Origin of the sequence: Acinetobacter sp. LMB-5 (assembly GCF_001541635.1) — a bacterium.
In the GTDB taxonomy this organism is placed as follows: domain Bacteria; phylum Pseudomonadota; class Gammaproteobacteria; order Pseudomonadales; family Moraxellaceae; genus Acinetobacter; species Acinetobacter pittii.
On sequence record NZ_LRDR01000003.1, the window covers coordinates 115,343 to 230,685 of the forward strand.

The window sequence follows — 115,343 nt, forward strand, 5'->3', positions numbered from 1 at the left end:
TGATCGTTTTCATGACTTTGAACGCACGATGCAATTAAATTATTTTGGCGCGGTTCGCCTAGTTCTCAATATCTTGCCGCATATGATTCAGCGTAAAGATGGACAAATCATTAACATTAGCTCGATTGGTGTTTTAGCAAACGCTACTCGCTTCTCTGCATATGTCGCGTCTAAAGCAGCGCTTGATGCATTTAGCCGCTGTCTATCTGCCGAAGTTCATGCACACAAAATTGCAATTACTTCAATTTATATGCCATTGGTTCGTACCCCAATGATTGCACCAACTAAAATTTATAAATATGTTCCAACCCTTTCACCTGAGCAGGCTGCTGACTTAATTGCTTATGCAATTGTGAAACGCCCGAAACGTATGGCAACCAACTTAGGTCGCTTAGCTTCAATGACTTATTCTGTAGCACCAGGCATCAATAATATGTTTATGTCGATTGGTTTCCGTTTATTCCCAAGTTCAGATGCAGCGAAGGGACAAAAAACTGAGAAATTAAACTGGGCACAAAAAGCTTATGCACGTATTTTCCCTGGTGAACACTGGTAATTTTGAGTTAATCGCATAACAAATAAAAAAGCGCCTTAACTAAGGCGCTTTTTTTAACTAAAGGACTGATCAATCAAGAAACTGAACGTGCCCTGTTTTTACATCGTAAATTGCACCCACAACTACGATCTCACCTCGATCAACCATATCTTTAAGCACGCTGCTATTATTAATAATGTACTGGATGTTGTAATGAACATTCATTGCTGTGACTTGACTAATAAAAGCATTACCTAATTCACGTGGCTGCATAATGTCATATACGCTATCAACCGAATGCATTAATGGTCCAAGTACATATTGAATATGTGGCATTTCCTTCACATCAGACACTTGCTTTTGCTCTAAACGCAATTGACATGCACTCGTCACCGCACCGCAATCGGTATGTCCTAAAACAACGATGACTTTAGAACCTTTAGCCTGACAAGCAAACTCAAGTGAACCCAATACTTTTTGTCCAGCAATATTACCTGCAATTCGTAAGCTAAACAGATCACCAATACCTACATCAAAAATCATTTCGGTGGGTGCACGTGAGTCCATACACCCAAGAACGGCTGCGATCGGATGTTGGCCTTCATCTGCAGTCACACGAATTTGTCGATAAATATCTCGTTGAAGACGTTCATTTTTTACAAAACGTTCGTTCCCCTCTTTAAGTAGGTTAACGACCTGTTGTGGACTCAACTTTTGTTGCAAATCATGTGTACTAATATCAATATCAAGTACCGCATCATCAACATCTTGATAGTGCTGCTTAAACCCGACCAGTTTAAGATTTACTTGGCGTTTAATAGCCGTTTCACTTTGATAATCTTGAATAACTTGATAGATATCAGGATCGATCGAATCACATTGAGTTGCATCAATAATGAGTTGTTGATGTTTATGTACGTGTTCCAATGCCGAAATAAGCGCAGAACGATTAAGAAAGGTGACTTGTGATGGGAGTTCAATACGTGTGACTACGCCATGCAAACGCTTCTCTCTATAAACACGAATACCTTTATTAAAATTGCCATAGAGAATAAAAGCACTACTGGTAAACAGGCCAATTAAAATTCCCATTAAAAGATCGGTCAGCAAAATTGCAACTAAGGTAATAATAAAAGGTAAAAACTGTTTCCAACCTTTTTGATAAAGCTGTTTAAATAGTTTTGGATGAGTAAGCTTAAAGCCTGTGACAATAAGGATCGCGGCCAATGCAGACAAAGGAATCATGTTCATTAATGGCACAAAGAACAAAACCGCCAACAGCAACAATACCCCATGAATAATGGTAGAGCATTTACTACGCGCGCCTGTATTTGCATTCACCGAACTACGTACAATCACTGAGGTGACGGGCATTCCACCAATTAAGCCCGAAACGATATTCCCTGTGCCTTGTGCCCAGAGTTCGCGATTAGGAGGAGAAGAACGTTTTTGAGGATCAATTTTATCTGCAGCTTCCAGATTCAATAAGGTTTCTAAAGAAGCCACAACAGCCAGTGTAATTGCCCCTGTGTAAATCATAGGCTCAGCTAAGTAGCTAAAATCAGGGAAAATTAATACTTTTTCGGGTGCTTGTAATATATTTGGCAATTGAATGAGATTATCAATTTGTACTGCCCATGCAGACCCCATACTCACTAAAATAAAATTTAAAACTGCTGCGAGCACAACTGCGATTAAGGCAGAAGGTAAAGCTAGTTTTTTAAGCGGACTGCTATCCCACGCTAAAATTAAAAATAAACTGAGTAAGCCAATAAGTGCCGCTCCTCCATCAAAACGTTGAAAGAATGCATCTGGTGTTGAAGTCCAAACCTCTTTCCATGAAAAATCAGAAAGTCCAAACAGATAAGGCAATTGCGTGGCAATCAGGATGACACCAATAGCGGCTAATAACCCTAAAATGACATTATTTGGAATAAAGTTCGCAAAAAAACCTAACTTAAATAATCCAAATAGAATTTGTAGAACACCGGCAAAAATAATACATAATAAAAAGGCGGCATAATTGCCGCCTAATTGTTCTAACTGTACAAGGATGACAGCAGTCAGCCCTGCCGCTGGGCCTGCAACGCTAATGTGAGAACCACTCAGTAAACCCACAATAATGCCGCCCACAATACCTGCAATAATACCAGAGATGATGGGAGCACCTGAGGCTAAAGCAATACCCAAACACAGCGGTAATGCCACGAGGAATACGACAACTCCGGACAAGAGGTCTTTTAAATGAAATCTATTTTTCAGGTTTAAAACCGACATAAAACAACCATTTATAATATAAAGAAATAAGCAAAGTTGTACTATTACAGCCTGAAAGTGAGTAAATGCTTCAAGGCTGGGTTGATGATGTCGAACAACTGAATATCATTAAAGTTTAGTTATGCTATAACGTTGTGTATTTAATTGTGTATTTAACAACGATTTGTTGATCTTAAGATTCACCTCATCTTTACGACTGTTTTTTTCTTATTTCGCTTTTATATAATTATTAAAAAAGTAATATTTTAACCCATAAAAAAAGCCTCCAATTGGAGGCCTTTTTATCAATTAAAGACTCTTATTTAGAACCTTTAATTCCTGCTTGTAATAACAATGCACCTAAACCACCAATCTTTTGTTCTTGTGGTTTCTCTTGCTTGCTACGCTGAGGGCGTTCAGCTTGATCTTTACGTGGTTGAGGACGTTTACCTTGAGGCTTACGTTCAAAACGCTGTTCTGTATTTTGTTCACGGCGTGGTGGACGCTGTGCTTTTACAGGTGCAGAACCTTCAGCACGCATACTTAAGTTCACGCGGTTACGTTCAACATCAACCTGCATAACACGCACTTGTACGATCTGGCCTGGTTTTACAACCTTATGCGGGTCAGAAACGAACTCGTTCGCTAATTCAGAAATATGAACTAAACCATCTTGATGTACACCAATATCAACGAAAGCACCAAAGTTTGTGACATTAGTGATCACACCCTCAAGTTGCATACCTTCAGTTAATTGGCCCACTTCAGTAATATCTTCGCGGAATTTAGCAGTACGGAACTCTGGACGCGGGTCACGACCCGGTTTTTCAAGTTCAGCTAACACGTCTTGTACTGTTGGCAAACCAAATTTGTCATCAACAAATTCATCAGCTTTTACTTGGCGAATGATTTCGGTATTACCAATGATGTCTTTCACAGTTGTCGCTTTTGCTGCAACAATTTTCTCAACAAGACCATAACTCTCAGGGTGAACAGCAGAAGCATCTAAAGGTTCAGAACCATTTTGGATGCGTAAGAAACCAGCCGCTTGTTCAAACGTACGCTCACCTAAACGTGGTACGCTTTTCAAAGCTTGACGGTTATCAAAACGACCATGCTCTTTGCGATATTCAACAATTTGCTGAGCAATGGCTTTATTCAAACCTGCAATGTAAGCCAAGATTGCTGGCGATGCTGTATTTACATCAACACCAACAGCATTCACACAGTCTTCAACTACCGCATCAAGTGTTTTAGCCAAACCAGTTTGATTTACGTCATGTTGATATTGGCCTACACCAATTGATTTCGGATCAATCTTAACAAGTTCAGCAAGTGGATCTTGTAAACGGCGAGCAATCGACACTGCTCCACGAATTGAAACATCAAGCTCTGGAAGTTCAGCCGCTGCAAGCTCACTTGCAGAGTAAACAGATGCACCCGCTTCACTTACAGTCACACGTGTTAATTTAAGGTCGTTGTTTGCAGCCATCATTTCAGCCACTACAGCTTCTGTTTCACGGCTAGCTGTACCATTACCAATAGCAATAAGCTCTACATTATATTCACGGCATAGACGTGCAAGCTCAGCAATAGAACCTTCTTTGTCTTCTTTAGGCGCGAATGGATAAATCGTGCTATGAGCAAGTACATCACCTGCATCGCTTACTACTGCCAGTTTCACACCTGTACGAATACCAGGGTCAACACCTAAAGTAGTACGACCACCTGCTGGCGCTGATAATAATAAATGACGAAGATTTTCAGCAAATACCTGCATTGCTTCTGCTTCGGCAGTAAGTCGTTTCTCTGTTAGCAATGAATGCTCGATTTGAGGACGAACTTTACCCAACCAGAATAATTTTGCAGTTTGTTTTAAGAAATCTTGACGTGCTTGAGGTTGAATTTGCTCAAGGTTGTATTCAGTTTCAATACGCGCTAATGGTGCATCATCTTCACCATCAACTTTTAAACCTAATACGTTTTCTTGACGCCCACGTAACATCGCCAATAGACGGTGTGAAGGTAATTTGTTTAAACCTTCAGAAAATTCAAAGTAATCACGGAATTTTTTACCGACTTCTTTCTTTTCTTCAGAAGCAACAGTACTTTTTAAAACCGCAGTTTTTGCAAAAGTTGCTTTTAATTCTGTAGTAAGTGCAATATTTTGTGCCCAGTCATCAATCAGAATATGCTGGATCGCATCTAACTGACTTTCAACATCTGGATAGTCTTCATGACTAAAACCAGCCAATGCTTCTGTCGGGTCAACTTGTTCTGCAATAATTTTTTCAGCAATCGGTCCTAAACCTGCTTCTTTTGCTTTAAAAGACTTACTTGTACGCTTAGGACGATACGGTGCATAAATTTCTTCTAAAGCATTTTTTGTTTCGGCTGCATTCACCCGCGCCAACAAGTCATCATTCAACTTATTCTGTTCTTGCAATGACTGAATGACCTTTTCACGGCGCTCATATAAATCACGTAAATACGCTAAACGAGTATCTAATTGGCGTAACTGCGTATCATCTAAACCTTGTGTTACTTCTTTACGGTAACGGGCAATGAATGGAACACTGGCACCTTCGTCAATTAAGCGGATGGCAGCTTCTACTTGGTTTGGACGTACGGCAAGCTCACTTGCCAACTGCTGAACTAAGTCAGTCATCGTGTTTGATCCCACAAGGATAAAGTTTAAAAGCACTGATTATAAAGACCAAGCCCATAAAATCCACACTTGTTTGCGTATTCAAAACGTTTTTTTGTATTGACTCTGAATATTTATACTTTTTACGACTACTAGAGCACGCAAAAACAGTGATTTAAGTATGAAAAAGTTAAGACTGAACCCTACCTTTTAATCTTTAAAAAATATAAACGTATGACTTATGTCATGAACATGACAAAAAATTAATATAATTTATGAGAAAATGATCATATTGATACATAGCCCAAAAGATAAAAACATTGAGGTTGAGCACTACTTTATTCTTCTAATTTCTTATCTACTCAATTTTTTTATCTTATTCAGCAATCAAAAGTCTATTATATTTATTTCAAATAACTGATTTGAAACAATTAGTTATTACTATTGAGTTATTATAAATTTATTGAAAATTTAACTATTTGTTGTTTTAGGGCGGTCTTTGCTAAATTATGGGCTTAAGATGTTGTTTTTTGGTTTCAAACCACCTTGAAAATTGTAATTTTGAGCAAATTGATACATAGTCTAAACAAGAACATCAGCATTATACTGAGGGCTTGTTGGCAATAAGCCTATCCGACCCAATAATATATAAATTATGACTTTAAAAGGGAGTACATCATGAGTTTAGTTGTACCTGCTGAACATCCTGAAACCGTACACAACGAAACGGATCGTGTCGAACGTATTTTAGTGGTCGATGACGATGTGCGTTTACGTACCCTCTTGCAACGTTTTTTGGAAGATAAAGGCTTTGTTGTAAAAACTGCCCACGATGCTTCGCAAATGGACCGTTTATTACAACGTGAGTTATTTTCACTTATCGTACTCGACTTTATGTTACCGGTTGAAGATGGTTTAAGTATTTGCCGTCGTTTACGCCAATCAAATATTGATACACCAATCATCATGTTAACAGCACGCGGTAGCGATTCAGACCGTATTGCCGGTCTTGAAGCTGGTGCAGATGACTACTTGCCAAAACCATTTAACCCAAATGAGCTTTTAGCCCGTATTCGTGCAGTATTACGTCGCCAAGTTCGTGAAGTTCCGGGTGCACCAAGCCAACAAGTTGAAGTAGTAAGCTTTGGACCATGGTCTTTAGATTTATCTACCCGCACACTGACACGCGAAGGGCAAATCGTTACCTTAACAACTGGCGAATTTGCTGTATTAAAAGCATTGGTACAACACCCACGTGAACCATTAACACGCGATAAATTGATGAACTTAGCGCGTGGCCGTGAATGGGGTGCAATGGAACGTTCAATTGACGTTCAAGTTTCTCGTTTACGTCGTTTAATTGAAGATAACCCTGCACGTGCACGTTACATCCAAACTGTATGGGGTGTCGGCTATGTATTCGTTCCAGATGGTGCTGAATAAGCTTGAGATAAGATAGAGTGAGTTTAGAACCAATCGCCCCACAGAACTTTACCGATTACGTGACCTACTCAGAGCGTAAACGGACTCGATGGGAACGTTTTCTCGACAAAATAAAGCCACGTTCTGCTGCCATGCGTACCACTATTCTGGTACTGCTGGTGGTGTTCTTTAGCTTATTTATGTCGTTATGGTTCTTTTGGCGCACTCTTTATTTACCTGAAATTCAACAGCACGCCCGTTATCTTGCGGTTGAGCTTGAGCTCGTCAATAATCCTGATATACGAATTTTTCATCGTGAAAATGAAGTAGATATTGATGCGTGGTTGCGTAATCGAGTCGGTATTGAATACGTTACCAACCCCAAAGAATATCCAAGTGTCCGAGAAAAGGTCATTGCCGAGTTTTTTACCAATCACGTTGAAAATAAGCTGGCAAATGAGATTGGGACTAAAGACGTTACCGTTTACTTCCAGTTTAAACCGAGCCCACGCATTTGGATTCAAACACCTGAAATGCATGGGAACTGGGTTCGAGAGCCTTTAAAAACCTATGCCAACTATAGTCCTGAACTTTTAGTGGGTTGGGTCGTGGGTGTTCCATTACTGTCGGCTATCATTATTTTAATTTTGGTTCGACAGATGAACCGCCCTCTGCGTCGTTTGCAAAATGCAGCCAATGAATACAGTAAATCAGGAACAGCGCCGTATCTTGATACCAATCACGGTCCACTAGAAATTCGTCAAGTAAACCAAGCGTTTAATCGTATGGTCTACACACTCGATCAGACTGAGCGTGAGCGACGTATTATGTTGGCAGGTATTTCACATGATTTACGTACTCCACTTACACGCATACGTTTAACAGCAGAGATGCTGCCTGATGAGTTTTTACGTGAAGGCTTGGTCTACGATGTAGATGATATGGATGCAATTCTTAATCAGTTCATTTCCTACATGCGCGATGGCTCAGATGAGGAGTTGAAAGACACCAATATCAACATGCTTTTGCAAGAACTTGTTGTGCAATTTAAACCTCTCGATATTCAATTCGAGATGCAGGATGTACCCATTATTCCGGCACGTAGTCTTTCTTTAAAAAGATTGATTGCCAACTTGATTAATAATGCGAAACGCTATGGTGCTGAACCGATAGAGCTCAGTGCAAAAGTAGAAAATGAATCTATTTTAATTACTGTTGCGGATCATGGTGAAGGCATTCCGGCAGATCAAATTGAAGAGTTAATGCAACCTTTTGTTCGCGGAGACTCAGCAAGAACCATTCAAGGTAGTGGTCTTGGGCTGGCTATTGTTAAACGTATTGTCGATATTCATCATGGCGAGATTCAAATTCATAACCGTGAACAAGGTGGTTTAGAGGTTATTATTTCTTTACCAATCCCAAAACCGAGTACCGAAGAAAATACCTCAACCAATCCATTGGAAAAAATAAAACAAACTTTAAGTGAGCGCTTTTAATTTGATCAATCAGCAATTAAAAGCCTTGTTTTAATGATAAATAAAAGCAATAAAAATCAATTAAATAAAAACTATAAATATAATTTATACCGCCATTTATTTACAAAATTAGACCTTAGCCTAACACCTATGCACTTTTCAATTTTTCATAGCTAAAATCCCGTATGTTTTGACAATATTGAGGATGTCCAATGTCTTTAAGTCGTATTCGCCTAGCTTCTCTTCATGACAAGGTCATCAGTGCTGAACAAGCTGCGCAATTCATCGAAAATGGAATGACCGTTGGTATGAGTGGTTTTACTCGTGCCGGTGAAGCTAAAGCTGTTCCACAAGCACTTGTAGAGCATGCAAAGAAAAATCCGTTAAAAATCACGTTAATTACGGGTGCTAGCTTAGGTAATGACTTAGACAAACAACTCACGGAAGCAGGTGTTTTATCTCGTCGTATGCCATTTCAGGTAGACAACACTTTACGTCGTGCGATTAACAACGGCGAAGTTATGTTTATTGATCAACATTTATCAGAAACTGTTGAGCAAATGCGTAACCAACAACTTAAACGTCCAGACGTTGCGGTAATTGAAGCAATTGCGATTACTGAAGATGGCGGCATTATTCCAACAACTTCTGTAGGTAACTCTGCAAGCTTTGCTATTTTTGCCGAAAAAGTTATTGTTGAAATCAACACATCTTTAAGCGAAAGCTTTGAAGGTTTACACGACATCTATATTCCGACTTACCGTCCAACACGTACTCCAATTCCATTAACAAAAGTGGATGAGCGTATTGGTACAACGGCAATCCAAATCGATCCTGCAAAAATTGTAGGTATTGTATTTAACGATACACATGACTCACCATCAACAGTAACTCCTCCAGATGATGAGACTCAAGGCATTGCAAACCATCTAATTGCTTTCTTTAATAAAGAAGTTGCAGAAGGTCGTTTACCGAAAAACCTTGGTCCATTACAAGCAGGGATTGGCTCTATTGCCAACGCTGTACTAACAGGTTTAAAAGATTCTGATTTTGAAGACCTCATCATGTACTCAGAAGTACTACAAGACTGTACTTTTGAACTCATTGATGCAGGCAAAATGAAATTTGCTTCTGGTAGCTCAATTACCCTTTCTGCAAAATGTGGTGAAAAAGTTTTTGGCAATATCGAAGCTTACAAAGACAAATTAGTGCTTCGTCCACAAGAAATTTCTAACCATCCTGAATTAGTTCGTCGTTTAGGGATTATCGGTATTAACACTGCGCTTGAGTTTGATATTTACGGTAACGTGAACTCAACTCACGTGTGTGGTACTAAAATGATGAACGGTATCGGTGGTTCAGGTGACTTCGCTCGTAACGCTCACTTGGCGATCTTTGTAACCAAATCAATTGCTAAAGGCGGCGATATCTCTTCTATCGTGCCAATGGTGAGCCACGTTGACCACAGTGAACACGATGTTGATATTTTAGTGACAGAGCAAGGTTTAGCTGACTTACGCGGTTTAGCGCCTCGTGAACGCGCTCGCGCTATTATCGATAATTGTGTACACCCACTTTATCGTGATGCATTAAATGACTACTTTGACCGTGCATGCGCTAAAGGTGGACATACTCCTCACTTACTTCGTGAAGCGTTGTCTTGGCATGCAAACTTCGAAGAAACAGGTCAAATGCTTCAAGCAGCACCAGTTGCAAAATCAGCTTAAATCACTGGTTTAATTCAAGCACTCCTTCGGGGGTGCTTTTTTATTTGTTTAAATTATTAATAAAAAACTGCTCAAGCCCGAATTTTTATTTTATCTTTTCAGCACATCAAAACAAAAAGTAGAAATCCATATGTTTATTATTCGTCAATTTACAAATGCAGATCTGGATGATGTCGTTATTTTATGGGAAAGCTGTGGTCTGACCCGTCCTTGGAATAATCCTGAAACCGATATTTTCAGAAAAGTCTCACAACAGGATGATTTGTTCTTGGTTGCCATTAAAGATGAGCAACTGATTGGCACGCTTATGGGCGGCTACGACGGCCATAGAGGCTGGATTAACTATTTGGCTGTTCACCCCCACCAACAACGCTTAGGAATCGCTACAGCGCTTGTTCAGCAGCTTGAGAAGCGACTGATTGCTCGCGGCTGCCCAAAACTTCAATTATTAGTCCGTAAAGACAATTTGAATGTGTTGAACTTTTACGAACAGCTTGGCTATGACGAGGTAGAAGCCGTGTGCTTAGGAAAACGACTTATTCGTGATAGTTCTCATGATTAGACCCAAGTTTCGGTTGGGCTATTTTTAGAAAGTTAAGGCGATATTGGGGATAAACCTGTTTGCTTGTGGATAAAATGAGATTTATACACAGGTAAGACTTAATATTTTTATTAAATAAACAGGCATGAAAAAAGCCCCATACATTATGTATGGGGCTTTTTCGAATATGGTGGCGAGACCCAGGATCGAACTGGGGACACACGGATTTTCAATCCGTTGCTCTACCTACTGAGCTATCACGCCGATGGCCTGTATTAAGCCGTATCTCAGAACAATAGTCAACAACTATCCTGAGTTTCTGATTTAAATGAGTATTTTTTATACTTAAAAAAAATCCCTGATGGGATCAGGGATTGAAAACACAAATAATGGTGGCGAGACCCAGGATCGAACTGGGGACACACGGATTTTCAATCCGTTGCTCTACCTACTGAGCTATCACGCCGAAGTGGGCGTATTAAACAATGTTTATAAGAAGACGTCAAGCAACTTCCGTTTTTTTTGTAACAAGTGATTATTTTTAAATCACAATCACAAAATAATAGAAGCTTTTAGTGATGTAGTTTACCAATGTGAGCCAAACAGCGATGAATCGCGCCACAGCCTGGTTCAAAAGTTTTAACACCTTTTGACTCTTCTATACGGCAAGCTTCTTCGACTAAGCGCTCAGCTACCCCACGACCACGGTTCGCAGGGTGCACAACAATATACTCAAGAACCTTGCTTTCGCCTTGTCCTGAAGACCAAATTGCACCTATAATTTTGGTGTTAAATTCGGCAGTGTATAGCGTGGTATACTGTTGTAAATCTTGTTCAAGTTGTTCAATCGCATCGTGCCCGTCACCAAACTCCGGACTTGTATCATACAGTCGCTCAAGCTGATCGCGGATCTCTGAATTATCTAGAGAACTATAAGCATGTACGGTAATAGGCATTGATTAACCCTCCTGAGCAAACTATGATGCTGTCACGAATTCGTCACAGCGAAATTGTCGTTAACATCCAATCATTTTTGACGTTTTTTGAGGAACGTGTCCATGACGCAACGTATCAGTGAAGTGGTTAGAAATACCAATGAAACCAAAATTCGAGTTCGTTTAAATCTCGACGGTACTGGTCAAGGCACACTAAACACTGGAGTTCCATTTTTAGACCATATGATTGATCAAATCAAGCGACATGGCTTATTTGATATCGATATTCATTGTGACGGAGACCTCGAGATTGATGACCACCACACCGTAGAAGACTGTGGTATCACGCTTGGACAAGCTTTTGCACAAGCTTTAGGCGATAAAAAAGGTTTAAAACGCTATGGTCATTTTTATGCACCATTAGACGAAGCTTTATCTCGCGTTGTTGTAGATTTATCTGGTCGTCCGGGATTATTTATGGATATTCCATTTACTCGTGCACGCATCGGTACCTTTGATGTCGATTTATTTTCTGAGTTTTTCCAAGGTTTCGTAAACCATGCGCTTATGACCTTACACATCGATAACTTAAAAGGTAAAAATAGCCACCATCAAATCGAAAGTGTGTTCAAAGCACTTGCTCGTGCTTTACGTATGGCATGTGAAGTTGATCCACGTGCAGAAAACACGATTGCATCGACAAAAGGTAGCCTCTAATGACACGTATCGCGTTACTTGATTATGGCATGGGCAATCTACACTCAGCGGCTAAAGCACTTGAGCATGTGGGCGCTACAGTCGATGTGACCAATGATCCAAAGTTAATTGCACAAGCCGACAAAATTGTTTTTCCAGGTGTGGGTGCAATGCGTGACTGTATGCAAGGTATGCGTGAAGCAGGTATTGATGAAGTTGTACGTAAAGCTGCTTTTAATAAACCTGTTCTTGCGATTTGCGTAGGCATGCAAGCATTACTACAAAGTTCTGAAGAAAATGGCGGTGTAGACGCATTAGGTATTTTTGACGGTGTCGTAAAACATTTCCCTCAAATGGAAGGTTTAAAAGTACCACACATGGGCTGGAACCAAGTTCACCAAATGGACCCAAGCCATCCAATGTGGAATAACATCGAACAAGATGCTCGCTTCTACTTTGTACATAGCTACTATGTCGAACCAAAAGATGAAAGCGTTGTGGCTGCGACTTGTGAGTATGGTGTGAATTTCTGCACAGCAATTCATAAAGATAATTTATTCGCGACTCAATTCCACCCAGAGAAAAGTCATATTGCTGGTTTGCAGTTACTTAAAAACTTTGTGGAATGGAATATTTAAACTGATTTAAAACTGAAAAAGATCAGGTCTAGATGGCCTGATCTTTTTTTTATTTACAATAACAACTAATCATTTATAGAATGATGTTTTATTCAACAAAATATTGAATATTTATACTTTTAAATAAAACCAAATGATCAGGAAAACAAAATGAATTCACCTTTTGAAAATCAGCCACTTCAACAAGATTCACCCTTTAAAGCTAGTGGTCGTTTTGGGCGACTCTCTTATGCTGCTTGGACATTCTTATTTTCACTCGTCATCGGTATCGCTGTTGTCATCATCGCTTTTACTTTTGGGTTTACATCTAGTCAGGAACTAACTGGCCTTTCTACGGCAGGCATGATTGTTATCGCCATTCTTTATATTGTTTGCCTCTATGTAAGTTTTGTATTTACCATCCGCCGCTTGCATGACCGCAATAATACAGGATGGCTATCGTTACTCATGCTGATCCCTGCCGTAAACCTGATTTTTATGATCTATCTCTTTGCGGCAAAAGGTACAGAAGGCAATAATGATTACGGCCCACAGCGCCCTACTCCTAGTTGGGAACGCATTTTAGGCTGGATTTATATTATCCTAATTCCACTTGCTTTGGTTTTTGCTGTCGTTGCCACAATCATGTCTCCAACCTATGAAGGCTATGTCGAGAAAAGTGAAAGTGTAGTCATTGGTACACCTTCTCAGTCTCAGTAATTTTTAAAGACATTCATAAAGCCTAGTCCTCTAGGCTTTATTCATATATAAAGTGAATAGCCCAATTCATTTGTACGCTGTTAAATATGTCCGAAGCCGTTGCCCTCCTTGATAAAGCCTCTATTCAGCAGCTTCCTCCTTTTGAAAATCTTAACCACCATAATATTGTGGTGATTGAAAATATTGAGCAATGCAAAAGTATTGAAGAAGAATTAAAAAACGCTGCAATTTTGGGATTTGATTCTGAGTCTAAACCTACATTTAAAGTGGGTGAAATCTCAACTGGTCCACACTTAATTCAACTTGCTACAACACAAAAAGCCTATTTATTTCATGTCAATTCATCGACTTTAAAATTCTTGCAGCCCATTTTATCTAACCAGAAGCAAATTAAAGTCGGTTTTGGCCTTAAAAATGATAAGCATATTTTTCATAAAAAAGGTATAGAGCTAGAAAGTTGTGTGGACCTTGCCAAAGGATTTAGTCACTTTGGTTTTAAACAGCAAATGGGCTTACAAAAAGCGGTGGCATTGTTATTTGGACAATATCTGGCAAAGTCGAAAAAAGTCGGAACTTCAAACTGGGCACGAAAGCCACTTACACCACAACAAATAAATTATGCCGCCGCCGATGCTTATGCTGCATTACTCGTATTTGAAGAGCTCAGAAACCAAAAACTATTACCTGCTCACATTTCACAAACTATTCAAACCGCACTTCAAGCGTAAAGTAATAAAAGTCTTTTCTAAGGCTTAGCGATTGATCAATACTTTGCTAAGATGTGCACAATTTCATAAACATGATGAAGCAAGGAGCGGAAGCATGCTAATCATTCCAGCAATTGACCTGAAAGATGGTAAATGTGTGCGTTTAAAACAAGGGCGTATGGAAGACGATACCGTTTTCTCTGACGATCCGGTTGCAACTGCCCAGCATTGGGTAAATGAAGGTGCGCGCCGTTTGCATTTGGTTGATTTGAATGGCGCTTTCGCAGGTACTCCAATTCATAAACCTGTTGTTGAAGCGATTGCTAAAGCTCAGCCAGAATTACCAATTCAAATTGGTGGTGGTATTCGCTCATTAGAAACCATTGAACACTATTTAGAAGCTGGCGTGACGTTTGTCATTATCGGTACTAAAGCTGTTCAAGAGCCTGAATTTGTAGAAGAAGCTTGTAAACGTTTCGCAGGCCACATCATTGTTGGTATTGATGCCATGAATGGTATGGTTGCAACTGACGGCTGGGCAAACGTTACTGATGTGAAAGCAACTGATTTAGCGAAACGCTTTGCTGATGCAGGCGTGTCTAGCATTGTTTATACAGACATTGCTCGTGACGGCATGATGCAAGGTGTAAACGTTGAGCAAACTGTAAACTTGGCTCAATACTCAGGCTTACCAGTAATTGCTTCTGGTGGTGTAACCAACCTTGATGACGTTCGTAACTTAAAAGGTCAACCGGGTATTTTAGGTGCGATTACAGGCCGCGCAATTTATGAAGGTACTTTAAACCTTCGTGAAGCTCAGCTTTTGTTAGATGAAAACCGTCTTTAATTTTTAAGATGTAAAAAAAGAGCCGCTTTAGGCTCTTTTTTATTGCTGTCTTGAAAATATATTCCAAATCAATACACCACATTACGAGTAAATTTAAGTACTTGGTTACCACTATTGATATAGGTATAAGTAGCAGAACTTTCAAAAATAAAAGACGAACCAGCAGAAATTATTTTTTTGCTATCTGTAAATTGTATGGTCAGCTCACCTTCTAATACGTAAATAATTTCCTGCCATCCGTCTGCATCTGCTTCAGCAACGTAAGACTCTCCCACAGCCAACGACCATATCCAAAGCTCAACTTGGGAACGAGATGGAACTGAAGCGAGCAAGGTTGCTTTACTTTCTTCATCTTCACCCTGCCAAGCGAGTGCATTTACTACAGCATGTTCTTTATGCTCAGGTGCACTCACAATCGTTTTAAAATCCACACCCAACACTGCTGCAATCGCATCGAGTTTAGCCAAACTAATATTGACCTGCCCTGTTTCCAAAGCAGCAATGGTTCGTCTACTCACACCTGCCTGATCTGCCAAATCTTGTTGACTCAAATCTCGCTCATCTCTTAATGAACGAATATTTGTGCCTACGTGCTGTAAAACGTTACTTGACTGGCTCATAAAATGGATTAGCAAGAAAATTTGAGCAATATATTGCACAAAATACAAGAATAGCGCAATATGTGCAGTATATTGCACAATTTAATTTAACTTGAGTATGTCACCAATTTCTCTGAGTTCAAGCAAAGCCCCACAGTTAGCCCTGATTCTGATTACGATCATTTGGGGAGGAACATTCCTTACTGTGCAGTATGCGCTGAATTTTGCATCACCTATGTTTTTTGTAGGCTGTCGTTTTGCTGTAGCAGCTCTTACTTTGCTTCTTATTTCATTAAAAAGTATGAAAGGTGTCACTTTAAAAGATTTAGGCGCTGGTAGCGCGATTGGCCTTGTGATTGCGGCAGGCTACGGCACCCAGACCATTGGCCTACAAACCATTCCGAGTAGTGAATCCGCTTTTTTAACGGCGTTATATGTTCCGCTTGTTCCTATTTTAATGTGGCTCATCTTTAGAAAAACTCCACATATTATGACTTGGGTGGGAGCTGCTCTTGCGTTTGCTGGCCTTGTTTTCTTAACGGGAAATGGTTTTGAGCAAATTTCATTAAGTTTTGGGCAGCTGTTAACAATCTTGGGTGCCTTTGCGATTGCTTTAGAAATTATTTTTATTAGCTACTTTGCTGGAAAGGTAAATTTACGCCGCGTCACAATCATTCAACTTGGTGTCGCTTCTCTACTTTCTTTCGCCATCATGCCTGTAGTGGGTGAACATACGATTCCAGCATTTTCATGGCCCCTAGTACTGATTGCTATTGCATTAGGTTTAGCGAGTGCACTCATTCAATTTATTATGAACTGGGCTCAACGTGTGGTTGATCCTTCACGTGCTGCAATTATCTATGCAGGCGAACCTGTTTGGGCAGGAATTATTGGTCGAATTGCAGGTGAGCGTTTGCCATTGATTGCCCTTTTGGGAGGTGCTTTAGTGGTCTTAGGCGTTTTAGTCAGTGAGTTAAAAATTAAGTTACCTATTAAAAAAACTAAAAGAATTCGAGAATAAAAAAAGAGAGCGTTAAGCTCTCTTTTTTACTATCTATTATTTTTTCTTCAATAACGTACACGATTGGTAGTACTCAACCGTCGGCATTGGGTCATAAAATGGATGGAGCAAAGTTTTCCATTCTTGATAAGCCTCAGACTTCCTAAACCCTTCTGTATGGTTTTCAATTTCATCCCAGAAAATCATTAAAATATAATGATGGGGATCGGTTGCATGCTTAATCAGTTGAACAGCATTAAAGCCTTTCATTGGATAAACAATATGTTTAGCCTGCTCGAATGCCTCAAGAAATGCTTCACTTTGCCCAGACTTTATACTCAAATGTACATGTTCAATAATCATAATTTATTGATACATCGGGCGGTTATCATTTAACGCAATCAATCCACGAATTGCACGATATACAATCCAGATCCACGCAGCACCAATTACGCCCACACAGAATACGGTCGATGAAACGGCAACGCCTGCAAATAGATTAGTGTTTTCGCCTGTAAAGAACAGGAAAATAAACGGCAGAAAGGCAATAATATTCCAAGCCAGATACCACCAGAATGTTCTGATTTGCCATGTAAAGTGGCTCGCAAAAATCGAGCCTTGTACATCAGAACGTTTTACGTAGTTAATAATTAAAGCAATAACCGCAAGTAAGCCGCCTGTAAAAATGGCGACAATATAAAGTACATATAAAATAAGTGTTAAAGTACGATTTGGATCTTGGTCGATAGAACTATTCATTTTTATACCTCTCAAGTTTATTAAAACGATTTACTTTTATGAGCCCCGCAATACGTTTAAGGGAGAAATTAGCCACAAAATCAAAAGTAAATGAAAGAATATGGTACAAAAATAAATCTTACGAAAGGGTTGTTTTTGTGTTTTATGTCTCAGTTTTTGTTGTGCCCACCATGCAGCTGGCCAACCTCCTAAAAAGCTAACAATGTGCAATGTTTGTTCAGGTACACGGCGATTACCCAATTGTGCGGCTTCTTTATCTTGAGAATAAAGCCAATAACTTAAGGCATTCATCATTAAAACAAATAACAACGTATAAGCTGGCAAAATATGAATAAAGCTCATAATTCCCATTAAAACGAAATAAAATACGATCCCCATTTGCATTGCAGACCATGGACTGGCTTGAAAAGAAGATTCTGCTTTTACGGGCTTTGACGCTTTTCGGGTTTGAGATGCTTTTAAATAGGTGACCTGCTGAGCACGAAAACGGCCTCGTTCATCGAGAATCACCCGATATTCCAGTGCACATCCAATAATTGGCCGAGGTCCGGGGCGTGCAAAATCTTTGATATGCAAAAAGACTCGCTCTTTTTCAGCATCGTCCGGCTGAATAAAGCCATAACCTTTTTCGTCGAACCATTCGACTAAACGCCCCTGATCTCGCATCTCTATTCCTTTTATGCTTTTACATGGCTTAAACGGTCTTGCATCATTGCTCGCATTTCTTGCGGGTCTTTTTGCAAAATGTCATCGCCGGTACGTCCTTCTTCTTTATTTTTTTGAGCAACTTGCAGACGCATTGACCAAAAACGGCATGCTGCCATTGCCAAGAATACATCTAAACATGCAAGCTCATCTGAAGTCAGCGTACGAACTTTTTGGTATGCCGCTAAGTAAGCTGCGACTTTGTCTGAGTTTAAATGCGCTGCTGGATATTCGGTACAAAAATCATTAATGGTAATCGCAATATCAAATAGCAATTCATCTTGATTTAACTCATAAAAATCTAGAATACCTTGTAATTGCTCACCTTCAAACAAAGTATTGTCACGGAACAAATCAGAGTGAATAAAACCTGTTGGTCGATTTGAATACTTCGCTGTTTTCGCATTAAAAGCTTGATAGACCTGCTCAAGTAAAGTTTGATCATCTTGAGTCATGCTTGGTTTCAGCTGTTCTGCAACACCTGTCCAATATTGATGATCACGTCGATATTCACGTTCAAGTGGAAAATCTTGTAAAGCCACATGCAGTTTCGCCTGTGCATCTGCAATCGCTGCAACTTGCGCTACTGTGGTTTGCATGGGATGGCGACCCATTAAACGTGGTGCAATTTGTGCAGGCTTGTCTGCAATCACATGAACCGCTTGGCCGCTGTGTTTTAACGGCACGGCAACGGGTACATCATGAGTGCCTAATTGTTCAAGAACAGGAATGAGTTCGCCCGCCCCTTGCGCATCTAACTCTTCAAACACGGTGAGTACATATTGTTTGCGGTTTACATCAACCAGAAAATAATTGGTGTTTTGAATACCTCCCTGAATTGGGTTCAGCTCCAACACCTCTAATCCATAAGGTGCTGCAAAGGTGCGAACTTCATCTAAACTCAACGGGGTATAAACCGACATGGAAAACCTGCAAAAAACATCTGTGAAGTTTGATAGAATACCTCTTCCCTCCATGAAGGTGTAGCGCCTGTGTAGGAACTTTCACCAACGGCGATTATTTTTGGAAAAAGCTATGCTTGCTAAACGTATTATTCCTTGCCTAGACGTTGATAACGGACGCGTAGTTAAAGGCGTTCAATTCCTCGATATTCGTGATGCTGGCGACCCTGTTGAAGTGGCACGTCGCTATAACGAACAAGGTGCAGACGAAATTACTTTCTTAGACATTACCGCTACACATCATGGACGCGATACCACTTACCGTACTGTTGAACGTATGGCCGAGACTGTATTTGTGCCATTAACTGTCGGTGGTGGTGTACGTAAGGTTGAAGATATTCGTGCGTTATTAAATGCAGGTGCAGATAAAGTGAGTATTAACTCAGCTGCTGTATTTAACCCTGAATTTGTTCAAGAAGCTTCTCAGCACTTTGGCGCGCAATGTATTGTGGTTGCGATTGATGCCAAAAAAACTGGCGATAACAAATGGGAAATCTTTACTCACGGTGGCCGTAAACCAACGGGTATTGATGCCATTGAATGGGCTGTAAAAATGGCTGACTACGGTGCAGGTGAATTGCTGATTACCAGTATGGACGCTGACGGTACTAAAGCGGGTTATGACATTGCGTTAATGCGTGCCATTAATGATCGCGTTACCATTCCAACGATTGCCTCAGGCGGTGTCGGCAACTTACAACATCTTGCAGACGGTATTCTACAAGGTGGTGCCGATGCAGTATTGGCAGCAAGTATTTTCCACTTTGGCCAATATACAATTCCAGAAGCTAAACAATATTTGGCTGATCAAGGCATCGAAATGCGCTTGTAAGCTAATTTATATTTAAAGGGGCAATATGCCCCTTTATTTTTTATGCCGCACCATCTACCGCATTTACGTCGCTAACGAGTTGAGGCTTTTCTTTTTTCTCGACCCATTTTGCTGGAAAGATTTTTTCTACAACTTGAGACAGTGGTTTAGCAAGCACTGTAGGTAACCGAATACCCAAAGGGTTTTGTTCTTTTAAATCTGCCGAAGACACCACACGTGTTCCCATTACATAGTCAAACCAAGGCTTCGTGACACACCAATTGGCGTCTTGATTAGAGTTCATGTGGTGGTCGTAATGCCATGGAATTTTACGCTTTGCCCAGTCAGGCTCTAAATGTGCACGGCGATGAATATAATAATAATTTCCAGCACTGTACCAAGCTGCGAGTGCCATGCCTTTTGAAAAAGGGTAAAAAATTGCACTTGAAACGGTTGCCACTACAGCAAGCGAAATTAACTCATTTTTAGTTCGCCAGTTTCCCACGCCCTCAACATAACAATCATCATGAAATTGCTGTTTACGGACTTCACGATGGTGTGCCCAATGAGATTCCATACTTTTCGGCACTGGGCTATAGCGCGGTTGTCCCGCACGGTGTACGCCATGCAAAATATATTTGTGCGCCACCCATTCAAATGCATTTGCAACTGCAATTCCGGCAATAAACCCTTTTAACATCACCTAACTCCTTTTTCTTTTTATTCAGAATATAAAATTCGTTATGCTAGGTATTGACCAGAATTTATGGTTTCATTGACAAATCACGACAAGAAAGAGGTGGTTAGGGATGCCACAACTAAAGAATTATACAGGCTCAGTGTATGGAGGGCTGGGACATCTATTAAAAGCTTATTGCGAAGCCAATCAATTAGCTATTCCTGAACAATTAGAACAAATTCAAAATCTGGAACGCTTTGACTACGTCGTTTGGCGTGATCTATTAGAAGTGATTTATAAACTAGACCCGAAGCCAGGTTTAGGGCTAGAAATTGCCAAATATGTGCAACCCAAACACTTAGGGATTATTGCTTACCTCGCGCTCTCTTGCGACAACTTAGGTGAAGCCTTAATTCGCTATCATGATTTTCACCGTCTGATTTATGATGGGAGCCCATTAGTGGTTGAGCTACAAGGGAGATATGGTTCTATTCGCTGGGAAGCGACTGAGCTACACCCTACCCAGCTTACCGATGAAATCGCGATTGCGTTGGTGATTCAGTTCTTACGTCTTTTTATGTCTCATGAAGACGTGCATTTACATGAAGTACGTTTCTTAAATGCTGCTCCTAAAAATATCAGAGTCTATGAACAATACTTTCAATGTCCCGTTCGTTTTAGCCAACCACGTACAGAGTTACTCATTCCAATTACAGAAATTAATAAGCCACTGAGCAGCGCTGACCACACGTTACAGCAACTATTGGTTCAGCAAGCACAAGCGCTGTTAGAGCAATTACCAAATTCAACCCAACTTGATCAGCGTTTACAGCATTCAATTTTGACTGGGCTGCAAAAGAATCAATATCAAATTGAACATATTGCTGCTCAATTAGGCCTATCAGTTCGACAACTCCAACGACACTTACAACAACAAAACACCACCTTTCAGGAACGTGTTCAGCAAGTACGATTTATGCTCGCAACCGAGTATCTAAAAGACCCGCATTTAAGCTTACAAGAGATCGCACTTTTACTTTGTTATTCAGAACAAAGTGCCTTTCAAAGAGCATTTAAACATTGGACCAATCAAACACCCCAGCAATGGAGGGATCAATTTTTAGACAAAGAATAACCAACCAAAACTTACAAATCTTTTCTTGATTAAAACAACACTGAAAACAAAAATTTCATATAGTCACATGCTTAATTTTTTGTGACATATTTCACACTAATTAAAAAATACATCAATAGATGAGTAATCACAATGAATAAATATTTTGCTGAATTTCTAGGTACGTTTTGGCTAGTCTTTGGTGGTTGTGGTAGCGCAGTATTAGCCGCAGCTTTCCCTGAACTTGGTATTGGCTTTGCAGGTGTAGCCCTTGCCTTTGGTTTAACCGTACTGACAGGCGCCTATGCTCTAGGGCATATCTCAGGTGGACATTTTAATCCCGCGGTAAGTGTTGGCCTTTGGGTCGGCGGCCGCTTCGATGTTAAAGATTTAATTCCCTATATTGTTGCTCAAGTGGTCGGTGCGACTGCTGCTGCATTTGTTCTCTATATTATTGCTCAAGGCCAAGCGGGCTTTAGCGGTGTTGGTGGTTTTGCTTCAAATGGTTTTGGTGATTTATCACCAAACAAGTTTGGCTTAGGTTCTGCTTTTATTATTGAAGTGGTTCTTACTGCTTTCTTCTTAATCATTATTTTAGGCGCAACTGATCGCCGTGCGCCTGCTGGCTTCGCTCCTATTGCAATTGGTTTGGGTTTAACACTCATTCACTTAATCAGTATTCCAGTAACAAACACTTCGGTGAACCCTGCACGTAGTACAGGTGTTGCGTTCTTTGCTGAAACGGCTGCGTTAAGTCAGTTGTGGTTGTTCTGGGTGGCACCGATTTTAGGGGCTGTGATTGGGGCGATTATTTATAAGGTAGTTGCTGGCGATAAAGACTAACTTTACCTAGATGTAATCTACTATCGCGGAAGGTGACATGGATGTCACCTGTTGAGCAGGGGTACATGGATGTACCCTCTGATCAACAAAGCCTTTTGTTTACTTTTGGGCTTTCAAAAGTAAAAAATGTCTATACACATTTAATAAAGTTTAACGTGGTATTAAAGACTGTATGGCAGCATGACCATACTAAATATCACGCATAGCATGCATAAATTACAAAAACGGATTATTAATTTCTTGTTCAGCTGGACGTTCAATTTTCTCAGGCAATTCTTCTTTTTCCAAAGCCGCAACAACATCATTTAAAAAGCTCTGCAATACCTTTGCCTGTTCTAACCCAACTTTGTCTTTGGTAATTTGCAAGTTGCCGTAAATGCTGACGCAATCGACATCATTTTCTAATGTTAAATCTTCAATTGCTGAAGACTCTGTACCCTTTTCAAATGGTTTAAACATAGGTCTTATCTCGTTGTTATATCTTCACAGTGTAATACGATCAATTTAAAAAAAATCGATCAAAATTAAAAGAGCCGATAAAATTAAAAAAGCGCCCATCAAGATATTAAAATATTTCAAACGGTTGCCCTGATTGAGCACCACTGAAAATTTATCACCACAGAACCCCCAAAAGAACAAACACGCGTAGCAAGTGAAAAAATAAATAACGATAAAGATCGGCAACGATTGCGGGTTTTCAATGCTAGTAAACATGGTAATGCCTGACACACAAGCCAACCACGCTTTGGGATTCAGCCATTGTAATAAGAACCCATCTTTAAAATTAGGAATAATCATTTGTTCTACAGGAGCACTGGAAATAGAAATATTTGCAGCAGAAAGAATAATTTTAATCCCGATATAACAAACAAATAGCGTTCCACAAACTGCAAGAATCTTTAATACAACAGGAAACTGAGTTAATAAACTCTGAAGACCAAATGCCATAAAAATTAAAAGCAGGGTAAAACCAATTGTGGCGCCTGAAATATAGGGAAGCGATCTTTTTAAACCGTGATTTAAACTGGTCGATAAAATGACAGTATTTACTGGCCCTGGGGTTATAGACATTGCAAATGAAAAAAGAAACATCGAGGCAAACATTGTTATTGTCCTTATTAAAATAGAATCCATAGACAGATCTGTCTATGGATTCTATTTTAATCAATTACGGTGTTGCAATAACAATCAAAAAAAGCTGCTTATTTCATTATTTGCAAGAAATAGTTCACCAAGGCTTCTACCAGTTGTTTCACAATCGCCTTTCTCGTTTCTTCATCAATTGTTGGAACTTTTGCTTCCATTGGCTCCGAAGAACCAGTTTTTTGCTTTTTAAATTGGTCTTGTAGCGCTTGAATCTGGTCAGCGTTTAGGTCTTGCTCACACTGACTTTCGCCATCCCAGTGTAAATAGTCTAGCTTTTGATTTGGCTTAACTTGGCTCGCTGTTAAAGGTAGACGATAAACATTACGCTTTTGTTGCTCGGTTAACTGCGGGAACAGATTAACGCCTAAGCGCTCCTCGAGGTAGCAAACACTCACAACCTTCACTTGTAGAGAGTTATTGTTAGGTGCGTAGTAAGCCCCAATAGCGCCAGTTTTTGGCATATACACCGCTTTATAAACTGCGGTAGGAACAATGACACCCTGCCCAATCGTCTTAAGACGCTTGCCTTCAAAAACAGGACCGGTCACCACATAAACATCTTGTTTTTGTTTAGTGGCAATAGCACGGGTCGCTTCTTCGAGCTTACGCCAGACTTCTTGGTTATTTTTAGGCGCTTGCGGCACCATGTTACTGAGCGAGAAACTATCAGATTGGGATTCTTTATTTGGCATATCACCATTTGGCGCCATATGCCCACGGTCATAGCCTGAACCGCGATAGTCACTTAACAGTGCCCGATGTCTTTGAGCAACACGGGTTTCTTCATGAAAATTATCTTCACGCTTAATTTTGACACTTAAACGTTCTGCATTTAAATGCTCTGCCGACCACAACGGCGTTTTAGAAATGCCTGAATACAAAACGTTAAAGCCATTAAAACACAGCGGATAACTGTCTTTTTTTAGGCTGTCTTTATTTAAAGCAGGTGGAACTTCACGATAGAACTGATTAAGACAAGTCGAGTTAGTCGTTAAAGGTGAAAACCACTGCGAAATCTTTTCACTACCAAAAGCAATCGCAAAACTTCCCGCAGCAATACAAGCAAGAATAATCTTGCCAAAATGCTGACTTATAGAGAATGAGTTTGTACCTTTACTACGTTTTTTACTTGCCATGTTTCTATCAATACCACTGTCCACACGCAGCTTAACAATCCTGCTTTTTTAAGTATATCTCTTATCTTTCAAATGGTTAAAACATGGTCATCTTTTTTGTAACTCCATTACCCATTACGTAACAATCTGTTGGAATTATGAGAGCCTTTGGCTATTGAATTGCGCCAATTGCGTATCTTTCGTTGAAAAACACTGATTGCTTATGACATGGTTAGCTCCACAAATTTGGATAAAAATATAATCGGAGTCCACTTAATGATCCATTCAAAGATTATTGGTATTGGCGTAATCACGGGATTATGTAGTATGGCCGCTTTGGCTGAGCCAGCAGTCCAGCCAGGAGATACTTTAGAAAGTTTGTCTAAAGTAAAAGTAACCACAACCGTAAATGGCCAACCAGGCTCTATTAGCGATTTAGTCAATAGCGGACAAGTACAGCAAGTTTCTGCTGCACCAACAAATGCAGCGCCTACAGGTGCTCCTATTCCTGCGGACGTTCCACCAGCGCCTCCAGCAGGCGGTGAAATTGCGCCACCAGCAGCACCAACTGATGCAGTACCACCTGCACCGAACCAAGCGCCTCCAGCGCCACAAGATCCGAACACTCCACCGCCTCCGGCAGATCCGAGTCAGTCGGCAGACCCGATGGCAAAAGACGGTGCTTTACCAGCAGATGCACCTATGCAACAAGCTCAATAATCAGAGCCATAAAAAAAACCAAGACTTATGTCTTGGTTTTTTTTATTACATCAATTTTTATATTTCGATTTGACTACCTAACTCAACCACACGGTTGGTTGGAATCTGGTAGAAGTCACTCACCGGACTGGTATTACGCTGCATAGAGATAAACAGTTTTTCTCTCCATGGAGACATACCATCGCCCACCGAATGAACAATACGATCACGGGAAATGAAGAAGCTGATGTGCATCAAGTCATATTCAAGACCGAGCTGTTCATAGGCTTGCATCAATGCTTTTGGTACATTCATTTCATCTTTAAAACCGTAGAAGATTTTAATACGGAAGAAATGTTCAGCTAAAGTTTCTGTCGTAATACGCTCTTCTGGCGCAACGAACGGTACATCTTCAATCACTACCGTCACCAAGATATTACGCTGATGCAGCACTTTGTTGTGCTTAATGTTATGCAGCATGGCATGTGGAACAACGTTCGGTGTACCTGTCATAAAGACTGCATCACCCGGCACCCAGTGCACGCTATTACCAATACTTTTCACAAACAGATCTAGAGCCAAAGTGTCATGTTCAAGCTTAGCAAAAGTAAGCTCACGACCACGTTTCCATGTCATTAAGATGGTAACTGCAATCGCACCAATGAGTAATGGCACCCAACCACCTGACAAGATTTTAAGTGAAGTGGCACCGACTAATACCGACTCTAAAACAAAGAATGGAATAATCAGAAGAAGCACTTTTGGCAAGCTCCACTTCCAAGCCGAGTAAATAAATACCGCAACCAAAATCGTGTCACAGAGCATGGTCAAGGTCACAGCTAAGCCATACGCACTTGCCAAGTTTGAACTGCTTTTGAAGATCAAGATTAGGATAATAATTGCGATTAAAAGTAACCAGTTTAAGAAAGGAATATAAATCTGGCCTTCTTCAGACTCAGAAGTATGTTTAATACTTAAACGTGGTAAATAACCCAATTGAATCGCTTGGCGTGCAAGAGAAAACACCCCAGAAATTACAGCTTGAGAGGCAATTACCGTTGCCATGGTCGCCATAATAATCATTGGGTAAAGTGCCCATTGCGGAACTAATAAATAGAACGGGTTTTCAATTGCCGCTGGATCTCTGAGTAATAATGCGCCCTGTCCTGCGTAGTTTAAAACCAAACACGGCAACACCACAAAGAACCAAGCTAAACGAATCGGCACTGGTCCGAAATGTCCCATATCGGCATAAAGTGCTTCACCACCTGTTACTGTTAACACTACAGCACCCATCACAAAGAATGTCATGATTGGATGGTGATAGATAAACTGAATGGCCCAATGTGGACTGAACATGCCTAACACAACAGGAGTCTGAATGACGCTGTGAAGGCCTAATAATCCTAAAGATAAGAACCATACCATCGTGATTGGGCCAAAAAACTTACCGACAAAGGCCGTGCCGTGTTTTTGTACTAAAAACAAAGAGATGATAATGGTAATCGCAATCGGCATGATGAATGGGTCAAACACATCGGTGGCAATAGACAAGCCTTCAACGGCTGACAATACCGAAATGGCTGGGGTAATAATACCGTCACCAAAAAACAGCGATGCACCAATGAAACCAATGGCAATCATGTAGATTTTTTTGTTGTCGGCAATTTTGGCTTTACGTAAGTTCAATGCGAGTAAGGCCATGATCCCGCCTTCGCCGTTGTTGTCTGCACGCATGACAATCGCGACATACTTGATGCTGATGATCAGCATTAAGCACCAAAAAATAATAGATAAAATTCCTAATACGTTTTCAGGCTGAATTCCCAACCCATGCGCTGCATGGAAGGATTCTTTCAAGGCATAGAGCGGACTTGTTCCGATGTCTCCAAAGACCACTCCAAGAGCTGCCAAAGCCGTGGCAGGCAAGGTCGCTTTTTTGGCCGTATTTTGCATTGTGTAATTAAACCAATATGATTTTTAGCGCAATCTTATCACCTCTATTATTTTTTTTCTGTAATGCTCGTCTTAAATCTTGGCAGGACTCGTTTTTTTAGTTACTATCGCACGCCTTGGTGAGGTGTCCGAGTGGCTGAAGGAGCACGCCTGGAAAGTGTGTATACGTTTGCGCGTATCGAGGGTTCGAATCCCTCTCTCACCGCCAGAATTCGAATTTAAAGAAGCTTAAACTTAATCGGTTTAAGCTTTTTTATTGGCTCAAACATTAGAAATAGCCAAAAAATATTGATAATTTTACATCCATCACAACATCTAAATTTTATTAAGCATTTAAATTCAATGCAGAATCTTATTTCTTTAGCTAAAAAAAGCCTGCTCGAGCATAGCAACTTAAACCTGCCTTTTGCGGTCTATTCAGCGTACCAAGAGCAAAAAATCACAAACGTTCCCATTTCTAAACCCTTACTGATTATTGTGTTAAGTGGTTACAAAGAACTTGGAAAAACTGAAAATATTAAGTGTGATGCTGGTTCTTTTATTTTTTTAGCCAACAGCTCCAGCATTGATATGCGTAATATTCCAGATCAAGAAGAATATTTCGCTCTTCTTATCGAGTTTGATTTTGAAGATTTTAATGACTTGCCTCAAAACGCGGGTACTTCTCAAAACTATGTTCAAGGCCAACTTAATTCTCTTTTAGAAAGTGCCCTGCATCAGTTTATAGACTTCTCTTTAGTTGCTCCTCCTTCTGCGTTTAAGTTTAGAAAAAGGGAGCTTTTAGAGCTTATTTATTATTCGGGCTATACCAACATTGCTAAACTCAACATGAATACAAGTTTGAGTGAAAAAGTTCAGGCCTTTATTTCTGATCATTTGTCTACAGAACTCACCGCTGAATTTATCGCGGCTCAACTTTTTATGAGTTCATCGACGCTACGAAGAAAACTTAAAAGTGAAGGAAACAGCATTCAGGGCATTCGTAATAGAGTAAGACTGGGACACGGATTACACTTACTTCAAACCACCAATGACAGCATTGGAAATATTGCTTTTGAATGTGGCTATCAATCTCAATCTCGATTTACTGAAAAGTTTAAAAATTTATTTGGTATTACTCCACGCGAGCTACGCAAAACTAGAATGCTTACTTAGGGCGAATTTATGGCAAATCTGCGTATAAAAAATTTTTATAAGAAAACTTAAGATCTTTTACACATTTAAAAAAGGTTTTAAGAAAGCAAATGAAAAAAGTAGCAGTCATTTTATCGGGTTGTGGTTATTTAGATGGTTCTGAAATTAGAGAGTCTGTTTTAACCCTACTAGCTTTAGATACAGTACATATTGAATATCAAATTTTTGCACCTGATGAACCTTTGTTTCATGTCATCGACCATGTGAGTGGCGAAATAAACATGACTGAGCGAAGAAATATTTTACAAGAAGCAGCAAGAATTGCCCGTGGTGAAATTTCACTACTGCATAAGCTGGATGCAAATGAATTTGATGGTCTTATTTTGCCAGGTGGTTTTGGTGTCGCAAAAAATTTATCAACGTTTGCCTTTAAAGGCGCAGAGGCACGAGTACATGGTACAGTGGTTTCAATTTTAAAAGCGTTTCATCAGAGCAAGAAACCTATTGGAGCCATCTGTATTTCGCCTGCTCTTTTAGCGCTTACGTTTGGAGAGTTACACCCAACTATTACGTTAGGGTCTGACGTTAACACTGCTAAGGAAATTGAAAAAACGGGTTCAATTCACCATGTTTGTCAAACCTCAAGCTGTGTGGTCGATAAACAAAACTTATTTGTTACTACGCCTGCCTATATGGATGATCAAGCTGGCTTAAAGGATGTCTTTCTAGGAATTACAAGTTTAGTTACTGCCATGACAATTTTGGCAAATTAAGATATGTGATTAGGGATAGAGATTGCTATCCCTTTATTTAATTACATTCTTTGTATAAATCTAATCAACGATAAGTAACTTCGCCCCATTAAGGCTAAAAGACTGATGTGGTTCTGAATTATCTCCGACTTGATAACTCATTCCCGAAGTTAAAGTAAATGTTCGGCCATCCTTCAATCTACTTTCTAACTCGCCTTCTAAGCAAAATAATATATGCCCTTTTTCGCACCAATGGTCAGCTAAATAGTTTGCTGAGTACTCGACAAGCCTTACTCTTATTTTGTTTCCTTCTTCACCAAAAAATTGGGTTTTCCAATACGCTTTTCCTGTTTCACCGTTATATTCAGTGACTTCTATTTCTTCCCAATTTGTAATTTGAAATAGAAAAGGTGCGATATTCATAATTTTTCCAAAGATGTATTATTGTATTTTCAACTTATAGATAAAATTAATTTTTGCAAACGATTTAAAGCATTTACTGTTAAGGTCCACTGCCTAAATCAAAAAGAAGTCCGTTAGATTTCCCTCATCAGCCTTAATCCAAATCGAACACTTCTAATGACTCTACATAAGGCAAAATAAGATATTCATGATTAGACAAATGTTGTTCTAGCTGGTTATGCGTTGTTTGGTTGAATTGATAAAAGTTGCTCAACTCATTAAGCAATTGAGGCGTTTTATTTGCATCAAATTTTGGTGTTTTCATAAAGAATAATAAGCTTGCACCTAAACCCACATACTCTAAGCCATAGTTTTGATCTAAATGCTCAATCAAGCTAAAAGACTCAAAAGGGTTCAAATCACAAGTAAAGTATCCATTGAGGCATGCTGCAAATTTTTGAGTTTCAGTTTCACTGTTTACTAGCTTTACTTGAATAACTTCATCTAAAATTTTTTCAGGTTCAGCATTGATCTGTAGCAGAGTTGCTTGATCTTCATCGCTATAGCTAAGTTTTTTAGGCAAGTTATTAAAGTTTATATAATTTTCTGGCTTTAATAATTGTTCAATATGATATTGAAGCTCTAAAGGTCGAGTATTTTCCCAACTTGCTTCACTGTCATCTTCAACAAGTTCTGTGGTAACAAAATAAAGCCCATCTCCCATTGAAGCATGCATAGACGTGTATTGGCACTGTCCTATATCTTCTAAAAGTAATAATACTTTTTTAGGTAAATGCTTCTGCTTAATTTCTGAATATAAGTTAGTAACATCCTTCCATGAGCTTATTTCACTGATTGTTGCGTAGCATATTAATTCATGAGCATCGTCAGTTATAAGGGAATTTTCTTTTTCTTTAATATCAAGAATAGTCATAAATTTTTAAATTTAATCTATATTTAGCGGACATTTATATCATAAATAAACTGTATATTTAACTTAAAACCTTAATGTAACTTTTTAAAAATCTTCTATATAAGAAGCCCAAACTCTCACATTTAGGCCTCCCTCTTAAAAATTTACTCAGACAACGCTAATAACTTCTGAACGTACTCAATCGCATTATTTGCTACGTCTTGATGAGTAGGAACATCGTCATCTTCTGAAGGGTTTGTGTCTAAACCATAAAATGCATGAAGTGGTTGATAGTCCGCCCCAACATATAAAGCAGTGAGCTGAAAAGAACTAAAAACTTGATCCAACGTAAGTTTATATTCCCCCTGCTCTGAATAAATATGTTCTTGGCCACCCGCAGACACAGCCAGCATAAATTTTTTATTTTTAACTTTGTCACCTGTTGAACCATAAGCCCATCCATATGTTAAAACTTCATCAAGCCATTGTTTCAAAAGTGGTGGACAGTTAAACCAATACACTGGAAATTGAAAAACTAAATTTTCGTGTTCTTCTACCAGTGCTTGTTCTTTGGCAACGTCAATTACGCCATCTGGGTAGGCTTGATAAATTTGGTGAACCGTAAATTGGTCTGGGTGTTTTTCTAATTCCTCTACCCATCTTTTATTTACGACAGACTGGTCTATGTGGGGATGAGTAACAATGACTAATGTCTTTTTCATTATGAAAACACTCTTATCGGAAAGTAGATAAATCGATTATAGGAGTGTGCTTTCCTAAATATAAGTACGGTAATTTATGTTATATACTATACTAAAAGATAGTGTAGATTTTAAAAATGACTGAGTGCATTCCTTCATATACACCATTAGAAGATACAGGTTTTGGATATACCCTTTCTTTGATTAATGGCAAATATAAAATGATTATTATGTATTGGCTGTATGAAAAAAATGTCATGCGTTTTAATGAGATGCAACGCTGTATTGGTAATATTTCGTTTAGAACACTCAGCAATACGCTTAAAGAATTGGAAAGAGATGGACTGATTACTCGCAAGGAATATCCTCAAATTCCTCCAAAAGTTGAGTATCGACTTTCAGAAAGAGGGCAATCTTTAATTCCTTTATTAGATATGATGTGCCAATGGGGCGAGCGCAATAAATCGTCTTAGTTTTATAGACTTGAAGTGATACTAAATATGAGAAATGAATTAAGAGAAATTTTTATCAAGGGATGCGACGATAAAATTGAAAAGAAGGGAGACAATGTCGGTCTGTCTTTTTATGCTTTTTTTAAAAATAAGAATGATAACCCTGAGTTACTGATGGAAGCAGCGCATTGGTGGATTATGGAGCATAAGCTTGATCACTTCGAGAAAGCTGTGAAGATTAAAAAGTTGGTTTTGAGTAAAAGTTAGAAATAGTGTCATTTAAAAAACTTAGATTTAATCTGACAGATACTCTGAAAAATGGGTAACTGTCAGATCTGGTTTAAGCTAGTACACTTAAGTCAAATGGTTTAAGTCTTCTATTTGGTTAAGAGTTATTAAGAAGCTAATTGGGCGATAATTATTTGAGCGTTCTCATGGCCCTGTTCCGCTGCTTTCTCAATCCATTGTTTAGCTATTTCATAATTCTTAGAAACACCTAAACCTTTAGCGTATAAAATACCTAGGTTAAACTGAGCATTCGCATTACCTTGGATTGCCGCTTTTTGATACCACTCTACTGCTAGCTTATAATCTTGAGCAGTACCATCTCCATACTCATACATAACACCCAAACTATATTCGCCATCGGCACTTCCCTGTTCAGCTGCCTTTTCAAACCATTGCTTTGCTATTTTATAATCTTGTGTAACGCCTACCCCATTTGCGTATAAATTACCTAAATTGTATTGAGCATTAGATCGTCCTTTTTCAGCTGCTTTTTGATACCACTCTGCTGCTAATTTATAATTCTGAGGTATACCATTCCCATTCTCATAGATGACCCCAAGATTATATTCAGCATCTCTATTGTTTTGGCTAGCTGCCTTCTCGAACCACTGTCTTGCTAAGATATAATCTTGTGGAACACCAAAACCCTGAATATACAAAAGGCCCAATTTTACTTGAGCATCTGCATTTCCTTGTAGTGCAATGCTTTTAATCTCTTCAATTAAATCATTATTCATATTAAGAATCTTAATTTCCTGTGCATAAATAGAATATGGAAGTAAATATATTAAAAATACTAAGAATAGTTGTTTTATCTTAATCATAAATTTAATAAAAATATGAAGCTCATGTTTAAATATAATATCCAATTTATTGTAATTATATAGAAAAAAATATTACTTATATTCCCAGGATTTAATAAAAAGCCCAACTTCTGTTGGGCCTTCCTACTCAAACCCGACTTAAAAAATAGTTGAGCAACGCATCCCTTTCATCAGTACTATTCGCTCCTAAAAGCTGAACCATCGCGCCATCAATCACAAATAAAAACATGTGTGCATCTTCAACTGTAGCAGTCGCTTTTACAGTTAAAAGGAATTTATGAATTTCTTTAATGAACCAGTTTCGATAGTCAATAACGAGTTTATAGGCCGCAGGATAAAGCTTTTCAATTTCAAAAATGGCTTTAAATGGCAACCGATAAAAGCCATCTAAGTTTGCATATAAGAGGTAAATTTTCTTGAGTTTATCGAATGCCATGAGTTCGCGATAGGAATGAATAATTGAAAATACCTCATGTTTTAATGCATCTATTTGAAAAGTTAAGCTCATCTGAATGAGCCTTTCTTTGGAGTGAAAGTAGTTATAAAAAGTAGCTTTGGGAATTTTGGCCTCGCTAACAATTCGATCGATCCCAATGTAAAACCCATGTTGAGTAAATAAATCTTTTGCCGCGTGGAGCACGCGTAATGCTCTAAATGATGCTTCTAAATTTGGCGTTTTTATACCGTTTAAAATAATTTTTTGTTGTATGTAAAAGAGATAGAAATGTCGTCGCTCTTAAATTGAGCGCTAAAAACAGGCATGCAAAAGCCGCACAAAAAGGTGTGCTCGCCTATCTCAGGTTTTATTGTTGCTATGATTTTTAGTCGTAATGACCTATGGCTTAAAACCTAGAGTCGGTTAAACCGTTTTAAAGACCAGTTGGGTATGGACGTAAAGACTTTGGCAAAGGTTGCCAATGAGAGAGATAAAATAGTACGCATATGACGGATTCCTGTACAAATAAGGATTCTGCCAATCTCTGCTAAAAGATGGTGGCAGAACGAAGGGGGGTTAGCAGACTGGGTACAGAACCAGCACACCCGAAGGTGTCCCCCCTCCGCCCTACCATAACGTAACGTCAGGGAGACGAGTGGAATACAAGCAGATTCCATCCTCAGAAGGATTAAATCTGATGCACTGTACCGCGGTCTGCTAAAACCGGCTGGCAATGTGGCCAGCAGCCAAAGGATAATCCGCGTGTTTTGGAGTGTCAATGTAAGGTTGAATAGAAATTGGTTAAATAATTATTGTTGTTTATTCAATTAGATATTTAAGCTAAAAAGACCTTCAATTTAAATTTAACGATGTCATGATAATAAAAATATAGGATAGTGAATTATGATTGAGTTCATGATTTGAATAGGTAATTAATAATGATAATAAAGGGATCTCCCACCAGTTCAGAAGAATACCAACTTATCTTTCAATGGCTTGATGAGCGGTTCCATTATTCTATTGGGGCAATGGCTTTTCTTAATCAAACACAAGCTACCAATACCGAGTGGCAACTCTTACGTTTGTATAATTCACAAAACGCCGAGCAACTTTTAGGAGTCGCGGTCACCGTTGCTAGGGGCACCTGCTTCTGGGTTCCATCAGAGGCATCGTCTGGTTCATTACTCTGTACATCAATTTTAGAGCTTCAACCGCGTCGGATCGTCACCACCGCGATCGGGCGAGACTTATTGCATGCCGAGATCAAACAAAAAGGACGTATTTTAAGAGAATATGATCAATGGATCATGGTCTGCTCACGCCAATTTTCTGAAGCTCAAGGGCGCTTGGCTGAACTTTCGGATATTGCCCGTCTTAATGAATATCAACATCTATATAATAAAGAGCGCTCAGTAAATGAAACACCTGACTGGGCATCTCTAATTCAACAACAAAAAATTATTGTGCTTGAAGCAAATCAACAAATCGTTTCGATAGTGCGTTTAGGCATAGAAACCAATCGACTCGTTTCTATTGGCGGCACATATACCTTCCCTGCTTATCGCCGAAAAGGTTTTGCCGAACGCGTCTTAAAATTTGCAGTTAATCAGATTGTTGCAACGGGACGGATTGCCCACTTAATTGTCGACGTTGATAACACCCCAGCGGTTACCCTTTACCGCCAAATGGGTTTTGAATGCGTAGAGTCGTCTTACATTGCTTACCCAGAGTATTTATAAAAAATTATTCATTTTCAAACCTATTTAAATGAACAGATTGATCACGCTATAAATAAAAGCTACAGTAAAAAAGTTTGAATTTTATAACTTTAAATAAATTGATAATGCATGCAGGCAAAGACATGGAAACCATACATGATTTTTATCGCCGCTTTTCTTTAACCAGAGATAGCGATTACTCGGTTCCATCCACTTCGTTTGGACATTTCAACGTGTTCCAACGTGATGCCTGTTCGTTTCTCACACCTTATAGCCGCCGCGATTATTATAAAATTTCACTGGTTTTAGGCACAGGTGAACTTCACTACGCCAACCGCTGGATACGAGTCGACCGCCCTGCTTTACTGTTTTCAAACCCAATGGTGCCCTATGCATGGGAAATTAATTCGCCCGAACAGGCAGGCTGGTTTTGTCTATTTACCGAAGAGTTTGTAAACCAAGAATCAAGACAAAGCTTTTTAAAAGACTCGCCACTGTTTAAAGTCGACGGCGACCCGCTATATTTTTTAAACGACCAACAAGTTGAAGAAATTTCATTTATTTTCAAAAAGATGATGAATGAAATAAATTCAGACTATATTCATAAATACAACGTTTTAAGAAACTATTTGCACCTGATTGTGCATGAAGCTATGAAAATGCAACCGACCCAACAGTTTGAAAAACATAGCAATGCTGCGGTTCGGATTTGCCACTTATTCTTTGAATTATTAGAGCGCCAGTTCCCCATCGACTCGCCCCATTTTCAGCTTAAACTCAAAACTGCAAATGACTATGCCTATGGTTTGTCGGTGCATGTGAACCATTTAAACCGAGCTGTAAAAGAAGCGACAGGCAAAACCACGTCTGAGCATATTAGCTCGCGCATTACGCAAGAAGCCAAAGCGCTGCTACAACACACCAGTTGGAATATTTCTGAAATTGCCTATAGCTTAGGCTTTGAATATTCAGCGTATTTCACCAACTTCTTTAAGAAAAATACTGGATTTTCGCCTAAGAAGTTCCGAGAAGATTGTGTAGCTTAAAAACAGATTGTTTGAATTTTATAATTATTGGTTTGAATGTTATACGTCAGTTTGAGCCAAAGCATTTTATAGTTTTTCTACTCAAGTGATTTTGCAAAAAGAGTGTGAAAAATGAAATATAGAACTTTAGGACAAACAGGCGAAAAAGTATCAGCACTTGGTTTAGGTTGCATGGGAATGAGCTTTGCCTATGGTGCCTCAGACGACACACAAAGCATTGCCACTCTAGAAAAGGCATTAGACCTCGGCATTAACTTTTGGGACACCGCCGACATGTACGGCAACGGCGCAAACGAAGTTTTGCTCTCAAAAGTTTTAGAAAAACATCGCGACAAAGTTTTTTTGGCGACCAAATTTGGCTTCCGTTATAAAGAAGATAACCTTAACCCACAAAACTCTTTAGAGTCTTATATCGACGGCTCACCTGAGTGGATTAAAGTCGCGGTCGAAAACAGTTTAAAACGCTTAAATACAGACGTGATTGATTTGTATTATGCACACCGTATTGACCCAAACATTCCAGTTGAAGACACGATTGGCGCAATGGCGGACTTGGTCAAACAAGGTAAAGTTCGTTATTTAGGACTCAGTGAAGCGTCGGCTGAAACTATTCGTAAAGCGCATGCGATTCATCCGATTGCAGCGGTTCAACATGAATATTCATTGCTTACCCGTGAGTTTGAGCAAACCCATTTGCAAACCATTCGCGAGTTAGGTATTAGCCTTGTCCCGTATTCACCACTTTCGCGTGGTTTAATCACCAATACGCTTGATGTGGGTAGCCTAGACGAAAACGATTTCCGTCGCCAATTACCACGCTATCAAGGCGATAACTGGAAAAATAACCAAAGCTTGGCGCAAGCATTTAGCGAATTTGCCCAAAGTAAAAACGCGACCGCCGCTCAACTGGCTTTGGCTTGGATTTTGGCGCAAGGTGATGACATTATTCCAATTCCGGGTACACGTAAAATCGAGCGACTTGTCGAAAATGCTGGCGCTGTAGACCTTCATTTAACAGCAGCAGATTTGGCAGAAATCAACGCGATTATTGCGAGATATCCAAACATGGGCGCACGCTATAACGCTCAGCAACTAGCTGCGGTCAACCACTAAAATATAAACCATAAAAAAAGTCCGATTCAGTGTCGGACTTTTTAATTTAATTTTTGCTATATGTGCCCTGCTGGCGTCCACCTTCCCAGATTGCATCTAAGGATTTATCTGAAATATTCAGTCGTTCAGGGAAAATACTTAAATCCTTTTTAAATTTAGCCTCTGGTTTTAAACCAATACAGTCTCCATTTTTCCACCATATGCCTTCGGCATATTGGTCTAAAGCACCTACAGCGAGCATCCATTGAAACTTGCCATCTGGCTGAAGTAAAAGTTCTGAACCGACTTCCATCACACCATGTAAATAATAGTGCCCACTCCACACCTCATCGGCTTTTTGGAATTTCACTTCCTTACAGGTGCTTGTCGGCTCTGCATAAATTTGAGCAGAAAAAATAACCGTAGAAACAAGCAGTAAAGGTGCAAATATATTTTTCATTATTGTGTTCCTATATTTTGGTCTTATTTCCCAGACTCAACTTTTAAATACGTTCCATCGGCATAAACGTTATGTCCAAAGCCACAGCCCGAGTTACCTTCGCTTTGTTTAACCTGAATATAATTGCCTAACTTCGCATTGGTTTTAAAATCGAGCTGAATACGGCAGTCTTCATTTTTATAAACCGTTTGCTTTTTATTAGACGGCATTTTGGTGTCAAACTCACCCATATTTGGGCCATAGATCAAGCTTCTAAGTCCCATATATAAACCAGCATAGCTGATGGCATATTGGCCCTGTTTACGACTTACCGTGATGTGATCCCACTCACCAAAACCTGAGTAACGGACGTATTCACCCGACAAATCATTGGATGTTTTAGGTTGAGGCAACTGCTTAAGATTAAACTGACTAGATTTTGATTTTTCATCAAGCATAAACCATGCTCTTGCCCAAAGTGGCTGACCCAATTTGGCATAGGCTAAGCCCACATTATTGTTGGCAACGTCAATATCACGGTCGGTAAATTTAACTGTGGTTTCATCTGCATTAGCTTTACAAAAAGCAGTCCAAGAGGCTTGGTTTTGGAAATTTTCGAGCGCTTTTTTATATTGTTTTTGGTCGTAGAATTTCTTACCTAAGCTTGCGTATTGCTTCACTTTATTACAGCTTTGTTGTAATTCTTGTTCAAAAGAAAACTCTGCATGCGTGACCGCCAAAGCCGAAAGTGTAAGAACCGCGCAACCTGAAATAATAGATTTAATCATTTTTAAAATTCTTTAATAATTAAATAATTATATAATATGAGTTGGCGCTATAAATCACAATTATTTGAAACAAAAGTCTCTTAGAAGAGTTTATGTTTTTATAAAACTGATTAAATCAATACAGAATAAATCATGGAAGGTGTTAAGCGTTAACTGATTATTTTAATTGAATATTCATCTAAAAAATAATGTAGACTGCATGTGTAAAACTTAGGAAGAATTATAAGAGTGAATAATTTAATTATTGGAACCCTATTTGCACTTTGTGCAGCGGCTTTAAATGCCTCTATCGGCGTGATTAGCAAATTACTCATGCACAGCGGTTTAAACCCACAAGACATTGCCTTTTTAAAAACCATTATCGCCTTTTTCTTTTTAAGTGTATTTTTATTTAAAGTGCCTGTTAGCCAAAAGATTGGTTTTATTAGCAGCACGCCAAGTAAACTCAGCGTTTTTGCTCAAATTGCCATATGTGCTTTTTTAGGGATTTTCTCTTTATTCTTTTTCGAGACCATTGCCTATAACCACGGTGCTGCGGCTAATGTGGTAGTGGTACTCATGGCTTCGGCTGCCATCTCTGCCCTATTTTTTGGTCGATTCATTTTAAAAGAAAGCATCTACATTCATTCTCTTATTGGAACATTATTGGCGGTTGCGGGGATTAGTATCATTTCATGGAAAGGTGAAAATAGCCTTTTAATGCTGATCAATGCTTCTGTTGCCGGCACAGGTTATGGCCTATTTTCGGTTTTAGTGAAAAAATTCAAATTAAACGGCGGGCTGTTTCTGACTAAATACTTACTGCTGTTTGGTAGCGTTTATCTTGCAGTTCCATTTTTAATTAATTTTCACAGCATTAATTTTAATAGTGACATTGTTTTAGGTTTGATTGGTTTAGCTGTCCTGCCAACCATCCTCGGCTTTTTCTGTACCACTAAAGCGTTGTCTTATATGAGTGCCGCAAAGGTACAAGTGACCGAGCTTTCAGAACCCATTTTTGCAGCGCTCATGGCTTGGGTTTTCATTCATGAACAGCCGACTTTATCGTTTTTATATGGCGCGATTTTTATTATTTCAGGCATCGTTTTAATTAATAAAGCGCCAAAATCAAACTAGCCGATTTCATCTATTTCGTTGGCGTGGTGACAAGCGACTTGCACCACACTGGCAAAGTTAATCGCCATTTGTGAAGGGGCATGTTTCTTATAAGCAAGCCCTAAACCCACCGTAGGAACAGGCGCTTTCAAAGAGCGATAAGCCACACCCTGTATTTGCAATTGTTTGGTAGACTCGGGAACCAAAGACACCCCCAAATTTGCAGACACTAACGATAAAATCGACACAATTTGCGGAGCATTTTGTCCAATTTTTGGTTCAAAACCACGCTCATGGCAGGCCTGTTTAATCGCATCAAAAAGCCCTGCACTAATGGATGGTGGCGAGACAATAAAATCAAGCTCTCGTAGTGCCGTTAAATCAATTTCTTGCGTTGAATCATCTAAACTCAAAGACTCAGAAGGTAAAGCGGCAATGAGTGGCTCTGCTAATAATTCTTGGATAATTAAACTATCTGGAATATTTCGTGGTGAACGAATAATTGCCACATCTAAACGGTCTTCAAGCAATAAATCGATGAGAAGTAAGGTATTAGCTTCTTCAAGTTTTAAATTTACTTTCGGGTATTGCTGCTGAAAATAGCGAACACATTTAGGAATTAGAGGGTTCAACATTGAAGTACCTGTAAAGCCTAATCGCAATTGGCCCACTTCGCCATTTGCCACTTGTTTAACTAAGCTCACTGCATCTTCTACACGCTGCTGTACAGGCTGAATGGCATTTAAAAAGGCAAGCCCTACTTCGGTCAGCTCCACCCCATGAGGTGATCGAATAAACAAATCTGCACCTAGCTCTTCTTCTAAGTCGCGTATTTGCATGCTTAAAGGCGGCTGGCTCATGTTTAAGCGTTGCGCAGCTTTGGTAAAGTTTTTTTCTTCTGCTACCGCTAAAAAGTAGCGTATATGTCTTAGTTCCATCGCTATATACAAAACATATCATGACCCATTGTTAAATATATTAGAAAAATACCACTCAAATTGCTAATTTTAATTTATCGAATTTTCTCGATGCAGTATGCCCCCAAAGCACTGCACTTTCTTTCTGTCATGGTCATGATATGAGTTCTTCATCTACACCCAGTACCTTAAGTACTGAGGCAACTTCTGTTCTTTCCCGTGAGTGGATTCACAAAGGGACTAAAGCCTATAAACATGCAGGATTTGCTTTATTCCTCGTAGGTTTTGCCAGTTTCTCTCTGATTTATTGTGTACAGCCACTCTTACCTGCATTTAGCCAAAGCTTCCAGATTAGCCCTGCGAGTAGCTCTTTAGCCCTGTCATTAACAACTGCTTTTTTAGCAATTTCGATTGTACTATCAAGCGCCTTTTCACAAGCCCTTGGCCGTCGCGGTGTAATTTTTACATCAATGCTGTGTGCCGCAATTTTAAATATTATTTCAATGTTTACCCCTAACTGGCACAGTTTGCTGATAGCACGCGCTTTAGAAGGTTTGCTGCTCGGTGGCGTACCCGCAGTGACAATGGCTTGGATTGCTGAAGAAATTGCACCTGAACACTTGGGTAAAACCATGGGTTTATATATTGCAGGTACGGCTTTTGGTGGCATGATGGGCCGTGTCGGCATGGGTATTTTGGTTGAATATTTTTCTTGGCGCACCGCCTTAGGTTTACTTGGGGCAATCTGTTTTATTTGCTCAATTGCCTTCGTCAATCTACTACCAGCCTCACGTAATTTTGTACAGAAAAAAGGGCTAAATTTAGGGTTTCACATGCAAATGTGGCGCGCCCATTTAAGCAATACAAAATTATTACGCCTGTTTGCCATTGGGTTCTTGCTGACTAGTGTTTTTGTCACCTTGTTTAACTATGCCACTTTCCGTTTAAGTGGAGCGCCTTATTCACTCAGTCAGACGCAAATTGGCCTTATTTTCTTGTCGTATAGCTTTGGCATGGTGTCTTCATCGTTGGCAGGAACACTAGCCGAGCGTTTCGATAAAAAAACCATGATGATGAGTGGCTTTGCTTTAATGATTGTGGGAAGTCTCATGACCCTGCTCACTTCTCTTTTCGGCATTATTATTGGTATTGCATTTATTACTACGGGTTTCTTTATTACCCACTCACTTACCAGTAGTTCTGTTGGCGCTGAAAGCAAACAAGCGAAAGCTCATGCTAGTTCGCTCTACTTACTTTTTTACTATATGGGTTCAAGTATTGTCGGCTCAGCAGGCGGTTGGTTCTGGCTACACGGTGGTTGGAGTGCGATTGTAGGCTTAACTGTTGTACTGTCATTACTTGGGATATTTTTAGTAATTTATACAAAACATGCAAAAGCGCATTAATGCGTTGAAACCCTAACTTTTTCAGGCTAAACCCTATGAGAATTTAAAAATAATATGAAAAAATTTAAATGCTCATTTTTTGGCTTGTAATTTTTTTAAGAAACTGTAAAATTCACTCCACGTTGCCGGCATAGCTCAGTTGGTAGAGCAACTGACTTGTAATCAGTAGGTCCACAGTTCGAATCCGTGTGCCGGCACCATCATTAAACCTCATGAATATTTGATTTATGGGGTTTTTTGTTGTCTGTAGGTTTAGCTCAGTTCTAGCCCAACGGACTATTTTGTAGTCCATTTGATCAATAGTCTGATGGTCTACGCGTTCCAAGCCCAAACTTTACTCTTTTTATGACTTATCTTTATTACTCATCTTTTAAAAGCCCTAGAAAGTATTATGAGTAATAACCATATAAACGATATATAACCCCATTTTCTAGCTTCTTTAGGTGCTCTTGCTTGGGATTGAATAAAACTATCTTTGAATTCTTTAGAAGATGGAGAAGCATATTCTACGTATTGTATATTAGTAATTCTAGTTGGGTACAATGACCGATCTAAGACTCTTCCAAACAAAATAACTGTTTCCTCATTCATTGCCTTAGTAAAATCATGAAGACTTGATGGAAAAGCAACTAGTCTTAGTTTTACATCAGTTCCCTGATCCGACAAAGAAATTACTTTTCCATAAATATATAATCCTCCCCCACCTTTAGAACTACGATGCTCAACCAACACACCTTTTACTTCTACTAATTTGGCATTGGTAATTCGTTTTGCAATATCATAAGAATATTCAAAACGACTAAGTGTAATTATCAAGACTATAGGGAAAGTCCAATAAATGCAGTGTATCCAAAATTTCTCTACACCTCTTCTAGAAAAGATAAATGAGAAAATAGACCCTATAGTTTTGATCATCACTTCTTTTAAACTCAGCTAAACAGTTGTGTAACAAGTCCATTTTTGATTTGGTGTTGGCTTAACTAGTCACATTACATCTTAGAGCTATATAAAACTTCTACCTAATATATTGATATAAAATTATTTTAAAGTCTTTTCAATCAAATCTAACAACTTAACCTTTTCAAAAAATAAATCTGAAATCGCCTCTAAGTTATTTTCAAGGGAACGCCAGTAAATACATAGCCAACGTTCAGCCCCTCTATGATAATTTTCAAATTTCTGTCCTAAATATCGCGAATCAGATTGAGTACCTAAAATAGAAAAAGCTTCTTTTTCTCGCTCAGGCGATAGGTTTAGGATGTAAGTAATCACTTTCACTACTGTCTGCCCTTTCTCCAGCTTAATCAATAAAGTAGTATTTGATTTAGACCCCCAAGTCTTATTATAAAAACGAATACCACCCCAAGACTCATACTTATTTTCAGATTCATATCCATCAATCATTTCATTAAGTTGCTGACTTAGACTGTCCACAACCTCCCTAATAGTATTAAGCTTAAGTTTTTGAATATCTTCTATTTCTTTATAATGATCTAATATAAATTGAACACGATTCATATCTAAATTCTTTATACGATAATAACTATCTAAATGAAGTAAGAACTCGCGGGCAAAGAGGTTCCATTTATTCATTGGATTTGTAAGTATTTGCTCGGTCAAATATGGACGAATACTATTTACAATTTGTTGATATGATAAGCCAAGCCAGCCTTCCACCTCACTTTTCCCTGTAATACTAAGAACAATGCCTAGAATTTGTTTATTCTTATAATGATTTTTAAATTGAGCAAATTGGAAGTAATCCTGAAAAGGATTATTCTGATGATGGTAAACTTTAGCTTCTAACAAAATAAAACAGGTATCTGTTTCTATCCATAGATCAATACGATTACCTTGATGGGTAACTCTCTCTCTTTCAAGTTTTACAATATTGCCTAGATCCAATTTACTTAAGCATTCCTCTTGCTGTAAAACATCGCAGAAACCTTTCCAAAATAAATCACCCAGAACATGCGATTCATTTGGGTTCAGAAAGAACTCTAATAACTCCGTAGTCGGATTTTCATAATAGTTACGAATTGCTGTATCAAAAAAAGTTTTTTCCCGAGGTGGTATTTTATATTTCTTTGCAGTTTCGAGCAGTTGCTTATAATGCTCAAAGTTAGGTAATTGCATATTTAACCCATAAATTCTAGTAATATTAATTGATCTAATATTTTATTTTTCAAATATATATCATTTTTATAGCCTATCAACAAATGAACAACCATGAAAATTTATTTAACTTCTTTAGCTTAATAGTCTAACTAGGTCATTAAACCTACTCAACTTCCCTACCCAACATGCTCCCCACACCATTTCCAGTTCTTTGGCTTTCCATGCGAATTGCGATGTTGATACATCAACTTTTCATAGTTGCTATCGCTGCATAGAGCAGGACGCATGGAAAACTTAAGGCGTTAGGGGAATTTTCAAGGTTGCTTGTATTTCCTGTTTCAAACAGGACATCTAGGCTAAACCCTTAAAAGTTCTGGGGAGTTTTGCTTTATATGATCTTATCTGTAGGATATATGCTATGAATCATTCCCTTCTGTACAATTCCCCGAATCCCCTACAACTACTTAACAAATAATCCCTTTATCTTTTTTCCCACACCACTCCATCTATAATGCATTTATTACCAAAAAAACATTATTTATTGAGCATCTAACATGAAAGACTATTCGGAATATTTCAATGAAGCTGTTGCTTCTTTTCTTGCACATAATCCTACTCTACAAAGAGAGCTTATAAGCATTACTGTTGATAGAGCAGAGAGTAGAGGAACTACAGTGGAAACACTTCGCTCACAAGTCGTGAATCAAAAATTCGTTGAGCATGCAGCCCTATTAGGTATAGAGCCAATTCATTTAGTACTGCAACTCATTGATGCACCTGAAGATGAAAAGAACCAAATCCTAAAAAACCATCATCAGAAGCTTGCTAGTTCTATTGGTGTTGATTGGCAGAACTACATAGCAATAAACCCTCATTTATCCCATCTATAATCAAATTACTCCCCTGTTCTTGAGTAGGTTAAGAGGGGGTTTCTTTTGCTTTCATTAATGAAAGTTTTTTATTGTGGCATTTAGGGAGGATTTTTTAAGGTTCCTTGCATTTTCTGTTTCGGACTGGACATCTAAGGGGAATACCTGATGGTTGTGGGGAGTTTCTTTAAAATAACCACTCTTTTTATGGGGTAAAAATCGCTTGGCTCTTATGGATAGAGAGAACTGTTTCTGTATTTGCCTTGAGTTTGCATAGATATTATCTACATGGTCTATTAACCAAGGAGTGACCATGTAGAAATACTTTCCTGAGCTTGATACTGTTTCCGACATCCTTGCATCAATTCCTCATCCACAAATTCAATCCATTGCACATGCTATTCGTATCTGCAATGACCAAGATACGCATGTCCTCACCAAACTACATGCTGTAGTTGGGGTTATGATCTAAATACATAGAGGTAAAAATGAAAGCTTTGAAAGAGTGGCTCAAACAGCAACGTGAACTCAATGAGCTGACTCAACAGCAATTAGCTCATAAGCTTGGAAAGCCTTTGCAATACATTGAAGATGTGGAACATGGTGATTATCGCTTGGAGGTCATTGAATTTATTTATTATTGCCAAGCCTTGAATATTGACCCTCATCAGGGTATTCGCTTAATTGATCTTGATCCTCAAGAGCAAAACAAGTAATTCTCTGCTTAATTGTTATTATGATCCATATCAATTCCTTGATGCTGGAATCGCTTGCCTAATCTGCTCTAACCCCTCCTCTGGGGTAACTCCAAGCATACGGCAATACCACACATACTCGACAACATCTAAACGACGCTCACCTTGTTCAACCTTTTGAATGTACGAGTGCGGTTTACCCATGCGTTCAGCTAATGCTCGCATAGTGAGATGTTGTTCTTCCCGCATTTGCTTCAACCACTTAGTTAAAGCCTGCATTTCTGGGGTATTAATACTTGCTGTCATGTACCTATTATCGATACAATATATTTTGTACCCAATATAGATACATGTAATATGTAACTAATCCTGAAATCAGAACTAAGTCTTCACTTTCTAACGAGAAAATATAAGGTGCATAAAGATGGGGTTTTCAAATTTACTTAGCTCTGCACTGACTGCAGTCGCTACATTCTCTGGTAATCCAGATGTTCAACAAGTTGCTAATTCTGCTAATGAATTAGTGGTTTCTTATCAAGCTCAGCAACAACAGGAAATGGCTCAACGAATCATAAGTTCGCCTGACGGCATTATCCCTGTAACTGAAAAAGGTAAAACTGTCTGGCGAGCTTTGAAATACAACGCTAATGGTGAAATTACTGGCTTTGCTGACTTTAATACCAAGGAAGAATATTTAATGTTAAAGCAACAGGAACTCCGCGCTCAACAAGCATGGGAACAGCAAAGGAAAGCTGAACAAGCTACCCAACGTCAGTCTACGACTCAAACCAAGCGTGCAGGTGATGTCTCAATTGCTGATCTTGATGCATATGGGCAAATGCTTGGCACCATGCAACAGGCATCTATGGGTGCTTTGAAAAACTGCTCTCAATATGTTGAAAGCTCACCCCCTTGGAATGCTTGCGTACAACGTGAAGTACAAAAGGTGGAACAGCGCAGATAACTAAACCTATTATCAATTTATTAGTCCCGATGATCTTTACAGGTCATCGGGATTTTTTATTTCTAAGGAATTTCAACATGCAACAACGTGTATTCGACAAAGTGAATCAAACCCTGATCAAAACCTTTATTTGCAACAAGCTTTCTGAACGCTCTAAAGGTCAGTTGCATTATCAACTTTGGCAAGACAATGAGGATTTATCTCTTGGTATTGCTTTGAGCCACAATGAATCATCGGGTGGATTTAGTTCTGAACTGATCAAGGTGAATGACATCCTCAAAACGGTCAAAGAATTATTACTCTCAGGGAAGCCATTCCATGCAACTGCCTTGAAAGGCTTATTCATTGGAAAATCAGTCAACAACCATAGTTTCTTGGGTGCGGTTTTAGTTGATCAACAGGTCATTCGCTTACATCCCCAAACAGCCCGTTTACTGGAAGTGATAGAGGAATATGAACTATGGCTTCTTCGCCTTGAAGAAATGGTAGGTAAAACTGATATTCAAGAGAATATAGTGACTAAGATTCCTGCCAAACGTGGTCCAAAGCCTAAGAATCAATCTATCGAATCCGAAGTTGGGGAAGAAACGCATGATGAAGTGTATTAAGACCAAAGATGATTTATCACATCTAGAGAATGAAACGATTAAGGACAGTATTTCCAATCACATCCTGACTTTAGAGCAACAGTACGATGAACCTTATCAAGCCACCCTACATGGGTGGTTTATTATTTGTGAAGATGAATCTGATTTATCTGAACCACTTGCCAATCTGACCTTTAGCCTTAGCGATAAGCTTCACTTAGGTGAAGTGGAATATGTCGAAAAGAAACAGAACTGGTATGAGGTTTATGTATTGCTCAATGATAATGAAGGAATATTAATCTATGTTCCGAATGACGTATTCGACAATCATTCTTTGACCGCAATCTAAGTCTCCTCCGTGAAACGAAGTAGCCCTCTCTACACACGACTCATAATCTTTGTCAGTTTGATAATGAAGAAATTGTCGAGATAGTTTCAATCAACTTAGCACACCCTACAGGAACTTCGATAAACCATAAAATGGACCTTAAAACTTACGTAGTTTAGGGTCTTTTTTTATTCTTCTAGACCATCCAAGGACTAATGTTCCCTTCCAATAACACGTCAAACGTTTAAGTAGTCCGTCGGTCTAAATGCCAATTGATCAAAAAACAAGCTAACGGAATTTTTTTTGCCCTGGAGTTATAGGGGAAAAAGGGCAAGCACCCGAAACGCCCAGACTTTACAGTAAACCATTGAACTTTCAATATTTTTCGAGTTGAGATATTATCCATCCAGTGTTCAGACCTTTTTAGATTTTAAGGATAAACATCTTCAGGTTTAACAGACACAGTATCTAGATACGACAAGTTGTTCTCGAACTGATTACGTGAGTATAGGAATTATTATGATCACATCAAGTTGTTACAAGAGAAGTTACTGTCTATTTATCTATGTGAGTTTAAATGCTTTTTCACGCACATATTCTTTTTTTGATTGTTAATCAAGAGGATCAAGAATATGGCTAAACTATCTATAAAGGCTTCTAGTCAAGCCCCCGCTCTCAGCGAATTTGAATCTGGCAAAGAATTCGATATTCGCAAGTATCGTCCAGACCTCAAAGTGACTGGATTACGCTTTGTGATTACGGCACAGCATGTCCGTACTCTAGCTCGCTTAACCTTTCAAGGTAAGAAAGTCTCAAAAAGTTTAGGTACATTTTCACATGCTGATTTTGACCAAAACTTAGAAAAACTGGTCTCTCAAATGCAGGGATTTCATCAGCGAATCGCTCAAGGCCTAGCGCCATTCGAAGATGAGGTTAAACCTGCAAATACATTACGTGAGTTTGCTTTAACCATCTATATGCCAAGTGCTGAAATGCGTAAAAAGTCTTATAGGGATGATGAAGCAAAATTACGGATGCATATTTTACCAGTCATTGGAGATTATCCATTTGAAGATATCAATGCTGGAATACTCAATAAGCTATTGACCGAACTACGTTCAAAAGGCTTAACGAATGCTTCGATCAATCGGGTTCGGGCACTGCTCTCTGTCATGTTCAACATGGCAATTAATCATGACTTGATACAGGTTAATCCTGTAAGCAAGGTATCTAAGTTTAAGGAAAACAATCAGATTGAGCGCTATCTCAATGCTCAAGAGATCAAGCGTTTAATGGATGTGCTGAATGCACCGCATCAGCATGGCATAGACAACTTGATTATTGTCGCTATCGTCAAGTTTTTACTGCTTACAGGAGTACGTAAGCGTGAAGCAATGGACATGAAGTGGGCTGATGTTGATCTCACTACAGGTGTTTGGCTTTTAGGTGAAAACAAGTCTGGAAAGGCTCGACGTATTACTTTGAATCAGGATGCACTAGCGATACTGCATTCACTATCACGGCAGCATGTATTTATTTTTGCGAACCCGATGACAGGTCAACCGTTTAACGACATGCGAAAGACTTTTCAACGCATCATGAAAGCTGCCTCGATTCGGAATATCCGAATCCATGACTTAAGGCATAACTTTGCTAGTTTGGCCGTGAACAGTGGCCAAAGTCTATATGTCGTACAACATTTATTGGGTCATGCATCACCACAGACTACCCAACGCTATGCACATTTGCAGTCCAGCACATTGAAACAAGCATCAGAGGATGTTGCTGCTGCCATTCGTGCTCAAAGTAGTCATGCAGCCTAACTAGAAACGTATTAACAAAATTAGAACTGGGTGTGAGCAATTACACCCAAGGAGCCGACTCATGTCTAATGTAAGCACTGTTACCCTAAAACAAGGACAATATTTAAGTGATTTATCAATCTCTATTCCAAAAAATAAGTTTACCCTTATTCAAGCAGGTACTGGGGTTGGTAAAACTACAGCTATTATGGAAGACTGCCCAAAGCTACACCCAATCATTATTATGCTGGTGCCATCGGTTCTAAAAGTAAAAGAGCTAGAGGCAAGCTATGCAGATGCTTCTAGTTCCATTCAGTACCGCTTTTATTATGACAAGAAAAGTCCGACCGAAGATGAACTGAATGAGTTGAATGAACTTGTTGTCGTTGCAACCTATGACAAGATGGAAGCAATTGTGAGTAAGTTATCAATTTCTCAACGTAAAAATGCGTTATTGGTTATTGATGAATGTCATAAGCTCTATGCAGCAGGTAGCTATCGGGATGATGCTATTAACTCCATTATTTTTAGGATTAATCAGAAGAAAGGATTAAAAACGGTCTTATTCTTGACAGCAACATTCACTGATCATTGTTGGAAAACCCTAAAACTACCTCTGGATCAAATTTATAAGGTTGATCTTGAAGAAGTCGATCTTAAGCGTTCCCTAGAAATGCTATTAATCGATAAGGGTAATCAATTTAGTTTCATTCCCTTTGTTGTAGATCACCTCAAGAAAATGCAGGAACAAGGTGTACGCAAGAAAATTATTATCCGTCTCAACAATCGTATCAAATGCGAACGTGTTGCAGCCCTATTAGAAAAGTTTCACAGCGCTCATACGTTAACGATTCATAGCAAGAATAAAGATTCAACTGAGGTCCAAAACTTTTTTACAACCCAAAAAATTCCGAGTGATGTAGATGTTGTGTTTTGTACCTCCATTATGGATGAGGCAGTCAACATCAACAATTTAAGGGATGAGCTTGATTCTGTTTTTGTAGTGGGAACCGATGCCCACCCAGAGGAGTTAGTCCAGTTTCTTGGTCGTTTGCGTAAGACAGCAGTACCTTGTTTTATGGTGAACCATACAGGTATTGAACTCAACCATATCGTAGATATTCGTGCGTTAAAGCAGAAGAAACTAGAGAAGAATGAAAGATTTATTGATCGTTTAACTACAATTGCCAATCTTCTGTCAGAACTTATGGATGAATATCAATTGGATATTGATGAAGTAGGAGAAGAGGTCAAAAGTATCTATAAACGTGTCACTTAACTGAATGAAACTTTTAATGAATTTTCAGGAGCCAAGCTATTTGCTGTGCATTGTGGTAAAGCTGTCCATAACATTGCCAGTATTGCTGCTAATTATTATCGCATGGATAAATCCAACTGTTATTCTAACTTTTATCTGTTCAAAGAACGTATAACAGACCTTTTGCCTACATGCACAGTGAAGCACCGTGTTATTAGCGACTGTACTCTACCGAGCTATATCAAAGAGTTTCTAGACGAAGAGAAGAAAGCCAGTGATGAGGCCTATAAAGCAAGTATAGGCCCAGCATTTGAAATTTTTTTAGATCAAAAAATGAAGTCTAACGTCCAATTCGATTTGGATAGTGAGTTTGATGATATCAGCCCGATTGTGGAGCAAAAAGCCGAAGCAACAGATCAAAGTGCTGCTCCTCCCGATCAGGATAAAAAATCACTGGTGAGATGAATGAAGAGTCTGACCAGAAAACTCAAGCAGAAGAAAATGCCAAGCCAACTCAAGAGGAAATAAAACCACTTAAGAGCGGTATAGCATATCTAAAACAGAAGGGAATGATCTCAAGTCATAAATTAGTTAATGATCAGACGATTGATGAAGAGAATAAAAAAGAAATTTCTCCCTCGCTTCAAAAACTTAAAGAAAAGCTGAAAGCGAAAAAACTGTCATCAAGTGTTGCATGTTCTATTGAGAAGGAAATTAATGATCATTCAGACAATGAGCGGGTTATGGACATTAAAAATGAGTCTGTTGCGATGCAGAATGAAAATGCTGAAACAGAGGATGTTTTTGATGAGGAGGAGGAAAATACTCAGGTAACTGCAAATGTTATCGAAGATTTGAATGAAGATGATGATGGAGCTAATGAAAGTGTTACCGTAGCTTCTTGTAATGAAAATGATGCAGCACATGATGCTACTCAAGAATCCAATCATGGAGCTGACATAGCAAACAATGTTGCGGATGAATCTGGTCATGAAAGTAAAGTAATGGATGTTATCAATGAAGAATCTAGTCATGAAAATGACTTAACAGATAACGTTACCGAAAAATCCTCTAATGAGGATGAAGAAGCAGATGAATCTACTGAGGAAACCAAAACCAACTCTATTCCAGATAATTTATTAAAACTTAGAGATGTCGGTACAAGTATTCTCAATCAACATGAAGAAGATGAGCAATTCATTGAACAGCTTGTAGCTCAATATGATGTCCCCACTCATGCAACCACTGTTGAAATTCTACTGCAAATTGCACAACTGTCTAAGGTAATTGGAAATCTAAACGATATCCATGCGATTATTGAGAAAAAACAATTTAACACTGTCATGGGTGTTGCTAGAGCTTATAAATCAAATATTGTCATGCATTATTTCATTAAGAGGTTTTATCGATATAACCCAGAGCGCTACCTAGACGACGGATTTCAATTAACTCCTGACGATGCAGCCGACGGGCTGTTAAAAGGTTTTAAACAGGTTCAAAAGGAAACTGCTATTCCTTTCAAAAGAGTACTTAAGGATAAACTTGTATCTGGGATTAAAGTAGACCCTAAAACCAAAGAAGTCAGTATCAATCCAAGTAAAGCTGCAAACTTCTTCGCTAAATATTTTTCTGTGAATGATCGTAATGCTAAAAAACCTGCATCACGATATTTAGAATTTACAGGAATCGCTTACGGAAACTATCAATTCCTTGCAATAGCCAAGTATCAGCAGCCCTTTTTAGAACTATCAAATGAGTTCAAATTAGGAGAACGTACCTTTAATCCTGTTACAGGTGCTGTGATCTCAGGACCTGATTCACCTTTAGAGATGATTACTCATTCTGGTCAACCAGATTATTTCGATGAAGATGAGATTCAGAATGAAGGTGAAGGATTAGGTCAGGTGGCTTGATGCTTGTTTTAATCTATTTGGATATGTCAGGCCATCCATTTGATGGCCTTGACCTTTTTCCTACATCTAAGCATCTTGCTAGTGTCTAGACTAGCGGTGCTCACTAGCAGCGCTGTTAGCTGCAGGAAAAAAGATGATGTAGGAGTGAGGGGGAAAATTTGAACCTTTTCTGTTTATCGAGTTTTTTGTTTATTTTCTTCGACTTTATCCACTGGTGAGGTGGTATTTTGCTTTTTACTATTTTTCACTTGAGGGGAAATATTTGAGAGAGGAGATAGTGGAGGCCCAAATCTGTTCTAAACCTATATCCATAGAATTAAGGATATGCTATTCCTAGCTCCGTTCTATAGAATATGAGAAAATATGACTTTATTTAAATACTATTTGGCTTCTTTGCAATGCAAGATATGATTAATAGAAATAGTTCAGGCAAGTATGCGCTAAACCCCAAAGCTGTTTTTATCGAATATATGAAATCAAAAAATAACATCTTTGATTTTTTTATAGGAGATGCATTATCTGAGATTGAAGCTTTAGTTACTGAATTGGCAAAGAATTTAGGAGTTACAATCGATAAAGGTGCCTTTAATAAGTGTAATGGGGATTGGTACGAATGGTTGCTATCAATCAGAGCAATCGAATTTTTTATAACAAACAAACCGAATACTTTATTAATAAATTTGCCTAATATTTCTTCATTTGATGTTATGGCCTTATATAAACCAGAACTATGTGAGTATATTTTTGATCTACGAGAAAAACTAAAAGTAAAGAATGTTAATTTAATTACATCAAATCCTGATTTCTGTATTGTTCGTTTGTCTGATCAAAAAAAGATTGAGTATCTTAATAAATTATCAGATATAAACTTTGGTAACCTTTCATTAGAAATGTTAGAAATAATTGATACTCTTTATAAAGACTTTATTAATTATGCTGAACTAGATGATATAGCAGGATACTTATCTGTAAAAACGTCTCTAAGACCCGATCGCAGATTGCAATTGGCACATGAAGGAAGCTTAATGAAAGCTCTTTATACGCATTTGCAAACAAGAACGTGGACAATAAATCCTAAGGGAATTAAATACTTTGGAGCATCAAAAAAAATTGGGGCTGCTGATAGAGAAGGCTTAAAAACAGTTGCAACTCATTCGATTACAGATGTAAAGAGTTTACCTCAAAGCGCAGTCGATGAGCTCTTTCAAATAAACTCTAAAAGTGAATTGGATATCTGTTTATCTAAATTACTTTATATCTAGCTGTAAAAGAAATTTTTCTATAGTTTGAGCTAACCCTTTTGCTGCTAAAAAAGGAACACCATTACCAATTGTCTTAAACATATCAGTTAAAGTCATGCTAGCAGGAAGCTCAAATTCTTTTGGTAAGGATTGGATTGCCATAGCCTCTGCTGCTGAAAGCCTTCTTGGGTATAAGGGGTGTAAATGTACTTCATTATTTCCATAAGCAGCAGTAGGAGAATAACGATATCTATGCAATCGCTTATAAGATTTTTTGCTTACATCGCCTTCTTTAATTATTTGAAATTTTGCTAAACCACTTCTAGGAGTAAAATGATGTTTACTATTAGGATGGTTTTCGACATCATTTTTGTTAAACCAATATTCAACAGTTAATTTTCTTTGCCAATCATCTATGCTATTCGGTTCAAATAGTTGCTCTCCCATTGTAGAAGGCCAAGGAGATTTCTTTAATACTAATTCTCTATCATGCTTTATCGTGTGTTCCCATGGAAATTTTGAAAGATCAGCACCCAAAGACTTCTTGATGCCAAATAAAAAGATTCGATCTCGATCTTGTGGAGCACCATATTCAATACAATTTGTTAGTCTATCTGTTAAATCATATTCTTTAGATAAAATATCTTTCATACGATCATAAAATTCACGATGTTTTTTAGTTCTCCACAGACCTTTAACATTTTCAAAAACAAAAAAGTCTGGTTTAAACTCTATAATTACTTCAACATAACTTTTGGTAAGCGCACCATTTTCACCATGCTCTCCTTTATTTTTCCCACCTACTGAAAAGTCAGGACATGGCGGCCCCCCAATAAAACCGACTAAAGCCTTTTTCTGAGCAGCTTGGACCTTTTTCAAGAACGGGCCTTTATGTTCTTGAGTAAGTAAATCATTAATATCACCTAAATATTCACCATATTCAGGTTTAGGCATCCCCATTTTTTCACGTGAATATTTATAAGCCTCCATAAATGAAGCTTGATATTCATTAACGAAAGCTACGTTAAATCCAGCTTTTTCAAAGCCTAGATCCAGAAATCCAGAACCAGAAAAAAACGAAAAAATAATAGGTTTGCTCATATAAAAGATAACTTTGACGCATAGGGAGATGATAAATTTTACGCACTTAGTGCGCAAAAAACAAGCTTAAATAAGCTTACACTTAAATTCTGATTTAAGCTTTATCAAAAGCTCATTTTTATAAGCTTTTAACTATTGGAGCAATAGGATTTATCGTAATATAGTTATTAAAATCTTTGATGACAATATTACCTCAACTTTCTAGGGGAAAATCTTTAATGGATGATTTTTCTAAACAACTTCACGTGCTAAAAAAAAGGTTAAACTTCACGCAGCTAGAGATGTGTACAGCCTTATATGGTGTTCCTCATAGGACTTTACAAAGTTGGTTACAGAATGAAAAACTTCCTCCAAATTATGTAAGAAGTTTAATTATTAAACATTTGGAAAACTTACTAAAAGATTAAATTATTTCATTTATATAGTTTAATTATTTTTTAAACCGTGGTGGGTCCCACTGAATGTCCTCATGTTCTTCAATTTCATCATATAAAGTAGTAGTTGTCACAATGGTAAGTATTTTGTCATATGCACCTAATGCTATAGTTTCTTCAATGGCTTTAATACTGTGGTTAGTGTCTACCCACTCATGCAGAAATATTTCTTTTTTTAATGGTTCTGTAGATATAATATTTTTATTAGGGAAAATATTATTCTTAGTGTAACGTTTTGCTCCAAATTTACGCAATTCTTTTGTATCAAATACCGCCTCAATAATACCTTTTGAGCTAATAATTAACATAGCAGGCGTTTCAGTCAATTCAATATAGCGTATAGCAGTTGTAGTTAATGATGTATTAAATATACTAGCTAATCCCTTAATTGCTTCCAATCCATCATTAAATTTATAAATTTCATCTTCAAATAAGTGCTTAGGCATTAATAAGCATGTAGAAAAGTAATCTGCCTCCTTTTCATAGGAGTTTTTACTATTAGTATTAGCAGAAGAAATATGCCACCCGTTACTATCAAAAATATTTTCAGGATGTTCGGGTAAAAAATAATGTCCAAACTCATGTGCAATACTGAACCGCTGATATGGAATATTATTGATGAAGGATGAATAATAAATTAGAAAATTATTACCACTTCTAATTAAAGCCCCAGAAATACCATGCTGATCTACTTCTTGGGTTTGTATTTCTATTCCAACTTTATCTCCCAATTGATGAAGATCAATCTCGTAAGTAGTGAAACCATACTCTTCTCTAACTTGGAAAGCTTGTTGTTCAATAAATTGCTTTGTATTTTTAGACATTATTCTTCATAAAAGTCTTAGAAATAAATATTTTATTTATTTCTAAGTGATTCTGCAAATCTACGAATGGTTTCTCTATCACTTTCTGTCAGATTTTGAAGATCTCTAAATAATGTATCTGTATTTGTACCTTCTAAACTCTCAGATCTTCCTAATAAATAGTCTGTTGATACATCAAGTGCGATGCCAAGTTTTCTCAAATTATCAAAAGAAGGTTTCCTTGCCCCAGCTTCCAAATGTGAAATTGAGGTAGAGGGAATCTTAGATTTTTCGGCTAACTGAGCTTGGGTAAGTTTACGTAATTCCCTTACCTGCTTTAAGCGCTCAGGAAACACATAGGTTTCATCAGATACTGTATTCATAGTTTTATTCTACTAGTTATTTTCTTCCATATCCATAATAACTCGAAAACGAATTTTAATGTTGACGAATTCGACAAGTAGTGTTACTAATATAAACGACAACTATAACTTGTCGAATTCGACAACAACATGCGGAGTTTTTAATATGGCTAAAGCGCCTATCGGAACAAAATGTAAAACTGGTGAACAATGTCCTGAATCAGGAGTTTGGAAACCAGAGGGTTACTCAACAACAGCTCCAATTGCTCGAGGAAATAGATTTCCTCCTTATGCAGGAAAAGCTGTTACTTGGGTTTTAATTCAATACGCGTAAAAGAGGAAGAGAGAAATGAGTTTAAAACCTGGTCAAAGTACTGGTCGTGATGGTGGTATCTACAGAGAACAAGGTCCACGAGGTGGGTTGAGAGATAATTATTCAACAATTCCAGATAGGACAATTGCTCCACCTACCTCTAAACCGAACTCTACTTGGGTTCGTGTAGAACGCACGCCAGATAGCAAACGATGAGTCATCATGGCTAGCAGTCAATAATAGAGTGCTAGCCTTATTTTCAAATAGCGTAGTTTTAGGTAGATACAGATGGATAATGAAAAAGAGATAATCGCAGAAAAAAAATTCTATCAAACCTTGTTGAATTTGATAGTCACCAATTTTACTGTCTTTGCTATATTTTTATTTTCTTTTTCTTACTTATGGAAAATTGCACCTCGTGAATCTAGTCAGTTTGGCTATTATTTAGCAATTATATATACGGTAATCACTTTATTTTTTTACTTTTTCTTATTATATAAAATTTACTATGCAGACTTATCTTCTAGCTTAATGGGTGTAACCAAAAAAGCTGTTGTATTTTTCTCAAGTGCAATCTTTGTAATAGGAATATTCCTCGTACCCACTCTATTTATCCTAGATGGAAAACAGGACAATCTTCATCTACAAAAAAATCAGCCGATAATTACCCATAAGAACGGTATGATTTTTATCAATATACCTAAAGAAGTTAGATCAAAGGTTAAGGTCTATTATGAAGAAGAATAAAACTGGATTCGTAAGTTTTCTTTATCCCCTTGACCTTTTTCCTACATCTAAGCATCTTGCTAGTCTATACAGTGTTGCTCTCTAGCAGCGCTGTTAGCTGTAGCGAAAAAGATGATGTAGAACTGTTGGGGAAAATTTAAGCTTTTTCTGTTTGTTGAATTTTTTGTTAGGTTTCTGCGGCTTTATCCACTGGTATGGTGGTGTTTTGCTTTTTTAGTGATTTATGGGAGATATACCGCTATCACAGTATCCCTATGTCAAACAGTCATGCCGGGCAAGACTCGGTACTGTCTCATTCATTTCGGAACCACTCTACTCTACTGAAGGTCTACTGCGGTACTTCATGAAAAGCATTAGTTTTCTTCAAGTTTCTGGTTACGGTCCATTAATTGTATACCCTAAAAGATGTGGTCTAGTGATGGTCTATCAATCAGTATGCTTGTTATTTTTCTTGAACTTAGCACTCATCATTTTTCAGGAAGTTTTGGTCCCTATTCATCTGTTCCCTTAATTTTCAACACCTTAGTAACTGTGCCACGGTCTTATTGATTCCATTAGAATTTCTATCAAACAATACATTCAATCCATTGTTTTTATTATGAAAAATATAAAGGTTTGTTCGTACTTGTAATCAGTAGGTCCACAGTTCGAATCCGTGTGCCGGCACCATCATCAAACCTCATGAATATTTGATTTATGGGGTTTTTTGTTGTCTGTAATTTTAGGCATAGTATATTCATACTGTTTTGAATGAAGGTATTTACCTAAAATTTTATTATAAACTCGAGCTTCAAAATATTTTTTTAAAACCAATTTATTCTTTTAACAGAAAAATATGCGTTCTTAATTTATAAAAAATATATTTTTAAAATAAGAAATATGAAAAAGATAGCACTATAATGCGCCACCAAATAAGGTCATATAAATAAGACCTATTTTATAAACTTTAATTCATTAAGATACCAATACGGAAAAGTATGAAACTTCGTTTTATTTTACCTGCTTTATTTCTAGCATTCCCTTTAATAACATATGCTCAAGAAACTACATCTCAACTTCAAATTCAAACCACTGCAAACCCACCTATTTGCTTAATTGAGGGTACTCCTTCAGCAGAGCACTATAAATCTATTAAACGTATTAAAGCCGCGAAAGGAACCTATGGTGGTTTTGAAGAAGTAAAACCTAAATTAGCAATCGTTGCTCGTAAATACGGTGCAGATGTGGTGATTAATTATCATCAAAGCCAAAGATTTGGCTTCTGGCCTTGGCGTATTGTTCGCCCAGTACTCACAGGTACTGCTGTGAAATGGAATACACCTTTTAACTGTGCAGCCTTAGGCGGTAAAGAAATTCGTTAATAAGAAATGAAAAAAGCCCAACATCCTGTTGGGCTTTTTTCGTATTTCGTTACTAGGTACACTTCCTGTAATACCTCACGTCCTGATGCTTAAACTTATTATTGTTGTTTTACGTTTCGGAACTTCCTGTTCCTGATGAGTTCATCATAGGCAATTTATCACGTCATAAAAAGACGCCAATTTCCCGAATGTATGTACGAAAAAGCGTACATGGTTCTTTAAATTTAAAACTTGATTGATCTATCATGGAAATAAAAATATGAATTTATAAACAAGTTCTGTTCGTCAATTAAATAAAAAGACGATATAATGAGATTATTACTTTATTTCTAAAATAAATTTAAAATAACAAGGAACGAGATGTTTACTTTGCCATCAAATATTTTTCAGCCCTTAGCGCTCATACTCGCCTGCCTTATTTTCATTGTAAGTAAAATGCCGCAGCTAAAATATAGAAAAACTATATTATTTCTAGCTATTGGTAGCCTTACTTTAGTGATTATTTTAGGAATATTTGGCTTTTTTAATTAAGCTTTATTTCTTGCTCTTCTCTATCATTTTTTCAAAGTGTTTAAGGTTTGGGTTCAACGTATCCCATGCATAGGCTTGGCTCACAAACACCTCTGCTCTAGGCTGATAGAGACTCGGGTCATCAAGCGTACCTGCACGTATTGAAATCATTTCAGGCGCAATTTCAGGTAAGCCAAAAAGCTGAGAACCACACGTCGGGCAAAACGCTCTTTTAATAGCTCGGCCAGAAGATCCCAAAGTCTCAAAATATTTCAGCTCACCACTTACTTTCAATTCAGATTGCTGAAAAAAAGCGATTGGTGCATATGCCGAACCTGTTGCCTTTTGGCAATCTCGACAATGGCAATTAAAGCTATAACGTGGCTCTACTTCGCTTTGGTAGCTCACCGCTCCACATAAACACGATCCTTGATATTTGGCTGACATGGCTCCTCCTATTTTTTTATTGCTGTTATTTGAATATAACGGACATATCCACTTTGGTAGAGTTGCTGGCATAACTTTGCAGTCATTTGAATTTTAAAATTTGCCAACCCTCGGCTATGAGATTGTCCTTGTTGTTTTTGAATATACTCTGAAAAACCTAATAATACTTGTTCAGATAAATCTTCAATTTGAATATCTGTAAAACCTTGCTGCTGCAAAGTCGTTCTTAGTGTTTGTTCAGTTGGTAAAACATCCCAAGCGACATCGGCTGCTTTGAGTAAATAACGATGCTTTTGTTCTTGTAGCATGGTCATGTTTTGGCATGACTTTGCACGCATTAAGTAGTGAAAACCTAATCGACCTTTTGAATTTAAAACTGGAGTGACCGAATCTAGAAATGAATTTAAATGACTGTGGTAAGCCGCATCGATACAGAGCACCACATCGAATGGTTGTTTGAATTCAAATTGTTTTAAATTTAAAAATGAACCACAAAAAATCTGACTTATTTCAGGAATAAGTTTTTGAATTTTATTCACACATTCAGCTTGTAGCTCAACGGCACTCATACTTTTGGGCTGATAGTGTTGTAACCAGTGCAATAAACTCGCGCCCTGTCCGCAGCCTAAATCGAGTAAATAATCTTTTGAATTTAAATTGACAGCTTGTGCCAAATGGTCAGCCAATTGGCGACAAGCTTCAGGGTAGTTTTGGGTATTTTTCCAAAAACCCAAATTTGTCCAAGCTAGTTCTCCATCATCCCCCAAACTTGATGCATCAATTGCATATTTATGAGGAATGAGTCGAGAGAGAGCTGCTCGAACTTTTGTTTTCACAATTTTAGTAACCGAGCTCAGGAGCAACTTCAACCTGAGGTTTTAAACCTACAAATGGTAAAGGAGCACCTAAAATTTCAGCAATGTGCATTGCAGAAGTCACGGCTGACTCTAAAATTGGCAAGCCATCACATGACCATGAACCACAGTAAAATACTTTACGATTTGGTTCTAAATGACGTTGCTGTAGCTCTTTGTTTAAAGCAATTGTTTGCGAGTCTACAACTGCACGCGTTAAGGTCACTTTTGAAATGATTTTTTTAGGATCAATATCAGTCACTGGACGCCAAGTTTGGAATACAGGATTTTTGCCCACAAGTGATGGCTCAACAGCGTTCATCCAAACCGTAAACTGCTGACGCGTAAACTTACGGTCCATCATATAGCTCAGCACTGACCAATCCTTACGGCGTGGTGGCATGACTGTTGCGTCAGTATGAATAACCAAATCACCTTGCTCAAAGCGGAACTGTTTAAGCAGATTCATATCATCTGCAAACTGTTCAGGGTTTAAGAACTCTTCAATCTTAGATGTTGGTGTCGCCACAATAACGCGGTCAAATGTGCCCTTATCGCCCTGCGCATTTTCAACCAGTACTTTTTCGCCTTGTTGCTCAACTTTCTTAATTGCCGAACCGCTATGGATATCAATGCCTTTAATTAAGCTGTCTACAAATGCTGGTGTACCGCCTTTCATACGCAATAGCATGTCGCCATCAGTTAAATGGCGTAAAAACTCAAGAAGGTTTTTTGCAGGCCAGTCACCAATTGTTTTTGGGTTACATGTACAAATGGTATAGAGCACTGGCATCACTACGCCATGCCAGAATACTTCTTCTATGTCGTTCTGATTAATAAATTCAGCGAGAGTAATATCTTGATTTTTAGATTTGAAAAACTGGTGAATCGCAGTTTTTAATTGCAACATCCCTTTCACAAGACGCCAGCCATACTGCTGGATGCCTTTACGGTTATTGATAATCGGGAAATTACCAATACGGCTACGAGATGTGGTTAACCATGTTTCCGTACGATCTTCAAATAACCAGCTACAAGACATATAGGTACGAACTGGGAAAGTTTTAATACCTAAGTGTGCAGCAAGGCTGAGTGTATTTTTCCATAGATGCGGGTTCATAACACGCAATGGCGCATCAATAATCCCACCATCGAACTCAATGCTATGGCTATCCATTCCCCGGCCAGGAAGTGCTTCAAATATCGTGATTGTATGTCCTGCATCTTTCAGAATTCTTGCTGCTGCAAGTCCTGCCATTCCACTGCCAATAATTGCGATATCCAAAATGATGTCCCATTTTTCGAGAATTTTTTTGATTATCACTCATACCCCAAAAAAACACCGTATTAAAAACTACCAGATTTTTATTTTTTGCATCAATTTATATAGAAAAAATTTAAAGAACGCTTCCAAATGATTTTCATAAAATTTTACAAAAGAGGATAAGTGTATAAAAATCTATATTTTTTAAAAATTTAAAAAAATTCTTTTAAATAAAATAAGATAATTTAACTATATTTATATCATTCGTTTTACAAGAAAAACTTTTTGCGGTATCATGGGGTCATAATAATGAGAACTAAATCACACAAAACAATGCCGACACAATAACGATGTCCATCATAAAACTAGAAACTTTACAGCGAAAAAGCCCGCTATTCACACTTGATAGCGGGCTTTTTATTACTTTGTTTTTAAAGGTTCATTAAGCGCAGCTTAGCAATTTATGCTTCTTGCATGATTGAACCGAATTTTCCACGATTAAAGTCATCAATCGCTTCCATAATCTCGGCTTTGGTATTCATGACAAATGGACCATAACCTTCGATTGGCTCATTCAGTGGTTGGCCAGTCAACACTAGGAATTTAGTGTCTTCTTCAGCATTTAGGCTAAACTCAACACCCTCACGAGACAAAATCGCAACGGTTTTACCTTCAAGACGGTTTGTATCATTAATCACAACCGCCCCCTCTAACACCACAACAAGTGTGGTATGCCCTTCAGGTACATACAGGGTATGTTTTTGGCCTTTAGCCAATTTACCATCCCATACGTTTAATGGACTAAACGTCGTTGCTGCACCTTTTGCATCTGCATATTCACCTGCAATCACACGCAAATGACTACCGTGCTCGTCTAGCGCGATGTCTGGAATATCTTTGGCTTCAATCGCTTGATATTTTCCAGGCGTCATTTTTGAATGTGAAGGTAAATTTACCCACAATTGCACCATTTCAAACAGACCGCCATGCTCTGCAAATTCAGGAGAATGGAACTCTTCATGTAACACCCCTGCACCCGCAGTCATCCATTGTACGTCACCAGTTTTAATGGTTCCGCCGCCGCCGCTTGAATCTTTATGAGTTACTTCACCTTGGTAGGCGATGGTCACTGTCTCAAAGCCACGGTGAGGATGTGAACCTACACCTTGCTGTTCAGTTGTTGGCGAGAATGTATAAGGCGCTGCATAATCGAGTAGCAAAAATGGGCTTAGGGTTTGGCCTAAACGGTCATAAGAGAATAGGTTATATACAGGGAAACCATCACCCACCCAATGCATGTGGTTATTTTGATATGCACCAAGAAATTTCTTCATCTGATCTCTCCTATATATGTAGGATTTTCTTGAACTGGTATTGATTTTACGCCTCAATAATTGCAGTTTATAGATCAGGATTAGCAACACATTATTTCATCTATGAGACAATCATAGAATTTAATGTGCTCTTTTTAAGATCGTCCTATTTTTAAAATTCTTAATCCTATTTTTTAGACTTAATCACGACATAAAACTCAACTAGCATAATTTTAGGCAATAACGACCTACTCAATAATTTTTGATTATTTATTTTGATAACACGAGGACATAAAAAATGGCTCAAGATTACGTGCGTTTAGACAAGGATAATGCTGCGGTTCTTTTAGTTGACCATCAAGCAGGTTTACTTTCTTTAGTTCGAGATATCGACCCAGATAAATTTAAAAACAATGTATTAGCACTTGCTGATGCTGCTAAATATTTTAATTTACCAACTATTCTTACCACTAGTTTTGAAAACGGTCCAAATGGTCCTTTAGTTCCAGAATTAAAAGAACTTTTCCCAGATGCACCTTTTATTCCACGTCCTGGTCAAATTAACGCTTGGGACAATGAAGACTTCGTAAAAGCTGTCAAAGCGACAGGTAAAAAACAACTGATTATTGCAGGGGTAGTGACTGAGGTTTGTGTGGCATTCCCAGCTTTATCTGCACTCGCAGAAGGTTTTGAAGTGTTTGTGATTACAGATGCTTCTGGTACTTTCAACGAATTAACGCGTGATGCTGCTTGGGACCGTATGTCAAAAGCAGGTGCTCAGCTGATGACTTGGTTTGGTATGGCGTGTGAGTTACACCGCGACTGGCGTAATGATGTGGAAGGTCTAGGTGCACTCTTCTCAAATCATATTCCTGATTATCGCAACCTGATGACCAGCTATAGCTTTAATACCTCACAAAAATAAGTTCTATTGCCAAGATTAGAGTGCCTTAAGCGCTCTAATCTTAAATTTAAATGGATTGATCGGACATTGATAAGCTCTTTTGATGATTTTTATTATTTTTATTTGGTCGTAAAACACGGCGGTTTTAGTGCGGCTAGTGAAGCCGAAAATATTAGTAAATCTAAGCTCAGCCGACGCATTATTGACCTTGAAAATAAATTTAATGTCAGCCTGATTCAAAGGACAACACGTCATTTTAAGGTGACCGATTTAGGCCAAGAGTTTTATGAGGAATGCTGCAAAGTTATTAGTCAAGTTGAATGTGCAGAAAACGTGTTATTAAAGCAAAAAAGTGAGCCTCAAGGTCTGGTAAAAGTAAGTTGCCCACCTTTAATGATGCATTTTCAAATTAGAAAAATTTTAAATCAGTTTTTAAAAACCTACCCCAAAGTTGAGATTGCTCTTGAGCTAACAAGCCGTCGAGTAGATATCTTGCATGATGACATCGACCTCGCGATTCGGACAAATTTTGAACCGAATGAAGATTCGAATTTAATTGTTCGTGATGTGATTAAAACCGATCATTGTTTGGTGGCTTCGCCTGAATTGTTGCAAGGTCGCATCATTGAACATTATTCAGAATTACAGGACTTTCCAAGTATTAGCTTAGGTACTCAAAAGCAAAATCCTATTTGGCATCTATGCAATATTCGTAATGGTGAAACTGTTGATGTGCCTTATCAACCACGAATAAAAAGTAATGATTTGGCTGGTGTGTATTATGCCGTCATGGATGGTTTAGGCATTGCCGACCTTCCTTTTTTGACCGTCGAATCTGAAATTCGTAAAGGTACGCTTATACATATTCTTCCTGACTGGAAGTCGAATATTGGTACGCTGCAAATGGTTTATGTTTCGAGAAAAGGCCAGCGTCTTGTGGTTGAAAAGCTCATTGAAACGCTGATTGATGAACTCAGGCGTTTGCCTGAAAGTCGTGATGGCTATCTATCGACTTAAAATAAAAAACCGGTCACGAATGGGCATGACCGGTTTTTTGTGAAACATCACATACAGCATAACTGTATGTTTTCGTTCAGAACAAAACGAACTCGCTTTATTCCTTACTCAGATAAGTCTACGCAGAGGTATTTCATTTCGACATATTCTTCGATGCCGAATTTTGAACCTTCACGACCTAGACCTGACTGTTTTACGCCACCAAACGGAGCAACTTCATTTGAAATCGCGCCCGTGTTAATGCCGACCATACCGTACTCAAGTGCTTCACCCACTCGCCATTGACGAGCTGTGCTTTGAGTAAATAAATAAGCAGCTAAACCAAACTCGGTATCATTCGCCATTGCCACTGCTTCATCTTCAGTTTTAAAGCGGAATAGTGGTGCAAGCGGACCAAAAGTTTCTTCTTTAGACACTTTCATGTCTTGCGTTACGCCAGTTAAAACTGTTGGCTCAAAGAATGTGCCGCCAAGTGCCGAGCGTTGACCACCAATACGAACTGTTGCGCCTTTCTCAGTTGCATCTGCAATATGAGACTGAACTTTTGCAATCGCATCTTCATCAATTAAAGGCCCTTGAGTTGAACCTTCTTGACGGCCATCACCAACTTTAAGCTTAGACACGGCTTCAACCAAACGCTCTGCCAATGCATCATAAATACCGTCTTGAACATAAATACGGTTCGCACATACACAGGTTTGACCGCTGTTACGATATTTACTTGCCATAATGCCCTGAACAGCTTGCTCAAGGTTAGCATCGTCAAATACCACAACTGGTGCATTACCACCGAGTTCAAGCGAAAGCTTTTTAATGGTTGGCGCACATTGTTGCATCAAGATACGGCCAACTTGAGTTGAACCTGTGAAGCTTAACTTACGAACAATATCGCTTTCACATAGTGTTTTACCAACTTCAACTGCATCACCACTAATGTTAATTAAAACATCAGCTGGTAAACCTGCCTGTAACGCCAATACTTCAAGTGCGTAAGCTGTTAATGGTGTTTGCTCTGCCGGTTTAACCAACATTGAACAACCCGCAGCAATGGCTGGGCCTGCTTTACGCGTAATCATGGCAGCTGGGAAGTTCCACGGCGTAATTGCAGCTGTAACACCAATCGCTTGTTTAATCACAAGCAGACGTTGATTTGGCAAGGTTGGTGTTAAAACTTCACCATCAATACGGCGAGCTTGCTCGGCAAACCAGCGTATGAAAGATGCTGCATAACCAATTTCACCACGTGCTTCTGCCAATGGCTTACCTTGCTCAGCCGTTAAGATTTGAGCCAGATTTTCTTTGTGCTCAAGCATGAGGTTGTACCATGCCAATAGCACATCAGCACGTGCCAAAGCAGTTTGCTTTTTCCAAGCAGCCTGCGCTTTTGCTGAACGGTTAATTGCGGCTTCAACTCCTGCACGGTCATAGGTTTTTACCCATGCCAAAGTTTCACCTGTAGCAGCATCATTAACTTCGATATAGTCATTTGATGCAGGTGCTTCTAATGAAATATCAGGGTGTTTTAATAAATACTGCAAATCATTTTGAATCATGCAGATTGCTCCATTGCTTTTGCACTACCTGCTTTTAGAGTTGCAAAACCTTGTTTCAAGATATCAAGACCTTGGCGGAATTGCTCAGCAGGAATGGTTAATGGATATAAGAAACGAATTACATTACCGTATTTACCACAAGTAAGAAGTAACAACCCGTTTTCCATTGCATAGTTTTGTACAACTTTTGCTTGCTCAGCTGTTTCAAGTTCTACTGCAACCATTGAACCTAATGCACGAATATCAGTTACGACGTCGCCTGTTGCTTGTTGAATATCTTTAAGGGTAACAACTAACTCTGCACCTAATTCATTTGCACGGTCGCATAAGTTTTCTTCTTCAATCGCATCAATCACAGCATGCGCAGCAGCAACCGCAATTGGGCTACCTGCGTAAGTACCGCCTAAACCACCAGGGTTTGGTGCATCCATCACTTCTGCACGGCCCACAACACCTGAAATAGGGAAACCACCGCCCAAGCTTTTCGCCATCGTAATTAAGTCTGCTTTAGTCTCGTAATAGTTCATTGCAAATAATTTACCAGTACGGGCAAAACCTGATTGCACTTCGTCAGCAACCAATAAAATACCGTGCTTGTCGCAAATTGAACGTAAACGTTTTAAGAACTCAGCTGGCACAACATTGAAACCGCCTTCACCTTGTACTGGCTCAAGCACAATTGCTGCAACATCATGCGGTGCAATATCTTCACTGAAAATATCTTCAACGCTTTCAATTGCCGCGTCTACTGAAATACCTTTAGCAGGCACTGGGTAACGTGCATGGAACACACCCGCTGGCATCACACCGAAATCACGTTTGTAAGGCGCAGTTTTACCTGTCATTGCCATCGTCATGAATGAACGACCGTGGAAACCATTACCAAAAGTGATAATGCCGTGACGACCTGTGTAAGAGCGAGCAATCTTCACCGCATTTTCAACAGCTTCTGCACCTGTTGTGAAAAAAGCTGACTTTGCAGGACCAGCAATTGGTGCGCGTTCATTAATACGCTCAGCTAAAGCGACATAGCTTTCATAAGGTGTTACTTGATAGGCAGTGTGAGTAAATTTAGTAAGTTGCTCAGTCACCGCTGCAATCACTTTAGGGTGGCGATGGCCTGTATTTAAAACCGCGATACCACCAGCAAAGTCGATGAATTGGTTGCCTTCCTTGTCCCAAAGCGTAGCATTTTCAGCTTTTTCCGCATACCACTGACACATCACGCCTACACCACGTGGAGTTGCTTGCTGTTTACGTGCGTTAAGTGCAGAATGTTGATTATCCATTTGATTCCCTCATATTTTCATCATCAGTTGCAGCTTTGGTTTCTTGCATCCTGTGCTTAATTTTCAGGGTGCTTTACAACGACTGCCTATGCATGTAATTTCGCTCGTCTGATGCCAACTGACGAGAGCCACTTTTTAACTGTAGGAGAGAGCCAATTGCGTAGTTTACTTGGAGATCATTTGCTGCAACGACTCCAACAGGACACTGAAGGGAAACTACATCAACGCCTTTTCCGTTGCCTGCGTGGTGCCATTATTGATGGAGTCATCCAACCCAAGACTCGTCTACCTGCCTCACGCGACTTAGCCAGTGAAATTCATGTTTCAAGAAATACAGTGCTCACTGCCTATGAGCAGCTACAAGCTGAAGGCTACTTAGAAGCCCGTACGGGACACGGCACATGGGTTGCCGAAAAATTACCAGAGAGTTTTTTAAATACACAAAACAAGAAAAAAGTAGTTTCTAGCCCGAAAGTTCAAAATTCTTATGCGCTATCACAGCGTGGTTCCAACTTATTGGGCTATGCCGCAGCGTCGCCACACCAATGGGGAGCTTTCGTGCCGGGAGCACCAGATGTGACTGAGTTCCCACATCATATTTTTAGTCGTATTCAAGCACGCTTAAGCCGTGAACCCGATATTAATCGCCTGATTTATAGCAATGCAGGTGGATGTATTGAGCTTCGAAGTGCATTGGCAGATTACTTGCGTGTTGCACGTTCAGTCCAGTGCGATGCAGACCAGATTATTATTACCGAAGGCATTCACCAAGCTATTGATTTAGTCTCGCGTGCGCTCAGTGATATGGGAGATAAAATCTGGATTGAAGATCCAGCTTATTGGGGAATGCGTAATACGTTACGTATTAATGGTCTCGATATTCAACCGATGCCTGTCGATGCTGAAGGTATTATTCCTGAGGAAAATCCAGCAAAGCCACCAAAACTCATTTTTGTCACACCTTCCCACCAATATCCGCTTGGCTCTCATTTAAGCCTAAACCGCCGACGTAAATTGATTGAGATTGCACGTCAGCATAATAGCTGGATTGTCGAGGATGACTATGACAGTGAGTTCCGTTTCTCGGGTCAGCCTTATCCCTCTTTACAAGGTTTAGAAAATGATGCGCCTGTGCTGTACATGGGCACATTCAGTAAAACCATTTATCCGTCCTTAAGAATTGGATATCTAGTCGTACCTAAGCCATTATTTTCACCATTACGTATTGTGGCAGCCGAGCTGTATCGTGGTGGGCACTTGCTTGAGCAAAAAGCTCTAGCTGAATTTATTCGTGAAGGCCATTATGAAGCACATATTCGCCGTATGCGCTTACTTTATGGCAAGCGCCGCGACTATTTGGTGAGCTTAATTCAACGTTATCTTGGCCCCGAGTTTATTCATGAATATGATGAAGCGGCAGGGTTACATCTGGTTTTAAAATTACCGAACTCTTGCGATGATGTCGCGATTGCAGCCACAGCGCTTGAACGTGGTGTCAAAGTTCGTCCTCTTTCACAGTACTACATGCAGTCACATGCACATGCAGAACGTGGGCTGCTGATGGGCTTTGCATGTGTAAATGAAAAAGATATGGTAATGGCTTTTGGCGTCTTGCTGCAGTGCTTACGTGAAGCAGGCGTACCTACGCTAAATTAACTTTCCTCTGTTATTAAAACAAATAAAAAAGAGCCTCATAATGAGGCTCTTTTTATTTAAAAATTCTAAACCAACTTTTCTTCATGACTATGAGTTAAATGGGTCGCTCTACGCTCTTTACCCCAACCCAGTTTTTCAGACAACAATCCGAAGAAGACAATAATGCCAAACAATGCTGTGGTGTAAATCACTTCTTTAAAGTAGGTGCCTTCAATCAACATGGTAAGAATTGCACCAATAATTGCAAAAATCACCACGTAAGTTAGATAAGGGAACATCCACATTTTAAAGTCAATTTTCACGCCTTCAGCTTCTAACTTTTTACGCATACGAAGCTGAGAATAAGCAATAGTCAGGTAAACATACAGTGTTGCTGCACCTGTTGTTAACATGAAAAAGTCATAAACATTCATACTCTCGGTTGCAGTTAAAACTACCGCAATTACAGAGAAGAAGCATGACACAATCACGCCTACCCAAGGACTACTTTTACTGTTTACAGAGCCAAAACTTTTCGGTGCATCACCACGTTTAGCTAAAGAGAACAACATACGTGAACACGTATAAAGAGCTGAGTTAAAGCAACTACATACTGAGGTTAGAACCACAAAGTTTACGATGTGGCGCGCGCCAGGAATACCAAGTGCAGACAGAGTTACGCTATAGGTTCCCCAAGTTGAATCTTTCAAAAGTTCATTGTTGTGAGGAATCAAACATACCGCCACAAACATTGAACCAACGTAGAATAAAATAATTCGCCAAACAACTGAGTTCGATGCTTTACGAATTTCTTTCGATGGATTTGCCGACTCTGCTGCCGCTACCGTAACAATTTCAGCACCAATGTAGGCAAACATGACTCCAAGCAAGGCTGTAATAACGGATGAGCCACCATTTGGCATAAAGCCTTGAGCGGTTAAATTACTAATACCAGAAGCAGCCGGATTACCCCAAGGCCACAAATGCATGATCGCTAAACTACCAATCACAAGAAAAATAACAATCGCGATGACTTTGATGAGGGCAAACCAAAACTCAAATTCACCATAGTTTTTCACGTTTTGTAAATTAACGACAACCAGTGCGCCAATCACCACGACCATATAGACCCAGATCGGTATAAACGGGAACCAATTGTTTAGAATTTTTCCTGCCACATAGGCTTCCCAACCCATGAGCATAGCCAAAGTACACCAGTACAACCAACCAATTGAGAAACCTGCCCAACGGCCAATCGCACGGTCAGCATATGTTGAAAAAGAGCCACTATCTGGGTTTAAAACAGCCATCTCGCCTAACATACGCATGATGAACCAAACGAGTAGACCACCTAAAGCGTAAGTTAAGAAAACTACAGGTCCGGTATTGTAAATAATACTGCCTGAGCCCACGAATAGAGAACCACCAATAACCCCTGCAATCGAGATCATGGTCAGGTGGCGTGATTTGAGTCCATGTTTTAAACTTTGGGAGTGATTGGCTTCAGAACCATTTTGATGAGCTGCCATATCATTTTCCTTAATATATGGAGGATATCGGCTAGTCTCGGAAAACCTCCGAAGCCAAAAAATATCCCCTAAAAATTTAGCCGTTCTGCCCAATTCCTAAAACAGAAAATTCACTGAGCTTATTCGGCGCTTCCGTATGCATACTTCCAATGGCTTTAATTTGTCGTTTCGGCAGTCAAGAAACGAGAGCCATTTTTGGAATAAAAGAGAGAGCCAATTGCAAAATTTATACGCAAAATTGGTCTAGATTCGTTTCATGAATTTAATATTTCTATAAATAATTTACATAAAAATAGAATCAGATTTCCAAGTATGCAATATCGATGTGTTTGGTTAGAATTTATAAAAGTACCTTAAGTTTATAAAAAATAACTTATGGATAATCGAATAAAGATAAAGCATCAAAATTTTAAAATTGTAATTAATAAAATAATAGTATATTATTTTACTATTAAAGTTTTGTTTAAATATGACTAGCGACATCAACTCATTTCGAGCTAAATCTGTCATTCATAACAACTGATTATTCTTTAATAAAACTATTATTAACTTATATAAAAGGCAAAATTAATGAACAATAAACTTAAAACGTTAACATTTAGCTATAGTATTAAGATTCCAAAAGAGTCCTTTCCACTTATATGGAAGCACTGGAATGATATTACCAACTGGAGCAACTGGGATAAGGGTTTACTAGAAACCCAATCCGATGGAAATAAAATAAAGCTGGGTAAGAATATTAATATTCTTCCATACGGAACCCCCGATTTAGTTCCTATTTGTGTAACATCATTTATTGATGAACAACATTTTACAACAACTAGTCATACTCCTATAGGCTCCATGTCTATTGGACATTCACTTATTGAAAAAAGTGCAGCATGTCCTGATGACAGAATTGAGCATACTATTTGTGCTCAAGCTCATAACTATGATTTTTTTAAAGATAATATTTGGGAAAATTTAAAGCAGAATATTGTTCAAAGTGTTAATAATCTTGTTGAAATAACGCAAAAAGAAATGAACCAATGAAATCATGGATCGCTGTGATTTCCTATGAACATGCTTTAATAGCTTCAAAGTTAAATATTCTTCAAGTCTGCCATGGCAAAAAGGGCCCCCTCATCGCGACTCATGCTGGCGATGAGGTATTTATATATTGCCCAAGAACTGAAATGCGTGCTGGTAAGGAATTAAAACTAATCGCATTTAGATGCTCTTTTTTAAATAATGAAATCTATCAGTTTGAGCAAACTCCAGATTTTAAACCTTTCAGAAAAGATGTAATCTTTGATTCAAATTTTGTATCCAAACCCATCAAAGATATTAAAGGATTAGAACTTACGAGTAACCCGAACTGGGGAATACTTGCGCGAAGAGGTTTTTTTGAAATAAGTCAGCATGATGCGAATTTAATTAACGATAGTAAAACCTAGGAGATAATTTTAAATTATAGATCTACTCTCAAAATATTATTTAATGATCAAAACTTGAAGTCTTCATTTGAATTTTAATTAAATAATTTTTGCTCTAGCCTCCGCTTCCTCAGGAAGCGGCCCAGCAATATAACTAAACTCTATTCACTTCAATTTTATTTTCTTATTATAATTTTGATCTATGACACGCTTTAAGATAAATAACTGATACAACTTGTACTTAGCTTATTCGTCGTAAACAGCACGTATATTTTAAATAAGCTATACTTGCGCTTTCTATAATTTTTTTAAAAATTATAATTTTACTTAACGGGTCTTATTGAAATGGTAAAGCCAGATATATTTACACACACCTCTCCAATGGAAAGTATAGGATTCAGATTTTGGCAAACATTTATTAAGTGGCAAAGACAGATTGATATAGTTTTAGCTCCATTAGATTTAACTCAGCAGAACTTCAGCATACTCGCGCTTATTGGTTGGCAATTACAACAAAATGTATCGATTTCCACCCCCTATATTAGACAGAAAGTGATTGTTGAAATGTCTGGTATGCCCAAAATGCAGGTTTCTCTTATTTTACAGCGCCTAAAAAAAAGTAAATTAATTACCATTTCACCTTACCCTTTAGATTTACGCGAACAACAAGTTGAGTTGACTGATGAAGGATTAGATTTGCTTCGTAAAGCAATTACTCTGGTTGAAGAAGTCGACAATAAAACATTATCCCAAGAAAACTTACTTAGACTGATTGGAACAAATGAATAATAGAGGTTTAAATTCATTACAAGAAAAGACTTCATTTAAATGAATTTAAAGCTTTTAGTTTTGTTCAGAAATTAATAATGCTTTTGTACCAGTTTCTAATGCTCTAAATATATGTTTTTGATCAGCTGGATAACAAATATAGTCTCCAACTCCAAGCTCAACAGCTTCATCAATTAAACCCACCAAAGCTTTACCTTCAATCACAATAATATGCTCCACAGAACCAACTGGATGCGGCTCTGAGAGACGGTCTTCGCCTGGCTCAACAATCAGTAAATAAACATCGCGGCGCGCATGTGGCGGACAAGTCGCCAACAAAATCGCTTTGTAATTGGCAATCTCAGAACTCACTGTTGGCCCATCACCACAGCGAATGACTTGTACCTGATTACTCGGTTCTTCCATCAACCGTGCAAATGGAATATTGAGTGCAACACAAAGTGCCCATAAGGTTTCAATGCTAGGGTTACCTTGCCCTGCCTCTAACTGCGAAAGTGTAGATTTAGCAACACCTGCACGGCGCGCAACCTCTGCCAATGAAAGCCCTGCTCTTTGGCGTTCACGCGTTAAACCTTTGGCAATAATTTCAATTGGCTGAGACATTCAACACATCCGTTCTATAAAAAAAACGATCGTTCGTTTTGACAAAGCGATCAGACTTATTCATTATAATGGAAAATCGTTCGTTATATCATGCTATGTCCACATACTCTCTAATTAAAAAACTTAGTAAAGACACTACCCGCTCGATTTTCTTTGTATGTCTAGCGACGAGTGTCGTTGGTATGTCTTTAGGTTCACTCGCTGCAAGTTATGGCTTAGCGCTCTGGATCCCGCTTTGTCTATCCGTGTTTGTGCTCGCAGGAACTGCTGAATTTATTTTTATTGGTTTCTTGGCTGTAGGTGGTAGCCCAATTGCAGCTGCGATTGCAGGACTACTCGTCAATTTAAGACATCTACCTTTTGGTATTGCAGTCAATGAACTAATCCGTGGCAAATATTCTCGATATTTCGGGGCTCATATCATGAACGATGAAAGCGTTTTGTTTGGTATGGCACAGCCCGATTTCGAAACAAAAAAGGCTGCTTACTGGTTATGTGGTATTTGCATTATGCTGAGTTGGCCACTGGGTGTCACTGCGGGTTATTTCATTGGAAGTGCTATTCCAGACCCTAAAACATTTGGCTTAGATGCCATTTTCCCAGCGATTTTAATTGCTCTTACTTTTAATGCTTTAAAGAATAAATCCACTCGAAAAGCTGCATTTGCCGGATCAACTTTGGCACTGATTACCACACCTTTTTTGGCCTCAGGACTTCCAATTCTAATTTCACTTTTTGGCTTAATATTTGGTAGAAAGAAATGAGTCAACAATTAATAATTATTTTAGGTATAGGCTTACTAGCACTTGGAACGTATGGGATTCGCTTTGCTGGGTTTCACTTAGGTGCCAAGTTCTCATTTTCTGAAAAATACCAAGTTTTACTCTCAAACGGTGCGACTGTTTTGCTCTGTGCGATTGCCGTGACCACTACATTTTTTGAAGGTCAACATTTTGCGGGATTCGCGCGTATATTTGGTGTTGGCTTAGCACTGTTCTTGGTTTGGAAAAAAGTACCGCTTTTATTGGTGATTTGCTTGGCAGCTGCTGGCACGGCACTTATACGTTTGCTTGGAATTGAGTAATAAAAAAGGCGAGATAAACTCGCCTTTTTTGAAACTTTGATTAGAACGGTAAATCGTCATCTAAATCAGCTGGTGCAGAAGCTGGTTGTTGCGGAGCTTTAGGCGCAAAACCACCCGCTTGAGGGTTGCTTCCACCATTACCGAAACCACCTTGGCTACCATAACCACCGCTGTTTTGGCCGTAGCCGCCACCTTGGTTGTTATTGTTTTGATAACCATTACCACCTTGTTGAGGTGCGTTAAAACGTGGTTGATTAAAATCATTACCACCAGCGAAACCTTGTTCACCTTGTTGACGAGCATCTAACATTTGCATCTGGTCGCCACGGATTTCTGTAGTGTAACGCTCTTGGCCATTTTGGTCTGTCCACTGACGTGTACGTAGTGAACCTTCAATATAAACCTTAGAACCTTTACGCAAGAACTGCTGAGCAATTTCCCCTAAACGGTTATGCAAAACAATACGGTGCCATTCTGTTTGTTCTTTACGTTCACCGGTATTTTTATCAGTCCAAGCTTCACTTGTCGCGATTGAAAATTGGGTCAACGAGCCCCCATTTGGAAAAGTTTTTGTTTCAGGATCACGACCCAAAGTACCAACCAAAATAACCTTATTTACACCACGCATTAGCTGTCTTCATCCTATACATTTCTATGTTTTACTTTATAAGAGTTATGCTTAAATGGCTACCTCTTTACCGAACAACTGCGTTAAATCACGTCGCGCAGCATCATCTAGAGACTGTTTATCGACTTTAATATAAGCAACTTGCTGGTCAGGCATCACCACAACTTCTTCGATACCACGAATTGCCAATAGCTGTGTGGTCCACTCATTCACCTGTTGCACTTGCGGCAATGGCAACACAATCGATGACAAATACCGCGGCTGAGCTAAACCAAAACTAATTAGCAACCATATTATAGCAATCCCTGCTAAGACACTCCATCCAATCGCAGTATTATGTAACATCAATAATTGACCACCTAGTGTGCCACCAAAAAAAGCACCTAAAAACTGACTACTGGCATTTACGCCCATAGCCGTTGCTTTTGACTGAATTGGAGCAGACTTCGACAGCCAAGAAGGCAATAAAGCCTCCATCACATTAAATGCAATAAAGAAAATACCTAGACCTGCAAGTAATACATATTTGGATTGATAACCAAATATGAGCAGCAGCAAACCTGCAATAATTCCTGTAATTGCTGTTAAGAAAATCCCGCGCATTTTGCGATATTTTTCAGCAATGATAATGCTTGGAAATGCAAAGAACAGGCTAATAACCAAAAGTGGCAAATACACCAGCCCGTGGCTCGCCAGAGGAATATGTGCAAACTCGATAAGTTGTGAAGGCACATAAATAAACATGGCAGTAAGTAATAAGTGAAGTGCAAAAACCGAAACGTGCAAACGGTTTAAATCACCCATTTGAATGACTTGCTTAAGCTGTGCCATGTAGCCTTGCTGATAATTACGATGATGACGAGTGACTTTAGGCACAAGCAATAACATCGCAATCGCAATTAAGCCCATGATGGTCGTGACAAAGAACAAACCAGAAATGCCTACAAGGCTTGTGAGCCAAGGTCCAAGGCTAAACGCCACTACAAAAGACAGACCAATACTCATGCCCATTGCAGCCATGGCTTTAGTACGCTGCTCTTCACGCGTCACATCGGCTAAAAGCGCCATCACGACCGCTGAAACTGCACCAGCACCAGCAATAGCACGGCCAATAATTACGCCATAAATCGTGTCAGATAAACCAGCAATTGCACCACCAATCGCAAACAGTAATAGGCCAAAGACCACAAGCGGTTTACGACTAAAACGGTCTGCCAGTAAGCTAAATGGAATTTGCAAAATCGCCTGACTTAAGCCGTAGACACCTACAGCCAAACCAATGAGTGCTGGAGTCGCATATTGATATGACTGCCCAACTACAGAAAAGACAGGAATAATCATGAACAAGCCCAACATGCGTAGTGCAAAAATACTACTTAAGGCAAAAGTTGAGCGACGTTCCAAAGCATTCATCATATCAATACACGTTATCAAACTAGGTAAATTATAAGCCGATTCGTTTCTAAAAATACGGAACACCTTATTTAAAATAACGATTTGGGCTTAAAAAAATAAAGAGGCGTTTAGCCTCTTCATTCTATCGAACTTTACTGAAAATTAGCTTAAGGCGACTGATGCTCGCGCTTCGAATATTGAATTGAAGCAATGACAGCCCAAACAATAAACGCTACCCCAATTAAACCTGTTACCACTTCAGGCACATGTACGCCTGTACCACTTGCAATCATAATGAATGCTAAAGCACCAATTGCATAATGTGCGCCATGTTCTAAGAACACATAAGCATCTAGCGTGCCTTTTTCTACAAGATAAACTGTCATTGAACGGACAAAAATAGCACCGATTGCAAGGCCCAGCATAATCACGACAACATCGCTAGTGATTGCAAAAGCACCAATCACACCGTCAAAACTGAATGATGCATCTAATACTTCAAGATATAAGAAACCACCTATGCCAGCTTTAACTACACCAGAAGCAGCACCTGATCCATCTTTCATAATGGCATTACCATCTTCATCAATTTCAGGTTCGCCACCTAACATATGACTTAAAACTTCAACGCCAATATAAACTACAATGCCCCAAATACCGGCCATAGTCACAGCAAGGCGCTGCGATTCATCAACATTTGCTGCCATAATTAACATCGCAATTAAAGCAATAAAAACAGACATTGCCGGTACGCTGGCCAAGCTAGAAAGTTTAGCTTCAAGCCATCTAAACCAATGGGTTTCTTTCTCTTCATCAAAGAAGAAGTTTAAGAATACCAATAATAAGAATGTTCCACCAAAAGCTGAAATTTCTGCGTGGTGTGCCATTAAACGTTCAGAGTAAGTTTTCGGATCATTGAGTGCCAATTTAGCCACTTCAATCATTCCCATATCCGCAGTCACGGCAACAATCGCTACTGGGAAAATTAAACGCATACCAAAAACGGCAATTAAAATACCAACCGTTAAAAAGAGCATTTTCCAGAACGGATCCCAATTACGTAGAACCGATGCATTTACGACAGCATTGTCAAAAGATAAAGAGACCTCCATTACAGCTAAAATAGCTGTAATTGTTAAAGCTTTAAGCATGGTAGACACGCCTGCTTCAGGTCCATGGGTAAAACCCCAATACGCGGACAGTGCTAAACACACCACCGTAAAAAATATCGAAAATCGGAAATGCTTCATGGATCAGACCTATACCAAGAACTAAATTTAATCTTTCTTAAAACCGCCGCTATTATATCGATAATTGACCACAAAACGATGTTGTTTTGTGCCGTTATTCCCTTTACTTTATCTCTCTGTTTAATAAAGAAATTTGTAATATTCAATTAACTTATTAATCGGATTAAATATTTTCTTTCGATATATCTATCATTCTTATTTTTGTATTTTAAAATTGATTTAAAATCCAGTTTAGCTGTCTAATTTTAAATGGAATGATTTTATGCTTTTTTCTCAAGAACTCTGGCAACGTAATTTAAATTTATATCAAAAAATTCTCGACCTGCCTTTTAATCAGGAACTTGCTAACGGTACTTTAGATAAAGAAGCATTTTGTCATTATGTTATTCAAGATGCTCAATATTTAGTGGCCTATGGCCGTGTGCTGGCTGTTGCAGCAGCTAAAGCTTTTGATGCTGACGATATTATGCAATTTTCAGATGCAGCGAAAATTGCAATTGTGGTTGAACGTAGCTTGCATGATGACTTTATGAAAAACTTTGGTGTCACTAAAGAAGAGTTTAAAAATACACCATTAACTTTGGCAGGCCACCACTACACTTCATTTTTAACAGCCACTGCTTGGTCTGAGAGCTACCCTGTTGTACTTGCTGCGCTTTTACCTTGCTTCTGGATTTATGCCGAAGTTGGCAAAGATATTGTAAATAAATCAATTCCAAGTAACCCTTACCAAGCATGGATTGATACCTATGCAGGTGAAGAGTTCCATACCACCGTTCGTAATGTGATTGCGACGGTAGATAAAGTTGCTGCACGTTGTGATGCAGATACTTTAGAAAAAATGCATGCTGCATACACGATGGGTGCAAAACTTGAATGGTTATTTTGGGATAGCGCTTACCATCAAAGACAATGGTTAGGTTTAGATCAGATTTAAAACTTCAAAAGAATCGGTCAGTGCACTTAATAGCCTGATCGATTTTCAATAAAATGCGAGACAGATATGTATATCGGCGAATTAGCGGCTTTGACTGGAGCCACTCCTAAGGCCATTCGGCATTATGAGAAATTAGGCTTACTACCAGTCGCAAAAAGAAAAGGCAATTATCGTATTTATGAAGCGATTGATGTTCAATCGGTTAAGATGATTCGCCTTGCACAAGCTGTTGGATTTAGCCTTTCCGAGCTTTATGACCTGTCAGCTTTAAAATATAAAAATAATCGTTTTCCTGTAGAAATTGCACAGCAGCTTATTCAGAAAAAGAACCAACAAATTATTGAGCAAAAAGAAGCTTTAAGCCGTTTGCAAAAAGATTTAAAACAACTAGAAGATGAGATTATTCAAACTTATATTACCAATAAGATTTCTGCTTAAAACAGTTTATTAAAATCTAAAAATAGCTTTCAAAATGAGTGCTTGACTCTGCCCTTAGGGACAAGGTTTATGGTAATAGCTTCTTTTATTACAGACCAATGAAATGAGCACTAACCTTTCTAGATTTAAAAATTCAACAGCATTAATTACAGGCGCATCTTCAGGAATAGGCAAAGCCTATGCTCAAAAACTTGCATCTTTAGGCATTCATTTAATTTTGACTGCACGCTCCGAACAAAAGCTGAATGATTTAGCTGATGAACTTAGAAAAAAATATAACGTAAATGTTGAGGTTATCGTTTTAGATTTAGCTCAAGCGAATTCAGCTCAAATATTATTTGATGAAGTGCAAGCCAGAAACTTATCGGTAGAGATTTTAATTAATAACGCAGGATTTGGTAAATGGACTAAATTTCTAGATCAATCTGTATCTATTTATCAAGAAATGATTACGCTAAATATCAGCAGTGTAACGTCTTTATGTTATTTATTTTTGCCCCACATGCTTGCGAACAAAAAAGGCATCATGATTAATATTTCATCTACAGGTGCGTTTCAACCCCTGCCTTATATTGCTGTGTATGGGGCAACTAAATCTTATGTATTGCAATTTACTGAGGCTCTTGCAGGAGAATACGGCTCTTCAGGAGTTAAATTTCTGACGGTTTGTCCGGGCAATACCCAAACCAATTTTACTCAGGTCGCAAATGCCGATACGAGTGGTATGAAAAGCTCTACGGTTGAAGACGTTGTGTCTGCAACAGTTAAAGCATTAGATAAGAATAAATCAACGGTTGTGGTGGGATGTAGAAATTATTTGACGTCTCAACTGCCTCGAATTCTTTCTCGCAAAAAAATGATCAATTTAGTTGAAGGCATGCTCAGAACTCGTGTTATTGAGTAACCATAAAAATGGTTCGATTTAAAAGATTAAGGAGTTTTCCTTAATCTTTTAATGCTGAAATAACTGCCAGCCATAAATCAAACCTGCCGCAGCCACGACCCAACATAGCGTTGCCAGTCCTAGACAAGACCACATCGACATTCGTGTTGCCAGCACATAAACAACAACTAAATAAATGGCATAAGGAATAAGTGACCATAGACCAAACAGAGCCGTTTTTTGTAATGCTTCGGCTCCTTTTTGCTGAAAAACAATCACATGAGCAATTAAAGCAAAGGTAGGAAAAAGTGGGACTAAACCTGCAATATAAAATGCCTTACTTTTCGATAAAATCGAAATAATGAGGACAACCCCAGCCCCCAACATACATTTTAAAAATAACGCCCACATGCGCTGATCCTATCTGGTTATTTCCATTTCAAAACGCTGTATTTTGCGCTTTTTAAAGAAAATTAACAGCGACTAAAGCAATCAATGCTGGAACTGCCTGAATATAAATAATCTTTTTACTGGCAGTCAGACCACCATAGATACCTGCAATGAGTACACAGCCTAAAAAGAAGTTGGCAATTGATGTCGCAAACGGTGTATCAGCCAATAAAGACCAGAATAAACCCGCCGCTAAAAAGCCATTATAAAGACCTTGGTTCTGTGCCATCACTTTGGTGAGTTTTGCTTTTTCGGCATTATTTCCAAAGGCTTTCATGCCATAGGGTTTGTCCCACAAAAACATCTCTAACACTAAAATATAGACATGTAATATTGCGATAAGCGCAATTAAAATTTGTCCGACCATACGATTTTCCTTTTTATTTTAAAGATATGAAAAAAGATCAGTCTCTCGACTGATCTTTTAATGTGTTACGGTTTTAACAACACTTTGCCTTGACGAGCACCTTGCGTTGCTCTTTGAGCGGCAGTTTTAATCTCATCAAAACTAAATACACCTTCTACAGGAAGGATTAATTTTTTCTGAGTTGCTAACGTTAATAACTCAACAATGAGTTCTTTTTTGCGTTCGGCAGGCATTTCTTTGTTAACTACACTCGCCCAGAAACCTTTTACTGTCGCTTGTTTAAAAATCAAATCACCCGATGAAATCTGCATGGTTTCGCCAGTCATACTACCGAACGAAACGAGCAAGCTATTTTCACTGAGTAAATTCAGCATTTCGCCACTTGCTGTTCCTCCAATCGAGTCCACACCAGCAATAAGAGGCTGGTCGCCGTGAATCTGTTTAACTTGCTCTTTCCAGTTAGGCTGATCAGTCGCAACAACATGCTGAATACCTAATGCTTGCATCTCTGCAATCGCATCAGTACGACGGACCAGATTAATGACAGGTAAGCCACGTGCCTGTGCAATCATCGCAACTGTTTTACCGACTGCACCATTTGCCGTGTTTTGAATGAGCCATTGACCCGGTTGAACATTTACAAAGTCGAGTAGCATGAGAGCACTAATTGGCATACCAATCAGTTGTGCTGCAGTTTCATCATCAATTTCATTATTGAGTGGAATAATCCCATGAGCAGGCGCAATAAAGTATTCAGCCCAACTGCCATGCACAGCTGCCACTGCAATACGCTGCCCTACCTGTACATGAGAAACGCCTTCACCCAATGCATCTACAACACCAACCGCTTCACTACCACCAATCGCAGGTAAGGTTGGCTTGTAGCCATAGCTTCCACGTACTGTCCATACATCATGATTATGAATTGGAGACATGATGGTTTTAATACGCACTTCGCCTGCTTTTGGTTCTGGGTTTGGCATATCCGCCTGCTCTAAAACGTCTACAGGTTCGCCAAAATTACGATGGATAATACTTCGCATTCTTTATTCCTCTATCGGTTTTATGAGTTGTTGGGTCGTTTCTAAAGCTAGATGTAGATGTGCTTTGTCTTGCGACAATTTTGTGAGTAAAGCAGCACCTAACCATAACTGATACATGACTTGCGCAGTTTTTAAAGGCTCAATATGTTTAGGAATTGATCCTTCTTGTTGCCCTTCTTTGAGTAGCAAAGCCAAACGTTGCGTTAGTTTGTGCACACCGTCATTGAGAATTTGACGCATGTCTTCTGACAAGTCAGAAACCTCTGCCGCCAACTTCACAATCAGACAGTTTTCAGCCCAACTACCGTTTACAGGATCATCAATCCATGCCTGCCATAAGGCCATTAAACGAGCATGGGCACTTTGCTCACTGCGTTGCCAAAGTTGTTCCATACGAACTTTATAATCAGCCATATATTGCTCGAGCAATGCACAGCCAAATGCCTCTTTCGAAGCAAAGTAGTGATAGAACGAACCTTTGGGTACGTCACAAGCCTTTAAGATTTCTTGCAAACCAACACCGACAAAACCTTTACGTAGTACCAGCTCAAAGCTCGTATCTAAAATGTGTTGTCGCGTGGTTTCACTTTTATTTAATCGTTTCATGCACACATCATAAACAACTATTAGACCAGTCGTCTAGTAAAGTTATGTTGCTGGTTAAAATTTGCTTAGAGTAGAAATCTGAAGTAAGGAATGTTAAAAATACAATCTGCTTATTTAAACAAATTTTGTCGATTGTCGTTTAACCGTCACAATTTGTCGCTTTAAATCATTTTGTACCACTTGAACAATTTTAAATCGTTATCATATATAGGGTCTGTTGTTTATAACCAGTCACACCTCTCTGCGACTGAGCAATCAGCACCTAAATTTTCATCAATATATAATTGAGATGTTTTATGAGCCAAAGTCATATCCGTATTCGAGGCGCACGTACCCATAATTTAAAAAATGTGTCTCTCGATATTCCACGCGACAAATTTGTGGTAATTACGGGGTTATCAGGTTCAGGAAAATCTTCTCTTGCCTTCGATACCCTGTACGCCGAAGGACAACGCCGTTACGTCGAATCACTTTCAGCGTATGCCCGTCAGTTTTTATCGCAAATGGAAAAGCCTGAAGTCGACTCGATTGAAGGTTTATCTCCAGCGATTGCCATTGAGCAAAAATCTACGAGTCATAACCCACGTTCAACGGTAGGTACAATTACCGAAATTTATGACTATTTGCGTTTACTTTATGCACGTGTCGGTACGCCATATTGCCCTGAACACGACTTGCCGATGGTTGCGCAAACTATTTCTGAAATGGTCGATGCTGTAAAAACACTTGAAGAAGGCACAGCACTCATGTTGCTTGCCCCTGTTGTTCGTGAACGTAAAGGTGAATACAGCAACCTGTTCGAGCAACTACAAGGTCAAGGTTTTGTTCGTGCCCGTGTTGATGGTGAAATCATTGATATTGATACACCACCAGAACTCGACAAAAAGAAAAAACATACCATTGAAGTTGTAGTCGACCGTTTCAAAGTACGTGAAGACTTAGGTAACCGTATTGCAGAATCATTTGAAACCGCACTACGTTTAGGTGGCGATATTGCAGTTTTATCATGGATGAATGGCGAACATCCTGATCGTGTTTTTTCTGCAAAGCACTCATGTCCCGAATGTGATCGCGCTGTCGCAGAGCTTGAGCCACGTTTGTTTTCATTTAACAACCCGTTTGGTGCCTGCCCTGTTTGTGATGGTTTAGGTACCCGTAGTCATTTTAGCTCTGAAAAGCTGATTCCAAATCCTGACCTTGCGATTAGTGAAGGTGCGATCCGTGGATGGGATCGTCAGCGTCCATATTATTATTCCATGCTGCAAAAAGTTGCCGACCATTTTGGTTTAAAACTTGATACGCCTTGGAACCAGCTAGATAAAGATACTCAAAAGAAATTCTTACAAGGTACAGGTAAAGAAAAAGTCGATTTAAGCTATATCGACGAACGTGGCCGTAAACATACTCGCGTGCAACCATTTGAAGGAATTTTGCCGCACCTTGAACGTCGTTACCGTGAAACTGAAAGTAACTATGTACGAGATGATTTAGCGCAATATCTTTCTAATGCAGCGTGTGATGCATGTGATGGTTCGCGTCTTAATGAAATTTCACGTCATGTTCGTGTGAAAGACAAAACTATTGCTGACATTACCCGCATGTCGATTGGTGACGCTGAAAGCTACTATCAGGGCTTAAACCTTGAAGGTGCTAAAGGTGAAATCGCAGATAAAATCTTTAAAGAGATTCGAGAGCGTTTACATTTCTTGGTGAGTGTTGGACTGAATTATTTAAGTCTGGCTCGCTCTGCAGAAACCTTATCTGGTGGTGAAGCACAGCGTATCCGTCTAGCTTCGCAGATTGGTGCAGGTTTAATGGGCGTCATGTATGTGCTTGATGAACCTTCAATTGGTCTACATCAACGCGATAATGATCGTTTATTGCAAACGCTCATTCGCTTACGCGATTTAGGTAACACGGTATTAGTCGTTGAACACGATGAAGATGCAATCCGTGCTGCTGACCATATTATTGATATCGGTCCAGGTGCCGGTGTACACGGCGGTGTAATTATTGCTGAAGGTACTTATGATGAGTTGGCTAAACATGCCGACTCACTTACAGGACAGTATCTTTCTGGCAAACTCAAAATTGAAGTGCCAAAAAAACGTACTGAATCACCACGTCCAGATGAAGTCATCAAACTTTCAGGTGCAGCAGGTCATAACTTAAAAAATGTTGATTTAACGATTCCGCTCGGCATTATGACCTGCGTAACCGGGGTTTCAGGTTCGGGTAAATCGACGTTGATTAACCGCACATTACTTCCATTAGCAGCGACACAGCTCAATGGTGCAACGACTTTAACAGCCGAGAAGTTTGACTCAATTGATGGGCTTCAACATCTAGATAAAGTTGTTGATATTGACCAAAGCCCGATTGGACGTACCCCACGTTCTAACCCAGCGACTTATACAGGGTTATTTACGCCAATCCGTGAGTTATTTGCTCAAACCCCAGAGGCAAAAGCACGTGGTTATAGTGCTGGTCGTTTCTCGTTTAACGTGAAAGGCGGACGCTGTGAAGCCTGTGAAGGCGACGGCATGATTAAAGTCGCAATGCACTTCTTACCAGACATGTATGTGCCATGCGATGCGTGTCATGGCAAACGTTATAACCGTGAAACGCTTGAAGTCGGCTATAAAGGCAAAAACATTTCTGATGTTTTAGAAATGACTGTTGAAGATGCTGCTGAGTTCTTTAGTGCCATTCCAGTCATCCACCGCCGTTTAGAAACCTTAACTCAGGTGGGCTTAGGCTATATTCGTTTAGGTCAGGCTGCGACTACACTTTCTGGTGGTGAAGCGCAACGTGTAAAACTCGCACGTGAGTTAGCAAAACGAGATACGGGTAAAACTTTATATATCTTGGATGAACCAACAACAGGCCTACATTTCCATGATATTGCCAAGTTACTCGATATTTTGCATGAGCTACGTAACAAGGGTAATACCATTGTGGTGATTGAACATAACCTTGATGTGATTAAAACAGCGGACTGGGTTGTCGACTTAGGTCCTGAAGGTGGTTCGGGCGGTGGTATGATCATTGCCGAAGGTACACCTGAACAAGTGGCTGAGGTTGAGATTTCTCATACTGGACGCTTCTTAAAACCGATGTTGAAACAATAAAATAAAAAGCCGGAAATTATTTCCGGCTTTTTTACCCCTCAACTGCATTCCGACCTCGGGCTTTAGCTCTTAATAGCGAACGGTCAGCTTTCTCTAAAAGCTCTATCCAACTCGCCGCGCCTATGGCAAAACCAATACTGACAGAGACATGCAATTTTTCATCTGAACCAGATAAATCAATCTCTTCTAAAGAAATTGCAATACGAATTTTCTCTGCTAAAAGGCGAGCATCTATAAATTGTACCTGTTCTAATAATATTAAAAACTCATCTCCCCCATAACGAACAATTAAATCCGAACTTCGAATATTTTGCTTTAATTGCTCGGCAATACTGACAATGACGCGATCACCTACAATATGCCCATATTGGTCGTTCACCTGTTTAAAACGATCAATATCAATAATCATTAAACAGGTTTGCGTAAATTTTTGAGGATAACTTTCAACAATTTTTAAATATTCAGATAAAGCTAAACGATTGGAGACTCCAGTGAGTGGATCAGTATTGGCAATATTCTTTAACTGAAATTCAAAAGCGTCGCGTTGTTGCAACATACGTTGTAATCGGTCAATTGCTTCAAATAGAGAAAAAAATTCACCTTTGGTGGCGACATTCATCTCATCTTTACAATGATCAGAACTATGCGATAAATCTAAAATTAAAGTTCTCGCTTTAATTAAAGGCGAAAATACTCGTCTTTGCGCATATATCAAGGTAAGTAATGCAGTAGCTAATGAAATTAAAGAAATAAATAAAGTTAAAAAGAAACCATTTCGAGCAATCGCATTTTCTTGAGCGGCAATGACTACACTTTCATCAAGAATATAACTTTGCAAATCAACCACAGTAGTAAATTTATCAACGATTGCTTCCGTTAATTGGGTACTATTTAAATAATATGGCTTCCCCTTTTGGCTTTCTTCTAATAGCTTTTCTACAATCGGTATACCCTGATCTATAAATTCGGATTTCACTCGGGAATATAACCGACGATATTCTGGAGTTTTTGCCTGTTCAGGCTGCAAGGTATCGACCAAAATCCACAAATATCTAGCTTGATGCTGAGTTTGTAGCGAACGAGCACGATTATTACTTGGAATTTCTTCATTAAAACTTAGAGGGGCAATAATATTAGATGCCATACGCCCAGCCTGATCACGCATATCAGTCAGAACGATAATGAGTGTAAAGTAATTAGAAATACGGCTATCTTTACTTTTTAACTGCAACATTAGTTTTTGCAGTATTTCCCTACAATTATCCCATGCGCCAAACATCCCTAAAATGGCATTATCCAGTTGAACAGAAGTTCTGGCTGCATACGGAGTTTCACCGTAATAATCAACGACACGTCGAGCTTGTCTAAGATTTTCTTTGAAGCTAGTTTGCAGCTCATTTGCTAAGGAGACATAGCCTGCTTGTTTTAAGATAAGAATGCTTGTATCAATTTGCTCATCAACAATTAAACGAAATTTTTTTAATTCTTGCTGATTTTTTACCAAATCATGAGGACCACTCGACATCATTTTATTGGCAGGAGCACGTTCTTTAGAAACTTTATAGGCAATATCGGCAACTGCTCTTAAACTTTTTATTTCAGCTAGAGCTTGTCTAGTTTTTATATAATCCTGATAGCTTCCCACAATAAGAGGTACTGCCATGAATAATAAAGATAAAATAATAACCAGCATAAAAAAGAACAGTCGATTACTAATATGCTCTGAACGTAATCCTGACATTTCTAGCTGGTACTCCGTAAATGCCCTGCCATTTTTAATACGATATAAATTAGGCTTAAATCCATCCTAGCATTTTAATAACTAAAATTTCATCATTAGACCCTTCATTTCTCTTTTAATAAAAATACGATTCCTACATTTTAGTAAGCTTAAATAATAAAATGAATCGAAAAATTGAATGATTTTATAAAAAACCTTACTTTAAAAATCAAAGTTTTTTTACTTATGATAATAAAGTATTTACTTGCCTCTTAAACATTTCTCCCCTCACACAAAATCCAGCTTTAAAATGGGTTCTTTTTATACAAAGCAAAAGATGAATTTTCATGTAATTTTTTTTAATAAATGTTAATGTTTTCTTATAGATAAAAAAAAGCTCAACCTTGGGGAAAGTTGAGCTCATAAAGTCTGATGTGATAACACATCGTATCTAGAAAAGTACTTCTAACCAAAAATATGTTAGGCAGTAAACTTTGTAATTGAATTATGTGACTTATCTCTAATTTCGTAAAGTAGATTTAATTGATCAAAATCAATTTATTAATCGTTTTTTCAACTTAAAACCCTATTTTTTTTGATTTATTAACTTATATAATAATCTAAAATAGATAAATTATTTAGATAAACTTATCAAAATAGTGATAACTATTACTCAAAACATATAAAAATTAGAACAAGAATAATATTTAAATGATTATTTATCGAACAGATCAACAAATTAATTAACGTTAAATCCGATCAACGTGATCATTTTTTCCAATTATAAATGTAATTATTTTGAAACTATTTAATGCCAAATCCTTATGAAACTTAAGGTTTAGCTATTTGTTAATGTTCATTTTTTTATCAGGTTGACATAATATACTTCGATTGATTGTTTTTTAATCATTTTTAACATAAGTATCAAATTTCATTAACATTACCTTTTATCTATTATTGACTTCATAAATTGTTACAATACAATGACCCCAGCTTTATCTCTTGTTAATGCTGGAAATGATTATGAAAAAACTTGGTTTAGCCACTGCTGTATTATTAGCCATGACCGGTGCTCATGCTTATCAATTTGAAGTTCAAGGTCAATCTGAATATGTTGACACAACTGCAAATGATAAAAACTTCACTGGTGACGTTGCTGGTACATACTATTTAAAAAATGTTGATACCACTAAAGGTCCTTTAGCTGAAGCAGCTTTCTTGAACCAAGCTTCTAACGTATCTTTAGGTTACAGCTACCAACAATATGACCAAAACAACGTAAACTACCACGTAGGTACATACGGTGTTAAAGGTGAGGCTTACGTTCCTACTCCTTACCTTCCTGTATATGCTAGCGCAACTTACAACCACACTGATGTTGATGGTAAAAACAACTTCTCTAAAGATGACAACGGCGACCGTTATGCATTAGAAGTTGGTGCTATGTTGTTACCTAACTTCTTGATGACTGTTGGTTATACAAGCGTTGCTAACCAATTCGCTTTAGATAACTTCGGTATCATCAGCAACGGTATCTACTCTGCTGTGAACCAAACTGCTGCGATTCAAAACGACCAAGATGCTGTTACAGCACGTGCTAAATATGTAGGTCCAATTGATGGAACTAACATGGCAATTGGTTTTGAAGCTGCTGGTGCTTTCGGTCAAGAAAACCAATACGGTTTGAAAACTGACCTTTACTTAACTCCTAAGTTAAGTGTTGGTGCATCTTTCGTGGGTAACGATGGTGTAGCTGACATCAAAGGTAATGACCTTGGTGAATTCCGTCAAGCTTGGGGTGGTAACGTAAACTACTTCATTACTCCAGCTTTAGCAGTTGGTGCATCGTACATGAAAGCTGACGTTAAAAATGCTTCTACTAGCTACGATACACAAACTATCGGCTTAAATACTAAATTCCGTTTCTAATTTAATTTAGAAATCGAATTAAAAAAGGACTCAAATGAGTCCTTTTTTTACAGCTAAATATTAGCTTCGTACAATATTTAAGAAATACAGATGACGTTCATATTGATCAATAATGTCCTGGATCAAATCTTCTTGAGTCCAATCCATTACATCATAGTTCTGCCCACCCTCTCTTAAAAATACTTCGGCTTGGAAATATTGCCCATCTTCGGCTTCAGTACGTCCAATTAAAAAACTTGGTGGCACTGTTTCACGTGAAACAACTTTATAAATAAAATTAATTTCATTGTGATGATCGACTCGAAGTTGCATCCCATCCTCAAGTTGAGTAATTGAAACTTCTAAATGACGGCGTCTAAATTCATGTTTGATATTTTCAAACGCACGAGCCACTTGTTTTTCGATATATTCTCTAACCTCTTCTTCACTATGAGGATAGTGCATGATTAAACCTAGCCGCTGTTGCCAGCTTCTTGGATTATGAATGGCACGTGGGGTAATTCGAGCTTCCTGAATTGCTTGCATTTTCGTGACATCAAGATGTAACGCTTTTATTAATCCCCAACTCATGAACAGCATAACCACAGTAAACGGCAATGCACTCATAATGATTGAAGATTGAAGCGCAGCCAAACCACCGACTAACAATAAAATAATGGCGAGTACAGCCATCAGTACTGTCCAGAACAAACGCTGCCAAGTTGGTGAATTTTCAGTTTTTGCAGTTAAGTAGTCTGTTACCAATGCTCCCGAGTCAGCAGAGGTCACAAAGAATAAAACAACTAAAACGGTAGCCAAAATATTCATGACACCTGACCACGGTAAGTGTCCTAAAAACTCAAATAGAGCTACTGATGAGTCTTGCTGAACAGCCTGAATAAGAGTGTTTTGATGTTCATGAATAATGCTAAATAATGCAGCGTTTCCTAAAAAGCCCATCCAGATAATGGTAAAGCCTGTCGGGATGAGGAGAACCCCTACAATAAATTCTCGAATGGTACGACCACGTGAAACTCTTGCGATAAACATACCCACAAATGGCGACCAAGAAATCCACCAAGCCCAATATAAAATTGTCCAACCACCAATCCATCCATTCGGCTGATAAGCGTATAAATTGAATGTCATGGTAAAAAGGTTAGAGATATATTGCCCAGTGTTTTGAATAGTAGTCTGGAGTAAATAAATACTAGGACCAGCGATAAAAACAAAAACTAATAATATTAAGGCTAAGACTAAGTTTAGCTCTGATAAGCGTTTAACCCCTTTATCTAGACCTAAGAACACAGACAAGGAAGCTAAAATGCTCACAAAAATAATCAGTAATACTTGAATATGGGTGCTTTGCTCGACACCGAACAAATAATGTAAACCCGAGTTAATCTGGGTAACGCCAAACCCTAGAGAAGTTGCTACACCAAATACCGTACCAATGGTCGCGAATATATCGATGCTGTCGCCCCAAGGCCCATAAATCTTCTTACCAATGAGAGGATAAAGGGCTGAACGGGTCTTTAATGGTAAATTATGTCGATAAGCAAAATAAGCCAATGCCAATCCGACCACTGCGTAAATAGCCCACGCATGCAAGCCCCAGTGGAAGAAGGTCACCCTTAATGCTTGCTGTGCTGCCTCAATAGTCTGAGCATCTCCACTTGGTGGATTAACATAATGCATGACAGGTTCGGCAACCCCGAAGAACATGAGACCGATACCCATCCCTGCTGTAAACAGCATGGCAAACCAAGACCCATTATTATATTCAGGCTGACTATGGTCAGGTCCTAATTTAATTCGACCTATTGAAGAACAGGCGATATAAATTAATAAGATGAGAAAGAAGGCTACAGATAAAACATAAAACCAGCTAAATGAATCGGTGATCCATTGTTTTAACTGCTGCGTTAGAAGTTCAAAAGAACTCGGGGCGATCACAACAACTGCCAAGAACAAAGCAATGATAATGACCGTACCAAAAAATACGTTAGGATTAACGTTTGCGAACCAACCTGGTTGTTTGGAAGGCATAACTCCTCCATGTTATTTTAATGAAAAGTGACAGGCATAAAGCCAATAAAGACATTCACAGAATGAACAAAGTTAAATCTTTCAATAGAGAAAGCCGATAATACTTTAAATAAACTTAAATAATATTGCAGTTACAAAGGTGTAAAAAATTAAAACACCTTCTCCTTTATTTGTCAGAATCTTTCTTTGTTGGGTGGGCAATGTACTGTAGAGCAATTAAACGTGTGACAATCAAAGCGAGATACATCACGCCACAAAACATTTGTAGCATGGCCAAAACGCGTGCTGGTGGACTAAGTGGCATTAAATCAGATAAGCCTGTTGCTGACTGTAAGCTAAAGCTCAGGAACAGTAGATCTAACCAAGTCTGCAAATGATGAACATTGTTTGGATTTTGGAAGCTCGCAGGAATCAATAGCTGACAAATGTTGTAGAGGAATGCAAAGCCCCAAGCAAGCAAAGTAAAAACCGCGGCGGCTGCAAATAATTCATCTCTTGTTAAATATCGATCAGCAAACATATAACGAAATAAACCGTAAGCAGCCGAAAAGTAAGCTAGCGCTTCACAGCTATGGGCAAAAATCTGGATCATTAAATTGTTATAGCCTAATAAAATAAAGACTGAGGATATAATCGCTCCACTGACAAAAGTTAATCCCAGAAAAGTAAACATTGGGGTTTGACGAATGACCTTGGCAATAATAAGTAAGGCAAGCACTCCTAAAGCCCACATTAGGGTCCGGTAAAATACATCATGAAAAGTGAGCATGGCCAAAATGAGTAGGATAAATTGCACAAGCAGCAACCATGCAGAAGGTAGCAATCGAAAGCTCGCCCAGAAGTCCATGATAGATCGCATTTAATTATTTTCCTTTTTGATTATGTTTTGAATTATAGGAAATCATACTGTACAAAAAATAGGACAAACAAGTTGTTCTTTATTAAAGAGCTTCTTTCACTTTAATGTATGAGATCAACAAAAAAAGCCCCGCAGGGCTTTTAATGAAATAGATATTTAATCCATTTTGATTTTAGTGATCTGAGGCACCAGAAGCACCGATACCTGTCATTGAACGAACGTATTGGGCATCGAATGCAGCACGCTCTTTTTTAGCACGTGCAGAGTTGTCAGTCACCGAGAAGAACCAACAGCAAAGGAATGACAATGGCATCGCAAATAATGCAGGCCCATTGAATGGGTTAACTGGTGTATCAGAGATTTTTAAAGTATCTACCCAAACCGCTTTAGACAGAACAATAAGTACTACCGCTGTTACAAGACCAACCACACCACCGATAACTGCACCACGAGTGGTTAAACCCTTCCAGAACATTGAAAGAACAAGAATCGGGAAGTTTGCACAACATGCCACAGAGAACGCTAAGCCCACCATGAATGCTACGTTTTGCTTTTCAAACAAGATACCCAAAATCATGGCAAAGATTGCTAAACCAAGAGTCGCAATTTTTGACATACGAAGTTCTGAAGCTGGAGTCGTTTGACCTTTCTTGAATACGTTAGCGTATAAGTCATGTGAGATTGCAGATGCACCTGAAAGTGTTAAACCAGCAACAACAGCAAGAATCGTTGCGAACGCTACTGCTGAAATGAAGCCCATGAATAAGTCACCGCCTAAAGCATCACTTAAATGCACGGCTGCCATGTTGTTACCACCAACAAGTTCAAGCTTGCCTGATACTGCCATTTTCGCAACATCAAGGAACTGCGGGTTGTTTGATACGAAAAGGATCGCACCGAAACCAATAATGAAAGTTAAAAGATAGAAGTAACCAATGAAACCTGTCGCAACCACAACCGATTTACGCGCTTCTTTTGCATCTTTTACAGTGAAGAAACGCATAAGAATATGTGGAAGACCCGCTGTACCAAACATGAGTGCCAAGCCAAGAGACAATGCATCAATCGGGTTTGCGGCAAGTTTACCCGGACCCATAATTTTTGCAGCTTCTTCAAAGCTTACGCTGTGAACTTTACTGAATACTTCAATTGATTGAGTGAACATATTGCTAAAGCTAAAACCAACCGCTTTCATTACCATGAATGCCATGAATGTCGCACCACTGAGCAACATGACCGCTTTAATGATCTGTACCCATGTCGTTGCCAACATGCCACCAAAAATTACGTATGCCATCATTAATAGACCAACGATGACAACAGCGATGTTATAGTTCAAACCAAATAGTAATTTGATGAGCTGGCCCGCGCCGACCATTTGAGCGATCAAGTAGAATGCTACAACAACAAGCGAGCTCAAGGCAGCTAAGGTACGGACTGGTTTTTCTTCAAGACGGAATGACACTACATCTGAAAGGTTGTATTTACCGAGGTTACGTAAACGCTCTGCAACCAAGAATAAAACGATTGGCCAACCTACCATAAACCCAAGAGAATAAAGTAAGCCATCAAAACCCGAACTAAACACCATCGCGGAAATACCCAGGAAAGATGCTGCTGACATATAGTCACCGGCAATTGCCAATCCGTTTTGGAAACCGCTGATTCCGCCCCCTGCGGTATAGAAATCTTGTGCTGATTGAGTTTGTTTTGCAGCCCATTTAGTAATAAACAAAGTGAAACCAACAAAGATGACAAACATGATGATAGCGTGCCAGTTAGTGGCTTGTTGCTCCGCTTCACCTAAGTCCGGGCTTGCCATAGCAACAGTTGAATATAGCGATGCTGCTGCCAATAAGGCTTTCGCTTTTAATGAATTCCATTTCATATTAGTGTAATCCTTTCTCATGCGTGATGGCTTCAACTTCCTTCAACGCTTCTTCACTCAACTGGTCAAGGGTATTGTTTGCGATATAGGAATACACGCCACACAGTAGGAAAGATAAAACAATAATTCCTAAGCCTAGTGGAATACCCCATGTCGTTACACCACCACTAAATGAACTCATTAAAAATTCTTTGTTGTAGCCAACAAGTAGCATAAAGCCCACATAAAGCACTAACATAATGATTGTGAGCGTCCAGCTTAATGCACTTTTTTTCTTGACCATCTTTTGAAACTTTGGATTGCGTAGAATCTGTTCTACTTGGCTTTGATCCATAACCAAACTCCTTGCCTGTGCCCAACCTTGGTCACTTTTTTAATAGTAGTTTCTCATTATTAAAATTAGCAAAATAACGTGTAATTCGTAACTTAGACTTTGGTCGTTAAAATTTAATCAATTTATAGCTTTGTTTCTGCTTGCGGTATGATAGGCGCAAGGTTTTAATCATGTAGGTCATATGAACAGCTGGCTGATTATTGGGGTACTCACTCTTTATATAGCACTCTTATTCATTTGTGCTTTTTTTGGCGAGAAGCATGCTAGTCGCCTGAGTACACGTGGCCGGATGTTCTTGTTTAGTTTGACCTTAGGTGTTTACTGTTCATCTTGGACATTTTATGGTGCAACCGGAGCTGCCGTCCGAGAAGGCGTCATTTTCTTACCTATTTATTTAGGTCCACTGTTATTTGTCTGGTTTGGTTACGATATCTGGCGACGTTTAGGCCGAGTACGTCAGCACCACGCGATTTCCTCAATTGCCGACTTTGTTGCCGCACGTTATGGCAAAAGCGGTGTATTGGCATCGCTGGTTACGATCTTGGCAGTTATTGCGATTATTCCCTACCTGGCCCTACAGTTACGTGCAATTGCCTTAAGTACATCAGTCATATTGGAGCAAAATGCTCATATTCATACGACTACCAATAGCGTATTGCTATTAACCAGTGTCCTTGCGATCTTGGCCATGATCTTCGGTACAAGGCAGATTGCAAACACTGAGCAGCATGGTGGCCTCATGTTAGCGGTGGCATTTGAATCTTTTGTAAAATTATTCGCCCTAATCTGTGTCGCTTTATTTTTTATTTTTGAAGCACCCGCGAACTTAGTACAAGTCTCAGCCGACGTAAACCAAACCTTTCAAGAAGTTCAGTTATTTGGGGTGCCTGAAACTTTCTGGATTCAGACATTATTGGCAGGTCTGGCAATTATCTGTTTACCCCGTCAGTTTCATGTGGCTGTTGTCGAATTACGCGATGAAAAGCACATTCGCGGTGCACGTAAATGGTTTGCGGCTTATCTCATTTTAACGATTTTAGCTATTATCCCGATTGCAAGCTGGGCTTTGCATGCAGCGCCAAAATTCCTAACTGTGCCTGATGTGGCAGTACTCTCATTACCATTGAGTTATAACCAAGAATGGTTAGCCCTACTGGCCTTTTTAGGTGGGTTCTCTGCCTCAACAGGCATGTTACTGGTGTCATCAGTTGCATTATCTATCATGCTCAGTAACGACTTGATTATGCCCGCACTATGGCGTTTTAAGCTGCTATCACGTCACGATAAACATTTACCTAAAGTTCTTAAATTCAGCCGTCGTATTAGTATTGTCGCGGTGATGTTACTTGGCTTTTTATTCTTCCATTTCTTTAATGATATTAACCAGCTTTCAGTATTTGGTTTATTGGCATTTAGTGCGGTTGCTCAATTCGCTCCTGCACTAATTGGAGGATTGTATTGGCGAGGTGGAAGTCGCCAAGGCGTTTATGCAGGTCTTATTGTTGGCTTTTTAATGTGGAGTTACACATTACTATTTCCAACCATCTTACGTAGTTTGCCAGAATCCTATCAAGAAACAGCCCAGAGTATTTTGCTTTTTGGCCCTTTGGGAATTAATGCATTACGACCAGAGTCACTTTTTGGTTTTGAATCATTTGCGCCACTTACACACGGTGTAATCTGGTCGCTTGGTTTAAATATTGTTTTATATATTTGGATTTCTAAACTTTACCGCCCAAGTGTGGCAGAACAAATTCAGGCAGAAAGCTTTTTCTACTATGAAACCAAACCCTTGCCATCACCGCATACCTCTACCGATTTAACTTATTTACCGCACGATGCTGCACGTTTAAAAGTAGGTGACCTGTTCGCGCTTGCTAAAAGAATTACAGGTGAGCAACCAACAACACAAGCATTCGAGAACTTTTGCGAGCAAAATCATCTCACGCTCAACCCGAATAGCATCGCCAATGGCATGTGGTGGCGTTTTACCGAACAGTATCTAGCTGGCATTATCGGCGCAGCCTCTGCCCGTACTCTGCTCACTACAGCAATGATCAATAATGGCCTCGCATTAGGTCAAGTCGCTAATATTTTAGACCAAGCCTCACAGTGGCAACGTTTTAATCAAAACTTGCTCATGACCATGATTGATCACATGACCCAAGGGGTAAGTGTGGTTGATAAAAACATGTGTTTGGTGGCTTGGAACAACCAATACTTAAAACTATTTGGCTACCCTAAAGATTTAGTTTATGTGGGTTGTCCAATTGCCGATCTGATTCGTTATAACGCTGAACGCGGCGAATGTGGCCCCGGTTCAGTCGAAGAACATGTTCGTAAACGCTTACACTGGATGAAAGTCGGAAGTGCGCATGAATTTGAACGAATTCGTAAAGACGGACGCGTTATTCAAATGCGTGGTAATCCTATTTCAGGTGGAGGCTTTGTAACTACCTTTGCCGACATTACGGCTTTCCGTGCGAATGAGGCGATACTTGAAGCCCGCGTAAAAGACCGAACCCAACAACTTGCCGATGCCTTAACCGAGCAACAGCTCGCGCGCGAACAAGCCGATATGGCTAATATGTCAAAAAGCCGCTTTATTGCTGCGGCAAGTCATGACTTATTACAACCAATGCACGCTGCCCGTCTGTTTAGTACGGTTCTTGAACAAAGCATTGCGACCGAAGAAGATCGTCAAACTTTGCAACAACTTGACCGTGCTCTATATGGTGCAGAAAGTATGCTCTCTGCCCTGCTCGATATTGCACGTTTAGAAGGCGGCACCATACAGCCAAAAAGACAGCCTTATCCTCTGCACGATTTATTAAGCGACCTCGAACTACAGTTTAAGTCGATTGCTGCACAGCGAAATATTTCATTAAAAGTTCACGATGTATCATTCTGGATTGACACAGATCCACAGTGGATACGACGCATTATTCAAAACTTTGTGAGTAATGCACTGCGTTATACAGCCAAAGGCCGAGTGATTGTTGGTGTATTACGTTCAGCACAAAAACCTGGACACATTCGAATTGGTGTCTGGGATACAGGTCCCGGAATTGCCGAAGAGCAACGTATTAAACTATTTCAAGAATTCGAACGCTGTGGGCATTTATCACCTTGGGGCGAACAAGGTTTAGGTTTGGGGCTTGCTATTGTGCAGCGTATGACGGGTTTGTTAAATTATCCAGTCCATGTCTATTCGCAACTCGATAAAGGCTCCTGCTTTATGATTGAGGTTCCGGTGGTAGAAGCTCCAAAAGTGATAACCCCAACCGTACAGGCAGTACCTTTAAAAACCAAAGCCTATCGGATTTTATGTTTAGACAATGATGAAACCATTCTTGAGGGTATGAGTAGCTTATTAGGTCGATGGGGGTATGAGGTTTTTAAAGCCACTGAACCGGAACAAGCACTTGAAATTATTCAAAAAGAAAATATTCAAGTCTGGCTTATCGATCAGCATTTAAATAACAACCAACTCGGTGTCGATTTTATTTTGCAAAATCGTCAACATGATGTTCCTGTTGCTTTAATTACTGCTGACTCTCATCCTGAGTTACCTCAACAATTGAAAGAGCTGAATATTGTTTTACTCAAAAAACCACTTAAGCCTGCTTCTCTAAGAGCATGGTTATCGGGACTTAAAATTGCCAGTGAGGTAGATTAAATATTTTCTGTCCCAAACCTTTTAATAAGTTTGGGAGAGATTTTTGGCAAAAATTATTGGCCTAATTTAAGCCAATAGGCAGAACTGCTCAAAAAGTCTACTTTTGTTGATTAAATAATTGGCCAAACTTTCCAATAGTCCTTTTTCTATGGCAAAGCTCACCTTTTTTGTAAGTGAACACTTGTACACTTAGTTACAATTTCATAAGCTGCTGTTTTTTAAAATTATAATTAGACAAAAACAACCATATAAGACTTTAGTCGTATTCTACTTGCATTCTTCATGACACATAAATATTCAAAACCAATTTATTCTATGTACAGCTATTTTTATAACCCATTTCCATATTAAGCACCCCTGCTCACGAATTAATGCAAAGGACAATTGCCATGAATATTTCTGATAACAGCCCACAAGGCCAACTTTCGTCTCAACAGTTTTATCGTCAATACAGTGCCAATGCTTTACTTCCTGAATTAGATTGGCAAAGTATTTTCCCTCACAGCAAGCTCAATGAAGCAAACATTAAAGCGTTAAATACAATTTATCAGTGCGCCGTCCCCCTCGCACTTAATGTATTTCACGACCTAAATTTTGATGTATTTGCACCTGCGGCTTATCATCCGCAAGGTTTAGGTTTATTTGATAAATTGGCACAACAAGAAGAAAATTTCTTAAAAGTTCTTAGCGCTGAAAGTGAAAATCTTGACCATGACACACGTCATCAAATCTGGAGCATGCTACTCCGTGGCGGTGCTGTACTCGTTTTCAAAGCTTGGCTTGGTCATGTCAAACTCGGCGAGAATCAGTTAGATATGACTCAATTTGATGAATTATCGGATTTACTCTTTATTAAAACGCACCCCGATCAACTTGCTGAACGACTACATGTTGATGAAAAAGCAAAACTCGACCATATCTTCTTGATGTATGGCAATGATATTTTTCTTGATCGCTTCAACAGTCTAGAAACAGCTGCTTTGTTTGTTGATTTAGGCGTTTATGATGCAGCCTTCTTAAGCCTACGCGATGACCGCGTGGCTGAATATTTAAAAATGAAAGGCTATGTGACTCAAGAACAAATTGATGATTTGCAATGCGCGCTTAACCCATTGTACTGCGACAGCCTAACACCAAAGCAAGATTGCCTTGCATAAGTGGTACACATAAAAAAGACCTCAATCGAGGTCTTTTTTCTTTTTAGATTTTTTTATCTTCAATATTGAGTGCGCTAATGGCCAATACGGCTTGTGTACGGTTTTGCACACCTAATTTTCTAAAGATAGCCGTTACGTGAGCTTTAATCGTTGCTTCTGAAACATCAAGCTCATATGCGATTTGTTTATTTAACAAACCCTCCGCAACCATCATCAACACACGGAATTGCTGAGGTGTTAATGATTGAATACGTTCAGCTAAAGCAGTTTCATCTGCTGCTCTCGGGTCAAGGTTAAGATTAGATGGCAAGTTCGGTGGCAACCAGATATCACCCTCTAAGACTTGACGAATCGCTTCGCCAATATGACTTGGATGAGCCGACTTAGGAATATAACCCATCGCACCATGAGCGATTGCACGCTGAATGATTGAAGTTTCTTCATGTGCAGAAACCACAATAATCGGAATAGATGGATACTGTGCTCTTACATAAACCAGAGCCGAAAAGCCTGAAGCACCCGGTAAATTTAAATCGAGTAATACTAGATCAGGTTCTGCCCCATTTTCCAAACGCTCATAAAACTCATCAACCGAGGCTGTTTCATGAATTTGTGCCTGTGGCAGGCTATAACGTACTGCTTGAATTAAAGCATGACGAAACAAAGGATGATCATCAACGATTAAAATATTCATAAGCGATTAAAGTAATCTTGAGCATAAGTATGGCCTATTGTAACCCTACTATTTAGATGAAAGATACGTTCATCTTATCCATTTTTATGCAAAATGTTGATAAATGCAGAACTTAGCCAAGATTTTCAGATGTTTTTTAACTTTTAATCAAAATTAATCTGTTTTTTATATAAGCTTCCTTTTTATTATAAAAAATATATCACCTATAATTATATAAAATAAAAACAGCAACTTAATAGAAAAACAAAGTGTAAAAATCCACTATTTACCTTTTATATTTAAAACTGATAAGGTTGACCAATTTCGTTATTTTACAGTTTACCGTCGTTGTTGATTAATAAGTCCAATCTCTTGTTTTAGGCTTAGGAACCAAATTATGACTGGTATCACATCACCAAAACCTTTAAATATCGTTGCTGTTTCTGGTGGCTTAAATACCCCATCTAAAACGGAAAGTCTGGTTCAAGCCATTCTTGATGAATTATCAGAAGCAATCGATATTAAAGTTCACTTTATTAAATTAAGCGAAATCGGGCCTCTATTAGGCGGCGCATTTTATCGCAACCAACTTCCACAACGCGTACAAGATGACCTTGCAGCAGTTGAAGCAGCAGATGCTTTAATTGTAGGAACACCCGTTTACCGTGCTTCTTTTACAGGTCTTTTCAAACATTTCTTCGATTTTGTTGAACAGACTGCTTTAGTCGATGTGCCTGTACTTTTAGCAGCATCGGGCGGTAGTGATCGTCATGCACTCGTACTTGAACATCAACTTCGTCCATTATTTAGTTTCTTCCAAGCACAAACTTTACCAATTGGCGTATATGCGACAGATCGTGACTTTACTCCGGAATATACGGTGAAAAGCGAGCAATTATCAGATCGTATTACGTTAGCAGTGGCACGCGCATTACCAATTTTAGAATGGGCGCCAGCGAAAGGTAAACGTGCTGAAGTAGTTAAATCTAAATCACAGCAAGCAAATCAAGAGCTTGGTATTAACAAGCAAATTGAACAAGAAGAAGTATTACCTTCAGCGGCTGTACCAGACCTTGATGCGGCAGAATCTCGTTTGCATCACAAGTCTGGCAAATCATTAACGCATGTTGCCTAAGCGCAATGTAGCAAAATAAAAAGAACGAATGGGGAGAGCGAACCATGACGCAATTACAACAACCAATTAAATTTGCTTATTGGGTACCAAACGTAAGCGGTGGCCTTGTAGTGAGTAACATCGAACAGCGTACAGACTGGAGTTATGACTACAATGTTCGACTTGCACAGGCTGCCGAAAACAATGGTTTTGAATATGCGCTCACCCAAATTCGTTTTACGGCGGGGTACGGGGCAGAAAACCAACATGAATCGGTAAGTTTCAGTCATGCATTACTAGCAAAAACTGAAAAACTGAAAGTCATTGCGGCGATTCTCCCCGGCCCCTGGAAACCAGCGTTGGCGGCAAAACAACTTGCAACGATTGATTATCTAACTGAAGGCCGTATCGCGATTAATGTGGTGAGTGGCTGGTTCAGAGGCGAGTTTGATGCCATTGGTGAAGAGTGGCCTGAGCATGATGAACGTTATGTTCGCTCCGAAGAATTTATTCGCACACTAAAAGGAATCTGGACCACCGATAACTATAGTTTCGATGGTAAATACTATCAGTTTCAAAACTACACGCTTAAACCAAAACCTCTGCAAAAGCCTTATATCGAAGTTTTTCAAGGTGGCAGTTCACGTGCTGCACGTGACATGGCTTCACGTGTATCTGACTGGTATTTTACTAACGGCAATACTGTGGAAGAAATTCAAAAACAAGTTGAAGATATTCGTACTAAAGCAAAAGCCAATAACCATCATGTCAAAATTGGTGTGAACGCTTTCATTATTGCCCGAGATACCGAAGATGAAGCTAAAGCAGTACTTCAAGAAATTATAGATAAAGCCAACACTGAAGCGGTAAATGCATTTGGAGATGCGACACGTGAAGCAGGTGCTGCTTCACCAGAGCAACAAGGTAACTGGGCAAAATCAAGTTTTGAAGACTTAGTGCAATATAACGATGGGTTTAAAACCAATTTAATTGGTACACCACAGCAAATTGCAGAGCGTATTGTGGCACTTAAAAATGTAGGTGTTGATTTGATTTTGTCTGGATTCTTACACTTTATTGAAGAGGTGGAATATTTCGGAGAAAAAGTTCTGCCGCTCGTTCGACAGTTAGAACGTCAACAGGAAAAGGAGGTAGAAATCCAAGCTAAATCAGCCTAAAAAACCCCAGTTAAAACAGCGCAAGATAATAAAAACAATAAATTAAAAATAAAGAATTTATTGGCTCCAAGACTCGGCTTGGAGCCTTTATTTTTTAAGATTTCTCTACTTCTCGAATCACAGTTTCAACTGAGTAACGGCACCATTTTGAAAGTTTCTCGATAAATTCATTTAAGGCAGCGGGTTCAAAATGGCTGACAATCATATAGCAAGCATTGCCCATGACTTTAAAGCATTCATCGATTTGTTCATATTGCTTAACCAGATTTTCAATTTCTTCAAATGCGCGTTGTTCATTTAAATGCAAATGAATAAATTGTTTATGCGAATATTGCACGGCAATCGTGTAGTTTTTGATGACACCAGCATCCATTAACTGAGCAATTCGAGCGCCCACCGCCTGCCCTGTCCGATGGACACGCTGCCCAATTTCTTTATTTGTCAGGCGGGAATCTTGTTTAAGCAATGCAATAATTTTTAGATCGATCGGGTCTAATTCAATATTCATTTTTCATGGCGAAAGAAAACTGGCGATAATGCTTTCATCTGACTATAGCCGATTTTTCAAGCAGAGAATAATCTTGTTTTATCTCATATCAACAAGAGTGATCCCATGAAACAAGCACTATTAATTATCGATGTACAAAATGATTATTTTAAAAATGGCAAAATGGAATTGGTTGGGCCAGAGCAAGCGCTAGAAAAAATAAAACAACTCGAACAATATTTTAACGAGAAAAACTTGCCCATCATTTATGTGCAGCATATTAACCCGCCACAAGCGAGTTTCTTCCAAGAAAATACAGATGGGGTTTTACTTCATCCTGAACTCAGTGCTGGCAGTGATTCATTAATCGTAACAAAGCATTATCCAAACAGTTTTTTAGAAACCAATTTAGATGAGCTTTTAAAAACACATCAAATTGAACAACTCGTGATTACAGGCATGATGACGCATATGTGTATTGATTCAGCGACTCGTGCTGCCAAAGAATTTGGCTATCAACCCATCTTAATTGCAGATGCAACGGCAACTCGTGATTTAAGCTATGGGGGGAAGACTACAAAAGCTGAAGATGTACAAACAGCTTTTTTAACTGCGCTTAGTACCTTTGCAAATGTACAAAATACTGCGGATTTTCTAGCGAAATCTTAAATAAGGCTCAATAAAAAAAGCCCCATTGGGGCTTTTTTTAAAATTAATTTTGCTTATCAGGATAAACCGTTGCAATTAACTGATCTACTACAGCAGGTTCAGCCAAAGTTGAAGTATCACCTAAACTATCTAATTCATTTGCCGCAATCTTTCTTAAAATACGGCGCATGATTTTACCCGAACGTGTTTTAGGTAATGCTGGCGCCCAGTGTAATGCATCTGGTGAAGCTACGGGTCCAAGCACTTTACGTACCCAGTTGATTAATTCTTTACGCAGTTCTTCCGACTCTGGAACACCTGCCTGTAAAGTCACGAAAGTACAAATACCTTGCCCTTTAATATCATGAGGCATGCCCACCACTGCTGCTTCTGCTACAGATTCATGCGAAACAAGAGCACTTTCAATTTCAGCTGTGCCCAGACGATGACCTGAAACGTTTAAGACGTCGTCAACACGACCTGTGATCCAGTAATAGCCATCTTCATCACGGCGAGCACCATCACCTGTAAAATAAGTATTTTTAAATGTCGAGAAATAAGCTTCAATAAAGCGGTCTGGATCACCCCAAATGGTACGCATCTGGCCTGGCCATGAATCTTTAATCACAAGATTACCTTCAACCGCACCTTCTAGCTCATTACCTTCACCATCCACAATGGCTGGCTGAACACCAAATAATGGGCGAGTTGCCGAACCTGGTTTTAAAGCTGTTGCCCCCGGCAATGGCGCAATCAAAATACCCCCTGTTTCAGTTTGCCACCATGTATCGACAATTGGACAGCGACCTTCACCCACGACATTGTAGTACCAGTTCCAAGCCTCAGGGTTAATTGGTTCACCAACCGAACCAAGTAAACGCAGGCTGCTACGGTTACTTTCACGTACAAACGAATCACCTTCTCGCATCATGGCGCGAATCGCGGTTGGGGCCGTATATAAAATAGAGACTTTATGTTTATCGACTACATGACCAAGACGTGCCCATGTTGGATACTGAGGGACACCCTCAAACATTAAGGTCGTAGTTCCATTTGCAAGTGGGCCATAGATCAGATAACTATGCCCTGTAATCCAACCGATATCAGCTGTACACCAATACACATCATCTTGTTTTAAATCAAATACCTCTTTAAAGGTACTGGTTACATAAACTAAGTAACCGCCTGTCGTATGCAACACACCTTTGGGTTTACCTGTCGAGCCCGATGTATAAAGAATAAATAAAGGGTCTTCTGCCTTCATTGGTTCTGGAGGACAGTTTGCATCAACCTCCATAATAATGAGGTGATACCACAAATCACGGCCCGGCTTCATTTCAATTGGGTTTGCATTACGGTAAACCACAATCACATTTTCAACACACTCAGTACCTGGCAATGCTAAAGCCAAATCAACATTTTCTTTGAGTGGTAATAGTTTTCCGGCACGTAGACTTGAGTCTGCGGTAATCACGAGTTTAGCTTGGCTGTCTTCAATACGACTTGCTAAAGAATCTGGCGAGAACCCACCAAATACCACACAGTGAACAGCACCAATACGGGCACAGGCCAACATGGCAATTGCAGCCTCAGTCACCATTGGCATATACAGTACAACGCGGTCACCTTTACCAATGCCATATTTCTTTAAAACGTTAGCAAAACGGCAGACTTCGTCGTGTAATTCTTTATAAGAGACAATCTTATGACGAGAAGGATGGTCACCTTCCCAAATAATTGCAGGTTTATGTGGATGTTCTTTAAGATGCCTGTCTAGGCAGTTTGCCGACACGTTCAACTCACCATCAGCAAACCATTCAATTTTGAAATTGTCTTTGTCAAAACTGGTATTTTTAACTTGGGTAAATGGCTTTATCCAATCGACAATTTTAGCTTGCTCTGCCCAAAATTCATCTGGGTTCTCGATAGAGTGTTGATAACGTTTAAAGTAGTCTGCTTCAACAGTACGAGCTGTTTTTTTAAATTCCTCTGGTACTGGATAGATCTCATTCATACGCAACTTCCTTGATCTTGTGCATCCCATCTCGAGACTGTGGCTATTATTTTACTGGATCTTATTTGCATGCCTTTTCAGTATGATGACTCTTTCAAAGCCTAGACAATGCGACTTTGGTCATATATTAACCACTTACTCAAGCATACGAAATTATGAACATTTTTATAAAATTAAGTTGATTTAAAACATTTGTCTATAGCTTTTACTTTTATAATTTTTTCAATATTTGATGGTTTTGATCATCAACAAAGATTATTTTGTCTCTCATATGCAACCTAGGAATAAAATAATATGTTTGCCCAAACAACTTCCTCACGCCCACCCCAACTCCCTTTTAAAGATAATCCGTTTTCAATTCATGGGCGCTTTAATCGCATGAGCTATTTAGGTGGTTATGGGTTGATTTATTTAGTCACCCTTGTGGGCTATTTCATTTTGGCCTCTTTTCTTGGAAGTTTTCAGCTTTCAAGTAATTTATTTAATTTTGAGTTTTATAGCTCTCTTTCTGGCCTCAGTGCTTTGGTGGTATGGGCTTTTTGGCTATTCCTGATTTACTTAAATGTTGTTCTCGTCGTGCGACGTTTGCATGATCTAAATAAAAGTGGTTGGATGGGATTGCTGTTATTCATTCCAGTTGTTCAATTCTTTTTTATGATTTATTTACTACTTGCCTCAGGTACAGCAGGTCCAAATCAATATGGTCCATCTCGACCATCAACGTTCATAGAAAAGTTAATGGCTTGGTTTATTTTATTCGCTATTTTAATTAGCCTTATTTCTACCGCAGGCTTTTTTTACTACTTCTCTGGCACCGATACTATTCAAACCCCGTCACAAATCTTACAAAAAGGAACGGAATACTTTTAATTAAAAAACACTTTATTATTCAGATGAACTCATTATAGTAGGCGCACATTTTATCTCCTACTATGATGAAAGCCGATCATTGCTTTCATAATTTTTTTAAAATAGAGACTTGTCGTGGCTGATGAACAAAAATCCTTAACGGATGTTGCAAAAAATACAGGCGAACTTTTGCAAGAAGCAGGTACTAAAACCACTCAAACGGTTTTAGCCCATACCGAAAAGTATCATGATGCCTATACCACTATTGATAAAATCGTGGATAGCTTCTGGGAACGTGTGCCTTATATTTGTATTGCGATTATCGTTTTTATTATTTTTTGGCTACTCACCAAATTATTTAAGTTCTTTGTTCGTAAAACCTTAGAAAATCGTTCTTATACGCGCCAAAACCTAGTGTTGGTTCTAAACCGTGTAGGAAGTACGACAATTTTATTTTTTGGATTCTTAATTGCACTTGTCATCATGATCCCGGGTTTTACCCCAGGACAACTTATGAGCGCGTTAGGGATCGGTTCGGTCGCAATTGGTTTCGCATTTAAAGATATTTTCCAAAACTTGCTTTCAGGTATTTTGATTTTATTGAGCGAACCCTTCCGTATTGGCGATTCAATCGTGGTCAATTCACTTGAAGGAACTGTTGAAGATATCCAAATTCGTGCAACATTCTTACGCTCGCCAGATGGCCGTCGCATTGTTATTCCAAATGCCACTGTTTATACGAGTGCTTTAACTGTAAATACGGCTTATCAGCAACGACGTTGTGAGTTTGTAGTCGGAATTGGATATGACGACGATGAACAAAAAGCTAAACAGATTATTTTAGATATTCTTAATAATGACCGAAATGTACTCAGTCAGCCAGCTTTCTCGGTTAACGTTACAGCTTTGGCAGATTTCTCGGTTAACCTGACTGTACGTTGGTGGGTTGATACTACTGAAACTGATATGTCCTCATCTACAAGCACTATTCAAGCTCAAGTAAAACAAGCTTTTAATGAGAACGGAATTAATATTCCTTACCCAATTCAGGAATTAAAAATGGCCGCAAACCAACCGCTTTTAAACCCTGAAGCATCAACTAAACAGACGACCTAAAATATAAGAAATAGACGTTTCAGTTCTTAAAATACGGTTGCCTAAGCTCACAGCTTGGCAGCCGTTTTTTGTGAGCAAATCAATTTCATAGGGAATAAAGCCGCCTTCGGGTCCAACGACTACACTGCACGCATGCGGAATATTAACTGGCATGCTCTGCTCGGCATACGGATGAGCCACATAAGCGGGACTTTCCTTTGAAATTAAGTTTGGTAAAACATCTTCAACAAAAGGTTTAAAGCGTTTATATAATTGAATTTCAGGAGCAATGGTGTCGCCTGCTTGCTCGAGACCTAAAGTCACATAGTTATCAAGTTGTTGCAAAAATGGAGTTTGCCAATAGCTTTTATCTACCCGATAACTATGAATCAAACTAATTCTTTCAACACCTAGAGTCACACTATCCATAATTAAACGGCGTAAAACTTTGGGTCTTGGTAACGCTACGATTAAATGTACTGGAAGTTTTGCAGGTACAACTTCTTCAGTGATAGGCCGTATACAAACTTCTTGCTCATTCATCGAAACAATTTCAGTGGTATAGCGTGCACCATTACGAACACCAACTTTTAGATTTTGGCCAACCGTAATATCAAGATGTTCACGCAAATGCTGTAATTGGCGTTTTGAACGGATTGACCACAACTCTGACTGAACATCGTCAGGTTCTAGTAAAACGATATTCATGGTTTTTCGGCCAAATACCGATTAATTACGCCAATATGTTTTTGTAATGAACCTTGGTTACGTTGCAAAACTTTATGCGCCTGCTCAACCACCTGGTTTGCTTCTTCAGGCTCGGCTAAACATGCCATCCAGATTGCTACAACTTGCTCAGCGTCTTGAGCAATGAGCACACCATTTTCATCAATAAATTCATCAACAATGGTTTGGAAATTAAAGTAACGAGGTCCAATTACGGTTGGTACATTTAAAACCATAGGCTCTAAAATATTATGCCCACCACCTGGTTCATTAAGTGATCCACCCACAAAACACACCTGACTTAAGGCATACCATAACCAAAGCTCACCCATACTATCTGCCAGATAAACCTGTGTACTGGCGTGAATACTATGATTCATACTTCTACGATGAGTAATTAAATCTAGGTTTTGGCAAATTTCAAATACTTCATCAAAACGTTCAGGATGTCGAGGCACGACAATACAAACTAAATCCGGATCTGACTTTAGATAAGGTGCAAGTGCCTGCAAAATTTGTTGTTCTTCTGGCGCATGCGTACTGGCAATTATTAGGACTTTACGCTGTCCCAAATACCATTGTTGTTGTAATTGCTCAGCCTGATTTATAAAAGCCTCAGGTGCATGGATATCAAACTTAATATTTCCAACTACCTGACTTTTTTGTTGATCTAAACCAAGTTCTACATAACGTTGTCGAGTCGCATTATCTTGTGCCAGCACCCAGTCAATTTGTTTCAGCATTCCTGCAGTTAGCCCTGAAACGCGGCTATAACCTTTTGCTGATTTTTCTGATAATCGCGCATTTAATAATAAACAAGGAACCTGTTGTAGCTTGGCTTGATCAATTAAATTTGGCCAAAGCTCAGTCTCAACCAATGCTAAAAGTTTTGGCTGATACAACTCAAAGAATTGTTTTAAAAGATGCTTTTGATCAACAGGCAAATAAACTGCTTGAAATAGGTCTAAATAAGGTGCTTTTAAAAATAATGATTTGGCACGCGCCTGTCCCGTCTTTGTTGTATTCGTAACTAATACAGGTTGACCGAGTTTAAGATAATGCTCGATTAAAGGCTGCGCAGCATTGGTTTCTCCAACAGAAACAGCATGGAACCAAATTGCTCTTACATTTTTCGGAGACTCAAACGGCCCAAATCTTTCAAGACATTCCTGATTATATAATTCCTGGCTTTCTGCACGTCTTTTTATCCGCCATTGGTAAAAAGGTTTTAATAAATGGAGTGCGGTGTTGTACCAAAAAGGGGTCGCCAAGCGGTTTGCCTCAAATAGTCAAAGTTTAAAACTGGGGAAAATATAACATAGATAGAAAAAATGGCAGAGTTTCGATACCTAAACTCTACCATTACAAGAAAAGCGATTTACTTACTTAAGAAATGAACCAGGTCAGTAAGTCGAAATCTCAAAGATATTATGAAGCTTCTAGCGTTGGATAGTCTGTATAACCTTCAGCACCTTTAGCATACAAAGTCGTTGGTTGAAGTTCATTTAATGGCAAGTCTTGTTCTAAACGCTGTAAAAGATCTGGGTTAGCAATATATGCCTTACCAAAAGATACAGCATCTGCCTGACCTTCACGCAAGATACGTTTTGCTGATTCTGGTGTTAGGTTCTCATTGGCAATCCATACACCATTAAATTTTTCGCGAAGTTTAGGACTAATGCTGTCAGCAGCTTCATATTCACGAGAGAAAATGAAAGCAACATTACGTTGGTTAAGTTGTTCAACTACATAACCAAAAGTTGCTAATGGGTTTTCATCTCCCATATCGTGTGAATCACCACGCGGTGCAATATGAACACCTACTCGACCAGCGCCCCACACTTCAATAAATGCATCAACGACTTCTAATAATAAACGTGCACGGTTTTCAACAGGACCACCGTATTCGTCATCACGTTGGTTGGTATTACTTTGAAGGAACTGGTCAATTAAGTAACCGTTCGCTGCGTGTAATTCAACACCATCAAAACCTGCTGCTTTAGCCAGTTCTGCTGAATGTTTGTATTGAGCAATAACTTCTTGAATCTCTTCAATTGAAAGTGCACGCGGTGTTACATAAGGACGTTTAGGACGTAATAAACTCACTTCACCCGCAGGTTGAATTGCACTTGGTGCAACAGGAATATCACCGTCTAAAAGTTCAGGATGCGAAATACGGCCTACATGCCAAAGTTGAGCTACAATTTTTGAACCTTGAGCATGAACTGCCTCAATAATTTTATTCCAAGCTTGTGCCTGCTCTTGTGACCATAACCCTGGGGTGTCTGCATAACCCACAGTTTTTGAACCAATTACTGTTGCTTCAGTCAAAATTAGACCGGCATTTGCACGTTGTTGATAGTATTCAACCATTAAATCATTAGGCACTCGGCTTTCACCACTACGCGCACGCGTTAATGGAGCCATTACCAATCGATTTTTGATTTCAAAATCACCAACCGTTAAAGGAGTATTGAGTTCAGCCATAATCGCCTCGACTTACACTTTTAATAATTTAAAGTGTTTGTTTTAAATGTTCGATATATTGCTGAATCAAAGCTTCGTTACGTGAAAAATAAGACCATTGACCATATTTTTGGACCTGAATAAGCCCCGCCTGTTGTAACACAGACAAATGATTAGACATTGTAGACTGAGCTACTTTACCCAAACGTTCAATATGACCTGCACAAACACCCTTCTCAAAACTACCACCACATTCTTCCACCGGTAAATAATGTGCAGGTTCTTTTAACCATTGCAAAATTTGCCGACGTAGAGGGTTGGAAAGGGCTTTGCTAATTGCATCAATATCCATAGGCTCAACACGTCTTTTAAACGAACAAAGCTTTGTTCAGCATTTCGAAAACATAATATCGCATTTTTTCGATATTCATATCTATTTTTTTCGATATTCATATCGCATTTTTTCGATTAACATTCGAAGGCTGAACTGCTTTGCCGTTTTAATCGCTAAAAATCCAAGAGTTCTACATATTCATAGATGAACTGTATTTAAACTAAAAGTTCAGCAGACTCTTATAAACCTTGTTTTAAACTCGCTTCGATAAAACGATCAAGGTCACCATCAAGAACAGCACCTGTATTAGAGTTTTCAACACCCGTACGTAAGTCTTTAATACGCGAATCATCTAATACATATGAACGAATTTGGCTTCCCCAACCAATATCAGACTTTGAGTCTTCTAGAGCTTGCGCTGCTTCATTACGTTTTTGCATTTCCAATTCGTACAAACGTGCACGTAACTGTTTCCATGCGTGGTCACGGTTAGCATGTTGCGAACGCTGGTTCTGACACGCTACTACAATACCTGTTGGGATGTGAGTCAAACGCACAGCCGAGTCGGTCTTGTTAATATGCTGACCACCAGCACCAGATGCACGGTAAGTATCAGTACGAACATCAGAAGGGTTAATATCAATTTCAATATTGTCATCAACCTCTGGTGAAATAAATACCGCAGAGAATGAAGTGTGACGGCGGTTGCCACTGTCAAATGGTGATTTACGAACTAAACGGTGTACACCTGACTCCGTGCGTAACCAACCGTAGGCATATTCACCTTCAACACGAATCGTTGCTGATTTAATACCAGCTACGTCACCGTCAGACACTTCCATAAGTTCTGCTTTAAAGCCATGACGTTCAATCCAGCGCATATACATACGTAAAAGCATAGACGCCCAATCTTGTGCTTCTGTACCACCTGAACCTGATTGAATCTCTACATAGCAAGGATTCGGGTCCATTGGGTTACTAAACATACGACGGAATTCAAGTTTAGCCAGCTCATCTTCGGCAGCCCCAAGCTCAGACTGAACATCTTCAAGCAGGCTTTCATCGTCGGCTTCTACAGCCAAATCTAACATCGCTTTTGCATCTTCAAGCTGTGTAGATAAGCCATCCAATACATTAATAACGTTTTCTAGTTCACCTTTTTCTTTCGCCATTGCCTGAGCACGGCTTTGATCATTCCAGATTGCAGGATCTTCTAACTCACGTAAAACTTCTTCTAAACGTTCTTTTTTCAGATCGTAGTCAAAGATACCCCCGTAGTGTTTGGCTACGATCAGTTAAGTCTTTCAATTGGTTTAGATAAGGATTAATTTCCACGCGAGTGTTCCCATAAGAGCAGATAAACAGTCAATTATTTTAGCATAGCTGCGGTTATCTACGAACCCGCTTTGTATTTCTCATCATATTTCATCAATTTAATTTATAAATTTTCTTCAGTTCAATTTAAGATTAATTGGTAACATCCTCATACAAAATTGGGTACTTTTACAGCATTTTTTATGATCTACACAAAATATCCTCAATTTTAATAAAATAAAACATTATGTTTTTATATTTTAAAATCAGTAGCTTAAATTAAATTGATTTACATAAATATCACACGGTTACACTACGGTTACTTGCGCAAGATTGACGACCAAGCTTTTTCGTCTAGACTAAAAGTTGTAACAAAACATTTATAAAATCGCTTTTTAGAGGGGAGAGATTCCATGAAAAAACTAGCAATTGCATCAGCTCTTTTATCTGCACTCGCAGTGAGTGGCGCAGCAAACGCTTACCAAGCTGAAGTTGGTGGTTCTTACAATTATCTTGATCCAGACAACGGTAGCAGCGTAAGTAAATTCGGTGTTGACGGGACTTATTACTTTAATCCTGTGCAAACTCGTAACGCTCCACTTGCTGAAGCAGCTTTCTTAAGCCGTGCAAGTAACGTTAACGCCCTTATCAACTATGGCGATAACAGCGGTACAAAAGATACTCAGTATGGCGTAGGTGTTGAATACTATGTTCCTAACTCAGATTTCTACCTTAGCGGTGATGTAGGTCGAAATGAGCGTGAAGTCGACAACACCAATATTGACAGCAAAGTAACTACTTATGCAGCTGAAGTAGGTTATTTACCAGCTCCAGGTTTATTACTTGCTCTAGGTGTTAAAGGCTACGACGAAAAAGACGGTAAAGACGGCGCTGATCCAACAGTTCGTGCTAAATACGTAACTCAAGTAGGTCAACATGACGTAAACCTTGAAGCATTCGGTGCATTTGGTGACCTAGACGAATATAAAGTTCGTGGTGACTACTACATCGATAAAACTTTAAGTCTTGGTGTGGATTACTACAACAACGACTTAACTGATAAAGATGAATTTGGTATTAATGCTAAAAAATTCTTAAATCAACAAGTAAGTCTTGAAGGTCGTATTGGTTTCGGTGATAACGACAACACTTATGGTGTTCGTGCAGGCTACCGCTTCTAATCAAGCCTAAAGTCATAAAAAAATCCGCTCAATTGAGCGGATTTTTTTATTGGTTTAAATGTACGATGCGTAATTGTAAATTCACATTGCCATTAAATGCATTACGATCTATTTCATAGACTAAATGTACATAATCCCGCATTGGGTCAAATTCAAAACGGCCTGCTGCATTAAAAGCAATTGCATCAAAACTGTATTGGTCGAGTGCTAATTTAAGCTTCAAATGCGTTTCTTTAAGCCAGCGATAATCAACAACTTTAAAATGCCCCTCAAACTGAGGAAAAGGGAATTTTTGTCCCCAAGGCCCCAACTTTTCTATCCAATCTAATGTATTTAGTTGCAAAGCCGAAGCTGGTAACTCCCCATCCGTCCATAGCGTTGCTTGAAACAAAGATTCTTCCATTGCTGCAATGCAATTGGTAAATGCTGTTTTAAAAGCTTCAAAGTTTTCTTTACGTATGGTTAAACCTGCTGCTGCTGCATGACCACCAAAATGGCTCACCAATTCTGGATATTGTTCAGCAACCTGTTCAATCGTATCTCGAATATGCACCCCATCAATTGAACGTGCAGATCCTTTTATATGAATACCATCTTCATCAGGTGCAAACACAATAGTGGGACGATGAAACTGCTCTTTTAAACGCCCCGCTACAATTCCAATCACACCTTGGTGCCAGTTTTCTTCGAAGAGTATAAGAGCTGGAGGAACGTCTTCCTTTGAGAGCTGCAAGCTATCTAAAGCAGACAAGGCTTGTTGCTTCATCTCCCCTTCGATTTGACGGCGCTCTATATTTAATTGATTTAACTGTCTCGCAATTGGATAGGCAGATTCCATAGTGTCAGCTAATAAACATTCAATGCCTATACGCATGCTCTCCATGCGTCCAGCAGCGTTAATACGCGGACCTAAAACAAAACCTAAATCTTGTACACGCAAAGATGAAGCCTCACGGCCAGCAATATCTAGCAACGCCAATATTCCGACTCGGCATTGATCTTGTTGAATACGTTTTACACCTGCATCGACCAAAATACGGTTGTTATAATCTAGAACAGCAACATCCGCATACGTTCCCAAAGCAACCAAGTCTAGATATTGAGTGACTTTACTTGTACTTTTGTTTTGCTTGTTACGTAAACTTGCTAAATTGGCCAGCACATAAAATGCAACTCCAACACCTGCAAGCGCCTTACTTGGGAACTCACAACCTAACTGATTTGGGTTTACAACTGCTTCTGCAAGCGGTGTTTCTTTAGTCGTTAAATGGTGATCTGTAATAACTACTTGCATGCCCAGTGCGTGTGCCGCATCAACACCAGCATGGCTGGAAATCCCATTATCGACAGTAATTAATAAATCGGGTTGATAAGTTTGATGTGCAAGCTCTGCAATTGCTGGGGTAAGTCCATAACCGTATTTAAATCGGTCTGGAACCAAATAGTCAACTTGTGCCCCCATATCGCGAAGCACCAATACCATTAAAGCTGTACTGGTTGCTCCATCGGCATCGTAATCACCGA

General features: G+C 39.0%; 118 protein-coding genes and 4 tRNA genes (2 of these 122 running past the window's edge). 63 read left to right on the forward strand and 59 right to left on the reverse strand.

Annotated elements, in window-relative coordinates:
* Positions 1-556 carry the 3' portion of an SDR family NAD(P)-dependent oxidoreductase gene (locus tag AW165_RS03940; protein ID WP_002116932.1) on the forward strand. The gene continues 335 nt to the left of window position 1, outside the view, so only the last 556 of its 891 coding nucleotides appear in the window; the start codon falls outside the window, past its left edge; it ends in the stop codon at positions 554-556.
* Positions 557-625: 69 nt separating this feature from the next.
* On the opposite strand, the gene AW165_RS03945 is transcribed toward AW165_RS03940, so the two are convergent.
* Both AW165_RS03945 and AW165_RS03950 read right to left on the reverse strand, forming a co-directional pair.
* On the reverse strand, positions 626-2,812 hold the full coding sequence (locus AW165_RS03945) for a SulP family inorganic anion transporter (protein ID WP_060465014.1): 2,187 nt from the start codon (positions 2,810-2,812) through the stop codon (positions 626-628).
* A gap of 298 nt (positions 2,813-3,110) precedes the next feature.
* Positions 3,111-5,459 carry a Tex family protein gene (locus AW165_RS03950; RefSeq protein WP_060465015.1) on the reverse strand — a complete coding sequence of 783 codons (2,349 nt, stop codon included), beginning with the start codon at positions 5,457-5,459 and terminating at the stop codon, positions 3,111-3,113.
* A 657-nt stretch (positions 5,460-6,116) separates the two neighbouring features.
* On the opposite strand from AW165_RS03950, the gene ompR reads away from it, so the two are divergent.
* The 5 genes from ompR to AW165_RS03970 all read left to right on the forward strand — a co-directional run bounded on the left by ompR (position 6,117) and on the right by AW165_RS03970 (position 10,624).
* Positions 6,117-6,881 carry a two-component system response regulator OmpR gene (ompR, locus tag AW165_RS03955; protein WP_000060753.1) on the forward strand — a complete coding sequence of 255 codons (765 nt, stop codon included), beginning with the start codon at positions 6,117-6,119 and terminating at the stop codon, positions 6,879-6,881.
* Between the two features lie 17 nt (positions 6,882-6,898).
* Positions 6,899-8,356, forward strand: coding sequence for an ATP-binding protein (locus AW165_RS03960; RefSeq protein WP_060465016.1), 1,458 nt, complete (start codon positions 6,899-6,901; stop codon positions 8,354-8,356).
* Between the two features lie 33 nt (positions 8,357-8,389).
* A complete protein-coding gene (locus tag AW165_RS19020; RefSeq protein WP_081410534.1) occupies positions 8,390-8,512 on the forward strand; it encodes a hypothetical protein in 123 nt (40 codons plus the stop codon).
* Between the two features lie 35 nt (positions 8,513-8,547).
* Positions 8,548-10,062, forward strand: coding sequence for an acetyl-CoA hydrolase/transferase family protein (locus AW165_RS03965; RefSeq protein WP_002116671.1), 1,515 nt, complete (start codon positions 8,548-8,550; stop codon positions 10,060-10,062).
* Between the two features lie 130 nt (positions 10,063-10,192).
* Entirely contained in the window at positions 10,193-10,624 is a 432-nt protein-coding gene (locus AW165_RS03970; RefSeq protein WP_002116887.1) for a GNAT family acetyltransferase, read from the forward strand.
* Between the two features lie 167 nt (positions 10,625-10,791).
* On the opposite strand, the gene AW165_RS03975 is transcribed toward AW165_RS03970, so the two are convergent.
* The 3 genes from AW165_RS03975 to AW165_RS03985 form a co-directional block, all read right to left on the reverse strand.
* A tRNA-Phe gene (locus AW165_RS03975) sits at positions 10,792-10,867 on the reverse strand.
* 126 nt (positions 10,868-10,993) lie between these two features.
* Positions 10,994-11,069 (reverse strand) — tRNA-Phe (locus tag AW165_RS03980).
* A 106-nt stretch (positions 11,070-11,175) separates the two neighbouring features.
* A complete protein-coding gene (locus AW165_RS03985) occupies positions 11,176-11,559 on the reverse strand; it encodes a GNAT family N-acetyltransferase (protein WP_002116928.1) in 384 nt (127 codons plus the stop codon).
* A gap of 102 nt (positions 11,560-11,661) precedes the next feature.
* Between AW165_RS03985 and hisB the strand changes: the two genes are divergently transcribed.
* The 5 genes from hisB (at position 11,662) to hisA (ending at position 15,125) form a co-directional block, all read left to right on the forward strand.
* Positions 11,662-12,255 carry an imidazoleglycerol-phosphate dehydratase HisB gene (gene hisB, locus AW165_RS03990; protein ID WP_002116767.1) on the forward strand — a complete coding sequence of 198 codons (594 nt, stop codon included), beginning with the start codon at positions 11,662-11,664 and terminating at the stop codon, positions 12,253-12,255.
* Positions 12,255-12,872: an imidazole glycerol phosphate synthase subunit HisH gene (gene hisH, locus AW165_RS03995; protein ID WP_060465017.1), complete on the forward strand. Its 618-nt coding sequence runs from the start codon at positions 12,255-12,257 to the stop codon at positions 12,870-12,872. Before hisB ends, hisH begins: the two co-directional genes overlap by 1 nt.
* A gap of 150 nt (positions 12,873-13,022) precedes the next feature.
* Positions 13,023-13,571, forward strand: coding sequence for a DUF805 domain-containing protein (locus AW165_RS04000; protein ID WP_060465018.1), 549 nt, complete (start codon positions 13,023-13,025; stop codon positions 13,569-13,571).
* An 86-nt stretch (positions 13,572-13,657) separates the two neighbouring features.
* Positions 13,658-14,299 carry a 3'-5' exonuclease gene (locus tag AW165_RS04005; RefSeq protein WP_032038698.1) on the forward strand — a complete coding sequence of 214 codons (642 nt, stop codon included), beginning with the start codon at positions 13,658-13,660 and terminating at the stop codon, positions 14,297-14,299.
* A 94-nt stretch (positions 14,300-14,393) separates the two neighbouring features.
* Positions 14,394-15,125 carry a 1-(5-phosphoribosyl)-5-[(5-phosphoribosylamino)methylideneamino]imidazole-4-carboxamide isomerase gene (hisA, locus tag AW165_RS04010; protein WP_000905538.1) on the forward strand — a complete coding sequence of 244 codons (732 nt, stop codon included), beginning with the start codon at positions 14,394-14,396 and terminating at the stop codon, positions 15,123-15,125.
* 68 nt (positions 15,126-15,193) lie between these two features.
* Here the strand turns inward: hisA and AW165_RS04015 are convergent, their stop codons facing one another.
* Positions 15,194-15,745 carry a helix-turn-helix domain-containing protein gene (locus AW165_RS04015; protein ID WP_060465163.1) on the reverse strand — a complete coding sequence of 184 codons (552 nt, stop codon included), beginning with the start codon at positions 15,743-15,745 and terminating at the stop codon, positions 15,194-15,196.
* A gap of 97 nt (positions 15,746-15,842) precedes the next feature.
* Between AW165_RS04015 and AW165_RS04020 the strand changes: the two genes are divergently transcribed.
* Positions 15,843-16,745: a DMT family transporter gene (locus tag AW165_RS04020; protein WP_060465019.1), complete on the forward strand. Its 903-nt coding sequence runs from the start codon at positions 15,843-15,845 to the stop codon at positions 16,743-16,745.
* A 36-nt stretch (positions 16,746-16,781) separates the two neighbouring features.
* Here the strand turns inward: AW165_RS04020 and AW165_RS04025 are convergent, their stop codons facing one another.
* From AW165_RS04025 to AW165_RS04040, 4 genes are read right to left on the reverse strand one after another with little or no spacing between them, the layout of a single operon-like run.
* Positions 16,782-17,087 (reverse strand): antibiotic biosynthesis monooxygenase family protein, encoded by a 306-nt coding sequence (locus AW165_RS04025; RefSeq protein WP_060465020.1) that lies wholly within the window; start codon positions 17,085-17,087, stop codon positions 16,782-16,784.
* Between the two features lie 3 nt (positions 17,088-17,090).
* Complete coding sequence (locus AW165_RS04030) at positions 17,091-17,483, reverse strand: DUF4870 family protein (protein ID WP_005078529.1); 393 nt, start codon at positions 17,481-17,483, stop codon at positions 17,091-17,093.
* A gap of 36 nt (positions 17,484-17,519) precedes the next feature.
* Entirely contained in the window at positions 17,520-18,149 is a 630-nt protein-coding gene (locus tag AW165_RS04035) for a DUF1294 domain-containing protein (protein ID WP_014207865.1), read from the reverse strand.
* A gap of 11 nt (positions 18,150-18,160) precedes the next feature.
* Positions 18,161-19,111 carry a homoserine kinase gene (locus AW165_RS04040; RefSeq protein WP_060465021.1) on the reverse strand — a complete coding sequence of 317 codons (951 nt, stop codon included), beginning with the start codon at positions 19,109-19,111 and terminating at the stop codon, positions 18,161-18,163.
* Between the two features lie 112 nt (positions 19,112-19,223).
* Here AW165_RS04040 and hisF point away from each other — a divergent pair, with 112 nt between their 5' ends.
* Positions 19,224-19,982 (forward strand): imidazole glycerol phosphate synthase subunit HisF, encoded by a 759-nt coding sequence (hisF, locus tag AW165_RS04045; protein ID WP_017386435.1) that lies wholly within the window; start codon positions 19,224-19,226, stop codon positions 19,980-19,982.
* 40 nt (positions 19,983-20,022) lie between these two features.
* On the opposite strand, the gene AW165_RS04050 is transcribed toward hisF, so the two are convergent.
* Positions 20,023-20,661, reverse strand: coding sequence for a hypothetical protein (locus AW165_RS04050; protein WP_060465022.1), 639 nt, complete (start codon positions 20,659-20,661; stop codon positions 20,023-20,025).
* Positions 20,662-20,770: 109 nt separating this feature from the next.
* Between AW165_RS04050 and AW165_RS04055 the strand changes: the two genes are divergently transcribed.
* The 3 genes from AW165_RS04055 to AW165_RS19025 all read left to right on the forward strand — a co-directional run bounded on the left by AW165_RS04055 (position 20,771) and on the right by AW165_RS19025 (position 22,803).
* Positions 20,771-21,775 carry an AraC family transcriptional regulator gene (locus AW165_RS04055; protein WP_032038683.1) on the forward strand — a complete coding sequence of 335 codons (1,005 nt, stop codon included), beginning with the start codon at positions 20,771-20,773 and terminating at the stop codon, positions 21,773-21,775.
* Between the two features lie 132 nt (positions 21,776-21,907).
* The gene (aqpZ, locus tag AW165_RS04060; RefSeq protein WP_016803075.1) at positions 21,908-22,597 is read left to right on the forward strand and encodes an aquaporin Z; all 690 of its coding nucleotides are present in this window, start codon (positions 21,908-21,910) and stop codon (positions 22,595-22,597) included.
* A gap of 41 nt (positions 22,598-22,638) precedes the next feature.
* Complete coding sequence (locus AW165_RS19025; RefSeq protein WP_005804496.1) at positions 22,639-22,803, forward strand: hypothetical protein; 165 nt, start codon at positions 22,639-22,641, stop codon at positions 22,801-22,803.
* A 10-nt stretch (positions 22,804-22,813) separates the two neighbouring features.
* Here AW165_RS19025 and AW165_RS04065 read toward each other — a convergent pair whose 3' ends face one another.
* The 3 genes from AW165_RS04065 to AW165_RS04075 all read right to left on the reverse strand — a co-directional run bounded on the left by AW165_RS04065 (position 22,814) and on the right by AW165_RS04075 (position 24,879).
* Positions 22,814-23,056, reverse strand: a complete 243-nt coding sequence (locus AW165_RS04065; protein ID WP_060465023.1) for a hypothetical protein — start codon at positions 23,054-23,056, stop codon at positions 22,814-22,816.
* Between the two features lie 45 nt (positions 23,057-23,101).
* Complete coding sequence (locus AW165_RS04070; protein WP_005804494.1) at positions 23,102-23,701, reverse strand: LysE family translocator; 600 nt, start codon at positions 23,699-23,701, stop codon at positions 23,102-23,104.
* Positions 23,702-23,799: 98 nt separating this feature from the next.
* The gene (locus tag AW165_RS04075; protein WP_060465024.1) at positions 23,800-24,879 is read right to left on the reverse strand and encodes a DNA/RNA non-specific endonuclease; all 1,080 of its coding nucleotides are present in this window, start codon (positions 24,877-24,879) and stop codon (positions 23,800-23,802) included.
* A 255-nt stretch (positions 24,880-25,134) separates the two neighbouring features.
* Between AW165_RS04075 and AW165_RS04080 the strand changes: the two genes are divergently transcribed.
* A complete protein-coding gene (locus tag AW165_RS04080; RefSeq protein ID WP_060465025.1) occupies positions 25,135-25,578 on the forward strand; it encodes a hypothetical protein in 444 nt (147 codons plus the stop codon).
* A 57-nt stretch (positions 25,579-25,635) separates the two neighbouring features.
* Here AW165_RS04080 and AW165_RS04085 read toward each other — a convergent pair whose 3' ends face one another.
* Positions 25,636-27,513, reverse strand: coding sequence for a potassium transporter Kup (locus AW165_RS04085; RefSeq protein ID WP_044099756.1), 1,878 nt, complete (start codon positions 27,511-27,513; stop codon positions 25,636-25,638).
* Positions 27,514-27,631: 118 nt separating this feature from the next.
* Between AW165_RS04085 and AW165_RS04090 the strand changes: the two genes are divergently transcribed.
* From AW165_RS04090 to elbB, 3 genes are all read left to right on the forward strand, one after another.
* A tRNA-Ser gene (locus tag AW165_RS04090) sits at positions 27,632-27,721 on the forward strand.
* A 134-nt stretch (positions 27,722-27,855) separates the two neighbouring features.
* Complete coding sequence (locus tag AW165_RS04095; RefSeq protein ID WP_060465026.1) at positions 27,856-28,668, forward strand: helix-turn-helix transcriptional regulator; 813 nt, start codon at positions 27,856-27,858, stop codon at positions 28,666-28,668.
* An 89-nt stretch (positions 28,669-28,757) separates the two neighbouring features.
* A complete protein-coding gene (gene elbB / locus AW165_RS04100) occupies positions 28,758-29,420 on the forward strand; it encodes an isoprenoid biosynthesis glyoxalase ElbB (protein WP_044099760.1) in 663 nt (220 codons plus the stop codon).
* A 60-nt stretch (positions 29,421-29,480) separates the two neighbouring features.
* Here the strand turns inward: elbB and AW165_RS04105 are convergent, their stop codons facing one another.
* From AW165_RS04105 to AW165_RS04115, 3 genes are all read right to left on the reverse strand, one after another.
* A complete protein-coding gene (locus AW165_RS04105) occupies positions 29,481-29,822 on the reverse strand; it encodes a DHCW motif cupin fold protein (RefSeq protein ID WP_060465027.1) in 342 nt (113 codons plus the stop codon).
* A gap of 133 nt (positions 29,823-29,955) precedes the next feature.
* On the reverse strand, positions 29,956-30,735 hold the full coding sequence (locus AW165_RS04110; protein WP_060465028.1) for a hypothetical protein: 780 nt from the start codon (positions 30,733-30,735) through the stop codon (positions 29,956-29,958).
* 143 nt (positions 30,736-30,878) lie between these two features.
* Positions 30,879-31,436 carry an NAD(P)H-dependent oxidoreductase gene (locus AW165_RS04115; protein WP_060465029.1) on the reverse strand — a complete coding sequence of 186 codons (558 nt, stop codon included), beginning with the start codon at positions 31,434-31,436 and terminating at the stop codon, positions 30,879-30,881.
* Between the two features lie 116 nt (positions 31,437-31,552).
* Here AW165_RS04115 and AW165_RS04120 point away from each other — a divergent pair, with 116 nt between their 5' ends.
* Both AW165_RS04120 and AW165_RS04125 read left to right on the forward strand, forming a co-directional pair.
* Positions 31,553-31,888, forward strand: coding sequence for a winged helix-turn-helix transcriptional regulator (locus AW165_RS04120; RefSeq protein WP_060465030.1), 336 nt, complete (start codon positions 31,553-31,555; stop codon positions 31,886-31,888).
* A 27-nt stretch (positions 31,889-31,915) separates the two neighbouring features.
* Positions 31,916-32,134, forward strand: coding sequence for a DUF6500 family protein (locus AW165_RS04125; RefSeq protein WP_060465031.1), 219 nt, complete (start codon positions 31,916-31,918; stop codon positions 32,132-32,134).
* Between the two features lie 128 nt (positions 32,135-32,262).
* On the opposite strand, the gene AW165_RS04130 is transcribed toward AW165_RS04125, so the two are convergent.
* Together AW165_RS04130 and AW165_RS04135 are read right to left on the reverse strand one after the other, a co-directional pair.
* Positions 32,263-32,892 carry a tetratricopeptide repeat protein gene (locus AW165_RS04130; protein ID WP_060465164.1) on the reverse strand — a complete coding sequence of 210 codons (630 nt, stop codon included), beginning with the start codon at positions 32,890-32,892 and terminating at the stop codon, positions 32,263-32,265.
* Between the two features lie 214 nt (positions 32,893-33,106).
* Complete coding sequence (locus tag AW165_RS04135) at positions 33,107-33,661, reverse strand: TetR/AcrR family transcriptional regulator (RefSeq protein WP_060465032.1); 555 nt, start codon at positions 33,659-33,661, stop codon at positions 33,107-33,109.
* A 692-nt stretch (positions 33,662-34,353) separates the two neighbouring features.
* Here AW165_RS04135 and AW165_RS04140 point away from each other — a divergent pair.
* The 3 genes from AW165_RS04140 to AW165_RS04150 all read left to right on the forward strand — a co-directional run bounded on the left by AW165_RS04140 (position 34,354) and on the right by AW165_RS04150 (position 37,292).
* Positions 34,354-35,154, forward strand: a complete 801-nt coding sequence (locus AW165_RS04140) for a GNAT family N-acetyltransferase (protein WP_060465033.1) — start codon at positions 34,354-34,356, stop codon at positions 35,152-35,154.
* Positions 35,155-35,276: 122 nt separating this feature from the next.
* Entirely contained in the window at positions 35,277-36,179 is a 903-nt protein-coding gene (locus tag AW165_RS04145; protein ID WP_000447715.1) for a helix-turn-helix domain-containing protein, read from the forward strand.
* 111 nt (positions 36,180-36,290) lie between these two features.
* On the forward strand, positions 36,291-37,292 hold the full coding sequence (locus tag AW165_RS04150; protein ID WP_060465034.1) for an aldo/keto reductase: 1,002 nt from the start codon (positions 36,291-36,293) through the stop codon (positions 37,290-37,292).
* 46 nt (positions 37,293-37,338) lie between these two features.
* Here AW165_RS04150 and AW165_RS04155 read toward each other — a convergent pair whose 3' ends face one another.
* Both AW165_RS04155 and AW165_RS04160 read right to left on the reverse strand, forming a co-directional pair.
* Positions 37,339-37,731, reverse strand: coding sequence for a hypothetical protein (locus tag AW165_RS04155; RefSeq protein ID WP_060465035.1), 393 nt, complete (start codon positions 37,729-37,731; stop codon positions 37,339-37,341).
* Between the two features lie 23 nt (positions 37,732-37,754).
* Positions 37,755-38,498, reverse strand: coding sequence for a hypothetical protein (locus tag AW165_RS04160; protein WP_060465036.1), 744 nt, complete (start codon positions 38,496-38,498; stop codon positions 37,755-37,757).
* Positions 38,499-38,726: 228 nt separating this feature from the next.
* Between AW165_RS04160 and AW165_RS04165 the strand changes: the two genes are divergently transcribed.
* A complete protein-coding gene (locus AW165_RS04165) occupies positions 38,727-39,614 on the forward strand; it encodes a DMT family transporter (protein WP_060465037.1) in 888 nt (295 codons plus the stop codon).
* On the opposite strand, the gene sxtR is transcribed toward AW165_RS04165, so the two are convergent.
* Entirely contained in the window at positions 39,611-40,531 is a 921-nt protein-coding gene (gene sxtR, locus AW165_RS04170) for a multidrug efflux pump transcriptional activator SxtR (protein WP_060465038.1), read from the reverse strand. The genes AW165_RS04165 and sxtR overlap by 4 nt on opposite strands.
* 140 nt (positions 40,532-40,671) lie before the next feature.
* On the opposite strand from sxtR, the gene sxtP reads away from it, so the two are divergent.
* Both sxtP and AW165_RS04180 read left to right on the forward strand, forming a co-directional pair.
* Positions 40,672-41,916, forward strand: a complete 1,245-nt coding sequence (sxtP, locus tag AW165_RS04175; protein WP_060465039.1) for a multidrug efflux MFS transporter SxtP — start codon at positions 40,672-40,674, stop codon at positions 41,914-41,916.
* A gap of 124 nt (positions 41,917-42,040) precedes the next feature.
* Positions 42,041-42,116, forward strand: a tRNA-Thr gene (locus AW165_RS04180).
* 163 nt (positions 42,117-42,279) lie between these two features.
* Here AW165_RS04180 and AW165_RS04185 read toward each other — a convergent pair.
* Together AW165_RS04185 and AW165_RS04190 are read right to left on the reverse strand one after the other, a co-directional pair.
* Positions 42,280-42,834, reverse strand: coding sequence for a hypothetical protein (locus AW165_RS04185; protein WP_136512829.1), 555 nt, complete (start codon positions 42,832-42,834; stop codon positions 42,280-42,282).
* Between the two features lie 120 nt (positions 42,835-42,954).
* A complete protein-coding gene (locus AW165_RS04190) occupies positions 42,955-44,052 on the reverse strand; it encodes a PD-(D/E)XK nuclease family protein (protein WP_060465041.1) in 1,098 nt (365 codons plus the stop codon).
* A gap of 536 nt (positions 44,053-44,588) precedes the next feature.
* On the opposite strand from AW165_RS04190, the gene AW165_RS04195 reads away from it, so the two are divergent.
* Both AW165_RS04195 and AW165_RS04205 read left to right on the forward strand, forming a co-directional pair.
* Positions 44,589-44,924, forward strand: a complete 336-nt coding sequence (locus AW165_RS04195) for a DUF6388 family protein (RefSeq protein WP_060465042.1) — start codon at positions 44,589-44,591, stop codon at positions 44,922-44,924.
* A 467-nt stretch (positions 44,925-45,391) separates the two neighbouring features.
* The gene (locus tag AW165_RS04205) at positions 45,392-45,619 is read left to right on the forward strand and encodes a helix-turn-helix transcriptional regulator (RefSeq protein ID WP_060465044.1); all 228 of its coding nucleotides are present in this window, start codon (positions 45,392-45,394) and stop codon (positions 45,617-45,619) included.
* A gap of 30 nt (positions 45,620-45,649) precedes the next feature.
* On the opposite strand, the gene AW165_RS04210 is transcribed toward AW165_RS04205, so the two are convergent.
* A complete protein-coding gene (locus AW165_RS04210) occupies positions 45,650-45,904 on the reverse strand; it encodes a helix-turn-helix domain-containing protein (RefSeq protein ID WP_060465045.1) in 255 nt (84 codons plus the stop codon).
* Between the two features lie 118 nt (positions 45,905-46,022).
* Between AW165_RS04210 and AW165_RS04215 the strand changes: the two genes are divergently transcribed.
* The 8 genes from AW165_RS04215 to AW165_RS04250 all read left to right on the forward strand — a co-directional run bounded on the left by AW165_RS04215 (position 46,023) and on the right by AW165_RS04250 (position 53,712).
* A complete protein-coding gene (locus AW165_RS04215; RefSeq protein WP_060465046.1) occupies positions 46,023-46,562 on the forward strand; it encodes a hypothetical protein in 540 nt (179 codons plus the stop codon).
* Between the two features lie 77 nt (positions 46,563-46,639).
* Positions 46,640-47,170 (forward strand): hypothetical protein, encoded by a 531-nt coding sequence (locus AW165_RS04220; protein WP_060465047.1) that lies wholly within the window; start codon positions 46,640-46,642, stop codon positions 47,168-47,170.
* Positions 47,157-47,498, forward strand: coding sequence for a hypothetical protein (locus AW165_RS04225; protein ID WP_060465048.1), 342 nt, complete (start codon positions 47,157-47,159; stop codon positions 47,496-47,498). Before AW165_RS04220 ends, AW165_RS04225 begins: the two co-directional genes overlap by 14 nt.
* A 611-nt stretch (positions 47,499-48,109) precedes the next feature.
* Positions 48,110-49,300 carry a tyrosine-type recombinase/integrase gene (locus tag AW165_RS04230; protein WP_060465049.1) on the forward strand — a complete coding sequence of 397 codons (1,191 nt, stop codon included), beginning with the start codon at positions 48,110-48,112 and terminating at the stop codon, positions 49,298-49,300.
* A gap of 61 nt (positions 49,301-49,361) precedes the next feature.
* Positions 49,362-50,558 (forward strand): DEAD/DEAH box helicase family protein, encoded by a 1,197-nt coding sequence (locus AW165_RS20055; RefSeq protein ID WP_060465050.1) that lies wholly within the window; start codon positions 49,362-49,364, stop codon positions 50,556-50,558.
* A gap of 162 nt (positions 50,559-50,720) precedes the next feature.
* Positions 50,721-51,002 (forward strand): hypothetical protein, encoded by a 282-nt coding sequence (locus AW165_RS20060; protein ID WP_228138730.1) that lies wholly within the window; start codon positions 50,721-50,723, stop codon positions 51,000-51,002.
* A complete protein-coding gene (locus tag AW165_RS20065; RefSeq protein ID WP_228138731.1) occupies positions 50,999-52,450 on the forward strand; it encodes a hypothetical protein in 1,452 nt (483 codons plus the stop codon). The genes AW165_RS20060 and AW165_RS20065 overlap by 4 nt, the downstream gene beginning before the upstream one ends.
* A gap of 398 nt (positions 52,451-52,848) precedes the next feature.
* Positions 52,849-53,712 carry a Cfr10I/Bse634I family restriction endonuclease gene (locus AW165_RS04250; protein ID WP_060465052.1) on the forward strand — a complete coding sequence of 288 codons (864 nt, stop codon included), beginning with the start codon at positions 52,849-52,851 and terminating at the stop codon, positions 53,710-53,712.
* Here the strand turns inward: AW165_RS04250 and AW165_RS04255 are convergent.
* From AW165_RS04255 to AW165_RS04270, 3 genes are all read right to left on the reverse strand, one after another.
* On the reverse strand, positions 53,698-54,792 hold the full coding sequence (locus tag AW165_RS04255) for a DNA cytosine methyltransferase (RefSeq protein WP_060465053.1): 1,095 nt from the start codon (positions 54,790-54,792) through the stop codon (positions 53,698-53,700). The two genes, AW165_RS04250 and AW165_RS04255, sit on opposite strands and share 15 nt — an antisense overlap.
* Positions 54,793-55,222: 430 nt before the next feature.
* Positions 55,223-56,050 (reverse strand): ImmA/IrrE family metallo-endopeptidase, encoded by an 828-nt coding sequence (locus AW165_RS04265; protein WP_060465055.1) that lies wholly within the window; start codon positions 56,048-56,050, stop codon positions 55,223-55,225.
* Between the two features lie 32 nt (positions 56,051-56,082).
* Positions 56,083-56,412, reverse strand: coding sequence for a helix-turn-helix domain-containing protein (locus AW165_RS04270; RefSeq protein WP_004839890.1), 330 nt, complete (start codon positions 56,410-56,412; stop codon positions 56,083-56,085).
* Between the two features lie 145 nt (positions 56,413-56,557).
* On the opposite strand from AW165_RS04270, the gene AW165_RS19730 reads away from it, so the two are divergent.
* From AW165_RS19730 to AW165_RS04280, 3 genes are all read left to right on the forward strand, one after another.
* The gene (locus tag AW165_RS19730; protein ID WP_004839892.1) at positions 56,558-56,725 is read left to right on the forward strand and encodes a hypothetical protein; all 168 of its coding nucleotides are present in this window, start codon (positions 56,558-56,560) and stop codon (positions 56,723-56,725) included.
* A 15-nt stretch (positions 56,726-56,740) separates the two neighbouring features.
* Positions 56,741-56,920 carry a hypothetical protein gene (locus tag AW165_RS04275; RefSeq protein ID WP_004839894.1) on the forward strand — a complete coding sequence of 60 codons (180 nt, stop codon included), beginning with the start codon at positions 56,741-56,743 and terminating at the stop codon, positions 56,918-56,920.
* A gap of 72 nt (positions 56,921-56,992) precedes the next feature.
* A complete protein-coding gene (locus AW165_RS04280) occupies positions 56,993-57,451 on the forward strand; it encodes a hypothetical protein (RefSeq protein WP_060465056.1) in 459 nt (152 codons plus the stop codon).
* A gap of 672 nt (positions 57,452-58,123) precedes the next feature.
* On the opposite strand, the gene AW165_RS19625 is transcribed toward AW165_RS04280, so the two are convergent.
* The gene (locus tag AW165_RS19625) at positions 58,124-58,264 is read right to left on the reverse strand and encodes a hypothetical protein (RefSeq protein WP_155859630.1); all 141 of its coding nucleotides are present in this window, start codon (positions 58,262-58,264) and stop codon (positions 58,124-58,126) included.
* A 164-nt stretch (positions 58,265-58,428) separates the two neighbouring features.
* Between AW165_RS19625 and AW165_RS04285 the strand changes: the two genes are divergently transcribed.
* Positions 58,429-58,812, forward strand: a complete 384-nt coding sequence (locus tag AW165_RS04285; RefSeq protein WP_060465057.1) for a hypothetical protein — start codon at positions 58,429-58,431, stop codon at positions 58,810-58,812.
* Between the two features lie 534 nt (positions 58,813-59,346).
* On the opposite strand, the gene AW165_RS04290 is transcribed toward AW165_RS04285, so the two are convergent.
* The 4 genes from AW165_RS04290 to AW165_RS04305 all read right to left on the reverse strand — a co-directional run bounded on the left by AW165_RS04290 (position 59,347) and on the right by AW165_RS04305 (position 63,221).
* Positions 59,347-59,769 (reverse strand): GFA family protein, encoded by a 423-nt coding sequence (locus AW165_RS04290; RefSeq protein WP_060465058.1) that lies wholly within the window; start codon positions 59,767-59,769, stop codon positions 59,347-59,349.
* An 8-nt stretch (positions 59,770-59,777) separates the two neighbouring features.
* Positions 59,778-60,605 carry an SAM-dependent methyltransferase gene (locus tag AW165_RS04295; protein ID WP_060465059.1) on the reverse strand — a complete coding sequence of 276 codons (828 nt, stop codon included), beginning with the start codon at positions 60,603-60,605 and terminating at the stop codon, positions 59,778-59,780.
* Between the two features lie 4 nt (positions 60,606-60,609).
* Entirely contained in the window at positions 60,610-61,908 is a 1,299-nt protein-coding gene (locus AW165_RS04300) for an FAD-dependent oxidoreductase (protein ID WP_060465166.1), read from the reverse strand.
* 440 nt (positions 61,909-62,348) lie between these two features.
* Positions 62,349-63,221, reverse strand: coding sequence for a pirin family protein (locus AW165_RS04305; RefSeq protein ID WP_060465060.1), 873 nt, complete (start codon positions 63,219-63,221; stop codon positions 62,349-62,351).
* Positions 63,222-63,498: 277 nt separating this feature from the next.
* On the opposite strand from AW165_RS04305, the gene ycaC reads away from it, so the two are divergent.
* Both ycaC and AW165_RS04315 read left to right on the forward strand, forming a co-directional pair.
* Positions 63,499-64,125, forward strand: coding sequence for an isochorismate family cysteine hydrolase YcaC (gene ycaC, locus AW165_RS04310; protein ID WP_002052204.1), 627 nt, complete (start codon positions 63,499-63,501; stop codon positions 64,123-64,125).
* A gap of 6 nt (positions 64,126-64,131) precedes the next feature.
* Positions 64,132-65,121, forward strand: coding sequence for a LysR substrate-binding domain-containing protein (locus tag AW165_RS04315; RefSeq protein WP_060465061.1), 990 nt, complete (start codon positions 64,132-64,134; stop codon positions 65,119-65,121).
* A gap of 104 nt (positions 65,122-65,225) precedes the next feature.
* Here AW165_RS04315 and AW165_RS04320 read toward each other — a convergent pair whose 3' ends face one another.
* Positions 65,226-66,674 (reverse strand): NAD-dependent succinate-semialdehyde dehydrogenase, encoded by a 1,449-nt coding sequence (locus AW165_RS04320; protein ID WP_060465062.1) that lies wholly within the window; start codon positions 66,672-66,674, stop codon positions 65,226-65,228.
* The gene (gabT, locus tag AW165_RS04325) at positions 66,671-67,963 is read right to left on the reverse strand and encodes a 4-aminobutyrate--2-oxoglutarate transaminase (RefSeq protein ID WP_032057184.1); all 1,293 of its coding nucleotides are present in this window, start codon (positions 67,961-67,963) and stop codon (positions 66,671-66,673) included. The genes AW165_RS04320 and gabT overlap by 4 nt, the downstream gene beginning before the upstream one ends.
* A 156-nt stretch (positions 67,964-68,119) precedes the next feature.
* Here gabT and AW165_RS04330 point away from each other — a divergent pair, with 156 nt between their 5' ends.
* On the forward strand, positions 68,120-69,619 hold the full coding sequence (locus tag AW165_RS04330) for a PLP-dependent aminotransferase family protein (protein ID WP_017402825.1): 1,500 nt from the start codon (positions 68,120-68,122) through the stop codon (positions 69,617-69,619).
* A 65-nt stretch (positions 69,620-69,684) separates the two neighbouring features.
* Here the strand turns inward: AW165_RS04330 and AW165_RS04335 are convergent, their stop codons facing one another.
* A complete protein-coding gene (locus tag AW165_RS04335) occupies positions 69,685-71,127 on the reverse strand; it encodes an amino acid permease (protein WP_060465063.1) in 1,443 nt (480 codons plus the stop codon).
* A gap of 570 nt (positions 71,128-71,697) precedes the next feature.
* Between AW165_RS04335 and AW165_RS04340 the strand changes: the two genes are divergently transcribed.
* From AW165_RS04340 to AW165_RS04350, 3 genes are all read left to right on the forward strand, one after another.
* Positions 71,698-72,159 carry a hypothetical protein gene (locus AW165_RS04340; RefSeq protein WP_060465064.1) on the forward strand — a complete coding sequence of 154 codons (462 nt, stop codon included), beginning with the start codon at positions 71,698-71,700 and terminating at the stop codon, positions 72,157-72,159.
* Positions 72,156-72,563: an EVE domain-containing protein gene (locus tag AW165_RS04345; protein ID WP_060465065.1), complete on the forward strand. Its 408-nt coding sequence runs from the start codon at positions 72,156-72,158 to the stop codon at positions 72,561-72,563. The genes AW165_RS04340 and AW165_RS04345 overlap by 4 nt, the downstream gene beginning before the upstream one ends.
* Before the next feature lie 324 nt (positions 72,564-72,887).
* Positions 72,888-73,331, forward strand: a complete 444-nt coding sequence (locus AW165_RS04350) for a MarR family winged helix-turn-helix transcriptional regulator (RefSeq protein WP_139120927.1) — start codon at positions 72,888-72,890, stop codon at positions 73,329-73,331.
* 54 nt (positions 73,332-73,385) lie between these two features.
* Here AW165_RS04350 and AW165_RS04355 read toward each other — a convergent pair whose 3' ends face one another.
* Positions 73,386-73,934 carry a helix-turn-helix domain-containing protein gene (locus AW165_RS04355; RefSeq protein ID WP_060465067.1) on the reverse strand — a complete coding sequence of 183 codons (549 nt, stop codon included), beginning with the start codon at positions 73,932-73,934 and terminating at the stop codon, positions 73,386-73,388.
* A 68-nt stretch (positions 73,935-74,002) separates the two neighbouring features.
* Here AW165_RS04355 and AW165_RS04360 point away from each other — a divergent pair, with 68 nt between their 5' ends.
* Together AW165_RS04360 and AW165_RS04365 are read left to right on the forward strand one after the other, a co-directional pair.
* Positions 74,003-74,698, forward strand: coding sequence for an AzlC family ABC transporter permease (locus tag AW165_RS04360; RefSeq protein ID WP_005804464.1), 696 nt, complete (start codon positions 74,003-74,005; stop codon positions 74,696-74,698).
* A complete protein-coding gene (locus AW165_RS04365) occupies positions 74,695-75,018 on the forward strand; it encodes an AzlD domain-containing protein (RefSeq protein ID WP_060465068.1) in 324 nt (107 codons plus the stop codon). Before AW165_RS04360 ends, AW165_RS04365 begins: the two co-directional genes overlap by 4 nt.
* A 40-nt stretch (positions 75,019-75,058) precedes the next feature.
* Here AW165_RS04365 and ssb read toward each other — a convergent pair whose 3' ends face one another.
* The 3 genes from ssb to AW165_RS04380 all read right to left on the reverse strand — a co-directional run bounded on the left by ssb (position 75,059) and on the right by AW165_RS04380 (position 78,291).
* Entirely contained in the window at positions 75,059-75,646 is a 588-nt protein-coding gene (gene ssb, locus AW165_RS04370) for a single-stranded DNA-binding protein (RefSeq protein WP_005804461.1), read from the reverse strand.
* Between the two features lie 51 nt (positions 75,647-75,697).
* The gene (locus tag AW165_RS04375) at positions 75,698-77,062 is read right to left on the reverse strand and encodes an MFS transporter (protein WP_005078603.1); all 1,365 of its coding nucleotides are present in this window, start codon (positions 77,060-77,062) and stop codon (positions 75,698-75,700) included.
* Positions 77,063-77,208: 146 nt separating this feature from the next.
* Positions 77,209-78,291: a DUF475 domain-containing protein gene (locus tag AW165_RS04380; RefSeq protein ID WP_017399821.1), complete on the reverse strand. Its 1,083-nt coding sequence runs from the start codon at positions 78,289-78,291 to the stop codon at positions 77,209-77,211.
* Positions 78,292-78,553: 262 nt separating this feature from the next.
* On the opposite strand from AW165_RS04380, the gene tenA reads away from it, so the two are divergent.
* The 3 genes from tenA to AW165_RS04395 all read left to right on the forward strand — a co-directional run bounded on the left by tenA (position 78,554) and on the right by AW165_RS04395 (position 80,570).
* Positions 78,554-79,228 carry a thiaminase II gene (gene tenA / locus AW165_RS04385; protein ID WP_060465069.1) on the forward strand — a complete coding sequence of 225 codons (675 nt, stop codon included), beginning with the start codon at positions 78,554-78,556 and terminating at the stop codon, positions 79,226-79,228.
* Positions 79,229-79,294: 66 nt separating this feature from the next.
* A complete protein-coding gene (locus AW165_RS04390; protein WP_060465070.1) occupies positions 79,295-79,666 on the forward strand; it encodes a MerR family transcriptional regulator in 372 nt (123 codons plus the stop codon).
* Between the two features lie 103 nt (positions 79,667-79,769).
* A complete protein-coding gene (locus tag AW165_RS04395; protein ID WP_060465071.1) occupies positions 79,770-80,570 on the forward strand; it encodes an SDR family NAD(P)-dependent oxidoreductase in 801 nt (266 codons plus the stop codon).
* Between the two features lie 48 nt (positions 80,571-80,618).
* Here AW165_RS04395 and AW165_RS04400 read toward each other — a convergent pair whose 3' ends face one another.
* The 4 genes from AW165_RS04400 to AW165_RS04415 form a co-directional block, all read right to left on the reverse strand.
* Positions 80,619-80,960 (reverse strand): GlpM family protein, encoded by a 342-nt coding sequence (locus AW165_RS04400; RefSeq protein ID WP_005066878.1) that lies wholly within the window; start codon positions 80,958-80,960, stop codon positions 80,619-80,621.
* 52 nt (positions 80,961-81,012) lie between these two features.
* Entirely contained in the window at positions 81,013-81,366 is a 354-nt protein-coding gene (locus AW165_RS04405) for a DUF1304 domain-containing protein (protein WP_060465072.1), read from the reverse strand.
* A 65-nt stretch (positions 81,367-81,431) separates the two neighbouring features.
* Entirely contained in the window at positions 81,432-82,409 is a 978-nt protein-coding gene (locus AW165_RS04410) for a zinc-binding dehydrogenase (protein WP_060465073.1), read from the reverse strand.
* A 3-nt stretch (positions 82,410-82,412) separates the two neighbouring features.
* Complete coding sequence (locus AW165_RS04415) at positions 82,413-83,015, reverse strand: TetR/AcrR family transcriptional regulator (RefSeq protein WP_005804456.1); 603 nt, start codon at positions 83,013-83,015, stop codon at positions 82,413-82,415.
* A 296-nt stretch (positions 83,016-83,311) separates the two neighbouring features.
* Here AW165_RS04415 and uvrA point away from each other — a divergent pair, with 296 nt between their 5' ends.
* Positions 83,312-86,146, forward strand: coding sequence for an excinuclease ABC subunit UvrA (gene uvrA / locus AW165_RS04420; protein ID WP_060465074.1), 2,835 nt, complete (start codon positions 83,312-83,314; stop codon positions 86,144-86,146).
* Between the two features lie 31 nt (positions 86,147-86,177).
* Here uvrA and AW165_RS04425 read toward each other — a convergent pair whose 3' ends face one another.
* The gene (locus tag AW165_RS04425; protein WP_060465075.1) at positions 86,178-87,887 is read right to left on the reverse strand and encodes a GGDEF domain-containing protein; all 1,710 of its coding nucleotides are present in this window, start codon (positions 87,885-87,887) and stop codon (positions 86,178-86,180) included.
* Positions 87,888-88,889: 1,002 nt separating this feature from the next.
* Here AW165_RS04425 and omp33-36 point away from each other — a divergent pair.
* Positions 88,890-89,795, forward strand: a complete 906-nt coding sequence (gene omp33-36, locus AW165_RS04430; RefSeq protein WP_060465076.1) for a porin Omp33-36 — start codon at positions 88,890-88,892, stop codon at positions 89,793-89,795.
* Between the two features lie 60 nt (positions 89,796-89,855).
* On the opposite strand, the gene AW165_RS04435 is transcribed toward omp33-36, so the two are convergent.
* From AW165_RS04435 to AW165_RS04450, 4 genes are all read right to left on the reverse strand, one after another.
* A complete protein-coding gene (locus AW165_RS04435) occupies positions 89,856-91,823 on the reverse strand; it encodes a BCCT family transporter (protein WP_039764889.1) in 1,968 nt (655 codons plus the stop codon).
* 166 nt (positions 91,824-91,989) lie between these two features.
* Positions 91,990-92,682: an ion channel gene (locus AW165_RS04440; protein WP_060465077.1), complete on the reverse strand. Its 693-nt coding sequence runs from the start codon at positions 92,680-92,682 to the stop codon at positions 91,990-91,992.
* Positions 92,683-92,854: 172 nt separating this feature from the next.
* Entirely contained in the window at positions 92,855-94,570 is a 1,716-nt protein-coding gene (locus AW165_RS04445; protein WP_005078627.1) for a cation acetate symporter, read from the reverse strand.
* Between the two features lies 1 nt (position 94,571).
* The gene (locus tag AW165_RS04450; RefSeq protein WP_000372818.1) at positions 94,572-94,904 is read right to left on the reverse strand and encodes a DUF485 domain-containing protein; all 333 of its coding nucleotides are present in this window, start codon (positions 94,902-94,904) and stop codon (positions 94,572-94,574) included.
* A 181-nt stretch (positions 94,905-95,085) separates the two neighbouring features.
* Here AW165_RS04450 and AW165_RS04455 point away from each other — a divergent pair, with 181 nt between their 5' ends.
* Both AW165_RS04455 and AW165_RS04460 read left to right on the forward strand, forming a co-directional pair.
* On the forward strand, positions 95,086-98,583 hold the full coding sequence (locus AW165_RS04455) for a PAS domain-containing hybrid sensor histidine kinase/response regulator (RefSeq protein WP_060465078.1): 3,498 nt from the start codon (positions 95,086-95,088) through the stop codon (positions 98,581-98,583).
* 389 nt (positions 98,584-98,972) lie between these two features.
* Positions 98,973-99,740, forward strand: coding sequence for a hypothetical protein (locus AW165_RS04460; protein ID WP_032006609.1), 768 nt, complete (start codon positions 98,973-98,975; stop codon positions 99,738-99,740).
* Positions 99,741-99,783: 43 nt separating this feature from the next.
* Here AW165_RS04460 and AW165_RS04465 read toward each other — a convergent pair whose 3' ends face one another.
* Complete coding sequence (locus AW165_RS04465) at positions 99,784-100,434, reverse strand: response regulator (protein WP_002122041.1); 651 nt, start codon at positions 100,432-100,434, stop codon at positions 99,784-99,786.
* Between the two features lie 376 nt (positions 100,435-100,810).
* Here AW165_RS04465 and msuE point away from each other — a divergent pair, with 376 nt between their 5' ends.
* Together msuE and sfnG are read left to right on the forward strand one after the other, a co-directional pair.
* Positions 100,811-101,548, forward strand: coding sequence for an FMN reductase (gene msuE, locus AW165_RS04470; protein WP_005066848.1), 738 nt, complete (start codon positions 100,811-100,813; stop codon positions 101,546-101,548).
* Between the two features lie 44 nt (positions 101,549-101,592).
* Positions 101,593-102,705 carry a dimethylsulfone monooxygenase SfnG gene (gene sfnG, locus AW165_RS04475; RefSeq protein ID WP_060465079.1) on the forward strand — a complete coding sequence of 371 codons (1,113 nt, stop codon included), beginning with the start codon at positions 101,593-101,595 and terminating at the stop codon, positions 102,703-102,705.
* Positions 102,706-102,799: 94 nt separating this feature from the next.
* Here the strand turns inward: sfnG and AW165_RS04480 are convergent, their stop codons facing one another.
* Positions 102,800-103,213, reverse strand: coding sequence for an Lrp/AsnC family transcriptional regulator (locus tag AW165_RS04480; protein ID WP_005066843.1), 414 nt, complete (start codon positions 103,211-103,213; stop codon positions 102,800-102,802).
* Between the two features lie 105 nt (positions 103,214-103,318).
* On the opposite strand from AW165_RS04480, the gene AW165_RS04485 reads away from it, so the two are divergent.
* Complete coding sequence (locus AW165_RS04485; protein WP_060465080.1) at positions 103,319-103,861, forward strand: cysteine hydrolase family protein; 543 nt, start codon at positions 103,319-103,321, stop codon at positions 103,859-103,861.
* Between the two features lie 43 nt (positions 103,862-103,904).
* Here AW165_RS04485 and acs read toward each other — a convergent pair whose 3' ends face one another.
* Positions 103,905-105,854: an acetate--CoA ligase gene (acs, locus tag AW165_RS04490; RefSeq protein ID WP_002121838.1), complete on the reverse strand. Its 1,950-nt coding sequence runs from the start codon at positions 105,852-105,854 to the stop codon at positions 103,905-103,907.
* A gap of 294 nt (positions 105,855-106,148) precedes the next feature.
* Here acs and AW165_RS04495 point away from each other — a divergent pair, with 294 nt between their 5' ends.
* Positions 106,149-106,724: a DUF805 domain-containing protein gene (locus tag AW165_RS04495; RefSeq protein ID WP_060465081.1), complete on the forward strand. Its 576-nt coding sequence runs from the start codon at positions 106,149-106,151 to the stop codon at positions 106,722-106,724.
* Positions 106,725-106,838: 114 nt separating this feature from the next.
* The gene (locus AW165_RS04500) at positions 106,839-107,819 is read left to right on the forward strand and encodes a mechanosensitive ion channel family protein (RefSeq protein ID WP_005066835.1); all 981 of its coding nucleotides are present in this window, start codon (positions 106,839-106,841) and stop codon (positions 107,817-107,819) included.
* Here the strand turns inward: AW165_RS04500 and AW165_RS04505 are convergent.
* The 5 genes from AW165_RS04505 to prfB form a co-directional block, all read right to left on the reverse strand.
* A complete protein-coding gene (locus AW165_RS04505) occupies positions 107,799-108,506 on the reverse strand; it encodes a 16S rRNA (uracil(1498)-N(3))-methyltransferase (RefSeq protein WP_060465082.1) in 708 nt (235 codons plus the stop codon). The two genes, AW165_RS04500 and AW165_RS04505, sit on opposite strands and share 21 nt — an antisense overlap.
* The gene (locus AW165_RS04510; protein ID WP_060465083.1) at positions 108,503-109,795 is read right to left on the reverse strand and encodes a 3-deoxy-D-manno-octulosonic acid transferase; all 1,293 of its coding nucleotides are present in this window, start codon (positions 109,793-109,795) and stop codon (positions 108,503-108,505) included. Before AW165_RS04510 ends, AW165_RS04505 begins: the two co-directional genes overlap by 4 nt.
* A 157-nt stretch (positions 109,796-109,952) precedes the next feature.
* Positions 109,953-111,011: an alkene reductase gene (locus tag AW165_RS04515; protein ID WP_057068976.1), complete on the reverse strand. Its 1,059-nt coding sequence runs from the start codon at positions 111,009-111,011 to the stop codon at positions 109,953-109,955.
* 28 nt (positions 111,012-111,039) lie between these two features.
* Positions 111,040-111,342 (reverse strand): ArsR/SmtB family transcription factor, encoded by a 303-nt coding sequence (locus tag AW165_RS04520; RefSeq protein ID WP_002121891.1) that lies wholly within the window; start codon positions 111,340-111,342, stop codon positions 111,040-111,042.
* A 221-nt stretch (positions 111,343-111,563) separates the two neighbouring features.
* Positions 111,564-112,659, reverse strand: a protein-coding gene (gene prfB / locus AW165_RS04525) for a peptide chain release factor 2 (protein ID WP_099475557.1) whose coding sequence is annotated in 2 segments (ribosomal slippage) — positions 111,564-112,586 and positions 112,588-112,659 — 1,095 coding nt in all. Because the reading frame shifts where the segments join, the coding sequence is not laid out codon by codon here.
* Between the two features lie 392 nt (positions 112,660-113,051).
* Here prfB and AW165_RS04530 point away from each other — a divergent pair.
* The gene (locus tag AW165_RS04530) at positions 113,052-113,819 is read left to right on the forward strand and encodes a putative porin (protein ID WP_060465084.1); all 768 of its coding nucleotides are present in this window, start codon (positions 113,052-113,054) and stop codon (positions 113,817-113,819) included.
* A 46-nt stretch (positions 113,820-113,865) separates the two neighbouring features.
* Here AW165_RS04530 and recJ read toward each other — a convergent pair whose 3' ends face one another.
* On the reverse strand, positions 113,866-115,343 hold the 3' portion of the coding sequence (recJ, locus tag AW165_RS04535; protein ID WP_060465085.1) for a single-stranded-DNA-specific exonuclease RecJ. The gene runs 223 nt beyond the window's last position; the window shows 1,478 of its 1,701 coding nt (coding positions 224-1,701); its start codon lies off the right edge, out of view; it ends in the stop codon at positions 113,866-113,868.

Excerpts from the sequence above, each read along its gene's own strand:
- AW165_RS04350 (WP_139120927.1), top strand. The coding sequence starts at position 72,888 with ATGGTAAAGCCAGATATATTTACACACACCTCTCCAATGGAAAGTATA.
- AW165_RS04190 (WP_060465041.1), bottom strand. The coding sequence starts at position 44,052 with ATGCAATTACCTAACTTTGAGCATTATAAGCAACTGCTCGAAACTGCA.
- ycaC (WP_002052204.1), top strand. The coding sequence starts at position 63,499 with ATGGCTCAAGATTACGTGCGTTTAGACAAGGATAATGCTGCGGTTCTT.
- AW165_RS03950 (WP_060465015.1), bottom strand. The coding sequence starts at position 5,459 with ATGACTGACTTAGTTCAGCAGTTGGCAAGTGAGCTTGCCGTACGTCCA.
- AW165_RS04400 (WP_005066878.1), bottom strand. The coding sequence starts at position 80,960 with ATGTGGGCGTTATTTTTAAAATGTATGTTGGGGGCTGGGGTTGTCCTC.
- AW165_RS03985 (WP_002116928.1), bottom strand. The coding sequence starts at position 11,559 with ATGCCTATTACCGTACATGCTTATAGTTCTCTAGATAATTCAGAGATC.
- uvrA (WP_060465074.1), top strand. The coding sequence starts at position 83,312 with ATGAGCCAAAGTCATATCCGTATTCGAGGCGCACGTACCCATAATTTA.
- AW165_RS03965 (WP_002116671.1), top strand. The coding sequence starts at position 8,548 with ATGTCTTTAAGTCGTATTCGCCTAGCTTCTCTTCATGACAAGGTCATC.
- AW165_RS20065 (WP_228138731.1), top strand. The coding sequence starts at position 50,999 with ATGAATGAAGAGTCTGACCAGAAAACTCAAGCAGAAGAAAATGCCAAG.
- AW165_RS04275 (WP_004839894.1), top strand. The coding sequence starts at position 56,741 with ATGAGTTTAAAACCTGGTCAAAGTACTGGTCGTGATGGTGGTATCTAC.
- sxtR (WP_060465038.1), bottom strand. The coding sequence starts at position 40,531 with ATGGAACTAAGACATATACGCTACTTTTTAGCGGTAGCAGAAGAAAAA.
- AW165_RS04030 (WP_005078529.1), bottom strand. The coding sequence starts at position 17,483 with ATGAATAGTTCTATCGACCAAGATCCAAATCGTACTTTAACACTTATT.
- AW165_RS04125 (WP_060465031.1), top strand. The coding sequence starts at position 31,916 with ATGAGAAATGAATTAAGAGAAATTTTTATCAAGGGATGCGACGATAAA.
- AW165_RS04210 (WP_060465045.1), bottom strand. The coding sequence starts at position 45,904 with ATGACAGCAAGTATTAATACCCCAGAAATGCAGGCTTTAACTAAGTGG.
- AW165_RS04305 (WP_060465060.1), bottom strand. The coding sequence starts at position 63,221 with ATGAAGAAATTTCTTGGTGCATATCAAAATAACCACATGCATTGGGTG.
- AW165_RS04095 (WP_060465026.1), top strand. The coding sequence starts at position 27,856 with ATGCAGAATCTTATTTCTTTAGCTAAAAAAAGCCTGCTCGAGCATAGC.
- AW165_RS04130 (WP_060465164.1), bottom strand. The coding sequence starts at position 32,892 with ATGAATAATGATTTAATTGAAGAGATTAAAAGCATTGCACTACAAGGA.
- AW165_RS04445 (WP_005078627.1), bottom strand. The coding sequence starts at position 94,570 with ATGAAATGGAATTCATTAAAAGCGAAAGCCTTATTGGCAGCAGCATCG.
- AW165_RS04530 (WP_060465084.1), top strand. The coding sequence starts at position 113,052 with ATGAAAAAACTAGCAATTGCATCAGCTCTTTTATCTGCACTCGCAGTG.
- AW165_RS04055 (WP_032038683.1), top strand. The coding sequence starts at position 20,771 with ATGCCACAACTAAAGAATTATACAGGCTCAGTGTATGGAGGGCTGGGA.
- AW165_RS04035 (WP_014207865.1), bottom strand. The coding sequence starts at position 18,149 with ATGCGAGATCAGGGGCGTTTAGTCGAATGGTTCGACGAAAAAGGTTAT.
- tenA (WP_060465069.1), top strand. The coding sequence starts at position 78,554 with ATGCTTTTTTCTCAAGAACTCTGGCAACGTAATTTAAATTTATATCAA.
- AW165_RS04205 (WP_060465044.1), top strand. The coding sequence starts at position 45,392 with ATGAAAGCTTTGAAAGAGTGGCTCAAACAGCAACGTGAACTCAATGAG.
- elbB (WP_044099760.1), top strand. The coding sequence starts at position 28,758 with ATGAAAAAAGTAGCAGTCATTTTATCGGGTTGTGGTTATTTAGATGGT.
- hisH (WP_060465017.1), top strand. The coding sequence starts at position 12,255 with ATGACACGTATCGCGTTACTTGATTATGGCATGGGCAATCTACACTCA.
- AW165_RS04380 (WP_017399821.1), bottom strand. The coding sequence starts at position 78,291 with ATGAAGCATTTCCGATTTTCGATATTTTTTACGGTGGTGTGTTTAGCA.
- AW165_RS04115 (WP_060465029.1), bottom strand. The coding sequence starts at position 31,436 with ATGAAAAAGACATTAGTCATTGTTACTCATCCCCACATAGACCAGTCT.
- AW165_RS04290 (WP_060465058.1), bottom strand. The coding sequence starts at position 59,769 with ATGTCAGCCAAATATCAAGGATCGTGTTTATGTGGAGCGGTGAGCTAC.
- AW165_RS04390 (WP_060465070.1), top strand. The coding sequence starts at position 79,295 with ATGTATATCGGCGAATTAGCGGCTTTGACTGGAGCCACTCCTAAGGCC.
- AW165_RS04520 (WP_002121891.1), bottom strand. The coding sequence starts at position 111,342 with ATGGATATTGATGCAATTAGCAAAGCCCTTTCCAACCCTCTACGTCGG.
- AW165_RS04415 (WP_005804456.1), bottom strand. The coding sequence starts at position 83,015 with ATGAAACGATTAAATAAAAGTGAAACCACGCGACAACACATTTTAGAT.
- AW165_RS04070 (WP_005804494.1), bottom strand. The coding sequence starts at position 23,701 with ATGTTTGCCTCGATGTTTCTTTTTTCATTTGCAATGTCTATAACCCCA.
- AW165_RS04320 (WP_060465062.1), bottom strand. The coding sequence starts at position 66,674 with ATGATTCAAAATGATTTGCAGTATTTATTAAAACACCCTGATATTTCA.
- AW165_RS04395 (WP_060465071.1), top strand. The coding sequence starts at position 79,770 with ATGAGCACTAACCTTTCTAGATTTAAAAATTCAACAGCATTAATTACA.
- hisA (WP_000905538.1), top strand. The coding sequence starts at position 14,394 with ATGCTAATCATTCCAGCAATTGACCTGAAAGATGGTAAATGTGTGCGT.
- acs (WP_002121838.1), bottom strand. The coding sequence starts at position 105,854 with ATGAATGAGATCTATCCAGTACCAGAGGAATTTAAAAAAACAGCTCGT.
- AW165_RS04025 (WP_060465020.1), bottom strand. The coding sequence starts at position 17,087 with ATGATTATTGAACATGTACATTTGAGTATAAAGTCTGGGCAAAGTGAA.
- hisF (WP_017386435.1), top strand. The coding sequence starts at position 19,224 with ATGCTTGCTAAACGTATTATTCCTTGCCTAGACGTTGATAACGGACGC.
- AW165_RS04480 (WP_005066843.1), bottom strand. The coding sequence starts at position 103,213 with ATGAATATTGAATTAGACCCGATCGATCTAAAAATTATTGCATTGCTT.
- AW165_RS04505 (WP_060465082.1), bottom strand. The coding sequence starts at position 108,506 with ATGAATATCGTTTTACTAGAACCTGACGATGTTCAGTCAGAGTTGTGG.
- AW165_RS04250 (WP_060465052.1), top strand. The coding sequence starts at position 52,849 with ATGCAAGATATGATTAATAGAAATAGTTCAGGCAAGTATGCGCTAAAC.
- AW165_RS19025 (WP_005804496.1), top strand. The coding sequence starts at position 22,639 with ATGTCACCTGTTGAGCAGGGGTACATGGATGTACCCTCTGATCAACAA.
- AW165_RS04450 (WP_000372818.1), bottom strand. The coding sequence starts at position 94,904 with ATGGATCAAAGCCAAGTAGAACAGATTCTACGCAATCCAAAGTTTCAA.
- AW165_RS04440 (WP_060465077.1), bottom strand. The coding sequence starts at position 92,682 with ATGCGATCTATCATGGACTTCTGGGCGAGCTTTCGATTGCTACCTTCT.
- sfnG (WP_060465079.1), top strand. The coding sequence starts at position 101,593 with ATGACGCAATTACAACAACCAATTAAATTTGCTTATTGGGTACCAAAC.
- AW165_RS04050 (WP_060465022.1), bottom strand. The coding sequence starts at position 20,661 with ATGTTAAAAGGGTTTATTGCCGGAATTGCAGTTGCAAATGCATTTGAA.
- AW165_RS04455 (WP_060465078.1), top strand. The coding sequence starts at position 95,086 with ATGAACAGCTGGCTGATTATTGGGGTACTCACTCTTTATATAGCACTC.
- AW165_RS04155 (WP_060465035.1), bottom strand. The coding sequence starts at position 37,731 with ATGAAAAATATATTTGCACCTTTACTGCTTGTTTCTACGGTTATTTTT.
- AW165_RS04230 (WP_060465049.1), top strand. The coding sequence starts at position 48,110 with ATGGCTAAACTATCTATAAAGGCTTCTAGTCAAGCCCCCGCTCTCAGC.
- omp33-36 (WP_060465076.1), top strand. The coding sequence starts at position 88,890 with ATGAAAAAACTTGGTTTAGCCACTGCTGTATTATTAGCCATGACCGGT.
- AW165_RS04405 (WP_060465072.1), bottom strand. The coding sequence starts at position 81,366 with ATGGTCGGACAAATTTTAATTGCGCTTATCGCAATATTACATGTCTAT.
- ssb (WP_005804461.1), bottom strand. The coding sequence starts at position 75,646 with ATGCGTGGTGTAAATAAGGTTATTTTGGTTGGTACTTTGGGTCGTGAT.
- sxtP (WP_060465039.1), top strand. The coding sequence starts at position 40,672 with ATGAGTTCTTCATCTACACCCAGTACCTTAAGTACTGAGGCAACTTCT.
- AW165_RS04215 (WP_060465046.1), top strand. The coding sequence starts at position 46,023 with ATGGGGTTTTCAAATTTACTTAGCTCTGCACTGACTGCAGTCGCTACA.
- AW165_RS04225 (WP_060465048.1), top strand. The coding sequence starts at position 47,157 with ATGAAGTGTATTAAGACCAAAGATGATTTATCACATCTAGAGAATGAA.
- AW165_RS04410 (WP_060465073.1), bottom strand. The coding sequence starts at position 82,409 with ATGCGAAGTATTATCCATCGTAATTTTGGCGAACCTGTAGACGTTTTA.
- AW165_RS04080 (WP_060465025.1), top strand. The coding sequence starts at position 25,135 with ATGATCCATTCAAAGATTATTGGTATTGGCGTAATCACGGGATTATGT.
- AW165_RS04375 (WP_005078603.1), bottom strand. The coding sequence starts at position 77,062 with ATGATGAATGCTTTGGAACGTCGCTCAACTTTTGCCTTAAGTAGTATT.
- AW165_RS04065 (WP_060465023.1), bottom strand. The coding sequence starts at position 23,056 with ATGTTTAAACCATTTGAAAAGGGTACAGAGTCTTCAGCAATTGAAGAT.
- AW165_RS04120 (WP_060465030.1), top strand. The coding sequence starts at position 31,553 with ATGACTGAGTGCATTCCTTCATATACACCATTAGAAGATACAGGTTTT.
- AW165_RS04110 (WP_060465028.1), bottom strand. The coding sequence starts at position 30,735 with ATGACTATTCTTGATATTAAAGAAAAAGAAAATTCCCTTATAACTGAC.
- AW165_RS04150 (WP_060465034.1), top strand. The coding sequence starts at position 36,291 with ATGAAATATAGAACTTTAGGACAAACAGGCGAAAAAGTATCAGCACTT.
- AW165_RS04495 (WP_060465081.1), top strand. The coding sequence starts at position 106,149 with ATGTTTGCCCAAACAACTTCCTCACGCCCACCCCAACTCCCTTTTAAA.
- AW165_RS04340 (WP_060465064.1), top strand. The coding sequence starts at position 71,698 with ATGAACAATAAACTTAAAACGTTAACATTTAGCTATAGTATTAAGATT.
- AW165_RS04085 (WP_044099756.1), bottom strand. The coding sequence starts at position 27,513 with ATGCAAAATACGGCCAAAAAAGCGACCTTGCCTGCCACGGCTTTGGCA.
- AW165_RS04160 (WP_060465036.1), bottom strand. The coding sequence starts at position 38,498 with ATGATTAAATCTATTATTTCAGGTTGCGCGGTTCTTACACTTTCGGCT.
- ompR (WP_000060753.1), top strand. The coding sequence starts at position 6,117 with ATGAGTTTAGTTGTACCTGCTGAACATCCTGAAACCGTACACAACGAA.
- AW165_RS04145 (WP_000447715.1), top strand. The coding sequence starts at position 35,277 with ATGGAAACCATACATGATTTTTATCGCCGCTTTTCTTTAACCAGAGAT.
- AW165_RS04515 (WP_057068976.1), bottom strand. The coding sequence starts at position 111,011 with ATGGCTGAACTCAATACTCCTTTAACGGTTGGTGATTTTGAAATCAAA.
- AW165_RS04040 (WP_060465021.1), bottom strand. The coding sequence starts at position 19,111 with ATGTCGGTTTATACCCCGTTGAGTTTAGATGAAGTTCGCACCTTTGCA.
- AW165_RS04360 (WP_005804464.1), top strand. The coding sequence starts at position 74,003 with ATGGAAAATCGTTCGTTATATCATGCTATGTCCACATACTCTCTAATT.
- msuE (WP_005066848.1), top strand. The coding sequence starts at position 100,811 with ATGACTGGTATCACATCACCAAAACCTTTAAATATCGTTGCTGTTTCT.
- AW165_RS04355 (WP_060465067.1), bottom strand. The coding sequence starts at position 73,934 with ATGTCTCAGCCAATTGAAATTATTGCCAAAGGTTTAACGCGTGAACGC.
- AW165_RS04015 (WP_060465163.1), bottom strand. The coding sequence starts at position 15,745 with ATGAGCCAGTCAAGTAACGTTTTACAGCACGTAGGCACAAATATTCGT.
- AW165_RS04285 (WP_060465057.1), top strand. The coding sequence starts at position 58,429 with ATGAAACTTCGTTTTATTTTACCTGCTTTATTTCTAGCATTCCCTTTA.
- AW165_RS04345 (WP_060465065.1), top strand. The coding sequence starts at position 72,156 with ATGAAATCATGGATCGCTGTGATTTCCTATGAACATGCTTTAATAGCT.
- AW165_RS03945 (WP_060465014.1), bottom strand. The coding sequence starts at position 2,812 with ATGTCGGTTTTAAACCTGAAAAATAGATTTCATTTAAAAGACCTCTTG.
- gabT (WP_032057184.1), bottom strand. The coding sequence starts at position 67,963 with ATGGATAATCAACATTCTGCACTTAACGCACGTAAACAGCAAGCAACT.
- AW165_RS04195 (WP_060465042.1), top strand. The coding sequence starts at position 44,589 with ATGAAAGACTATTCGGAATATTTCAATGAAGCTGTTGCTTCTTTTCTT.
- AW165_RS04255 (WP_060465053.1), bottom strand. The coding sequence starts at position 54,792 with ATGAGCAAACCTATTATTTTTTCGTTTTTTTCTGGTTCTGGATTTCTG.
- AW165_RS04265 (WP_060465055.1), bottom strand. The coding sequence starts at position 56,050 with ATGTCTAAAAATACAAAGCAATTTATTGAACAACAAGCTTTCCAAGTT.
- hisB (WP_002116767.1), top strand. The coding sequence starts at position 11,662 with ATGACGCAACGTATCAGTGAAGTGGTTAGAAATACCAATGAAACCAAA.
- AW165_RS04270 (WP_004839890.1), bottom strand. The coding sequence starts at position 56,412 with ATGAATACAGTATCTGATGAAACCTATGTGTTTCCTGAGCGCTTAAAG.
- AW165_RS04280 (WP_060465056.1), top strand. The coding sequence starts at position 56,993 with ATGGATAATGAAAAAGAGATAATCGCAGAAAAAAAATTCTATCAAACC.
- AW165_RS04220 (WP_060465047.1), top strand. The coding sequence starts at position 46,640 with ATGCAACAACGTGTATTCGACAAAGTGAATCAAACCCTGATCAAAACC.
- AW165_RS19730 (WP_004839892.1), top strand. The coding sequence starts at position 56,558 with ATGGCTAAAGCGCCTATCGGAACAAAATGTAAAACTGGTGAACAATGT.
- AW165_RS04000 (WP_060465018.1), top strand. The coding sequence starts at position 13,023 with ATGAATTCACCTTTTGAAAATCAGCCACTTCAACAAGATTCACCCTTT.
- AW165_RS04460 (WP_032006609.1), top strand. The coding sequence starts at position 98,973 with ATGAATATTTCTGATAACAGCCCACAAGGCCAACTTTCGTCTCAACAG.
- AW165_RS04075 (WP_060465024.1), bottom strand. The coding sequence starts at position 24,879 with ATGGCAAGTAAAAAACGTAGTAAAGGTACAAACTCATTCTCTATAAGT.
- AW165_RS04465 (WP_002122041.1), bottom strand. The coding sequence starts at position 100,434 with ATGAATATTTTAATCGTTGATGATCATCCTTTGTTTCGTCATGCTTTA.
- AW165_RS03970 (WP_002116887.1), top strand. The coding sequence starts at position 10,193 with ATGTTTATTATTCGTCAATTTACAAATGCAGATCTGGATGATGTCGTT.
- AW165_RS04105 (WP_060465027.1), bottom strand. The coding sequence starts at position 29,822 with ATGAATATCGCACCTTTTCTATTTCAAATTACAAATTGGGAAGAAATA.
- aqpZ (WP_016803075.1), top strand. The coding sequence starts at position 21,908 with ATGAATAAATATTTTGCTGAATTTCTAGGTACGTTTTGGCTAGTCTTT.
- AW165_RS04425 (WP_060465075.1), bottom strand. The coding sequence starts at position 87,887 with ATGTCAGGATTACGTTCAGAGCATATTAGTAATCGACTGTTCTTTTTT.
- AW165_RS04435 (WP_039764889.1), bottom strand. The coding sequence starts at position 91,823 with ATGCCTTCCAAACAACCAGGTTGGTTCGCAAACGTTAATCCTAACGTA.
- AW165_RS04005 (WP_032038698.1), top strand. The coding sequence starts at position 13,658 with ATGTCCGAAGCCGTTGCCCTCCTTGATAAAGCCTCTATTCAGCAGCTT.
- AW165_RS19020 (WP_081410534.1), top strand. The coding sequence starts at position 8,390 with ATGATAAATAAAAGCAATAAAAATCAATTAAATAAAAACTATAAATAT.
- AW165_RS04365 (WP_060465068.1), top strand. The coding sequence starts at position 74,695 with ATGAGTCAACAATTAATAATTATTTTAGGTATAGGCTTACTAGCACTT.
- AW165_RS04485 (WP_060465080.1), top strand. The coding sequence starts at position 103,319 with ATGAAACAAGCACTATTAATTATCGATGTACAAAATGATTATTTTAAA.
- AW165_RS04140 (WP_060465033.1), top strand. The coding sequence starts at position 34,354 with ATGATAATAAAGGGATCTCCCACCAGTTCAGAAGAATACCAACTTATC.
- AW165_RS20055 (WP_060465050.1), top strand. The coding sequence starts at position 49,362 with ATGTCTAATGTAAGCACTGTTACCCTAAAACAAGGACAATATTTAAGT.
- AW165_RS04020 (WP_060465019.1), top strand. The coding sequence starts at position 15,843 with ATGTCACCAATTTCTCTGAGTTCAAGCAAAGCCCCACAGTTAGCCCTG.
- AW165_RS04335 (WP_060465063.1), bottom strand. The coding sequence starts at position 71,127 with ATGGCAGCTCATCAAAATGGTTCTGAAGCCAATCACTCCCAAAGTTTA.